Raw genomic sequence first — 112,312 nt, forward strand, 5'->3', positions numbered from 1 at the left:
AGAAGGGCGGTCAGACTGTGCTGTCGCTCTCGAAACTCGCGGACATCCCGATTCGGCTCCACCGCACCATCCCCGACGACGCCACACTCAAGCAGGTCACGGTCAAGAAGGAACCGACGGGCGAGTGGTTCGCCACCTTCGGCGTCCAAATGGACCGTGAACCGCCTGAACTACCCGAGAACCCCAAGAAGTGCGTCGGGATCGACGTGGGGATTCTCACGTATGCTCACGACACCGACGGGACGGCGGTCGGGTCGCTCGACCTTTCCGACGAGCGCGAACGCTTGGAACGCGAGCAACGGAAACTCTCGCGGAAGGAACATGGGTCGAACAACTACGAGACACAACGGCGTCGGATTGCGGAGTGTCATGCCGACCTCCGACGAAAGCGCCGCGACTTCCTCCACAAGCTCTCGGCGTACTACGCTCGGGAGTACGACCTCGTAGCGGTCGAAGACTTGAACGTGAAGGGGATGATTGAATCGCCGTCGAACAGCCGCAATACCGCGTCTGCCGCGTGGCGGACGTTCCTCTCGTTGCTCGAATACAAGTGCGAACGAGAGGGAACGCATTTCGTGGCAGTCAACCCGAGAGGGACGACCAAGGAGTGTGCGTCCTGCGGCGTCTCGACAGACAAGCCGTTGTGGGTCCGTGAACACTCCTGTCCCGCCTGCGGGTTTGAGGCGGACAGGGACGCGAACGCGGCGTGGAACATCCTTTCTCGCGGTCTCGAAGATATAGGAGTGGGATACTCCGAATCAACGCCTGTGGAGACTGCGCTCCCTGTGGATACGCCTGTATCTGCAAAGCGCGTCGTGGAAGCAGGAAGCCCTACCCTCAAGAAGCGAACGGCGTCAGCCGTGAGCGAGTAGGGTAGGGTAGTTCACACCACGGCCGTGACCCAGTCCGCGGTCACGAACTTGTAGCGGCAGCCCTCGCAAAGCGGGAGTTCGACGACCTCGTCCGTCGCGAGATAGACGTGGTACTGCCGGACCGGTACCGCGTCGCCACAGTTAGCACACGTCAGGGGACTGCTGTCGGGGGTCCGCTGGCGCCGTTGCTGGCTCATCGCTACTTTTCAGTGACCGCGAGGACCTTAGCAGCGGCGACGGTCTGGCCTATATCACGGATGGCGAAGTTCCCACGTTCAGGAATCTCGTCCGAGGGAATCCCGTGATCAACGTGCCCGATGATGGCTAAGTTCTGGTGGGGAATGTCGGTCATAGCGTTCCAGTGAGACCTACGTGCTCTGACGCCTAAATTATTGGTAGGTGCTAACAACCCACAAGAGCCGTGCAGTCCTTCCGTAGTGTGCGACCGCGACCGCTCAAAGCCAGGCCTGACTCCTCTGCCCGGTATTGCAGCGAAACTTCTTAACACTTGCATACACGATGCATACATATGGGTACGTCCATCCGCGTCTCGGACGAGACGAAAGCGAAACTCGATCGTCTCAAGCGCGATGACGAGAGTTTCGACGAGTTGCTCGAGCGGCTGGTTAGTGACGAGGAACCGATCTCCGTTGGTGTGTGGGATTCAGAGACTGCCGACCGTGCCCGTGACGCTGTCGCCCGCTCTCGAGAGAGCTTCGAGCGATGACGTTTCTCGACTCCTCGGTCATCATCGATATGCTCGAGGGCGTCGACGACACCGTCGAGTACGTCGAATCACAGGACGAACCCTACCTCACATCGTCGATCTGCGTTCACGAGGTTCTCGCAGGCGCCCTCGGACGCGGTGAGACAGATGTTGCTACAGAACGGCAGCACTTCAGCGGTGTCCGCTCTCTCGAGTTCAACGAGAATCTCGCACTCGAGGCTGCACGATTGCAAGACGAACTCCTCTCCAAAGGCGAACGGATGGCCGCTCGCGATCTCATGATCGCAGCGGCCGCCCGTTCGACCGGCGATCACCTCGTCGTTGCAGATTCCGATTTTCGGACGGACGTGCTCGAATCGAAAATGCGCGTAACGAATCTTCGCGAAGACTGAGCCCTGGTCGCGAACACGGTCCTCGAGATGGAGTGCACCGAGGAACGGAATCTCAGTGGATGTCAATCCCTAGCTTCGATGATGTCTATATCGGTGATTTCGAAGCGTGCGCCACTACACTCGCTCTCTGATAGATGCAGGTTCCAGCCATGGATCTCGACGAGTTCCTGAACAATTGCGAGACCGAATCCGGTATTGTCTTCAGTTGTCGAGTACCCCCGTTCGAAGATACGGTCATGTTCGGTGGCCGGAATACCCGACCCGTCATCTTCGACGTAAAACCCGGTCTCTAAGTCCCCAACGGTGATCGTGACGTCTTTACCTCCGTGTTCGACCGCGTTTCGAACGAGATTCTCGAGTAGCTCTTGGAGACGACTTCTGTCGCCGCGAATCACGTGTTGTGTGGGAGTGTGGAGTGTAGCGTCGCCTGTCTCCACATGATGCCAACAGGATTCACAGAGTTGACCCAAGTCGATCTTCTCGAACTCGATCGTCGCTGTGCCGGCCTGTGCGAAGGCATGTAGGTCTTCAAGCAGTGTAGCAGTACGGTCAAGTGCCTGTTCGGCGTCATCGAGATACGGGCATTCACACTCCTCTTGGGCCATTTCCAGACTTCCGATCGCTACGCTCAGCGGACTCTTCAGGTCGTGACTGACGATACTAGTAAACGTTTCTAACCGCTCGTTTTTCCGGGCGAGTTCTTGTTCATCCTCGACACGATCCAGCGCTGTTGTCGCATGAGTAGCGAGTATACTCGCAAGGGACACGTCTGTCTCGTCGAAGGCATTTGGATCGGGTGAGCCGATGAGGTGAACGCCGTGGTCATCCAGTGGGAGAAGGAACTGACTCTGAATGGGCGTCTCTGGATTGAACCGATCAGGATCTGTAGAGATATCGCTATTGATGTATGGCTCTCCCGTTTCGAAAGCCTTCCATGCGAGACCTTCGCCGGGTTCGAACGCGGGGGGCTTGCCGACGAGTTCCTCTGTTCGGTCCGTCCACGCGATCGGTATCAGGACTTTTTCTGATTCGTCGTAGAGATGGAGACCGTTAGCCGGCATCTCGAGAATATCACGGACGGCATTGACGGCGATTTGAGCGACCTCGTCCTCAGTTTCGGCTTGCATGAACGCCTGGGCGGTACTGTGTAGTTCCTTAATGGCCCGTTCATGCTTTTTCTGTCTGCTTACGTCCAAAACCGTACAGACGAGTTCATTCTTCTCAGTTATAGCGAGCGTGTGGTCTTCGAGAAACGTGCTCCCATCAGCCCGAAGGCCAGTCGTCTCGCCGCGCCAATATCCTTCCGAAGCGACGTACGGTAGGATCTCCTCACGAACCGCTTCTACGTTCTCGTCGGGATAGAGGAGTTCCCAGCGCTCGCCGAGTATCTCTTGGCGATCGTAACCGTAGAGTTCCGCGTACGCCTCATTGACGTAGATGAATTCGCCATTCTCATCGAGAATGCTAATACCTCCCTGAGAGGTTTCGATGGCCTGGAGGTGGCGTTGTCGAGCTTGTTCTGCCCGCGTCCGCGTGACGGAATTGACAATTCTATTCGCGAGGAGGGTATACTGGTCGGTCCCCGTCTCTTTCTGGAGGTAGTCAGAGACCCCGGCAGAAATCGCGTCACTGGCGACCTCTTCGCTCCCCTTGCCGGTAAACAGGATAAACGGTAAATCCGGCTTCCTTTCGCGAACGGTCTTTAGGAACTCGATCCCATTTCGACCGGGCAGCTCGTAATCAGAGACGATACAATCGACGTCAGTCTCGTCAAGCCGCGACAACCCCTCGTCTATATCCCTTGCTGTATCGACCGTGAGTCGGTCGTCTTCCCGTTCGAGAAAGGTTGCGACCATCTCAGCGAAGTCGGGCTCATCATCGACATGGAGAACAGAGATAGGGCCTGAAGGAGAGTCACTCATTATTCATTCTCATACGGTCTCACATGTTTATCTAACGGCCCTCTCGCGGCGGTCAGGACTCGGATGAGTTTAGGTTAATCGGCACCCAATCGGGAAAAGTCAACTACTGGACCGACAATCGATGCCACGCAGACGACAGCGGGGCAGGTATAACGATGTGGTAGCAGCCGTCTCTAGCGAGCTATCTGCGAACGAGGATGTAGCGTTTGTGACGAAGGTAGGAGCGCTACTGACTACTGGGAAGGCGAGACGCTCGCTGGGTCGAAATGAGGATGATACAACGTAGTCATAAGTGATTCGATAGCAGAGCCTGTCCCAAAGCTGATAACCGAACGGCGGATCATCACCGGCCTCCTTGAACGATTTTGGAGGGTACCCGGGTAACAAAATCCATGTCTGATTCTCGTCCCGCCATCTTGGAGAGGGATCTCGCGCCGAGAGTGATCATCTGGTTCGGCGTTCTCGTGGCGCTGACGCTGTTCCTGTTCGCCATTCGGCTACTCGGGACCGCAACAGAGGCGTTCTCTGACGTCGTCGAGTGGTCTCTGAGCCGAATCGTGACCGACGACCTGCGGCACTCGGCGTCAGTTGGCTGGCGGCCTACGGCCTGATGAACGGCTCGGTCGTGGCAGCGATAGCGGTGACGTTCTTCGAAGCCGACCTCGTCTCGTCGACGCAGTTCTTCCTGTTGATGGCGGGCGCCCGGCTCGGTACCTCCGGGATGATCGTTCTCATCGGTGGACTGGAGTTCCTCCAAGAGCGCGAAGACTCGGTCACGGAATCGGTGAGTTTGGCATCCTCTCGTTCCTCCTGACCCAGACGATCTACGTTCCGGCGACCACAGTAGGGTACGTCACCTTGCCGTGGCTTCTCTCGGCGTTCCCGTCTCTCAGACTGGCCGGCAACGACAGGGGGGCGGCACGGACGGGTCAGCGATCGACGCGTTCGTCGAGTACTTTGTTCCTGCTCCGACGTTCCTGCTGGCCGTCATCCTGTTATTCCTCAGCCTCCGGCTGTTCGACGCAGTCCTCGATAGGGCCGATACGGAGTGACTTCGGCATGAGTTCCACGACCGGCTCAAGAGCCGGTGGGCGCCACTCATTCGAGATCGTCTGTCCGACCCTGTCTGCATTCGTGGACACAGTACTCACGGAGTGCAGCAAAGGAGTGATCAGTATCTGCCCGCTGCAAGTTGCAGAAGTGAGAAACCGCAATACTACTGTCGTTCCCCGCCGAACATCGGGACGATCGACCGGAGCCGTACTGGGGGCATCGATAGCTCAGAATGAGTATCTACATATTTTGATCTTTTGGAAAGATGGCTGCGTAAAGTGGAGATACGACTACACTGCCGCTCGCAATTGCGATTGCTCGTGTGAAACCGGCCGCGAATGCTGCTGTAATCCGCTCGAACCTGGCACTCTTGACTGGCATCGCGGCTGGTGCCGTTGTTCTGAACGGATCGGGGTACGCAGTCGGTCTCTTGATCAGCCATCGAAGGGATCGACCGACACGTATCGCGTCAATCCTCTCTGTCGGGATGCGTGATTTCGCTGTCGCAGCGGCACTCGTGATCGCTGCTGGCTTTCCGACGATTGCGCCGCTTCCAGCGGTGATCTTCGGCGTCGTCGAGATGGCAACGAGCGCCGGTCTTGCCAGTTGGTTCGGGCGAGCAGACTGAGTTACCCCGACTCTGTCTCTAGACGCTCGACTAAGCCCTCACGGAACATCTCCCGCGTCCCGTCGGGACCAGTGACTGTCAGCACCGTTTCTTCGTACGGAGGCGACACGGTGATATCGTACTCGGCAAACGAACAGCACTGCAACTCGTTTGCAGTGAAACGAGCCACCGCCTGCAGTGACTCATCGGTTCCGGCGAACCGAATGTCCAGCCCTTTCTCGCGTTCCTCGAATCCCGTGTAATGGGAGATGAGCAGTGATCGGACCGCTTCTGACCGCTCTTTTTCGTCTTCTTCGGTCAATGTACACGCAACCACTCGTTCTGAGTCGCTCTGTCTCATAGTCCACTATTACTTTCGAACCCGAACTATTTATACTGTCGAGTCCGAAGTATAGAACCAAGTGTGGTGAACGAAAGCTATGGGAGATGCCCCTGACTCAGTAACTGAAACGACGGACGCGGCAGATATCGACCAAGACTGTCTCTGTCCACTGGGTGGTGTAATGGATTTACTCAGTCGCCGTTACGCGATGCAACTCATTTGTGTGGTTGATGCAATCGGTCCTGCACGGTACGGCGACATCGAAGAGACGTTCGACGGCGTGAGTAGTTCGACGCTCTCGACGAGACTCGACGAGCTCGTCGAGGCTGGGATCCTCTCCCGAGAGCAGTACGCTGAGATTCCACCACGGGTCGAATACGAACTCACGGAGACTGGCGAAGAACTGGGCCAACATCTGGAACCCCTCCTCAAGTGGGCTGAAGAAATTGACGAGGACGAAGTTTCTGTAGGTCAGGAGTAGAATTCTGTCGCTATAGCGGAATCGACAGATAGCGGATAGCAAGCAGGCCTGCTGTGAAGACGAATAGCGTCGCTGGAGCGGCAGCTTTCGACGGCGGGTCACCAGTGCGAAGATGGGTGACCACCGCCCCTACCATGACACCGCTCAGGAGGAGGCCACCGGCCAACGTCAGTCCGGGCAACCACAAGAGCCCTGCAATCAGACCTGCTCCGGCCCCGATTTCAACCACCCTAGTAACGATTCGGAACCATTGTGGATATCCAAATCGCTGAAAATCTTCTACCTGATCCTCTTGGTTGGTGACCTTTGCCCCACCGACTCCCAGGCCGACGAGTCCGAGTACGGCTTGGGAGCCGAGGATAGCGACGGTGGGAAGGTTCATTCGGTCACCTCCGACGGAGTCGTCGCCGTCAGGGCAGCAGCGATGGGCACGCCGGATTCGAGAGGAATACCAACGGTGGTGGCTGCCACGTCCTCTGCCCAGTGCTCGTACTCCTCACGAGTGTAGAACGCCTTCACGTACGGACAGACGGCACCGTAGACGTCCTCGGCAGCCGGGGTATCATCAAGGGGAACGTCGCTCTCAGTGGCCACGCCGAACGACATAACCGCGTCTGACGGAGTGACGTCGATATTACCCTCGGGAGAGGCCTGTATCTCGATGGATTCTTTCGTAGGGGTTTCAGTCCTAACCTCAACGTGTTCGTCCACGAGATGGGCCAGTGCTATCCCGTCGTAGAAACACCGAAAGTAGTAGGTCTGGCCGTCCGTCTGCGCGTAGTGCGGGGTCTCTGCCTCGACGTGGCAGAGTTCGTCGATAGCGATCCCTTCTCCCTCGACTACACTACGGAAGGCCGCGATCATATCGTCGAACGTTTCGATTGAGTCGCCGAAGAACCGGCTCATGTTATCTGCTGCGGCCTCCGGGAGTTCTGCAGTCTTCACTGGCCGCTCTTCGATCCAACTGTCTGAATTCGGAGTCTGTTTACCTGTTTTCTCGGCCGTTAGATCGGCGCAGTTGCAGTCTTGGTGCGACATGCACCTATACATCTACTCTCGAAGTAGTTATACTGTCAAGTCCGAAGTATTGCATCCGCTTCGGAGAATCGAAGTTAGTGAGCCGTCTCAAACCCACGGAAACATGCACGAGCGTACTGTATATGACAGCCGACCGGAAAGACGATGACCCGCACCAGCGAGACGGAGGTTCTGATTGTTGGCGGCGGTCTCGCCGGGCTAACGTCAGCAAACGGCCACTTCACTCGCGTGATAGGACGCTCGCGTTTTCGCACAGTACCTCGCCACAGGGAGTCCCGGGAATCCTTCCGAGGCACTCACTCAGTTTGAGCGGCGGCGCCGAGACGCCGCGACACGCGTCCAACGCGAAGCCCGCTTCGAGAGTGCCGTGATGTTTCTGGAATCAAACGGCCTCAGACGAATTCGGGATGCAGCGGTCAAGCACACGCCTCTGTTCGACTGGTTCGTCAAGCGCCGGGCGACCGGTGATTAGTCGAGAGCCCGAATTCGCTCGACCGCTGATTTGAACTCCGCTGGACGTCGAGAGCCGAGGCACCACCGTTTGTCCGAACCACTTCGACGCCCTGGCTCCCGAAGTAAATACACTGAGTTCCCGTTCGACGATCAGATCAGAACCCGTACCGGTTCGTGGCTGGGTTTCAATACCGCCGCAGCGCTTTTCTCCAACATGGAGACCAAACGGACACCCGAGGACGTCTTTGGGCTCTTGTCCGACGAAATTCGGCTCGACATTCTTCGGACAGTCGCACTCGCACAACAGGAAAAGCAGGAAACAGGGATTGCTGCACTGTCGTTTTCGGATATTTACGACCGGGTTGACGTGGACAACACCTCGAAGCTGTCGTATCATCTTGGGGAACTCACTGGTACGTTCCTCAGGAAGCACGAGGACGACTATGCATTCACCCACGCTGGCGAACAACTGGTTCGTTTTATACTCGCCGAGAATTATCGCTCTCCCGAGAGCTTTGGACCTATCGAGACGGAGGGGCAATGTCTCTACTGCGGTGAAACGGCCCTCCAGGCGAGGTTACACGAGCAATACTTCTTCATCCGGTGTTCGGAATGCAATCGGCCCGCGTTCTCGTACAGGGTCAGGCCTGCACAGGTACAGGCTCGAACCGACTCCGACCTGATTGAATCCGTCATCTGGGAGCAAGCTGGTGACTTCGTCAAAATGCGGCAGGATGTATGTCCGGACTGTGCAGGTAATCTCGATACTGAGGTGATTGACGCTGAGAACGAGTCCGTTCCAGATTCAGTGCCCGTGTCCTTCGCTACCCGTAGCGAATGCCAGCAGTGTCTGCGATTTATGAGCGTCCCGCTGACCCATGCCGCTGCCTACCATCCGGAGTCAGTCGCTTTCCATTGGGAGCACGGCGTGGATATCATGGGAACCGGAATGTGGGAGCTTCACCAGTATCTCCTTGACGGAACGTGGACCTCGGAGCGGACAGGCAGTAACCCGGTCGAGTACCGGGTCGAATTACGGCGTGATGCTACCTCACTTCGACTGTATCTCGACGATGCTGCCGTGGTCAAACGAACCGAGCGCGTGCAACGCAGAAACCAGAGTGAGCGGCGTTCATAACAGACAAATGTCAAAAGAGCCGTTGAGTGATTTGGATACTCGTCGGAGTGAATAGCTGAAATACCCCCTCGTACGCTCATTCTGACGCCGAGTCGCTCAAACTCGATTTTGAAACCACTCTGGTAATATATCAATAGCTCGATAAATATTATGGGGCGGTAGTACGACCTTCCAGATGTGGAAATTGGTGTTCGAACCGATGACGCAAACCGAAACGACTGATCACGGTCGATTTGACGAACAGTTCGCTGAATACGCGACCCAACTCGCCGACGCTCACGGCGTGTCCGGGTACACGAAGACTCCCGACGGAACGGTCGTCTACGCGGCTTACAGCGACGGCGAGTACGATCTGCACACGCCCGACGGCCAGCTTACTCAGTCGGACGGTGACATCACGTCTCCGAAGTGGCTTCAGGGCCGCGAATCGCTACTCGCCTACCGTGACGAAAACGGTGCCGAACAGTTCGACCTTCTGGAGGTCAATCCGGAGACCGGTACCACCACGCCGATTCTCGACGACCAGTTCCTCAATTTCAAAGCCCGACAGCATCCAAGGGATCCGGATCGGATCGCGTTCGTTTCGAACCGAGACCGATCGTTAGATCTGTACACTCTCCACCTCGACGAGGGAGAGATCACCAAGCAGTCCGAGGTTCCGGAACCGGTCATGGGCTACGCCTGGTCGCCGGACGGTCAGCGGCTCGTCTACCAGGCCGGTACCTTCGAAGATTCCGCACTCCGTCTCGTCGATCTTCCCCTCGATAGAGATGACGTGTTCATCGACGAACCCGACTCCGAGCAGTCGTTCGCTTTTACCGACGACGGATACGGTGCCTGGTCGGAGGAAGGAATCGTCTTTACGACTAACCACGAGACGGGCTATCGAGAACTCGCCGTCGCGGACGGGGATGGAGACTACGAACTCCGCTACGTGAACCACTGCGACAAGTACGACCCGCAATGGACGGGTGACGGCGACATCGTGTTCCTCGAAGTCCGAGGCGGTGACCGTCATCTACGCGTCCTCAGCGACGGCGAGGTCACGACCATCGAGAACACCGGCATGAACATGGACGTGAAAGCCATCGACGGTGACGTCTTCTACAAACACTGGAGTCCGGCCACCGCCGGGGACCTGCGTCAGAACGGAACCACAATCGTCGATGAAGGGTGGGTCGAGGCACAGACGGTGGCACCCGAAGAGGTCACATACAAATCCTTCGATGGCCAAGAGATCGCAGCACGGCTCTACAGGCCGGAAGGAGAGCCACTCGGCGGCATTATCAAGGCGCACGGGGGCCCAGAGGCACAGCACTACAACCGCCTCGACATTGTCACGCAGACGCTCGTCCACGCCGGGTTCGAAGTCCTGGCACCGGACTTCCGTGGGAGTCTCGGCTACGGTCGAGAGTTCCGGAAGGCGAGCGATGGTGATCTCGGTGGCGACGACCTCACAGACGTGGTCGCAGGCGCTGAGTATCTCCGTGATCGCGGACGCACGCACGTCGGAATCCTGGGCGGATCCTACGGCGGATACATGGCACTGATGGGCGTGGGCGCGACCGACGCCTTCGACATGGGCGCGAGCGTCTGTGGCGTCGTCAACTGGGAGACGACCGTCGAAGACGCCCGGCAGTATCTCGGTGACGTGTTGATGCGGAAACTCAACGGAACGCCCGAGGACAAGCCCGACCTTTACGAAGAACGATCTCCGATAACCTACACCGACGATATCGACGTTCCCCTGCTCATCGTTCAGGGAGCGAACGATCCTCGGGTACCCCAAAGTGAGGCCGAGCAACTCGTGTCCTCGCTCACCGAACGGGGCATCGATCACGAGTACATCCTGTTCGAGGACGAAGGGCACGGCGTGGAGCGAACGGAGAACCGCATCGAGTACATCACCCGAACTGTCGAGTTTTTCAGTTCACACGTCTGACAATCAACCAATACGGCAGAAATGTATCATGAATTAGATTGAGCCGCGCTCCCGAAGAAAGTGGTCGCTCAGGGAACGAAAGCCCACGCGAGCGATTTCCGCCAGTCCGTCGACGGCGGACTCAGAGCGATCGTCACTGCGTGTCGCGCTGCTATCCCGATGGCCGCCGACCAGGGGGGCTCGGAACCGAGATTCGGATCGCCTCAGTCAGCGAGGCCTGACCAGCCGGTTTCCGCGAGTCGACCGTGACCCGCGTCCGTCGAGCAGACGCGAGTCGCCCGAAAGCCGTCGACGGAGACGATGAGGTGCTTTCGGTGTCCCGTCTCTTCGCAGGGTAATCCTTTCAGCGATGGTCCTCTATCGATGTGTTCCGTAGGAGGCCGGGCGTTTCAGAAACTCGTATCGGCGAGTAAGTCGGTGACCGCCGGAATGCGTAGGAACGAGACTCAGTTCATCGGTACTGACAGCAATTAACCTTTCTCGAGATACCGAACATTCTTGGAATGCTCCCAGTGCCAGCGCCCGCTCGTGGAGTAGGGCAGAGTCGACACCCACCTGCCGTGTGAGGTGCAGGGTGTTCTGCCCGACGTCCATTCTACAGGCGGAACAGGCCGAGTGCCTCGGGGCTTGACCCCGAGGGTGAAGGCCGTAAGCTCGGCTAAACGTGTTCTGTTCGCTCGATATACTGTTCAATCGTATCGGTCGAAACGTCACCAACCGTCCCGACGTAGTACGATTCTTCCCAGAACCCACCACCCCACAGGTATTCTTGTAACAGGGGTTCGTGCTGCTGCCACATCTCTCGTGCTGTAATGCTCTTGACTGTCCGTACAATCTCGCTCGGGGCGTGTTTGGGATGTACCGAGAGAAATAGGTGTACATGGTCGGGTGAGATGTGCAACGACAGTATCTCGTAGTTGTACTCGTTGCACACCTCTCGAAAACTCGATGCCAGTGAATCTTCTATCACACCCAGTATCGGGTGTCGATACTTTGGACACCACACGAAGTGGTAGTTAACGTTGTATACCGTGTTATTTGACCGTTTCTCGCCCATAATTATCTTCCGGGGACAAAAATTAAGCATTTCAGTGAATAAGCAATACGTGAATGATGACCAAACGCCTCACCGGTGACTTCGAGGACGAGCTATACAAGAAGTTCTCGAAGCAATGCATCGACGCTGAGAAAACAAAGTCCGAAGTCGTGCGTGGACTCGTCAAAGACTGGCTCAACGAAGCCGAAGAATGACCGACGTACAGACTCTCGTGAAGACGCTGGATTTCCAACTCAACATCCAGAGTGACAACGAGAGTCTGCTAGAAGACGCCACGCTCGAATCTCGGTGGGTGTACAACGAAACCATCCGTCTCGCCAACCAGGGCGTGGACTGGGATGAAATCCCTGACCGCGTGACCGACGACGCCAACCTCGTGAAAAATACGACACAACGTGTCGTCGCCAAGGCACTCGGCGCGATGGAAAATTACCACGAGTACGACGACTTCGGCCTCCCGAGCCACACCAAGAACGGCGCGTATCCACTCCGAGCCAACTACGAGGAAGGGTACAACCTCACACTCCGTGACGACGGTACGATTGGATTCCGTATCAGTGCCAAACCATACAAGCACGTCAATGGCGTGCTGGAAGGCGACGACGCTCATCTCGACGTTCTGCGGGCAGCACTCACTAGTGAGGAGTGGACTATCGGGACGGCGGAAGCACTGACTCACGATGGGACGCCCGAGTTGCACGTCAACGTCACGAATACCGAACGTACCGTCCGTGACAAACACGAGTCTCGGACAGTCATTGGCGTGGATGTGAACGAGGACAACGTGGCACTGTCGGCACTGTCAGCAGATGGAGTTGAGGATACGTTGGTTATCGACTTCCCCGAAATTAAGTTCGAGCGTCACCGCTACTTCACGATGCGAAAGCGGGTGCAGAACGCCGAGAAACCGAGTATGCACGATACACTCGAAGGGCGGGAAGAACGGTTCGTCCGTGACAGACTCCACAAGGTGTCTCGGCACATCGTGGAGTGGAGCCAACAGTTCGAGAGACCGTGCATCGTCTTTGAAGACCTCAAAGAGATGCGCGACAGTATCGACTACGGTACCCGGATGAACCGACGCTTGCACCACCTCCCGTTCCGTGCGCTCCAATACTACACGTCGTACAAGGCCGCCTTCGAGAGCATTCCAACAGCGTGGATTGACCCTGAATACACGAGTCAGCAGTGTCCGATGTGTGGACACACGGAACGGTCGAACCGCAACAGAAAGCGGTTCAAGTGCTGTTTGTGCCAGCATCAAGACCACGCCGACCGAAGTGCGAGCGTCAACGTCGGCGTGAAAGGTATCGAGAATCATCAAGACTGGAATGTGCCTGCTCTCAACAGCCTTCCCCAAGTACGGAAGGTGCGACGGCAGGCATCGGGGGCCGTGGACGCCCCGACCGTGACCTCGGATACCGCGAGAGGGCATCATCCCGATGGTATCCGAGGCGTGTCCGACTAATCCACGGGAAGCCTCGGGGCTTGACCCCGAGGCGGTTCACTTCTCTTCTTTCCTCATCCTCACTCAGATGCTAAGCCACGAAACGATAGTATCTCGCTTCAGGAACTGGGATCTACGTCTCCCAATTTTCTTTGGGAGAATCGTAACATCGGTCCACGCTCTAGATGAGGGTGCGGCAGGTCATCCACTGGATTGTTCCGTTACACGCTCCCCCTGCGTGTTGCCCACCACCTGCCGCTATCCCCCTCTCCCTTTGGCGCGGTATTACTCCAACGCCGGTTCCACGAGCGGCGAGCAGTCAGTTTAAGTCAGCTTCAGATCAGATCTAATACGGCTGCGAAGCAGGCCGGTTGCTAACGACTCACTCCACGCTTCTCAGTCGCCGCCGGTCTCGCGAAGATCGCTAACGGGGACATCGAACTGGTCGGCGATCTCGAGTAACCGGTCCTGTCAGGATTGGCGACCGAGCGGATAGGTGTGTCTAGAGTGTTCGACCGCGAAGATGCTTCGTGTAGGTCGAGTCAGTTCCAGATCACCCAAATATTTTATGTTATCTTTATAACTATAGCTGTTGTGGGCCTCCCTGACCGATGATCGGGAAAGATACCAGTTTGACCGAGCGCGAACGGGCGTACCTCGCCGACACCATTGAGACGCTGGAGACTGAGGTATTCGTCGACGGCCTCGGGCCGGATCATTTCGATGCGCTGGACGACAACGAGGAGACTCAGGCCGACTGGGAGACGTACGTCCGGCGGATGGGCGAGGCAGACCTGACCGCCATTGCGGTGCCCGAGTCTCACGGCGGCCCGGGCGGGTCGTTCGTGGACACCGTCCTCGCGGAGCAGGCCATCGGCTATGTTGGCACCATCGTCCACGCGTGTCAGACCTCGCTGAGCCAGCACATCGGGCAGACGATGTATCACCACGGGGATGACTACATCCACGACGCCTACCTGCAGCCGATTCTCGACGGCGAGGTGGTCGTCTCGCAGGCCTACACCGAACCCTCGAGCGGTACGGACCTCCCGAGCATCGACACGACGGCCGAACGGGCGGGCGACGAGTGGATTCTGAACGGTGAGAAACGCTTCATCGACTTCGCCCAGTATGGCGACTTCTATTTCCTGCCTGCCCGCACTAGCGGCGCGGACGGCGATCGAGAGGGAATCTCGCTGTTCGTCGTCGATGCCGACACCGACGGCATCGAGATCCGAGACGATATGTCCGACTGGCACGGCTTCCGCGGGACCGGCGCGGCGTGGATGGCCTTCGACAACGTCCACGTGCCCGACGCGAACCTCGTCGGTGAGGAAGGCGGCGCGTGGCCGTACATGACCGAGGAGCTCAACCTCGAGCACCTCACCGTCGCCCGCTACTGTCTCGGCGCGAGTCAACACGCCCTCGAAGTCGCGGCGAACTACACCGATCACCGCGAGGTGAACGACCGGCCGGTTTCGGACTACCAAGCCGTCAACCACGAAGTCGCGGAGATGGCGACCAAACTCGACGCCGCGTATATGCTCAACACGCGGGCCGCACGTGTTTTGGACGAGGACGGCCTCGCCGCCGGGCGCATGGAGAGTGCGATGGCAAAATGGTACGGTACCGACCTCGCCCACGAGATGGCCGACGATTGCATTCAGATCATGGGCGGCATCGCCACGACGGATAACTACCCCGTCGAGCGGATCCAGCGCGATGTGCGCGCCGGACGCTTCCTCGGCGGCGCCAGCGAGGTGATGAAGAGTATCACCCAGCACTACGCCTACAAGACGCTGACCAGCGACGAGTTCAACCCCGCCTACGTGGGCAACGAACTCGACGAGATGCCATGGCGAGACCCGACGGCCACACCACCGGCGGACGGCGAATAGAAGACGTTCCGAGCCAACTCGGTCAGATCGGTGTCACTGTCAGGGCCCTCGCTGGTTCCCGTGGCGGTCGTCTGTCCCGGCCACTCGGCAGAGAAGGTAAACAGCGACGAGGTCGGCACCTCGACCCGCGATGCGTGGTTCTCGAGATCGCTGCACGTGTCGAGAGTAGTATCCGACCGAACTCAGAAGCAATGTGTTTCGCCCCAGCAAACGAACCCTATCCCGACGACGCTGACGACGACCGCGACCAGCGTCGTGCCATTGCCGGTGAAGTACCCAGCCGTCGCTAATCCGGCCATCAGTAAACACAGGCCGACCACAGTCTTACCACCGTCAGCCATTCCTCGCTTCGATACATTTCACTGTGTCATTATAATATTATGTGACAGTTGCTCGAGTGCCTTGAGCCCTATCGAGAGACGATTTCTAGGACTCACTAGCGGTTTAGGGTTACAGGACCCTGGTGAAATCCTATTACCTCGATACTTTTCTACTGAAACAGCCACTGGGTAGATATGCATATCCATCGTGATTTTCGGCACCGATCTGCGAGTTGACACTTACTGGCGATACGCGCTCTATCATCTGCGTGACGTCGAACAGGCCTCGGTCACAGACACTGCCAAGCAGGTTATAGTGTGGAAAGAGGAGAACCCACCATCTACTGTCACGGATGACGCAGTTGAGAGGCGGGAGCTGCGATTATCCCATAACCATCTCCCGGCCTTGGAGGAGATATCTCTCATCGAATACGGTGATCGATCCGAGCAACTAGTCTATAGCAATCCGCCGGAACTTGTCGACCTCTTTCTTGAGCACTGTACAGACCGAGACCTCCTCGGTTGAGCTACGCCGGCTCTTGAATGACGATCTCTCCATCGCCGTGGACGGTAGTCTGTGTCCCCTCATAGGTAAACGTCACCGTGACCTTATCCCCAGTATTGACGAGCGCATTAAGTGCGTTACATGGAATCGCGTCAGCTAATGGAGAGAGATCTATCGGTCGCTTGTCTCGAAGAGACGCGTGGCCGCGGATCACCGCCTCTGTCGGTGTCTCGTCCGCTGCGGAGTCAAATCGGTGAATTCTCTCATTTCCGTTCGTAGTCATAGTCTCCTCTGAGTATTGATCCGCTTGGTGAATCTCTGATCCTACCCTTCGAAGGGAGACGATGAGGAATAACTGTTCAGCCACCATTGGTGGGCTCTTTATTTTTCCACTGATGATGAAGAACTCGAACGATGCCCCGACAAGGCGTCGCCGTCCTAACTTACTACCGTCGACGATTTGCCCCGAGGCACTCGGCCTGTTCCGCCTGTAGAACTGAACGTCCGGCAGAGACGACGGCCTCTGCGGATAGTCTCCGCCCCACACAACCGGCCGCCGTATCGGTCTCTATGTGAGGAAGACTAGTCGCCGAGACACGCAGACACGACGGTCACGCTCGGCGTTCGGGCGGTCGTGTAACGCCGTTCTGGTGACCGGCCACGAAGTTGATAGGGCTTGCCACGGTACTCATGATTGTCGCGTGCGCCACTGCGCGACAGTCTGTTCAACCATCGGCGTCCGGCGTCGGTCGTTGCCCCTGATCAGCCGGACGCTGGGGGGTTTCAGAATCGGCGGGACGGGTGGAGGGCGACTGTCGCCGTCCCAACTGCTGAAGCAGAGTGTCTTGTCGCCGGGTCTGCGGGAACCATGTTCATAGTTCACACACTCTCGTTTGAATGTAGCGACGGCTCGCAAGTCGTGAATGGATATACATCCCATGTAGTGAACTACCCCTGCCTACTCAGCCGCTGACGCGGCTTCCTTAAGGCAGGGGCTTCCCGCTTCAACGACGCCACTTGCAGACACCGAAGTGGTGTCCACAGCGGTCGCAGTCTCCACGGGCGCTTCTTCGGAGTGAACCACTCCTAGGCCCTCTAGACCGCTAAGTGTGGGAAATCCACGCCGGTCACCGGGCGTAGATTGGTTCCCTGCTGTCGGCTCCATCCCACGGCTAAAGCCGTGGGCTTTCGCCTCGCTACGCTGTAACTGTCTGATGGATGGTTGATGTCTCGAGAAACGCCGGCCGGAAGCCAGCGTCTGAGCCCCCATTCCTCGAGTGGTGTGTCAATCGAGGTGGGCCCGAGATCGGCTGATAATATGGCTATTGACTTTCCAGTAGGCCGATCTCGGTCACAGCGAGAGAGCCGACTGTCTCGGGTCGGTTGGGATTGGTGAGCACGACAGTTCCCCTTCCCTCGCTATCTGCCGTTTGGAATTCCCCCGTCTTCAGTCTATTGGCCAGTTGGTACTATTGGAAAGAGATGATCCGAATAGGGCATGAATAAGTACGGCGGATGACAGAGCTACAGAGTCCGTGAGAGGTAACCGCTATTTTTGGTGGCAGCCAGTAGCTATGTCGGATAAGAATGGCCAAACAAGTCATAGAACGGCCAGTACGACTATATACGTTGTCCCAAATGGACTTTTTATGACTCAAGGCTCACTCCGGGAGCCAGAGCCGGAGACAGGCGTAACGCAGATCGAAATCGCCCAGCATTTAGAGGCAGCCCTAGTCGCAGTGGACGAGAGCGAGAAGGACTACCATATTCGGGAAGCGCTCCAGTTGTTCGCCGCTATGGAGCACTCCTGAACAGTGCGTGCGACTCCGTGCCATCGCATCGGTAAGCCGTTCGGCATGGAAGCAGTTCCGGTCACGGGGTCGTGCTGGAGTGGGGAGTCGTTCTCCCCTGTTCCGCAAAGCCCAATCGAAGCCCGGTTAATTGGATCTCGAGTCCCCCTATGGGAGGCCTGTTGGGGCTGCTACCCCATATCAAGCGATACCGCTTGTTTCTCAACGGGAAATGCGGACTCCTCGACAATTGATCAGCGACTCAAATGCCAATGGATACGCTGTTCGAGCAGTCCAGTGGAGCATGCTGTCAGGTTCAACACAGCGGAGAAGGGCTTGTCGTCTCCGACGGAACTAGCCGATTGCCTGGATCCAGTCGGTGTATACCGTCTCCATCGCCGATGCCACGTAGTCCCGAGACCCGTTACGGCTTGGTCCGGCCGACGAAGTCGACGATCCATTCGGCGACGTCCTCGCCGGCCTCCTCCTGGAGGAAGTGGCCTGCCCCCTCGATCCACACGTCGGGCTGGTCCTCGGCGCTAGGGATAAGACTTCGATAGACGTCCCGGGTCGCGTGGGTGATTGGGTCCTCGTCAGAGAACAACACGAACGCTGGTTTCTCCCACTCCTGAAGCGCGGCGACGGCCCGCTGGCCGGTCTCCGCGCCCGCCATGTCCGGATCCGTCGGGACCAGCGAGGGCCATCGGCGAGCCCCTGCCTTCGATTCGGGCGAGTGGAACGGCGCGTCGTACGCTGCTTGTACGTCTTCGGGGAGGTCGAGACCGACCTCGCCGTTCTCGACAGGGGCAGTCCACGGCTCGGGTTGCTCCTCGCACTCGTGATACCACTCGAAGTCACCCACCGCCTCGATAACACTCGAGATATCCGGGTCCTCAGTGTGAAGCATATAATCGCGGAAGCCCCACCAGGCGTCGATCATGCCGCGTTTTCCGGTCGGCGTACCGGTGTTCATCGGGACCAGGCGCGCAAACCGCTCGGGGTGTTCGAGCAGCGCGACGGGGAGTCCGATAACGCCGCCCCAATCTTGGCAGACCAGCGTGACGTTCGTCAGATCCAGGCGCTCAATGAACGCGGTCAGTGTCTCGTAGAACAGGTCGAAGGAGTACTCCTCGAGGGTGGTATACTTGTCCGACCGTCCGAAGCCGACGAAGTCGGGGACGACGACCCGGCCTACTTCGCTGAGGGCGGGAATCATCTTCCGGTAGAGGAACCCCCAGGTCGGCTCGCCGTGGAGACAGAGGAACGTCTCGTCGCTGCTGTCCTCGTTTGCCACGTCCACGTATGCCATCTCGGGGCCGCCCACGTCGACATACGTCGGAGCGTAGGGGTAGTCGGGAAGATCGGCGAATCGGGATTCAGGTGTGCTAGTTAGGGCCACGACCAGGAGGTCGGCCTAGAGGCCCTAATACATTCGCCGGCTCACACTGGTAGTTGGGAGTTCGTGAAGGTGTTTTTATAGGTATAGTGAGCAGCGTTTAAGCCGTTCGTCCGAAGATACCCGATATGCGGATCTCCCGGGTGCGTGACGCAATCGCGTCCGTCTCGCCACAGACGGCGCTGGTCGTCGGGCTGATCAGCGGCTCGCAGTTCGCAAACCACGCGTTCCTCGTCCTCCTGCCTCCCATTCTCCCGCTCCTCTCGTCGGACCTCGGCGTCTCAATCGCGATGTTGGGAGTAGCGCTCGGCGTACAGGCGCTGGTCAACACTGCTTTCCAACTACCGTTCGGGTATCTGGGAGACCACTACGATCGGACGATCGCGCTCGGGCTCTCGTCGGTGCTGGGCGCGGCCGGTGCCATCGTCACGGCGCTCGCCGCGAGTTTCCCCGAACTCCTCCTCGGGCAGATCGTCCTCGGTATCGGCATCGCCGGTCATCATCCCGCCCATTATCCCCTGTTGTCCGACGCGACAACGGAGGACATACGCGGCCGCGCGTTCGCCGTGTACAACTTCGGCGGCAGCCTCGGGTTTGCGACACCGCCGGTCTTCATCACGGCAGTCATCGCAATTCCGGGCTTGACGTGGCGTCACGCCATCGGCATCCTGGGCCTCGTCGGACTCGCGTACGCAGTGGTCATCACGGCAGTCTTCGCCTGGCGTGTCGACAGCGATATCACTGCCCCGAACGTCGACCCATCGGCGACTGAGGACCCGCTGCTCGACCGCATCCGTTCGGAACTCCGCACGCTCATCGCCGAACCGGGGATCCTTGCGCTGGCAGTCCTCGCACTGTTCGCGTCGACTGCTAACTGGGGGATTACTTCCTACGCCGTCGTGTTCCTAACAGATGTCTACGGCCTCTCGCTGGGGCTCGCGAACCTCACACTGACAGGACTGTTCGTCGTAGGAGCGGGCGCCATCCTCATCGGCGGATACCTCACCGACCGGTTCGGCGGCGGCCGCGTCCTCGTCGCTAGCTTCCTCGGCTTCACGGTGCTGGTCAGCCTCATTGCAACACGCCTCGTCCCCGCGACGGTCGCCGTCGGGTTGTTCCTCGTGTTAGGGGCCGTCAGGAGCATGGCTGGCCCTGCTCGAGACGAACTGACCGAACGACTCGCCGACCAAGGGACCGTCGCGAAGAGCTTCGCCATCGTTACCATCGGGATTATGCTGGGAAGCACGATTGCGCCACCAGCCTTCGGTTACATCATCCAGTGGACCGGCGTCAAGGCAGCGTTCTTCGCCGTCGCCGGTGTCGGCCTCGCGTCAACCGTCGTCACGCTGGTCGTCGTCGCCGAGTTCGCCGACGCCCCACGGGGAACGTCGGCTGCTGGGGACTGAGTCGGACAATCAGGACAACAGTGCCTGCCTACGCGTCTCGGATTGAATCGCTAGCAGAGCCTGCTGCTCAGGTGTCGGGGGTCGCTGAATACCGTGGGTTACTCGGCGTGAGTACACCGACTGACTGCGTCTGCTCACGATCGTCGACCGAGATACTGTGACAGTCACGCCAACGCCGGCGCTAACTACACACCTGGCCAGGTGACCCGAACCAGGGCCTTCTCGAGGCGTTGAGTGACATCCCGTTGAGTGACATCCTCCTCGTCGTAACCGACGAGGCTTCCCACGCATGGGGAATACCAGTCAGTCGTCGCTGGTAGAGGGTGCCGACTCTTGAAACGCCGTGAGCGTCATCTGCGCTGGTACGCTCTTCTCACGGTGAGTCGTGGCGGTGTCACAACCGCACTCATTTGCTGCGAGGCCGACCGGCGTTGTCAAGCGACCCAGCCCCTCACGAACGGATATATACGTCGCCGGCCCCAGAGACGGTCACCGTCCGGCCCTTCACGTGGAACGTGATCTCGTCGGTGACGTCGCCGGCGGTCACGAGTTGGACGAGGGCGTCGAGATCGACCACAGCCGACAGCTGGTAGCGGTCCCGGTCGAGGCCGTCTGCCTCGAGGCGCTCAACTATACGCGTTACCACCGTATGGGAGGCGTAGGCGGTGGCGTACATAGGTGGTCTTTCACGAGCGATACGGATGTAGATTCGCGCTGCGTATGGCAGGTGACGACCGGCGAGGTAGTGACAGACACGGTCGACCCATCATAGCACGTTCACGAAGCTATGTCCCTTCACCGGCCCACGCAGACATCGTCAAGAACGGTCCAGTTCGATTACGTCGTCGAATAGATAGCGGAGGCTATTGATTGTCTGGGGATCGTGAGCAGCAGGATCAGCATGGTAGAAGGCGGTGGCGCCCGCATTTTCGACGCGAGCGGTTACTACATGGAGAAACCGGAAAGCGGTCTCGAGATCAACGACATCCAATAGTGACGTGATCGAGTCAAACCAAAGTTGCATCGGCACGGAATCGGTATACTGCGAGAAAGCTTCGCTCACTGCGGTTCCAAGTCCCGTCAAATCGCTGTTTCCGATGGATGTAATAGTTACAGAGGGTACACCGAAGTCCTCGAGACGGGCCGGCGGTGCGTAAGCGACGTCCTCTGTGTAAATAACGTCCGTAATCGGGTTGGTCTCACCGATGTGCGTCCTGCAGAAGTCGACGATCTCCGTCGGTGCACAGCGAAGCGAAACGAGTATCACTGGAGATGTCTGACCGGCCGAGTTTAACTGTCTCAGAAAGGAACCAGTGGTATCGCCATACGGTAGAGGGGTCAGTAGTAGCTTGTTAGAACCTGACTCTAGTTCCACTGTTCCCATGAAGTATCTATGATGAGGGAAAGAAGACTAATAAATAGTCGGAAGCGCAACCAAATACGACATATGGTCAATCATCTCTGCCTTTATTTTCAGTTCATGAAGATCAGGTGAAGATTTCTCTGTTGATCCCTTTGGACTAGTCCCCTATATGTTCTGATCAGTAATCGAAGTAACACATGCAAGGGATTTCAAATAACATTGCAGCTCTAGGAGTTGAATCGCAGAGAATGAGTCAAAAAGAGGCGATTCATTTGAAGGCGGGCGACTGACACGGTACTAGCGGAAGCCCACCCCTTCAGGGGTGGGAGGAAGTCAATCAGGCGAGTGGTCGGTGATCGAGGCGAGCAGCCCGGCGCAGCTGCCGACCGACGGGCTGATTTATGTCCGCGAGATCGGAGCAATCCCAGCAGACGACGCTCCGATTGGCCTGGAGGCAGTCAGTTGGCGAGGTCGTCCAGGATATCCGTGAGCGTACCCAGGGGAACACTAACGGTCTACGTTTTCGATAGAGATTGCATCAATAACATCCTGACTGCTTAGATCGTCCAGAGCCCTGAGCGCATCGATGCTCTCGGATGGATCGATGTCGTATTTATCGAGGCGGTTGACTGCGAGTTGCCAACTCCATTTGGCCAGTTGCGGGTCCATTATCTCATGGCGATACGAAAATTCAGCTAACGCGACGGCAATCAGAAGATCATCGCGAAGCCGGTCATTGGTCATACTGAACGCCAATATTTATGACCATATAAATCTCAGCCACAGAGAAACGCCGACAGGGGTGTCGACGTCAATCACCCATCCCTCAAGTGGTGTGTCAATCGGGTGGGGACCGAGATCCAGTGTGACAATATGGCTATTGACTACACGGTAGGCGATCTCGGAAACGGCGAGGTCTGTCTCGAAGCGGGTCAGTAGGTAGTGGGTCTACGACCGGATTCTTTCCTCGCCAGATAGTCGTTTGTCGGGACAGGCATAAGCCTATTGAATGACTGAAACTATTAAAAAAGATTAATACAAATTATCGACAATAACCATTCGCTTCTGCTCACACCCAGAAGCACCACCGCCCACTCCTTTCCTGAGTGGTTCCCAAGAGTTCAGTCTGATCTCGAGCGCGTCGACGGCGTCGTATGGGTCGGCGTCATGCTCGACGAGCCGATCGGCAGCTAACTGCCACGCCCATTCGGCGAGTTCGGGATTGGCTTTTTTGAAGGTGACGCTCAGTTCGGTGAGTGCGACGGCGATGATGAAATCCTCCTGCCGGTCGGTGAGTTGCATCGCCAGCGTTGGCCGCGGCTTCGTGTTTAAACCTCAGTCTGAGAAACGCCGGGCGTTGTCAGCGTCAACCTCCTCTTCCACCGGTAGTGTATCAAGTGGGGTGGAGTCCGAGACCGAGTGTGACAATATGGCTATTGACGGTGATACGATCTCGGAAACGGCGAGGCATGTCACAGGGTGGCTCGCAGGGTGCAGCTACGACCAGTTCCTTTCCCCTCGCCAATCAATTGAGGACAGCCTGGTAGAATAACACTGCTGGCTAACAATATAGGTCCTCAATGAATTGATCGACGACTAGCTGCTATGCCTACTCTACATACGATTTGAGTGATCGTTCTGTCACCAATCTCTGCCCAAGATAATTATTGGACCTCACACATTTTTTAGTGAATTGTACTGCCTTCCCCGCGATAAGATAACCAAGTTAAACGACGACTCCAAGGTTCATCTTCAACAAGCATTACAGAACGATGACCCGTCTGAGAAGGATTTCCACATTCGGCAAGTTCTGTAAGCCAATGGCGTCGACCACCTTCCAGACGAGGTCGAAGCAGAAGAACTGAGTCAGTAGCGTTGATTCGTTGGTACTCTGTACTCACTACAGAGTGGCAACACTGGTCAAAATATACGGTCTTGTTGAAATCATCATTCTGTGATGGGTTTCAGCGGTCGTGCTGAATACAGAGCGCGTATCGGTCACTCAATAATCGTCTTCTAGCTGCATCTCGGAGCGATAGATCGAGCAAGTGTACGACCCTGATCATCCGAGATATGCGCCCAGTGGGGCATCCGTAGTAACAGAATATATTTGTCGGCCCTCCGTTCGCCAGCACATGTATGGCAGGAGGGTCAGGTGATGGTGTCCGGTGGGCGATCTCCGGAAACATCCTCAAATACTATTTATATAAGTCGACGAAAGCGGTCGAGTTCTATCGACCTATCATGTACCTCTTCTTTCTGGCCCAAGGGCTTTCTTTCACACAGATTGCGATTTTGGAGGCGCTCTACAACCTGACGACGCTGTTCGGAGAGATACCGACTGGCTACGTCGGCGACCGCGTTGGACGACGTAATAGTCTCCTCATCGGAACGTCACTCATATCTTTGACACTCCTCGGTATCGGCTTGTCGAACTCGTTTCTTCCGCTGGCAGGCCTCTACGTCTGCTGGTCACTGGGCTATAACTTCCGCTCCGGGAGCGAAGACGCGTGGCTCTATGACACTCTTACCGACGACCTTTCGGAAGATGAATTCGCTCGCGTTCGGGGACACGGAGAGTCAGCGGCGTTGGCCGTTGGAGCCGTTGCAGCGATTCTCGGTGGGTATCTCGGAAGCATCGACCTCTCGTATCCGTGGTTCGTCGCAGCGAGCGTGACGAGTCTCGGGGTCGTGATACTGCTCACGCTTGACGAACCAGAGACGTACAAGGAAGCCGCTACCGAGGAGTTGAGTCTCCGCCGGACAGTTCGCATCGTGAGGGAGGTTCTCGCTCGCCGCCGTCTGCGGGCGTTCTTGCTCTACTACTATGTTCTGTACGCCGCGGTCACGTACCTCGTGTTCGTCTTCCTCCAGCCGATTTTCGAGACAGTGGCTCTCGACCTCGGCATCGCGCAATCGCAGGTCGAAGCCCTCCTTGGATGGTTCTATGCAGCGTATAGTCTCGTCGGCGCAGTACTCAACTACTATACGGGGACGATTAGGGAAACAATCGGACTGCGAACGTGGTTTCGCGTCCTCCCATTCGCCGTCGGTGGCGCGTTGATCGGGATGTATTTCCTGCCGCTGCTAGCGCTTCCGACGTTCCTCCTGATTCGAGGGGTCTCGGATGTCACACGCTCGTTCGCCGGACAGTACATCAACGATCATGCGGAGACGCTTGGTCGTGCCACCGTTCTGAGCGCGATGGCGATGGTCAGCGGCCTTGCCGTCGTCCCGTTCCAACTCGGGAGTGGCATCATATCCGATGTCGTCTCTCCTCTGTTCGCACTGGGTGTCGGTGGCGTTGTTCTCATCGTCGGGGCAGCGATCATCCTCCTGTGGGAGGCCCCTATCAGCGAAGAATCAGTTCGACACGAAGACTCGTGATGATTGATCCACATTTATAAATTCCTAATATATCTCAATTAGGACGCTATGGATAGAAGGCGATTCCAGTGCTGAATCCACTCTCTATTCAGCAGATCGTTTGTGACAGGTGTCTGGTGATTGCGCCAGCCACTGCTCAATACAAGGCACGAATGTGGCACAGACCGAGGAGCGATCAACGCGGAAGGTCGAACGCTCAAGACAGAGCGCGTCGTGGAAGCAGGAAGCCCTACCCTTAAGGATCGAACGGCGTCAGCCGTGAGCGAGTAGGGTAGGGTAGTTATGACGATATCCTATCTCAGTTGACTAAACCTAGATACACCGCCAAACCTGTCCAGATGTTAGGAATCTGATGTTGGTGACGTCTCTTGAACAATTTCTGGCGTACCACTAAGAACACCGCGAAGCTGTCTCAATGGCTCACCTACTTTGATGCCATGTTCCGTGATTTCGAACTGTCGGAGCGTTCGCTCGTAATCGCTTGTCCGTTTTTTCAATACACCGATCGCTTTCTGGAGTTCACCCTGTAATTCGAGATGCCGGAGGAACACGATATTGTCTGCCAGATAGCTGATATTCTCTTGGGTTGCATGAAATGATCCCGTCACGTCTGAGGTTTCGTCCACAAAGACGGTCGTCACCCCATTCGATTTGAGGTAACGACCCAGCGAGTGGAGGCGTTCCACGGTTCGCCGCTCATCGCCACGAAGCGATAATCGGTAACCAGCAATACCGTCAATCATGATAATGCTCGTGTTTTCCTCCTCCACTTGGTGTGTGACATTTGCCGCGAACTCCTGCGGAGAGAGTTCCAATGCCTCCACCTCTTCGACGTGCAACGTTCCACGGTCGATCATTCGCTTGACCGGCAAGTTCACCGCTTCTGACCGAGTTAAGAACGTTTGCTTGTTCTCCTCAAAGAGATAGATAACCGACCGTTCTCCCCGTCCTGCTGCTTCCTTCATGAACTGGGTTCCGAGTGTCGTCTTGCCGACGCCGGTTGGGCCACTGATCACGCTCACCGTCCCACCTTCTAGACCTCCGTTCAGCAGTTCGTCAATCTCAGGAACGCCCGAAGAGAGTGTCTCAAATGTGGATGTCTGACTGTCTCCGCTGATGGCGAGTTCCGGATAGACACTTATTCCCTTATCTGTAATGCGGTAAGCATGATTGCCGCTAGCAGTTGCCGACCCACGGAACTTCGGGACGGTAACTCGTCGTCCCTCTTGTGTCACCGCCAATTCGATTGTCCCGTCACTTATGTATTGGAGATCTTCAGTGGGTAGACGTCCAGTCTCCTGGACGGTGAATACGACTGTTGCACCGTGTTCTTTCAAAAACCGCATGAAGCCAATGGCCTGCTTGCGGAACTGGTACTCGCCGCTCGTGAGATAATGCAGTTGAGTCAGTGGATCAATAACCACTCGGTCGGGTTCAACGGCATTGACACGTTCGACGATGGTCTCCGTGAGCGGTTCCTGCTCTACGTCGGCAGCATCGAATACATCGTACGATTGATCACTCGTGAAGACATCGGCACTCGGGCTGAGATCAAGGAACTCGATGGCCTCAATGTCAAATCCGAGCGTGTCTGCGTTTGTACGAAGGTCATCCAAATCTTCTTCGAGGTTGATGAACAGGGTTGTTTCGTCGGTATCGAGACCTGCTTCCAGAAAATGAAAGCCGAGAATCGTTTTACCAGCGCCGGCTGGCCCGTGTAGCATGTAACTTCGGCCCTGAATTAGCCCGTCATGAAGGACGGTATCTAGACCAGCGATTCCAGTCGAGAGTCGGTTCGGCTTAGTAGATGACATAGGAGAAAGAGACAGTGGTACACCTCAAAACTTTCCATTGAGTCATCTTTACTCGCTCACCATTTCTTGATTCGCAGAAATATTGTTATACCATATAGTTATGAAATTTGTTGCCATAACTGGTTTAAAGGCCCCAGTTTAGGAATAGGTAGGTGAATTTGATGACATCTGATATGGTGCGTGGTCTCACTATCCTTCTCACTATCAGTGATAACGGGAACCGCGAACAATTAATTTCTCACCTCGATCGATTGAGTGGGTATAATTTCGTCACTGGTGAAAACCCGTCGAAGAGCGACCAAGAGATCGACTTGTGGATTCTCGATGGAACCGCTCTCGAACGAGATGTTGCTGCTGTTCGGTCAATCAAAGAAGCCAACAAACCACAGTATTTCCCCGTACTGTTGCTTTGTCCGGAAGCGCGGGCGTCATCACTGGAATCATCTATCTGGAACTATGTCGATGACGTAATTTCCGTTCCTGTTACGCCGACGATTCTCAATGCCCGCATTAAAAATCTCCTGCGAACACGTGCAATCTCGATACAATCCGCTTCTTCTCGGCAACGGTTCGACTCGCTTGTCCGTACAACCTCCAGCGCGATTCTCTTCCTTGCGATGGATGGGACAATCGAGTTTGCGAATAGCGCTACCGAGACTCTATTCGGGTACGAGAACGATGAACTGATCGGTAGTCCAATCACCCAATTAATTCCAGACAGGCTACAAGCAGCGGCGGAAGAGGGCATTCAGAACTACGAGAACAAAATTTCACAGGGGGTGACCGGAGCGACTCTAGAGTCAATTGGTCAACACAAGAACGGACATGAAATTCCGATCCGGCTTTCATATGGGTGGTTCGAACTTGACGAGGAGACCTACCTCACCGGGATCGTTCACGAAATTTCGGATATCAAGAAGCGCGAAACTCGACTGCAAGTCCTGAATCGGGTACTGCGTCATGACATCCGGAACGACATGAACCTCATCCTGGGACATGCGCAATTGCTGAAGGATGGAGCAGCAAAACCGGATTCTCATATCGACACTATTCTCTCAGTCGTTGACGATGTAATCAAACTCAGTGAACAGGCCCGAGAGCTAGACCAATTATTCGAATCTGAACAAAATGCAAGGAAGTCGGTCGATATTTGTTCTCTAATAGAGGCCAAATCAGTAGAGTTTCGGGAAGCCTATCCAGGCACGACTATCGACACTGCCTTTCCGGATGGGAAGGAACTCTACGCCGAGGCAATTAACCTGATTGAGTCGGTGATTGACAATCTAATCGAGAATGCTATTGAGCACAATGATACAGACACACCTGAGCTGACGATTACTCTGAGTCAGGTAATGGAGGATGAAATGGTATCGATCAAAATCGTTGATAACGGACCAGGGTTATCGCAAGCCGACATCGACGTTATTGAAACAGGTACGGAAACAGCACTGGAACATGCAAGCGGTCTTGGGTTATGGTTAGTGAATTGGATCGTCACGGAATCAGGCGGTTACGTTCACTTTTCTGAAAATGATCCACGTGGAAGTTGTATCCAAATCCTCCTCCATGCTGCCTGATCTTACTCTATCTTGACGCAGTGAATGTATTGTAGTGATCGGATTGTTCACCGGTTTCGGCGTGAATCAAACAGATCCATCGTGCTGAACCTATCCTCTATATTCAGCAGGCTGCTTCTGGCGGAGATTTGGTAATTCAGTCACCCACTATTGAATACACAGTGCATATCGGTCACGGACGTTCCCCCGAACACCCTCGATCGAATCATTTGAGACGAGACTAGGTGACTGGTTCTGCGTCGGGATCACCACTCAATCCGGGTATCAGAGACACGCTATGTCATTGAACCCTCGGTGGTTCGGACCAACCATACCGGCATCCACTCAGCGCCAAATGCCCAGCGACGGTACGCGAGGACCATCCCGGCTGTGAAACCGAGATAAGCGATTTGATAGCCAGCAGTTGCCCAGGCTGGCCAGCCAGCGGTCGTGAAAAAGAGAACACCAGCTGTTCCGGGCATATTGCCGGCCGCATGAACGAGAATAGACACCCAAAGGTTGTGCGTCCACTCGTAGAGGACGCCGAAGACAATACCATTGATCGCCAGAAGCCCCAGGTACGTGACGGGCCCCAGCCCGCTGGGGGCCCCAGCAACCACCACCCGCGGAATGTGGGAAACGGAGAACAACAGGCCCGCGATAACGACGCCAACGCCAATCCGGAGTCGCGTGCCTCCCCCCAGCAACGCGACACACTTCGTCTGGATATAGCCCCGGAAGATGACCTCCTCGACCAGCCCCGCGATGAGGAGCATCCAAAAGAAGAAGACAATAGCTACCGCCGGCGGGACCGTCCACTGATAACCGATCGTTTCTGCGTGTCCGGACGCAATGGCAAGTCCGACTCCGACGAGATTGAGCACGAGAAAGTACCCTGCCACCGCCGCCGTCGCGGGGGCGATAAACTCGCGGGAGAGTCCGATGTCAGCGGACGTGACCCCCTCACGGGTGAGCACCATCCACACCGCCCCGAGAACGAAAAGCGACACAGCTGCGGTAACTACATTGGTTTCGACGAGTGGCAGTGTTGGCCCCACGAGCCATGTGTATTCGAATACTCGACTCCCAATCGCTTCCAGACTGGCAAGCCCGAGTACAAGAAGCAAATACGGAACCCCCTTGCTGAACGCGAGCTTTCGATAAGTCAGAGTGCTCATATCCGGTTGCTCCTGTCATGGCCTGTTCAGAAGCTGTTAGAAAACAATTACTGTTTTAATACGTATGAGACACGTCACGGAATGCGAGTCAACTTTGCCGGTTAATCACTGAAACCAACTGCTGAATCCACCCTCTCTATTCAGCGCAGTGTTTGTATCAGTTGCTGAGGTGCTCAACAGACCCAAATATACTGTATTAGCTGAATTGAGGCGCTAAGCCCCCTTCCTCAGCGAACGGCGAACGAATGGGAGGCGCGAGCAGGGAGGGGATACAGCGCCGCCCAGTTTCCATACACAATTCGGTGGCAGGCTCACAGGCCCACGCAGTGGTTTTTTCCAGTAAGATAGTATAGTATTGATCGAACCCAATGGAGTACGACCTCGACTCGGGAGCGCACTCGACGTTTTCCCTACACTACCTCCTGATACTCACCACAACGTATCGGCGTGGAGTGCTAACCGAGGAGCGAACCCAATTCATTCACGAGGTTATCAGCGGGTTCACTGACAACTATGGTGTCGAACTGACAAACCTCAACGACGAGGACGACCACGTGCACATCCTGTTCCGAGCGAAACCGACCACAGACCTCGTGAAGTTCATCAACACGGTCAAGGGCGCGACTGCCCGCCGTATCCGCAACGAGTACGCAGACGAACTGAAGACCGACCTGTGGGGCGACTCGTACTGTCTCATCTCGACGGGGCAGGTGTCACTGGATGTGCTGAAACAGTACATCGAGAACCAACGCGAATAGAATGTACTACGCCTACAAATACCGTCTCAAGCCGTCCGACGCCCACCGTGAGGAGTTGGACCGTCACCGCGACATTTGTAGGCAACTGTACAACCACACACTCTACCGACTCAACGAATACCAAGACGAATACGGAGAACTGCCGTCCATGACCACCCTGCGGTCGGAGCTACCCGACCTCAAGAAATGGTGGGACGGCCTCTCGGACGTGCACTCGAAGGTTCTCCAAACCGTCGTAGAACGCCTGTTCGACAACCTCAAAGGACTCTCAGCACTCAAGAAGAACGGCTACGGCGTCGGTCAACTCACGTGGAAACCGCCACGGGAGTTCCGCAGTTTCACGTACAGCCAGTCTGGCTTCAAGCTCGACAAGAAGGGCGGTCAGACTGTCCTGTCACTCTCGAAACTCGCGGATATACCGATACGGCTCCACCGGGCCATCCCCGAAGATGCGAAGCTCAAGCAGGTCACAGTCAAGAAGGAACCGACGGGGGAGTGGTTCGCCACCTTCGGCGTTGAAATGGACCGCGAACCTCCTGAGCCACCTGAGAATCCCGAGAAGTGCGTCGGTATTGACGTGGGGATTCTCACGTACGCCCACGACACCGACGGCACGGCAGTCGGGTCGCTCGACCTTTCCGACGAGCGCGAACGCTTGGAACGTGAACAGCGGACGCTCTCGCGGAAGCAACACGGGTCGAACAACTACGAGAAGCAACGGTGCCGGGTTGCGGAGTGTCACGCCGACCTCCGACGGAAGCGCCGCGACTTCCTGCACAAGCTCTCTGCTTACTATGCTCGTGAGTACGACCTCGTGGCGATCGAAGATCTGAACGTGAAAGGGATGCTCGAATCGCCGTCGAACAGCCGAAACACGGCATCTGCCGCGTGGCGAACGTTCCTCTCGCTACTTGAGTACAAGTGCGAACGCGAGGGGGCGCACTTCGTGGCGGTCAACCCGAGAGGGACGACCAAGGAATGCGCGTCGTGTGGTGTCTCGACAGAAAAACCGTTGTGGGTCCGTGAACACTCCTGTCCTGCTTGCGGGTTTGAGGCGGACAGGGACGCGAACGCGGCGTGGAACATCCTTTCTCGCGGTCTCGAAGATATAGGAGTGGGACACTCCGAATCAATGCCTGTGGAGACTGCGCTCCCTACGGACACCGTTGTGTCTGCAAAGCGCGTCGTGAAAGCAGGAAGCCCCACCCTCAAGCACGAGGGCGTCAGCCCGAACGGTAGGGTGGGGTAGTTCACAAAACGCCGACAGGTGAATCGGCGTTTCAGCCCCCTTCCAGATACGTCAATGGAAGGCCCGAGATCGAGTGTGACAATATGACAATTGGCCTCACGTTGGAACGATCCCGGAAGCGGCGAGGTGCGTCTCGGAGCGGATCAAGGCTGGGTCGCCGAACAGATCCTTTCCCCTCGCCAGAGGGACATTGACATTATGAGGTGATAATTCTGTTGGCCAATTGAAACTAGTGCCAACTGTTAATAGCTATTGCCAAAACAACGGGCCGCCTCTGCCGCACCTGTCCAGAGGCGCAGTCCTTCTCCCATATCCCCCTTCCATTGTTCCAAAATCCGACCACAGAGCGGCGCAACGCGAACGGGTGTAATCTCAAAAGGCTAGTAGTACGATTCCAAGCGACTCGGAATCGGACAGAGATTGATATGCGATTGGCCGAACATCTTCACTGTCGCGTTTGCCCACGCGACACGATCCAATCAGAACCCCACCTACCGCGATCTTGTCAACCCCGTCCCGGCCGGCGGCCATCCCCCTGCGCCTATCCGGGCGGGTTTGAGGTATTCTCGAGGACCGTACGTCGTGAGCGTCCACTCTCGAGCGCCTCGTCGGCATCGTACGGGTCAGCGTCGTGCTCAACGAGTCGATCGGCGGCCAACTGCCACGCCCACTCGGCGAACTCGGGATCGGCTTCGCGGAAGCCAACACTGAGTTCGGTGAGCGCGACGGCGATGATGAGATCCCCCTGTCGATCAGTGAGTTACATCGCCAGCGTTGGCCGCGGCTTAGTATACAAGCCTCAGTCTCGAGAAAACGCCGACAGAGGTCGGCGTCAACTCCCCATCCCTCAAGTGGTGTGTCAATCGGGTGGGGTCCGAAATCGAGAGTGTGACAATATGGCGGTTGGCTACACGTTGGAACGATCTCGGAAGCGGCGAGGTCTGTCTTGGAGCGGATCGATAGGTGGTGGGGTCTTCGACCAGATCCTTCCCCTCGCCATCTGGATGTTCGAGTGAACTGAAATAAGGTTGTTGGCTGTTTGTAACTAACGGCAAGCGTTAATAGTAACGCCAGTGAACACATAGACGCCTTCTGCTCACATTAGAAGCGCACTCCTTCCCCCACTCCATTCATCATTTTGATGCTACTGATCCTCTAGCATTGCGTCTTTCGCCTTCTGAATTCGCTTGTACGCCTGGACGTCGGGATCGTCGCAATCCGAATGGGCGTTCGCCGACTACTGCCTGACGGCCGCAGTGGAATAACGAGTGGTCTAATCAACCGGCGTACTGAACGGACAGCTGTCGCAGGTGTGATCTGTGCGGCCGTTCCGAGTCCGCTTCTGGAGTGTTTTGCTGTGATAGGCCAGGCAGACCTCGAGTCGGTATAGGCCGAGTATATCGGGGAGACAAAGCCTCGAGGCGAGACGAAAGCGGGAACGCCGCCGACTTCGATGGGCGACTCTGGCGGCGAACAGACGAGCAGCCACGGAGTAGCGCTCGAGGACGAGGAACTGCTCGAGCGAGCGCGGAACGCGACGAACGGCAGAAGTCCGAGCGATTGTGGCGTGGCTCGACTGCCGGGTACGAGAGTCAGTTAGAGGTGGATATGGCGCTGTGTTGTTTGCTGGCGTTCTGGACCGGCAGTGACAGCGGCCGAGTCGGTCGACTCTGTCGTCAGACGGGATTGCTCCGAGACAAGTGGGACGAAGTACACTACGCGGATGGGGCGACGTACGGGGAGAAGACGGTCGATCGTGCCACTGAGTACAGCAGCTGGCCGACGGCGTTCGAGACCCGCCGAAACCCTCACTGGTCGTATTGATAAGATCGCTGTCAATATGAACGGTGGCTGGTCTTGGGTGTATATTACAATACACATGGGCTTGTGGCTCATTCTCGCTGTCGTAGTGGTCGGACGACGAGACACCGGTCCAGTCGCTGCGTTCTGCATCGAATGACCGAGAAACACGATCTCAGCAAGATTGTGGTTCTCGTCGATGGCTACGGGTAGCTGGCTACTCTTTCAGTTAGTATTGGACGGTCAGGTCGACTACATCCACTAATATCTACTCGAGGAACAGTTTCAAGCCTTCACGATGCGCGTTGACTGCTTTCACAATTCGTGGGTAAGCAATCGGGCCGGCGTCAGAGGACTACTTGATCAGTTCACACACTACTAAAACACACACTGACCGATATAATCAATTAATTTGTATATTTAGCAGAGGTAGTAAGCTAGATAATTCCAATCAGAGTTCGGGGTCATCGATCTGAATATTGATCATCTTCGTTTGCTGATACTCCTTGAGCGTCTCTTTTGCACATTCCCGCCCGATACCAGACCGTTTATATCCGCCGAACGGTGTTCCCGGAACTAGCCGGCCGTATTGGTTTACCCAGACTGTGCCAGCTCGGATATCGTCAGCGGCACGGTGGGCGAGAGAGAGATCCGTCGTTGCCACTCCTGCAGCCAGACCGAAGTCGATATCGTTCGCAATAGCAATCGCTTCGTTGTAGTCGGAAAATGTGAGCACGGACGCCACTGGTCCGAAGATTTCCTCCTGCGCGATTCGCATGTCATTCGTGACATCGTCGAAGATGGTCGGCTCTATGTACCAGCCGGCATTCTCGTCGTCGAGCGGATCGGTGCCACCGCCACGGACCACTGTAGCACCCTCACGCCGGCCGAGTTCGACGTACTCTTTCACCTTCTCGTATTGTTGTTTCGACGCGAGTGGACCAGTCGTCGTCTCCTCCCGAAGCGGATCACCGATGCTCCGCGCAGCGGCTTCGGATTCAAACAGTTCCATGAATTCGTCGTGGACATCTTCGTGAACCAGTGTCCGGGAGAAGGCTTCGCATGACTGCCCTGTGTTGTAGAAAACCCCCTCGGCAGCGATGGAAGCCGCCTTTTCTAAGTCTGCGTCCGGGAAGACGACGAATGGCGATTTCCCACCGAGCTCGAGCGTCACCGGAGTAATCCCTTCGGCGGCAGCTTTCATCACCGTCTCTCCGGTCATATCTTCACCGGTGAACGAGAGCTTGGAAACGTCCTCGTGACGCGTCAGGGGAGCGCCGACTTCGTCGCCGAACCCGTGGACGACGTTGAGCACACCATCGGGGAGAATCCCCGCAGAGAGTTGAGCGATCCGCGTCGCCGAAAGCGGCGTCTGCTCTGCGGGTTTCAACACGACGGTATTCCCCGCCGCAAGAGCCGGACCGAGCTTCCACGCCGTCAGTATGAGGGGGTAGTTCCAGGGAACGATGAGTCCGGCGACACCGTATGGCTCACGTTTCGTGAACGCGTGGACATCGTTGGCGACCGGAATCTGGTGGCCCTGTTCGCCTCGGACCACGTGTGCGTAGTACTCGATGTAGTCGAGCGCCTTCCCTACCTCGTACTTCGCGTTCTCGATCGGTTTCCCCGCGTCGAGACTCTCGAGCAAGGCCAGTTCGTCGCTATTCGCCCGGAGTGCCGACGTCCACTCGAGGATGGCGTCCGATCGTTCGCCGGCCGTCAGCGATCCCCACGTGCTGTCGAACGCCGCCTCGGCCGCATCGACGGCCCAATCGACGTCTTCGGAGTCACAGCGCGGGACGGTCGTGATCGTTTCGTCGACCGCGGGTGTTCGCGTCTCGAAACGTCGACCGGTATTGGACGCAGCTGACGCCCCGTCGATCCAGGCGTCGAACTGAGCGTCCGCTGTCGCCTCGGAGATTGCTCGTTCGTGATTCCGATGGATCGTGTCGGTGAAGTCGTCGTTCGTCATCGGTAGTCAGAGAACGACGTGAGAGTCGATACGTGTCCGGCCGGATCGATCCTCTGTCGAAATATATGACATTCTCTTATTGACTGGTACATAATCCGACTATTGGGCCAATGAGTTATAAATTCTTCCAAGATACTGGCGTCCCAAGAGGGGAGAGCTGTCAAGCGGATTTCGTTAAAAGCGACGGCTCGTCTAGTCCTGAAGCGGTTCTAGATTATCGAGTAGCAACTCGATATCGAAGTCGTTGAGCGGACGGTTCTCGTCTTTGATCGTCTTGATTGCGAATTTGGAACTCGTCCGATTTATCTCCTCGATCGCTTCGAACTGTTCGACGATACGTTCGACCATGTTTCGGTTCGACAGCCGAGAGATAACGACGAAGTCCGTGTCACCCATCGTAAAGTAGACCTGATTGACACCCTCGACCTCGCTCAATCGTTCTCCGACTTCGTTATGATATCCCTGATCGTAGTCCGCCCAAACCTCAGTGATGACCGTGATGTTCAACCCGAGTTTTTCCATATTCAGGTCGAACAGATCGTTAGTGATGACGTTCTTCGTCTGTAGATTATCTAGCCGATAATGAACAGTCGATTTTGGAATATTGGTTTCTTTGGATATTTTTTCGGCACTCCCGGACTCGATCTCCGCAATCGCGTTAAGAATTCGGATGTCTTTTTCGTCCATAATGTCAGTCAGCGTTATCGGTTACACAGTATGTCGTATGCCGCCTACTTTATTGTATTGTTGTATGCAAATCCATGATCTAAAATAAATGAGGTGTTCACATAGCCGGTTCCACTACCCAGAACGACATCCACTGGCAAAGTAGTGACCCGCCGAGGAGGCTTCCGCACGAATTTTACATTCATACGGCTGTAAAATCATGATCGATCATCCAAGTCTGAATGTAAGCCGATAAAATATATATCTATCGGATTTTATCCAGTTGGGGAGAGTATATTTGGACAAGGTGGTGAGGACGTGTCAGCCTGACGACTACGAGTCAGGTCGGTGTCGCACGAGAACCCGTGTAAATTCGGTCGAACACGTGCTGGAGTCGAACAGGGACAGATGCAACGAGGACAGGGTGGCAGCAACCGGTCTTAGCGTTCGGCGTGCGATTCTGTGACGTCGAGGAGATTGAACGGTGTTCCGTTCTCGTTTTCGATCGCGGACTGGTAGGCGATATGTGCAGTCGCAACGTCCTGAATCGCGAGACCGGTGCTGTCGAAGACGGTAATACCGTCGTCGCCCGCTCGGCCCGCTTTCGTACCGACGACGATCTCGCCGAGGGCGGCGTGAATGTCTTCGTCGGAGAGTACGCCCGTCGAGTAGGGCACGTTTATCTCCCCGGAGTGGGTCGTCTGTGCGTGATCGTCGATTACGAGTGTCGCCTCGAGGAGCACGTCGTCAGTGAGTTCCTGTTTTCCCGCAGCGTCGGCACCCATCGCGTTGATGTGCGTGTGGTCACCGACATCGTCTAATTCGACGATCGGGTCCCGAACGGGCGTCACCGTCGACAGGACATCGCAGGACGCGGCTTCGGACACGTCACCCTCGCGGACGGTGAATCGGTCGCCAAAGTGGTCGACGAACTCTCGAACTCGATTCTCGTCGAGATCGCTGACGACGATATCCTGGATCGGGCGGACCTCGGCGATGGCCTCGACCTGCGTGTAGGACTGGATACCAGCGCCAACGATACCGAGGCTCGTCGCGTCTTCGACGGCGAGTTCGTCGGTCGCAACAGCCGCCGCGGCGCCAGTGCGCTTCATCGTCAGTTCGGTCCCGTCCATGATGGCGAGCGGAAGGGCCGTTTCGGGGTCAGAGTAAATCATCGTCCCCATCACCGTCGGGAGGCCGTGCTTCTCGCCGTTGTCGGGGTGTACGTTGACCCACTTGATGCCCGCGGCGTCCCACTCGCCGGTGTCCAGGTACGCGGGCATCGCGCGGAAGTCGCCGTTGTACTGCTCGAGATCCACGTACGACTTCGGCGGCATCTGGGCCGTTCCCCGTTCGTACGCGGCGAAGGCCTCTCGAACGGCCGGTACTACGTCGGACATTTGCGCGTTCTCGCTGACGTCCTCGCTGGAAAGCAGTCGAACAGACATACCTCAAGACGTATCATATACTGTAATAGTTCGACTTGTCCCGGCAATATCGTCTTATATCTCATATATAGTTGCGATATCGGATTCAGTTTAACAGCCAGCCATCCGTCGGTCGTTGACGGATCCGTCCGACGTAGCGGCCGGAGGAAGCGGTATTCCTCAGTTCGGAGCGCCGGTAATAATATATAGCATCTACTATAATGGGTTAGATAGAATGAAATCCAACAATACGCCCATGATGTTGAATGAGGGGTCAAGAAATATCTCTCACTGGTACGACCCGGAGAGCGACGGGGCCCCCCTGACCGAGGGGAGCGGTGCGACGGTGACCGACGCCGACGGCGATTCCTACCTCGATTTCCTCTCGTCGCTGTACTGCGTCAACGCCGGCCACGACGACCAGCGGATCATCGAGGCGATCACCGATCAGCTCGGACGGATCCCGTACGTCTCCTCGGCGAAGGAAAACGACGCGCGGACGAGACTGGCGAACGTGCTGGCAGACGTGGCACCGGAGCCGCTCACGGACGTGACGTTCTCCGTATCGGGGAGCGAGGCGAACGAACTGGCGATCCAGATCGCTCGCGAGAGTCAGGACGCGTCGAAGGTGCTGACTCGATGGCAGTCCTATCACGGGAGTACGTACGGTGCGGCGAACCTGACCGGCGATCCCACGACCCGAAACGCCGTTCAATCTCACGCGTCGACGACCGGCGGCGTCAAGTTCCTCCCGCCCCTTCCTGACGTGTTCGACGCCGAGGGAGCGGAGCTCGCGGAGAAGGCCGCCGACCACGTCGAGTTCGTCGTCAGAAACGAGGGGCCCGAATCGATCGCTGCAGTCGTCATCGAGCCCGTCGCGGGATCCAGCGGCGGATTTCCGGCCCCGCCGGGATACTTCGAACGGCTCCGCGAGATCTGCGACGAGTACGACATCCTCCTGATCGCCGACGAGGTGATCACCGGGTTCGGTCGCTGCGGAGAGATGTTCGGGATGCAAACCGAGGGAGTGGATCCGGACATGATCACGTTCGCGAAGGGCGTCACGAGTTCGTACGTCCCGCTCGGCGGTGTTCTCATGCGGGAGGAAATCGCCGAGCGCGTCCGCGACGGCGGTACCGCGGTCGGGCAGACGTTCGCCGGCCATCCGGTGGCCTGTGCCGCCGGTCTCGCCGCGATCGAGGCGTACGAGGACGGTCTCATCGACAACGTCCAGTCCCTGGAGCCCGTACTGCGTGAGGAACTCGAGGCCCTCGCGGAGCGCCACGACGTCGTCGCCGAGGTTCGCGGTCGAGGGTTCCTCTGGGGGATCGTCGTCGAGGACCCCGAAACCGGGGAGCCGTTCGCGAACTCGTGGGTCGACGACGACGCCGACAACCCGGTCGAGGACGTCGCCGAGGCGGCGGGGGAAGCGGGACTCCTCGTCGGCGTCGGCCGGCCGGACTTTCAATTACTCGTCGCGCCACCGCTCTGTATCGACGAATCCGACATCCACGACGCGGTCGAGATGCTCGACGAGGCGTTCACCGCCGTCTTCGAGTGAGCGCTTCCCGACTGATTCTCTCCGGTCGCGACTATCGGTGACAGTACGCGGCGAAGTTCTCGAGCACCGCCGTCGCGTTGCACTCGTCGAACGAGTGATCGCCGTCGGTCCAGTCGCTGGGACGATCGCGAACGCGCGTCGTGAACTCGGGGTGGAACTGGACCGTCCAGATCGGCGCGTCGGCGTGGCGAGTACAGAAATACTCGTTGTACTCGGTTTCGGCGATGACTTCCATTCCGGATCCGGGCTCGACGACCAGATCGGAGTGGAGCACGGGAACGATCGGCTCGACCCCAGCGAGGATGGGGTCGTCCGCGTCGACGTTCGTCATTTCGACGAACGTGGCGCGACGTCGGTCCTCGACGACGCTTCCGCCGAGCGCGGCGTTGACGAGCTGGTGACCGAAGCAGACGCCGAGCAGCGGCAGCTCGCGGTCGCGACACGTCCGAACGAGCTCCATCTGCGTTTCGAACCACGGATATCCCTCCTCGTAAACGCTGGCGGTACTGCCGCTGATGATGACGCCGTCGTACTCCTCGAGCGGCGGATGATCGCGGTCCTCCGCGTACACGTGATAGTCGCTTTCGGGGGTGAAGTGTTCGATCTCCGGACCGAGATAGCGATACTCCGATCTGACTTCGTCGTCGAGGACGAGTATCATCACCGCTCGGTACTGACCCGAGAACAATAAATTATAGTACCTCTACCGCAATCTCCATTCAGACGGTGCCACACCCTCAATGAGACCATCTACCACACAGCAATCGATCCGTGAGGGACCGAACCGCGGGGGACGAAGCCGCGAGGAGGCGATGCTCGAATGACCGACGCGACCGATCGAATGATCGAGGTGATCGAGGACCCGGCGATCGACCATGTCTTCATCGAGTTCGCCGACGTCAACGGCATCTCCCGTTCGAAGCAACTCACCGCCGACACCTTCCTCGAGAAGTGGGCCGACGGGTTTACGATGAACCTCGTGATGTTGGCCCAGACGCCGCGCAATCACGTCCCGGAGGGAACCGGACTCGGCGCGGAGATCGGACACAGCGACGGGATCGTTCACCCGATCCCGGAGACGACGACACGGCTGCCCTGGCGCGAGAACGCCGTCCGGGTCCTGTGTCGGTTCACCCACGAGGGTGAGCGGCTGGCTAGTTCGCCGCGGGCGGCACTGGAGTCGGTGCTCGCGGCCAACGACTTCGGGTTCGACTTCTACGCCGGGAGCGAGCTCGAGTTCTACCTCCTCGAGGAGGGTCCCGGGAACGAGTACGTCCCCGCGACCGGCGGCAACCACGAGTGTGTCTCCTGGGCGACCGAGGAGGTCTCCGGCTTCTACGACCGGCTCGCCGAGTGGGCCGGCGACTACGGAATCGACCTCACTGCGCTCCACCACGAGCACGGTGCCGGCCAGCTCGAGGTGCTGTTCGACTACGGCCGACCGCTCGAACAGGCGGACACGACCTTCGACTTCAAGCGGCTCGTCAAGCAGGTCGGCCGGAGCTTCGACCAGTGGCCGACGTTCATGGCCAAGCCCTTCGCCGACCGACCGGGCAGTGGCTATCACCTCCACGTGAGCGCGTTCGACGACGGGCAGAACGCCTTCGAGGCTGACACGGGCGACACGCTCTCCGAGCGGGGCCGCCACTTCGTCGGCGGCCTGATGGAACACGCCGATGCGCTGACCGCGCTCGGCACGCCGAACATTAACGGATTCAAGCGGTTCGAACCGAGTTCGTTCGTCCCCTACACCGCCTCGTGGGGGTACGACAACCGGATGACCGCGGTCCGCCTCCCGTTGGGGGAGCCCCGTCTGGAGACGCGGATCGCCAGCGCCGACGCCAACCCGTATCTGGTCATGGCCGGGACTATCGCCGCGGGCCTCGACGGGCTCCGGCGCGAGCTGGAGCCGCCGGCGCCGACCGAAGGCGACCCGACCGGCGACCGACCGGAGCTCCCGCGCTCGCCCGAGCTCGCCCTGCGCGCGCTCGAGACGGACGACGCGCTCGTCGACCTCCTCGGCGAGGACGTCGTGCGGATGTTCACGGCCTCCAAACGACGCGAGCTGCAGGCGTTCCGGGATCACGTCACCGACTGGGAACGCGACCAGTACGTGAAGACGATTTGACGGCTCGGATCGGAAGCGCGGTCACAGAGGGGTGCGGCGATAGGGCTCACCCGGATTGAAGCGGGAGAAGCGCTCATTGAACTAGTTATCGCAGACATAGCGAACCGGAAGCGACCGAGTCGTGATCCCAAAACGGCTCCGCTGACACAGTGCTACTGACGAAACACTACCCGCGGGAGCGGGAGTGACATTTCGATTATATATAACGGGAACCTATATGAAAGGTAATCACCTACGACCGGACGTGAACGACCGATGACGGACGCGTCCGAGCTGTTAGACCCGTTTATTGTACAGCCCCCATCGTTAGACGAACGGCGAGCGGCACGGATCGCCGAACGCGAGTTCGGGAAGCGAGGAACGGTGACGGAACTCGGCGGAGAGCGGGACCAGAACTTTCGGATCGATGCCGACGACGGCGAGGCGTACGTACTGAAGATCTCCAGTCCGGCCGACGACGTTTCGTCACTCGAGCTGCAGGCCGAGGCCCTGCGGCACGTGTCTCGGACCGATCCCGACCTCCCGGTGATGGAGATCGTTCCGACGATCGATGGCTCGCCCTGGACGTCCGTCGACGACGACGAGACGTACCTCGTGCGGATGTTTACGCACGTTCCCGGGCGAACTGCTCCGGGGCCGGAGCTCGACGAGGAGGCCCTGTACGAGTACGGAGCGGTAGCGGCGAGACTCGGAGAGGCGCTTCGCGGCTTCTTCCACCCCGACGCAGATTACGACATACTGTGGGACCTGCGGCACACCTCCGAACTTCGATCGCTCCTCGACTCCGTCACCGACGAACAGCGACGCGATCTCGCCGACCGCATCCTCGATCGGTTCGAAGATCGGGTCGAACCGGTTTTCGATTCGCTCCGTGCGCAAGTGATTCACAACGACCTCACGCTCGACAACGTCCTGCTGGACGAGCGCGATCGGGTCAGCGGCATCGTAGATTTCGGCGATCTCACCCACACGGCCCTCGTGAGCGACCTCGCGATGGCGATCGCGAGCGTAATGTACCGCCGCGAAGACCCGATCGAGGCGGCCGAGGCGGTGATCCGGGGCTACGTCAGCGTCACGCCACTCGAGGAAGAAGAGGCCGGCCTGCTGGCGGACCTCGTCGCGGCACGGCACCTCACGTGGGGAGTCACGGTCGCGTGGCGACTCGACGAACATCCCGAGAAGACCGACGACCACAGCGTCGCCGGCGTCGACGACGGATGGGAACTGTTGCGAACGCTCGACGAACTGGGGCTGGACACCGTCGGTCGACGCCTGCGAACCGCCGCGCTGGCCGGTGACGTTCCGTACTCCCGAATGGACACGGCCGAACTGGAGTCTCGGCGACGCCAGGTTCTCGGATCGTCTCCCCTCTCGTACCGCGATCCCGTCCACTTCGTCGGCGGCGAGGAGGTGTGGCTGTACGATTCGTCCGGTCGTCGCTACCTCGACGCGTACAACAACGTACAGGTCGTGGGGCACGCGAACCCCGCAGTCGCGGACGCCATCGGGGGGCAGGCGCGTACACTGGCCACTAACACACGGTACCTGCACGAGGCTCCAGTCGCGCTGGCCGATCGCATCCTGGCGACGATGCCCGACGAGTTGGACCGAGTCCTGTTCGTCAACTCCGGAAGCGAGGCGACCGACACCGCCTGGCGGCTGGCTACGGCGGCCACCGGAAACGACGGCGCAATCGTTTCGGAGAACGCGTATCACGGTATTACCGAGGCGACGACGGCGCAATCGCCTGCAATCTGGCCCGAGGGTTTCTGCCCGGACCACGTCGAGACAGTCCGTCCGCCGGTCGACGAAATCCCCCGCCGGATGCACGCGGATCGAGACCCGGTCGAAGACATAACCGAGTCGCTGGCGACTCTCGAGAAACGAGGGTCGGGAACCGCGGCGTTCGTGTTCGACTCGCTGTTCACCAGCGACGGGATCCACCCTCCCGAGGGAGAGCGATTGGGATCGATGATCGATCGCGTCCGCGAGGCGGGAGGGGTCGTCGTCGCGGACGAGGTACAGGCCGGGTACGGACGAAGCGGCTCGAGCATGTGGGGGTTCCAGAGCGCAGGTGTCGTCCCTGACATCGTCACGATCGGCAAGCCGATGGGCAACGGACATCCCGTCGCGGCCGTCGTGACGCGGTCAGACATCGCGTCGACCCTGTACGACCGGACGGGGTTTTTCAGTACGTTCGGCGGGAATCCCGTGTCCTGTGCGGCTGCGTTGGCGGTGTTGGACGAGATCGAGGAGAGAGACCTGTTGACTCACGCCGTCGAGGTCGGCACGTACCTGCGTGACGGGCTGCAAGAACTGGCCGTCGAATACGAACTCATCGGCGAGGTCCGTCAACGGGGACTGATGATCGGTGTCGAACTCGTCAGAGACCGAGAGACCTGGGAGCCGGCACCGAGCGAGACGACCGCAGTAGTCAACGGACTCCGTCGACGTCGGGTTCTCATCGGTTCGACCGGCAGAGAGGGTAACGTGCTGAAGATCCGTCCGCCGCTGGTGTTCGAAAAAGGGCACGCGGACCGCCTCTTGGAAGCGTTAGACGACGTCCTCTCGGAACAGAGCGTCGTAAACTAAATCCTACAAATTCCGCCGGGGCGGAAAGCCAACCAAGACGGGACGAGAAAATCGGAGCAATCTGTTCACACGGACTCTACAGAAACCCAGAGCCGGGGTCCCGATCGGGCGATAGCACTCTCCGACCGTTCGGCCCGTCGTCATCGCGAGCACGATCGCCGCGGAGTTACACGGTAGCCGCGAGGAGATCGAACTATCGGAGGCCATTAGCGGTGATCCCGCCGGAAGGCGACCGGAATTGCCGCGCTCGAGCGAGCCGCTCTTCGAGCGGTCCCGGACCGGCAAAACGAACCACGTTCGTTCGCGGGAAGCAGGTGTGCCGTCGCGCGAGGAGCGGCGCGGGCGGTTCGGTTACTGCTTCTCGGCGAGCAGCGGGGCGACGGATTTGAACGCCTCGAGGTGCTCGTCGATGTGTTCTTCTTCGTGTTGGACGCTGATGGTCCACTGCTGGGAGGCGTCGTGCGGATGAGGCAGGACGCCCTGATTGAGCATCGCGAACCAGTAGTTCTCGTGGAACTCGGTGTCGACGTGCTCGAGGAAGTCGCGGTAGTTCTCGATCCGTTCCTCGGTGAAGTGGACGATCCCCTGCGAGTTGACGTTCTCGACGTGGCCGTCGATTCCGGCGTCGGCCATGATATCCTCGTAGCCGGCGACGAGCTTCTCGCCGAGGTCGTTGACGTGCTGATAGGCGTCGTCGGTAAGCACGTCCCGGAGGACGGTCGTGACCGCCTGCAGCACGAGCGGGCTCCCGTTGTACGTTCCGTAGTGGGCCGCGCCGTCTTCGATCGTTCGCATGACTTCCTCGCGACCGCCGAAGGCACCGACGGGGAAGTTACCGCCGATACTCTTGGCCATCGCGACGAGGTCGGGTTCGACGTCGTAGTACTCGGCCGCGCCGCCGGGGGCGACCTTGACGCCGGTCTTCACTTCGTCGAAAATGTAAGCGATACCGTACTCGTCACAGAGTTCGCGGAGCCCCTGCAGGAACTCCTTGTACGGTTGCGTCACGCCGACGTTCATCACGATCGGTTCAACGATGAGGGCGCCGATCTCGTTCATGTGCTCGCGCATGATCCCCTCGACTGCTTCGAGGTCGTTGAACGGAGCGATCTCGACCGTGTCGGCGATCGCCTCGGGGATCCCCTCGCTCTCGATCAGCTTCGTCGGACGCTCGGGATGACCCAGCTTCCCTTCGGGCGTCGACTTGCTGATCAGGACGGCGTCGTGGACGCCGTGGTACGACCCTTCGATCTTCAGGAGTTTGTCCTTGCCCGTGTACGCTCGCGCGATACGGATGGCGTGCATCGTGCTCTCCGTCCCGCTGTTCGTGAACCGGACGAGGTCGACGGGGTCCCACCGCTTCTTGAGTTCCTCGGCGGCCTCCGCGAGGAGGTCGTGCGGATGCGTAAAGAGCGTCCCCTCGTCGAGTTGGGTCTTGACCGCGTCAGTAACGGCGGGATGCGCGTGTCCGACCATCCCCGCTCCGTTGTTCATATCGAAGTCCAGATAGGAATTGCCGTCGACGTCGTGCAGGTGGACGCCCTCCGCTCGGTCGACCACGAACGGATGCGGATCCCACGCGCGGTACGTACTGGCCACGCCGGCGGGGACGTGGTTCCGAATTTCTTCGAACCGTTCCTTGCTCTTCGGGGTGCGATCGACGTATTCCGATTCGAGACTGTCCCAGAGGTCCATGTGTCGCCCGTTCGTTCGTATCGTAATAAATATTTATACTACATTCAAAAGAATGCCATTTGATAGGATTATATCCTATCAGTCACAGTTGTTTTGTCGAAAACGAGGGGCGGACGGGTGACTGAGCGAAATCAGCGCCGTCGGATGAGTTCGCTCACGACGATGAGTCCCATACTGAACAGCAACACCATGGTGCTGATCGCGTTGATCACGGGGTCGGTTCCGTGCTGGACCTTCGACCAGATGTAGATGGGAAGTGTGTTCTGGACACCGCTGGTGAAGAACGCGATCAGGAAGTCGTCGAACGACAGGGTGAAGGCGAACAGCGCGCCGCTGACGATACCGGGCATCAGGATCGGGAGCGTCACCCGGCGGTACGTCTGCCACTTGCTGGCACCGAGGTCGCGAGCGGCCTCCTCGAGTTCGGGATCGAACCCGCGAAGGCGTGCACTGACGGTGATCAGGACGAACGGCGTGACGAACACGAGTTGGCCGATCATCACCGTCAGCAGCGACGTGTTGATGTTCAGGAAGTTGAACCAGAGCAGGAGGGCGATCCCGAGGATGAGTCCGGGAATCGTCATGGGCGCGACTACGAGCGCGCGGTAGAGCCCCTTCCCCCGGAAATCGGCTCGCACGAGGGCGATCGCACCGAGCGTTCCGAGGGTCGTCGCTCCGGCCGTCACGACAATGCCGACGTACAGGCTGTTCATCGTCGCGCGGATGAGTCGCGTGTCGCTCACCATCTGCGCGTACCACTGCGTCGTGAACCCGTCCCAGGGAATCGACGAGAACGTCCCCTTCTCGAAGGAGAAGAGGATCAACACGGCGATCGGCGCGTAGAGGAACGAGAACACGAGCACGGTCCAGATCGGGAGCCAGTACTGCTCCGCGACCGCGAGGATCGAATCGACCTGAGTGGTCACGGTCTCGCCGCCAGCGTCGGAATTGGACGTTTCAGTACTCATCGTTAGAACATCTCCTCCACGTCAGTGTATCCCATGAGCGACCAGAGGACGCCGGCGACGACCAGCATGAGGACACTCCCCAGCGCCGCGCCCACCGGCCAGTCGCCGCCGATACCGAACGCGTACCCGATCCGCGTTCCGACGAACAGTTCGCCGCCGCCGATCATCGCCGGGACGATGTACGCGCCCATGCTGAAGATGAAGACGAAAATGATCCCGCCGACGAGCCCCGGGATCGATAGCGGTAGGACGATCCGACGGAACACCGCCAGCCGCGACGCGCCGAGATCGTACGCGGCCTCGATCAGGCTCTCGTCGATCTTCTCGAGGCTGGAGTACAGCGGCAGGACCATGAAGGGCAACCAGAGGTAGGTCAGCCCGAGCCAGATGGAGAACTTCGTGTTGATGATCCACGAGATGGGCTCGTTGAGCACGCCCATCCAGATGAGCATGCTGTTCAGGATACCCTTCGATCCGAGGATGATCTGCCAGCCGTAGATCCGGACGATGTAGTTCGTCCAGAACGGGATCATGACCATAATCAGGAGGAGATTCTGGTACTCGCCGCCCCGTCTGGCAATGTAGTAGGCGAACGGGTACGCGACGATCACTGCCGTAACCGTCGTCAGCACCGCCATCGTCGTCGTATTGATGAACGCAGCGCGGTTGGCCGAACCGGCGAACGCCCCGATGTAGTTCTCGAGCGTGAAGGCGTATTGCAGCGCGAAGTCCTCCATCCGCATCGTCGCGATGAAAAACATGATCGCGAGCGGCCCGATGAAGAACAACAGTTCGAGGAACAGGATCGGCCCTCCTGTTGCGAGGAATCCGTTCGATTCCTTGATTCGGTTGACTATAGTCCGAGATAGACTATCATTTTCCCTTGACTCAGCTACCATATCCGCTATGTTAAAACGGCGCACAATATAGCTTGTGATTCACCCACTGAGACTGACATCGAGAGGAAGCGGTTCTCCAGTTCTTCAGGGGAGTTTCTCCAGAAGCGTGTACACCGGCAGGTAATATCACACTATATTCCGAACGAGCGCCGACAGTAACTCGTCTCAGATTCAGTTTTGTAACTAATAGCTGGATGGTGTCAGATCACAATCCAGTGTGTTGGATAGTGTGGAAAGTATTATATAGCCCTATGAGACAAGGTAACACGAGCTGTAATGAGCAAATTCGAAGACATAACGGGCGACGAGAACGGACGCGCACGTATCGGAGCATCACGACGGACCTTCCTTCAGTCGGCCGGCCTCGCCGGAACGGCGGCGATGGCGGGCTGTCTCGGAAACACGTTGAGCGGCGGGACGACTCTCAACGTGCTCACGTGGGAGGGGTACGGCACTGACACGATCATCGACGAGTTCGAGTCCGAAAACGACGCCACCGTTAACATCAGTCTCGTCTCGAGCGACCCCGAAGGGTTCAACATACTCAAAAGCGGCGGGACGTCCGATTACGACCTGCTCACGGTGAACAATACCTGGGCAGCCCGCCACGCCGAAGCAGGGACGATCGAATCGCTCAATCCGGACGACTTCCCGGAGATGGACAACTTCCTCGAGAAGTTCCAGTGGCCGTTCGAGTCGTTCGCGTACGAAGACGAGATGTACGCGCTCCCGACTCGGTGGGGCTGGGACACGCTGACGGTCAATACGAACAAGGTCCCCGAAGAGCACTACTCCTCCTACGAGGTGCTCTGGACCGGCGGTCCGAACGGCGAGTACGAAGGCGAGATGGGGATTATGGACTGGCCGACGTGGAACATTCCGAAAATCGCGCAGGCGCTGGGCTACCCGCCGTTCAAGCAGAACGAGGAGCAACTCGCCGACATCAAGGAGAAGCTCGTCAGTATGTTCAACAACATGGGAGCGATCTACAGCGGGACCAGCGCGATCCGCCAGGCGTTCCTGCAGGAAGACATCGTCATCTCTCCAGTCGGGAATTTCACGATGTCGGAACTCCGTGCTGAGGGCAACGACTGGGTCAACGTCGTCCTCCCCGAACAGGGCGGAATGGGGTGGACCGAAGGGATGTGCATGGTCAAGGATCCCGCCAACCCCGACCTCGCCGTCGAGTTCATGAACAAGGTGATTTCCCCGAAGGGACAGTACAGCATCGCCTGGGAGCCCGCAGCGAAGAGTCCGCCGGTGAACACCGCCTCGTTCGATCAGTTCGACGCGGACCAGCAGGAGGCGCTCATGTTCAGCGAGGACGGGTTCGACGCCGCGCAGACCATCTCGGAGCAGACGACGCCGTACGAATTCTCGGATAATACGGACGCGTGGACGGACATGTGGGAAGATGCGAAAGCGGAAAGCGACGTGTAAATGGAAAGCGATACCACGACACCCTCGAAAAGCGAGCCCATGATGGAAGAAACAGCAGTCGAGGACACGGGAGCGCCGACCGGCGAACGCGACGAGTCGGATGCGACTCGAACCGGCACCGTGGAACTCGACGGACTACGGAAGGAGTTCGGAGACGTAACCGCCGTCGACGGGATCGATCTGCAGATCAACCCGGGCGAGTTCCTCACGCTGCTCGGCCCGTCCGGCTGTGGCAAGTCGACCACGCTTCGCATGATCAGCGGTCTCGAGACGCCGACCGCAGGCGACGTGCACATCAGCGGTCAGCGAGTCACTGGCGCGGCCGCGAACAAGCGCGACACCAGTATGGTGTTCCAGGAGTGGGCGCTCTTCCCGCACATGACCGTCGAGGAGAACATCTCGTTCGGACTCGAGATGGACGGCGTCCCGGCTGACGAGCGGAAAGAGAAGGTCTCCGAAGCGCTGGAGCTAGTCGAACTTCCGGGCTATCAGGACCGGAAGGCGACGGAGCTGTCGGGCGGACAGAAACAGCGGATCGCCATGGCGCGTGCGATCGTCCGCGAACCCGACGTCTTGCTGCTCGACGAACCCCTCGCGAGTCTCGACCGCAAACTTAGACAGCACATGCAGGTCGAACTCAAGAAGATTCAGGAAGAGCTGGGAATCACGTTCATCTACGTCACGCACGATCAGGAGGAAGCGTTGACGATGTCGGATCGAATCGCCGTTTTGGACGACGGTCAGATCGAGCAGGTCGGACCGGCCGACGAGCTGTACAAAGATCCCGCGACGAAGTTCGTCGCGACGTTCCTCGGCGAAACGAACCTCTTCGAGGGGACCGTCTCGTCCGACGGGACGAGCGTCCGAGGCGACGATGCCGACGTGCGCATCGAAGCACACCCGGCCCTCAGCGAGCGCCGCGCCATCGTTTCGGTCCGGCCCGAAGAGATCGCAGTGGTCGGCCCGGACGAGAGTCCCGGCTTCGAGAACGAATGGGAGGGAACCGTCGACGAAACGATCTACAAAGGGTCGCTGAAGAACTATCACGTCGATATCGGGTCACAGACGCTGGAGATCGAACGGCAGATAAACGAGGAAACTGCCGACTTCGACGTCGGAGATCAGGTAACAGTCGGGTTCCCGGCGAAAGTAGGCAACGTCATCGAAGCGTAGTTACGAGGTGCCACGATGTCACAACAGACGCAGTCGAACGAACGGGTCACGCAACAGTACGACGAATACTTGATGCCGATCTGGAAGTCACTGAACGTCCCCATTCGTCGGGCAGAGGGGTGCTCGGTGGAGGATTTAGACGGGAACGAATACCTCGACGTCTTCTCCGGCATCTCGGTGACGAACGTCGGTCACGGAAACGACGCCGTCGTCGACGCCGCGAAAACGCAACTCGAGGAGTTCGTTCACGGGTGTTCGTACGTCCACCCCAACCAGCCTGTCGCCGATCTCGCGGAGCGCCTCGCCGACGTGACGCCCGGTGATCTCCAGAAGAGTTTCTTCTGTAACTCCGGGACCGAAGCCGTCGAGGGCGCGGTGAAGCTCGCCCGCAAGTACACGGGCAGCAAGGAGGTCGTTGCCCTCGAGATGGGGTTCCACGGCCGAACGCTGGGGAGCCTCGCGCTCACCGGCAATCACACCTACAAACACGAGATGGGGCCAACGATCAACGACGCGGTCCACGCCCCGGCACCCTACCGCTACCGCTCGGCCGACGAGGGCTCCGACGCGACGTTTGCGGATCGAGCCGCGGCCGAGATCGAACACGTCATCGGCACCCACACGAGCGACGATCTCGCCGCCATCGTCGTCGAGCCGGTGATGGGAGAGGGCGGCATCATCGTGCCGCCGGAGGGCTGGCTCGAAGGCGTCCAAGAAATCGCTCACGAACACGACGCGCTGTTGATCGTCGACGAGGTTCAGACCGGGTACGGTCGTACGGGAGAGCTATTCGCCAGCGAACACTTCGACGTCGTGCCCGATATTCTGACGCAGGCGAAAGGGATCGCGAACGGACTACCGCTTGGCGCGTTTACCGCCTCCGCGGAAATTGCAGATGCCTTCGAGGCCGGCGATCACCTCTCCACGTTCGGCGGCAACCCCGTCGCGTGTGCCGCGGCGCTCGCGACGATCGACGAACTGCAGGACGGCATCGTCGAGCACGCTCGCGAGCAGGGGGCCTGGCTCGCCGACCGACTCGCCGAACTCGAGGCCGAGTTCGATGTCGTCGGCGAGACTCGAGGGCTCGGCCTCATGCAGGGCGTCGAGCTCGTCGACCCGTCGGAAACGGGGCCGCGCGGCAACGCTCCGGCTCCCGACAAGGAACTGGCTTCGGCCGTCGCCGACGAACTCCGCGAGCAGGGGATCATTATGGGCGTCGGCGGCTACTACAAGAACGTCATGCGATTCCAGCCACCACTGACGATCGACCAGGACGATCTCGATCGGACCGTAGAGACGCTCCGCAGGGCCATCGACGCAGAGACCGACGATGAGTGACGAGCGGTCGCGCGCCGAGGCGTTCCACGACCGATACGAGGGGACCGACGTCGAACTCGCCTACACTGGCAGGCAGACGTTCCTCAAGGGCGAGCCCCGTGACGTCGAGGATCTCGCAGACGCCGACGTCGCAGTACTGGGAGCGCCCATCGATGCGGCCGCGAGTAACAGGCCGGGCGCACGTTACGGGCCGTCGGCCATCCGCGAGGCGAGCGCCTGGTGGGCCTACCTGTCGGGGTACAAGGGCGGAGTGACGAACATGAACACGCGTGCGCAGATCGATTTCAGCGACGTAACGGTCGCCGACTGTGGCGACGTCCCGGTGTTTCCGCTCGATCAGGAGAAGTCCGCCGAGAGCATCACTGCGCACGTAGCGACGGCCGCCGAGCGGGCGTTTCCCGTCCTGTTAGGTGGAGACCACTACTGCACGTATCCATCGTTTCGCGGCTTCGCCGAGGCCAGCGATGCCGACAGCGTCGGCCTCGTCCAGATCGACGCACACACCGACACCGCCGAGGACAGTCCCGTTTTCGGAGAGCACTTCCACGGATCGCCTACCCGGCTGATCGCCGAATCCGACTATTCGGACTTCGAGCATATCAGTCAGATCGGGATCCGCGGGTACGAATCGCCGGGATTCTTCGAGTTCGCCGACGAATCCGGATTGAACCTCTACACGATGCGGGACGTCCGGACGAACGGGATCGAGGACGTCGTCACGGACGCGATCGAGCAGGCGGCCGCGGAAACGGACGCGGTCTACGTCACGTTCGATATCGACTCGGTCGATCCGGGCATCGCGCCGGGGACGGGCACGCCGGAACCCGCCGGACTGGATAGCCACGAGGCGCTCGAGATAATGGAGATCCTCGGGACACACGACGCGGTCGGGGCCGCAGACCTCATGGAGGTCGCCCCCGAACGCGATCCGACAGGGTCGACGCAAACGCTTGCGGCGTACCTCCTCGTCACGCTCATCGAACGCCGGTTCGCGGAGTGATATCGGGTTCGACTCGGCGACTTTGGACGAGAATCGATCGGTCGATACGGTCCTACGAGTTGCGGTCACGAGTGAGTTTCCGCTGGCTGGTTTAGCACCCCTGATAGTATTTGTCTGTTTGGCGATTGGTATAGTCGCCATGTGATATAATAGTTTGAGAATGCACAATACTCCCTCTGACGCTCACTCGACCCCCCCCCCCACCCACGAGATATAGACGCGGTCAACTCGCATCTTGAAGTGTAAAACCACTTCTCAACCAGATTTCGGTCACCGTCGTCGAGCTGACCGCTCAACCCTACCCGCGAGAGGGGAAGTCAGATAGCTGTAGCCAGCGACGAGAAACACAACCTCAGAGAGATCGTGTTTCTCGGTCACTCGATGCAGGAATACAGCGGCTGGGTCAGTGCCTCGTCGTCCGAACACTGCAACATCCAGAGTGAGCTAGAACCTACGGATATTGCAGTGTAGATACAAGACTATTCTCCGAAAATCCTGTCAGTAGTCTCATCAACAGCGACCCGCGACGGCGAGGCCGTCTTCTCGATGGAGGCGACCACCCGGCACCGGAACCGCGGCGGCCCGGCCCAAGGGGGCGTCATTACCGCGCTAGCGGACACGACGACCGCGATCGCGTTCATGACCACGCTCGAGGAAGACGAATCGACGACGAACATCGAACTCAAAGTCAACTTTCTCCGGCCGGTGTTCGAGGACTGCCTCGAGGCGCCGGCCACGGTCGTCGTTCGGCGCCGGACTATCGGTCTAACGGTGTGCGAAGACACCCTCGGAGCGGATACCGGAAATCAAGATTCGTCTCCAGTATTAACCAACAGGCCCGTGGATGTGCCGATTGTGTTGGTTAAAACGGATTGTGATCGCTCCCACTCGAATCCGTTGACACTCTGACTACAGAGTGGCAACACCGGTCAAAATATACGGCCTTGTTGAAACCCTCAGTCGGTGATAGGTTCTACAAGCCGTGATGAATACATAGCGCGTATCTTGCTCTACGGTTCGGTCATTTCGGGATTGCTGTGATCGGTTAATAGAGGGCAATAATCTAACGCCACGAACCGTGGTCTATCGCCTCGACATCAAGATCTGGAGCGTGAGTTCAGCAGTTGGACTGGCTCTGGCCAAAGACTCTAATATTTTGAATTCGATACTCTTCAAAAGAGCGGCTACAGAAGTACGATTAAGTCTGGCAGCCACGTATATCTAGAGGTCATGAAACGGATCTTAGTTCCGTTGGATGGATCATCGGAATCTGAAGCAGCCCTCAGGGAAGCGTTCGATCTCTTCCCAGAAGCGGAGATACACGCGTTTCACGTCGTTCAAGTTACGGAGTTCCCACAAGACCCGAACAAATCGGCGTACGAACTTGCCGTCGAGAAAGGGAGAGAAACACTCAACCGGGCCGACGAAATCGCGGGCAAACACGATCGAGGAATCGAGACGCGGATGAAGGAAGGCCACGCCGCGAAAACGATCGTAAGATACGCCGAAGAGAACGATGTCGATCACATCGTTATGGGGAGTACTGGTTAGTCGGGAATGTCTAGGGTATTGCTCGGGAGCGTCGCCGAGTCGGTCACACGCCGGGCACCATGTTCCGTTGTGATTGTACGAGAAAATTAGCGATGAGCACCAGTCTACCGAAGAGTAACGATCCAAGTCGTTCGGCTTCTGGGCCGCACTTCTGCTGCATTCACGCTCTGTATCTTGCACGCGCTTTCTACCAGCTGCTGGATAGATTGAGCGAGGCGTACGAGATACACAGCGCGAATGTTCTACGGAATTCGACTTAATAAGCGAGGTTGGAGATCGCTCAGTACAGTCTGAGTACTTTTCACAGCCTCAATTATTACCACATATCTTGAGATGCGTCTGCATCTCATCGATTTGGTCAGTCAAGGCCACCGTCTGCTGATCGTGATCATACTCGATAAATCCTGATTCATCCATCAACGGCAGGTGATTGTGTACGAGAGCAGTTTCGATCGCGTCTGTACCATCATCCGATTGATCGACTGGTCGGCGGGTTTCCCACGCTGCAATTTCCGCTGCCAAGTCACCCACTTTTACCGGTGTGTCGGCGACTCGAAGATACCGGAGACTGAATCGTCGTCGCGGCTCGGAGAGAGTCTTGAAGATTGTATTGTTGTGTACTCGATCTGTCTCCAATCGCTCAGTCTCGTGGGGATACGTAGCCATATCTCCAATGGGCTTCTCCGCCGGATAAGTGTTGTCTGTCAAATATGTTTTCTATTGTGGATAACGTGGCCGACGTGTGTCTGATTACTGTTTCCACACACCTCGGTGTGGGTATCCGTATTTCGGATCAAATCATTGCGTATTTCGTAATGAGTCAGAAATGGCGTATGTGCGCTACTCCTCTTCGGTGTCCTGCTCACTGTCGTACGGGTCGGTATAGAAGAAGTGGTTGAAGGGTTGCACTCGCCGTTGGCGCAAGATTGCCGAACTCTCGATTGTGAGGCCGACCTCGTGGAGGGCATCGGTGATACGAGCGGTATCGGACGTCCCGGTTCCGACGGCCTCCACGTACAGGTTCCGGCGTCCGGTTAGCGTTTCTCGAACATCTACGACCCCACGAACGTCGAGGATTTTGTCAACCATCTCCGTTCGTTCCGTCGGCGGTGCCGTACAGACGAACAGGACTTGGAGCGGTAGATTAGCCGTCTCGTAGTCGATTTTCGGATGGTAGCCTTCGATAACCCCGGTGGCTTCAAGCTGCTCGATCCGATTGCGAACTGTGCTGGCAGAAACGTCGACCTTGTCGGCGATCTGTTGAGCAGAGCGGTTCCGTGCATCGAGTTGGAGTTCGTGCAGGATGCCCCTATCCACGTTGTCTAATTTGGCCATACCGGTCACTCCGCCAGCCACATCAATAGATGTCCGGGGTAGACCGCTTCTGCCAATCGAGGCAGCGCAACCAAGATAGGCCGCAATATACGCACCTGTAGTTGTCGCTCAGTACAGGTGAAACAGTTATCGTAGCTACCGTCATTCGTTCGCCTCAGATTCGACTGAATCTGGTGTTCAGTATCCAGCTGTAATGAACGGCCAATTCTGTTAAATTGAGGGCAGAGATTAGAACAATGTGCCTCTTTATCTGACTGGGGGCCCTGACTATAGAGGCGGCTACCGGACCTTTGGCCCAACCACAATCCGGTAGTCCGCACCCTTTCAGTATCCTTACCGCGATCAGTCCCTATACCGCGTGATCGGACGGATTTGAATATTTCGTAAGTGTTTGCTGACCGAGCCTTCCCCTTATCCGGCTGGGTTCCGTGGATGAATCTGTGGGAGTGTAAGTCGGGGTTGGGACGGCGATACAGCTCCCACACTGATTTCGGAATAGCATTTCGTTCAGTGCTGCCTCTGCAAAGAGTATTGCTGTATATATTTCCGGCTCGTCTGAGAATGAATAGAGTGTTCAGTCCGCAAATCTACGGAACGGTTGGTTCAGTAGGGCGGGCATGAAACAAACGATATCGTCGTGCTGAACTCATCCTCTGGGCCTTGTTTACACGCGGTGCAGATCGTCCTCTACGGCTGTTATCCAAACAACAAACCGAGTCGAGAGACGCTCACGAACTGGTTCTGTTTACTCGTCGTAACTACTAACTGGTTCCTTCGGGAGCGTCTAAACAAGGCTCATCCTCTGTATTCAGCACGTCAACGACGCCGACTGCCGGTACCAGTTCGGAGGGACAATAACGGGGCTCTGTTGAAACCCTCAATCGCTTATAATTTATCGAACCTGTGCTGAATACACAGCGCAAGTGCGACACAGATCGGCGCGCACTTGGAGAACAGTTCCGTTGCTCAGTACCGATAAGAGAGTAAACGATACACCCCTGTCTGTGGGCCACTTGGCTAAAACGGTTGTTTGAGCCTACAGGTCATTTATTGGATTCTCCGACTACTGTCTCATATGGAACGACGTACGGTCGTCAAGGTGCTCGGTGCAGTCGGTACTCTTGGAGTCGGCGCAGTCGGTGCGAATGCCCTCGCAGCGCCATCGACGATCGAAGGGACGGTCGAAGCCAAGTCGATTACGGGCCGGGGTGGTGACGAGAGCCACACCGTATTAGCACACGAAGGAACGCTCAACGTCGACGATGTCGAGTACCGAGACGACTTCTCCGACTGGCGGGACGTAACAGTCGACGACGCTCTTGCCCGCCAGTTTGAAACTGACTACGAGGAAGTCTACTACAATCTTCATGTCTCCCACGATACACCGAACAGGAAGCAGAACGTGGCAGCAGGTGAGTCGCTGGCTTATCGGACCGACCGCACGCTGTTCAATAGCGTGCAAATCGGCGATGCAGTGCATTTCAAGGCGACTGGTGCAGACGTACCGCGCATAGATTCTCTCGAGTGAGCGCGTAAGACTACACGGCTGCTCAACGCTATAGAGTCGTGCCACCAACGCCGACAGCGAGGATCGAACTATCCGTTCAGTTAATATACGAACAGAGCGCAAAGCAACTCCAGCAGTATCAGCAACAACAGGACCAACGACCGGCGATGCCGGGCATGTATCAGTAATCCAGAGATCCACTCGTGGATTCTCACTCGACTGGAATTACCGACGATCCTAATTTCGCCTCGCTCCAAGTAAAACAGATAATGGCGTTAGTTACAGAGAGGATCCGAACCCAGGTTAATTCGAAACCGATCATCGTTCAAGAGGTGGCGATGTGACGGATACTATTCTCGTCCCACTCGATGGCTCGCCGCTGTCACGAAGAGCGCTTCGTCATGCACTCGAAGAATTCCCGGATGCGTCGATCACCGTGCTTCACGTGGTTGATCTCTTCGAGCCCGGCTACGGTGCCTATCCTGACTTCGAAACCACGTACGAACCCTTGATTGGATCCGAAGAGTGGTACAAGCGGGCTGAAGAAGTTTCAGAGCAACTCTTCGAAGAGGCTCGAGAACTCGCTGATGAGTACGACCGCGAGGTCTCCACTACGTCCGATATCGGTGATCCAAAGCGGATCATCGTGGATTACGCCGACGAGGAGGAGGTCGACCACATCGTTCTCGGAGCGCACGGACGTACGGAGGAAGAACGACCCGTATTCGGGAGCGTCGCGGAGATCGTATCACGGCGGGCAACGGTTCCTGTGACGCTCATCCGATGAGAGAACCTGTGCTCGAGTGAATTTCCATATGGGAGACGTCGTCAGTCTCGGGAGCATCAACGTGGACAAAATACATCACGTGTCCGATGCCGAAATCACCGATCTCAGAGACCAGTATGGCTGGTTTCCAGACCGCGGCCAGACTGTCCAGATCCGTGACCTCCCGACGGATTTCGTAGCCGATCCCGGTAGTATTCGTCAGGGAGGGAAAGGTGCGAACCAGGCAGTGGCTGCGGCGAAGGCCGGAGCAGAGACGGAAATGCTCGGCAAGGTAGGCCCCGATGGCAGGGAATTCGGGGTCCGCAGTCGTCTCACGGAAGTCGGAGTCGGTGTCACTCGGATCGGAACTGCGTCGGAACCAACTGGAACGGCCCACGTGTTCGTTGGGCAGAAGGGCGACAACCGGATTATCGTCCGGCCAGGGGCCAATAGTGCTATCGATAGCGCCTACATCCGAGAGCAGTACGACACGATCCGCTCGGCCGAGTGTCTCCTCCTGCAAAATGAGATTCCGATTGAGCCGGTCGTGGCACTACTTTCGGAGTTGGCTGCCGACGAGGACCGACCGACTGTTGTCCTCGACCCCGCGCCTGCAGATGGAATCGAAGAACTCCTTGGTTGCGATGCGGTCGACTACCTCACCCCGAACGAAAACGAGTATCGGGCGCTACAGTCCTCTCTTGGAGCGTTCGATGGAGTCCTCGTTCGCAAACGAGGTGCCGACGATGTCATCGTCGAAGCGGAGCGACGGTTCACTGTAACGCCACCGACGGTCAAAGCGATCGATACGACCGGTGCCGGCGATGTCCTGAACGGTTTCCTGGCGGCCCAACTCGCAGCCGGGGCGTCTTTGCAGGAAGCTATCGAAATTGGAACGATCGCCGGGTCACTCTCCACGCGCGAGACGGGTGCTCGACGAGGTATCCCGACGCTCGAGGATGTTCGAACGTATCGAGCTTCCGAGGATGTCACCAGGTGAATAGGATGTCTGTTTGTACGTTAGCGGCGTCTAGTAGGCAGTCGCCGTCGAAGGCTGTTCTCTCCATTACGGACGTAGAGTGTGGTGTTTTCCTTCGATCGCGACTCGATAGTACGTTCCGAAAATCGGCGCGCCACCTCCAGTAAATGACCCCTCTTCCCGAACCAGATGTGTCCAACGAAACGGTCGTAGAGACGTATAACCGGTTGGCGGCACTGTACGACTGGTTCATCACACCGTTGCAAGCGGGCACACGGCAGCGGGCTTTGGACTTGCTCGCTATCGAACGTGGGGAACACGTCGTGGAGGTCGGATGTGGACCTGGGCATGCACTAGTCGCGCTCGCCGATCGAGTCGGTCCAGACGAGGACATCGTCGGGCTCGATGCCGCAGCGAATATGGCGGGTCGGGCCCGCCGGCGGGCAGTTCGGGAGGGAGTAAATCATCAAATCGAGATCTGTCTCGGGGACGCTCGGTCGCTCCCGTTTCGAGAGAATGTAGCCGATGTCGCGTTTATCGAGGACACGTTGGAACTGTTTGCGGAAGACGAGATGACGACAGTTGTCGGGGAACTCAAGCGCATCCTCCGGCCGGACGGTCGGCTCTGCGTCGTGACGATGGAACGGGCTGGCGCTGAAGATGACCTGTTCGTGCGAGCGTACGACTGGCTATTCGAACGGGTCCCGGGCTATGAACGGTTCGGCTGCCGACCGATTTACGCCTCTCGAACGCTCGAAGAAGCGGGATTCGAGGTGGAGCGACGAGAGCGTCTCCATCGGGCGTGGGTGTGGCCAGTCGAGATTCTGATTGCTCGACCTATGTGACATCCGTTATTACAGAGGTTCAGGAATCCGATATCGTAAGTCGATCACGTCACTATTAGAGCCCCCAGAATACGGCAATCCCGAGAGTCGTTACGACGGCCAAGATCACCTGAAGCGGCCCGCCGATCCGAGCGTAGTCACTGAACTCGTACCCACCTGGACCATAGACGAAGAGGTTGGTCTGGTACCCGACCGGCGACATAAACGCCGTGCTGGCAGCGAACGTGACCGCGAGGACGAACGCGAACGCGTTCGCGTTCAACCGGGCGGCCGCGTCGACGGCGACGGGGATGAGCAACACGACACTGGCCTGGTTACTGATGAGGTTCGTCATCGCCACGGTCAACAGGTAGAACAGCCCGAGGACGGCGATCGCAGGCAAGAAGTCGGCCGTCGAAACGACGAGCGTGCCGAGCAGATCGGCACCGCCGGTCTCCGACAGCGCCTTGCCGAGCGGGATGACGCCGGCCAGCAAAAAGATCACGTCCCACTGGATGGCCTCGTAGGCCTCCGCTGGCTTGATGATCACGGTCACGATCATCGCCATGACACCGCCAAGTGCTGCGACCATGACCGGCAGGATGCCGAGTGCCGCCACTCCGACGACCGAGAGCACGACGCCGACTGCGATCGGGAGTTTCGACGATCTGAACTGCTGGACGGCGAGTTCGCCAGCCACGATCACGTTCGGATCGTCTGCGAGTCGGTCGACGGTGTCCGGTTCGGACTCGATGAGGAGCAGGTCGCCCGGCCGGATTCGATACTCTGTAAGGCGTTCGTAGGCGGTCTCACCGCCACGGCGGATGGCCAGAACAGCCGTCTGATACTGGTCTTGAAACCGTGACGACTCGACCGTTTCGCCGACGAGATCGGAGCCGGCGGTGACGACGATTTCGACGAGCGTTTGGCCGGGGCCGAGCGCGTCGAGACCACCTGAGGGCGTGACCTCCGGAACGAACTCGATCCCCTCTACCTCGTGGAGCGTCCGTAACGCGTCTTCCGTGAGCCGGATCGTGAAGGTGTCCCCCTCCCGAATCGTCATCGACAGTCTCGGCTCTCGATGATAGTCGCCATCACGAATAAGTTGGGTGACGTTCGCTTCGAATTCGACCTCTTCGAGCGCTTCCCGGATCGTCGAGCCGGCGAACGGTGATTCTTCGCCTACGATCACCTCGGTGAGAACTCCTCCTTCTGTGTCGTTTCGAGCTCACTGCGGGGCGTCACGTGAAACGGAGCAAGCCAGTATCCGATCGTGAGGAGGTACACGTCGCTGGCCAGAAGGTTCGTGGACGTGCCGATGAGCGTGAGCATCCCACCAGCCATCGACGCGTAGGAAAGCGGAATGAGCAACTTTGACGGCGATGTCCCGTTCTCGTGAGCAAGATCGCTCACCATCGGCAGCAAGACGGCGACGGCAGCGGTGTTGTTGATGATTCCCGAGAGCGGACCGACGAGCCCGATCGTTGCGCCGAGTTGCTTGTGTTCGCTCTCGCCCGTGTAGGAGGCGACTGTCTTTTCGAGACGCTGAATCGCACCCGTCCGGCGGACGCCTTCGCTCAGGATCATCATCGCGAGAATCGTGATCGTTGCGGGGTTCGAGAAGCCGGCGACGCCCTCTCGCGGCGAAACGCCCGTCCACGGACCGAGTATCATAAGCGTGACCATGATCCCCATCGCTGTCACGTCGACCGGGACGGGTTCGGTGACGAACAAAACGAGAGCGGCGAGGATGACCAGGAAGACGAGGAACGTCCCGACGGTCACTGCAGGCATCGATATTTACTAATGATCATGACAGGAGTTGTATGTACTGGTCGATGATTACTATCGAGCGAGAATAGCTGTGGGGGTATTTCGACGTCGTCCGCGATAGAGCAGACGACGGACCAGCGACACTCCTTACTATGACGTACACGCTCGAAATCAGCGACGAACTCAAAGACCGACTGGACGACCACCTCGAGGAGGGCGAATCGTACGAGGAGTTCATCACGGAGTTAGTTTCCATCTACGAGACGGAGGGGGAATTCCTCCAGGAAGGCTATTCGGAGTGAGTCACCGTTCGAGGTGAACAGCAACGACGATCAGCTCGAGGAGAACGCCAGCCAGCGACTCGGTGCAGCCGAAGAGACCGACCAGAAAAGCTCATGACACTTCAGGACCGCACGTCGTGGACCGAACCGGGTGACATCGACGCCGCCGTCGCAGACGTCCGCTCTCGGACACAGCGGCTGGAACAGCCCGACGACCTTGATCGCCTCGTCGAGCGCTTCGGGGATCGAACGTACGTATTGCTCGGAGAGGCCTCCCACGGAACGTCGGAGTACTACCGTTGGCGCTCGCGATTGACGGCCCGACTCGTCCAGGAGAAAGACTTCTCCTTCGTCGCCGTCGAGGGCGACTGGACGGACTGTTACGAGGTCAATCGGTACGTCAAGAGCCTTCCAGAGTCTCACGAGACGGTCCGCGACGCGCTCGAGGCGTTCGAACGGTGGCCGACGTGGCTGTGGGCGAACTGGGAGGCCCTCGAGTTTCTCGACTGGCTGGAGGTTCACAACCAGACCATAGCCGAAGGGGAACGGGTCGGGTTCTACGGACTGGACGTGTACAGTCTCTTCGAGTCCCTCGAAGCGGTCGTAGACTATCTCGAGGACGTCGATCCGGACGCGGCAGCCGAGGTTAGGGCTACCTATCGGTGTTTCGAACCGTACGGTGACGACGCCCAAGAGTACGCACGAGCGCTCCGGATGGTCCCCGAAACCTGTGAGGACGAGGTGGTGGAGACGTTGGCTCGGCTTCGCGAGCAGGTCGCAGCGTACGATCACGGCCGCGACGACTACTTCAACGCCGAACAGAACGCGCTCGTCGCGAAAAACGCCGAGCAGTACTATCGCGAGATGGTTCGGGGCGATGTCGACTCCTGGAACATCCGTGACCGACACATGGTCGAGACACTGAAGCGCTTGCAGGAGCATCATGGATCGGATGCAAAGGGTATCGTCTGGGCACACAACACCCACGTCGGCGACGCCAGAGCGACCGACATGGAGGCGCGAGGGCGGCTCAACGTCGGACAGCTCGTTCGCGAGCACGAGGCCAGGTCCGACGTAGCACTGGTCGGTATGGGTTCACACCGAGGCAGTGTGATCGCCGCGAACTCGTGGGGCGCTCGGCTGGAAGAGATGACCGTCCCACCTGCACAGGAAGGGAGCTATGAACACGTCTTTCATTTGGCAGGAGAGGAGGATCAATTGCTGGTCACCGAGGATCTTCCCAGCGATTCGGCGCTGGCTCGACCTCGTGGGAACCGTGCCATCGGCGTGGTCTACCACCCGTCCCGCGAAGCCGGGAATTACGTGCCGACGGACCTACTCGATCGGTATGACGCGTTCATCCATCTCGACGAAACCCGCGCCCTTCACCCGCTCGAACTCCATGCGGATCGGGACCTCGTGCCCGATCTTTATCCCTGGGGATTCTGACTGGAAAGCGTTCCAAAGGAGAACCGCAATTCTTCCGATATACTAGCTTCCTGTACAGGAGCGACGTTCAATTCGATACTCCTTACCGCAGTCAAAGACGTAGAGGCCGCGAGCGTAATGACACGGCTCGACCGTCCTGCGGCCACAAGCGTGTTTCAACAGTAGACACGGCCCAGTACTGGGTTACGGCTGCTACGTAGTAGCCTTGATCCCGACGAAGGAGCCCTCCCCATATCCTTCCTGGATCGGTTCGGGCTCGTCGATCTCGCCCGGCCAGTGGTAGATGGTCTGCACGAATTCGAACTCCGAGAACCCCGCAGATTCCAGCGCTTGAACGAGTTCATCGGTCGAGACGAACACGGCCTCCCGATAGAACGGGTTCTCCGACTTCTTCTCCTGGTAGATCTGACCGACGGGACTGTTCTTGTCGATGTAGCCGATGACGAGCGATCCGTCCGGACGTAGAATCCGCCGGGCCTCAGCCAGGGTCTGGGGGATGTCGTCTACGAAACAGATCGTCGTCACGATCAGCGCGGTGTCGAACGTCTCGTCTCTGAAGGGCAGGGACTCGGCGACGCCCTCGACGACGTCTATCCCTCGCTCGCGAGCGCGAGCCAGCATCTCTTCGGCGGGATCGAGTCCGACTCGCATCTCGAGCGGGGCAGCGAACCGGGCGCTGCCCACGCCGATTTCGACCCCGAATCCCGGCTGCGGAACCAACCGCTCGAGTGCTTCGACTTCGGACTGGTAGGCGTCTTCGTGGGTGTCAAACCAGTCCTCGTATCGCTCGGTATGTTGTTCGAAGGGGTCGGACTTCGGCATGGTATTCGTTCGCGGGGTGTCCCCTTACGAGTAGTGGAAATCGCTCGACGCGTTCCGAGCGCGTCCGGCCTATTGTCCGTCGTTCCGAGAAGAACGGACTGCTGAATACAGAGAATGACGCAGCACAGTCGCGTGAGTTGGATTCACGACGTTCGGCACTAAATGGCTAGATTGCGAGTAGAACGAGTCCGCTTAGCACAACGATGCTCAGCACGATGGTGACGAGTCGTCCGAGGTGATAGGTTCCCAAGAGCCACGCCAAGGCAGCTTTGACGATGGTGTTTGCAATGGCTGCGATGATGATCCCCGTTGTCGCAACCTGCATGGAAATCGTACCGTCAGCCGCAAGTTTACTCAACGTAACCGTCATCGCATCTACATCCGCTAGACCAGAGAGGAACGCCGTGGCGTACACGCCAGAGGTACCGAACCACTCGTGTGCGGATTCAGAGATGAGAAGCACAACTGCGAAGATCGCGCCGAAGAGGAGTGCTGGCCGAAGCCGAAACGGATTTTTCAACTCGTCGGGTTCGACGGTATCAGCGGACCGAGTCCGCCAGTACAGCGCTCCAGCAGCAACTATCCCAACAACGGTCATGACTCCCAATGGGATAGCTGCATGTGGGAGCAGTTCCGGGTTGACGACCGCAACCTCGATGAGCGCTCGCGGGAACATCACGATAGACGCCGTGACGACCGCAAACGCGCAGACGTGATACAGCGACTCGTTCTGCACCGTCTTCTCCGCCATCGACACGGTCGTCGCCGTCGAGGAAACGAACCCACCGATGATTCCGGTGACCGCGATGCTCTGTTCCGGACCGAGAAATTGCGCGAGTACGTACGCCACGAACCCGAGCCCGGTGACGAACACGACCATCAACCATATGAAACGCGGATTGAGCCCGTAGAGGACGTCCAGTGAGCGGTCCGGTAGCGCCGGCAGCACAACGAGGACGACGAGGATGAATTTCACCGACGCCAGGCGTTCAGCGTCTTCGATCTGGTTGGCGAAGTCGTGGATCGGACCTTTGACCGAGAGCAGCACCGTAGTGATACCGCCGACGATGATTGCTACAACTGCGCCGGTATCGGAATGCATCGCCGTTGCACCCAGTATCGCGGTGAGAAGGGCAGCCATCAGCGTCGTCAGACCGATATCCTGCTCGTACCAGACTTTCCCCGCATACGCGACAGTGAGTGGGATAACGAGCACACCGATGGCAAGCGAAAGGGTTCTCGGGAAGAATGCCGCGACCAGCGCCCCATAGAGCGCAAACAGTGGAAAGGTACGGCTCCCGGCGAACGTCCCCCCTGACTCGCTTTGTTCTCGTTCTAACCCAATAAGAGCCCCAAGTCCGACACCGACGAAGAGATGTGAGAGAACTTCGACGAGTGGATCGGTTGCGGGATCGACCATCGCTCAGAGATTTGTGTAGCTCCACCGTCAAACTACTGGACTGAAGAAATCGAGATAAACACCTGTTGGTATTCTCTGATATGCTACTCACGATAAGACACATGCACGTCGAATAGAGTTAAATAGCCGAATGACCACCATTTCTCTATATTTGCTTGGTGGCGTTCACTCACTCTACGATGGATGATCAGGTCGTACAGAGAAGGTCACCATCCGCTGTACGAATGCGGTGCTATCTATCCTGCGTTTCGACTTCCAGATGGGACACTGCCGCGAGCCAGCAACAGATAATCTTGCCGGTGTGGAAGCAATTCATGTGTTGATCTAACGGCTCAGCACTGAGCAGTAGATCATCTGCTTTGGTTCTTCCGTCACGGTGTCTGTCAGAGTCTTCCCAATCGAACCACAATCGCAAGACCGCACTGTCCGCCTAACTCCATGGGGCGAACACCTATCTGTAGGATTGCCACATGCCCACACGATCTGCCCCGGGAAGGATGTGGCCCGACCCCGTGACGACCATTCTCGCTCGGGGCAGATCACCGACGAACCGCACCGGCACACGATCGCCACCGCATGTGCCAGCACCGACCCTGGGACAATCCAACACACGGTATTGTTCGCACTCGCGGCAGGGGCCGACGCGTTCCCACTCTGCGCGTCGGTCCCCTTTTGCGTGCAACTATGAAAAGCAAAGCAGCCGTCTCGAACGCTCCTACACGGTTCCTCGAGGAGTTCCGACGAGCACTCGAGAAGTGCCCTGCGTGGTCACCGACGTGAAGCGGTACCCCCACGATCTGCCGCGAGTTCGATCGCCCGTTTGGCCGCCTGTCTGACGTATTCGCTTCTATCAGTGGGCCCAGGAAGGATCTCATGCATGGTGACCCAACAGGAAGCGAGTTGCTCCGTGTAGGGTGGCCTTCCTACTCGCTCAGGTCCTGAAATTGAAATCAGCTAAAGACGGATGTACCGAGATGGATGTGTCGGCGGATTACCGTTGCTCGTCGTCCTGTTTTTGATGGTCCTCCTCTCGGACCTGTTCGCTCGACGTTGACGAATGGAAAAGTCGGTCATAGACGGTAGACGTGAGGATGTTGAGAAGAAGGAACGCGACGAAGGCAACGCCGATCCATCCCCACTCGTGAATAGCGAGCGGAACAACGCGGAAGAAGTCGTGTACTGGTGTATACAGAACTGTCAGGTGGAGGAGAAACGAGAATCCGATGGCGGCCAACAACCACACATTGGATCCGAGGGTCAGACCGTATCGGGAACGAATGACGTAGATCCGGATCAGTTCCCCGACGACGATGAACGTAAACAGGAGCGTCTGTGCACGGATAAGCGAGTCGGTGGCCTCGAGGCACTCGTGGACTTGCCATGCCACGGCTCTGTGCGGTCGTTTCGAGAGCTACCCGTCATACTGTCAACCTCGCCGCCGCTGGGCACTCGATTGCGTGTATCCCCCGCGCTTCGAGCGGCTGAGCCTCCTCCTGGTGATCGCCGGTTCCCGGCGACGGGCCGACGAATACGGGACAGCTATCAGTCCGCAGCCAAGCCGATATCCCGGGTTCTATCCTCGGCTGTCGTCGCTTCACGCCATCTGCCAACGCGACTTCGATGCTCTGTGTATCGCCGTGTGACCAGTCCGCGTTGTCTTCGGGTTCGAACGTGAACGGGTCGACGGGATTACGCGTCACTCGTTATCCTCCTATTGAGCGTAACCAGGCCGTCATCTTTGAATGGTTGGACAATTGATAGGGTGTGTGGCAACCGCTGCTCGCGTTCTCCCACAGTCGACCAGACAGTGAGCATCCATATAAACGAAGACGGCAGTTTCCACGGCTTGAAACCTACTATCGGATCGCATGGAGGCGAATACCGCTAAACACGAGATCCCAGACCGTGTGCGTCACTCACCATTCTCGACAGGCTCTCGAACCGTCAGAACGGGAATCGTCGATGTCCGAACTAGCGATTCCGTGACGCTTCCGAGCATGTATCGATCGAAGCCAGTTCGGCCGTGTGTCCCGGCGACGACGAGATTGACGTCGTGGTCCTTAACGTACGAGTGAATCGCTTTGGGAATCGAGGGGGCGTGTTCGATTGTCTTCGAAACTGGCTCGACGCCAGCGTTCGCCGCGAATTCCGCTGCTTCGTCGAGCAACTCGGTCGCCCTTTCCTCTAACGTCGACTGCTGGATGTCACTCCGAACGTCGACACCGAGGCTCGTGAGAGCAATGACGGAGAGGAGGTGAAGCGTCGCCTCCTCGGCGTTCACGACGTCTACACCCACTGCAAGCGCTTGATTCGCACAGTCACTTCCATCAGTTGGGACGAGGACGTCCTCGTATGGGTACTGGAGTCCGCCGGCTGCATCCGGTTGTATCGTGAGGACTGGTACGTCCGATCGTCGGACTACCCGCTCGGTGGTACTCCCGAGGAGCAAGCGCTCGAGGCCTTGACGACCGTGAGTGGGCATAGCGACGAGATCGACACCATGTGCTTCAGCGTAGTCGATGATGATTTTGTATGGGTCTCCTTGGCGAACGTCTGTGACAGTGCTTACGCCTCGTTGCTCGGCACGGTCGGCTGTCTCTCGAACGAGTTGCTCGCCTTCCTGTTCGAGGGCATCGACAACTTCCCCTCGAATTCGTGTCACGCTATCTCGTGTTGTATCCGCCACGTTGAGGATATGAACTGTCGAATCGTGTTCGGTCGCGATATCGAGAACGTGCTCAAATACGTCCGTCGTCTCATCGCTCTCGTCGACCGGGAAGAGAAGGGTATCGAACATACGTAGACTTCGGGACGGGAACACAAAACAGGAGGGTACGATTACGGAGAGATGAGGTGAATCCTACGGGAGTTGTTTCCGTGGGTCGACACAGAATACCGTCGGTAGTCTTTGCAGCTACGTTCTTTGGCGGTTGGGATAATCGACGATTGGGTCCTCAATATCTCCCACGACTGCCGCTAAGAGGTCTGCTACTGTTACCATTCCGATACCCTTCCCGTCTTTTCAGTCAATGCTACATTCGCGCCCTGTATCTTGCAGACTCCACGACGAACTACCGAAGAGCTGTCAGGAGGGCCGTGCGAGAGACAGAGCGTAAGCTCGGCACGGCTCTGCTGGATGGGTCACTTCTCACAGGCTCAATCTAATAGCTCACCGGCATTACTCTCCTCACTATACAAGAGCGGTCAAACATCTCAGCGAATAACCGTTACTGAGGCAGGGGAGCGGAAGAAGACGGTTTCGGCCACTCGACCGACCAACGATCGATCTTCCTCTGCTCGTCCGTGCACCCCCATCACGATATGATCGACAGTGTTCTCTCTGGCGTATTCGGGAACGAGACGCTGTGGGTCACCGATTTCCGAGTCCGTGTCGATCTCTCGATCATACTCAGTAGCGATCTCTTCTGCTTCCGAGCGCAAGTGATCTGCTGCCTCTCGTTCTATTTCGTCCCACTTCCCGGACCCTCTGAGTAGCTCGGGGACGGATGTATCGTCTATGTCGTATCCCGGCTCGTAGATGTTCACTACGTGGAAAGCAATAATTTCAGCGTCCGGGAACTTTTCGAGAGCGTGTCGAAGCGCCTGGTGTGATAACGGTGATCCGTCAATCGGAACGAGGACTGTCTCTCCCATACTAATAAGATACTTCCGCTACCGTTTATCGACTCCGCCGTATCTCATCTGGGTGCCGTAGTCGAACCCCTCAACACGTGATCGGAACTGCATCCTGAAGGGGGGAACGGAATCAGCACAACGAGGATGCTACTTCGTCCACCTGATTTCATACTCGAGTTCGTACCGTTGGTCTCCGGTTGAGGGGGCGTTAGACAGTCAAGAGTAACTTTTTCCTTATGTCTCGAGTCCCGGTGCTCGCAAACTCACGAGCAGAAGATGGAGGATCGGTGTTTGGCAGAAACTCAGGCGCTCTCTGCACCCCGAAGGGTTGGGACGGGAACGGCGACCGTCGAACCACTTTTTACCGATACGGCCAGACCGTACCCGCTTTACGAAACTGCACGTTGTGGACTGGGTGTCAACTCCGCTACCGGAGCCGGCATACGACTATCTAAAGGAGTTACTGAGTTTCATCGCCGAGTCGAAAGTCACCACTCCGCTCATGCAAGAGAGCGCGAAGCGGTACCGGACATGGTTTTCATATTTCACCCAAGGGTATTCGGTACCGTGACACAAAGTAACACTCATGGGAAACACATCCAAGTCTCGACCGATACTGGTCGCGGTTGGTAACCCTGACCACGCAGAGCAATTGGTCCGGACGGCTGGCGATCTCGCCCGGGTGACCGATGGCCTCGTACAGATCGTGTCCGTGATCGCCAAACCCCACGACTCACCGTTTTCCCTGTATACTGATGACACGATTATTGAGCAGTATTCGGGAACCAGCCGGGAAATGCTCAACAAAGCAGCTAACGTTGCCCCTGACGATGTCACGGTAACAAGTGAACTAATCGTCGGCCGATCAGTTGCTGATGGCGTGCTCACAGCAGTTGGACAGACCAATGCGCTCGCGCTCGTTGTAGGTTGGCAAGAGCGGAAACGCCGAACAGATGCTGTCCTTGGTAGTACTATCGATCGGCTTATCGAGCGTACACCGTGTGACCTCTACGTCGAACGAATTGGTCAGGAGGCCAACAGTGTCGATTCGATTCTCTTGCCAGTGGCTGGCGGTCCTCACGTCCGTCCGGCAGCATCCGTAGCGAAGGCGATTGCTGTTCGCAATGACGCCGCCGTACATGTTTTTTCAGTTGCCGCTACTGATACGGCCACCGAGACAGCACGCGAGCACATTGCAGATGCGAAAATGAAACTCGAAGAAGCGCCCGGCCCTCCTATTCAGATGGAGTCAGTGATTCACGATGGTGACGATATAACCGAGGGAATTGTCGAGGCGGCTATTGACCATGATGTGATCGTTTTCGGAGCTACACGTCAAGGAGCCTTGCACCGCCGTCTCGTTGGTTCGGTTCCTCGCTCAGTAGTACATCAGACTGACCGAACAGTACTTCTTGCTCGTTCTGGTGATACTATTGATACCTCTGCGAAACGACTCTTGCCTTGGGTCTGATACAGACAGATATCGCATACCTCGGTCTTCAGGCGCGAGAGGTGGTCAATCCCTTGACCTCGAGTTTCCGTGCAGTGAGGAAGATGTCTGTCACGTCCTCGACGGACGCCGATCGGGGCAGGTTCACCGTCTTGCTCACCGCGTTGTCGACGTGTTCTTGGAATGCTGTCTGGATGCGAAAGTGGCCGTCCGCGGGCACGTCGTGAGCCGTGTGAAACAGCGGCTTCACGTCGTCGGGAATCGCTTCGACGTTCTGAATCGTGGTCCGGTCGCGGAGGTCGGCCATAAGTTCCTCGGAGTAGAACCCGTGCTCTTTCGCGAGACCGACGAACCGGTCGTTGACAATGCGCTCCAGCAACTCCCTGACGCGTACAGTCCGCTTTTCGAGCTAGTCGAGCGGACAGAGGACTCAGAGGCGTGACTCCGCGATGCGGCGCTCGATGGGTGCATCCCCGTCGGCTCCGCCGCGACGGTTCGGCACGGCTGCTTAGTCCGTTTCACCGTCGGTCGAATCCTCGTCTGTCGACTCGGAACCGGCCCGACTCGTCGCATCGGGTTGTGGACCGCCGCCAGTCTGTGCCTCCTCGGCGTCTCCCCACCCGCCGGCGTCGACCACTTCGAATAGTTTCCGCCAGTTTTCGTCGTCTTCGCTCTCAGGTAACTCGTTGCGGAGTTGCTGGAAGTCGGACGGGGGTACTACGGTTTCGACGAGATCGACGATGACCCTGGCATGGTACGCTGCATCCGACGGATCGCCGCCTTCGATCTCGCAGACGCGGTCGACGAACTCGTGCCAGTCGAACCGCTGGCCGTGTTCCTGAATGGCACCGGTGAGATACCACTTGATCTCCAGCGGGAGCGACCCAGCGAGATCCTCGGCGTTTTCCTCCGAGAGCCGCTGGCCGAGCGTCATGAGCGTCGCCCGGATCGCCCGTACCGTTCGGCCGGTGTCCGGGAACTCGAGTCGATGCTGAACCGTTCCAGCAAACTTGTCAAAGTCCATACCTTACGTTTGCGAACCAGCTACGTCAATCTAGGTGGTGCCCACCGCCAGATTCGGCGGCTTCGCTCCCGTCTAGCGTCGCCGAATTGATCGGGGATCGATGACGCTCCGACGTGCGCGTTGCGATCAGCAGGTTCGAGCGGACCCTCGAGACGGCGCTCGAGTCGGCCGAGACGACAGTTTGTGATGTCGTGGCTAATCGCCTTGTGGTGGAAACCGGCGCGGTAACGGGTGCCGTCGATGGCCTCTCGCTCACGGGCCAGAAAGGAAGACTGCTCGGGGGATCTGCCTCGCCGAGGCACCTCGAGCAGTCGATCACGGTCGGCAATGTGCCACCGATCTTTCGATACTCCGTGCTGCCGGGACTGCAGTCGGATCCGATCCGACATCGCTTTCGGCAGCACTTCGACGTACGTAGCGACGGGGCCGGCCGACGACGTATCGTTCGTACTGAGCGGATACTGTATTTCATCACAATCGTTCAGTCTCGTTGGGGCTATACCCCTGTTATATGCTATTGCCCCTCGTTTCGTGAACTGATGAGGGGAGGTCGTCGATTTACGGACCGAACAGACGCGGGAGAACGACTCGCAACGGCGCTCCGCGAGCGGGAGATCGACGCGGACATCGTGCTCGCCATCCCGCGTGGCGGCTTGCCGCTCGGGCGAGCGGTCGCCGACGCGCTCGACGTGCCGCTCGATATCGTCGTCGCGAAGAAGATCGGCGCCCCAGGCAACCCGGAGTACGCTATCGGCGCCGTCGCGAGCGACGGGAGCGTCTGGCGGAATGAGCGGGCGTTTCGCGCCACGGACAGCGATGACGAATACTTCGAGGAAGAACGCGAGGTGGAAGCGGAGAACGCGCGTGAAAAGGCCGACCGTTACCGTGGTGAGCGATCGGAACCCGACCTGACCGACAAGACCGTGGTCGTCGTCGACGACGGCGTCGCGACGGGGTCGACCGTCAGAGCGTGTCTTAAGCGACTCCAGGGAACGGACGCCGAGCGCATCGTGCTCGCAGTGCCGGTCGGCCCGCCGGACACGATCGACGAACTGGCGACCGAAGCCGACGAGGTCGTCAGCCTCGAGACGCCGACTGGCTTCAGAGGCGTCGGGCAGTTCTACGAGAACTTCGCGCAAGTGTCCGACGAGGAGGCGATGACGTATCTGGAGGCGTGACCGATGCCCACCGAGGTCCGTCTCGGTTCGGATACCAAAACTGACCATCGGCTACGTAGCCCCGAGAACGAACAGGCGTCACGAGCAACACCGGTTCGTCGCATCGCAATCCGAGCAACCACGAAACTGAACGGAAACCCGATACCACAATGAATATCGCTGATATCGTTTCGGAGGAATACGTCGAATTTGCCCCGGAGACAACGGTCTCGAAGGTCGTCGGAAAATTCACAAATTCCGACATAGAGGGCGTCGTGATACGGAACGACGAGTTCGAAGGGGTCGTCACTAGGAGACAACTCGCGACATCGCACCGGCAACCAGACGAAAAGCTCGGGTCGCTGGTCTGGCACGTCCCTCGACTCACACCCGACGAGGACATTCGCAAGGTCGCACAGCTGATGATCGATAGCGACTCGCAACTCCTTCCAGTATTCGAGGGTCGGGAGCTGATCGGGGTCGTCACTGCGGATGCAATTCTCCGGAAAGTCAAGCCGTTCCTCGACGCCGCGACCGTCGCCGAGGCCTATTCGAGCGACCTCGTCTCACTCGATCCGGCGTCGACCCTCGGTGAGGCGCTCAACGTCTTTCGGGAGCATCACATCACACACCTCCCGGTCGTCGAGGAGAACACGGCGGTCGGTATCTGCAGCCTCTACGACGTTACCGATCTGACTGTCCGAGCAGAAGTCCAGAGCCAAGGCGGTGATGCGGACGGGACCGATCCGTTCGGCGGCGATATCTCTGCTAGCGCCGGTCGCTCGAGAGGCGGCGGCTTCGGCGCTCGGGAAGGCGAGTCCGCGCGTGTTCTGGACCTGCCCGTCCGTGACGTCATGGCCTCGCCGGTGCGCACGATTCAACCGGGAGACACGCTCGAAACGGCCGTCGAGGAGATGTTCGATGTCAGTGGCTCATCGTTGGTGGTTATCTCGGACGGACAGCCCGACGGGATCGTCACGAAAACCGACGTCCTCGACTCGCTTACGTGGGAGGCAGGCGGTAGTCGAGGCGTACAGGTCTACGGGACCGATCTGATAGACGACGCGACCTACGACGAGATCGTGGCGATGATCGAGAAGTTCGACGACAGGGATCACGATATGAACGTTCTCGACGCGAAGATCCACCTCCACGAGCACGACGAGACACGCCGCGGGCGACCGCTCTTGCTCGCCCGTATCCGACTCCACACCGATCGGGGGCTGTACATCGCCTCTGGCGAAGGGTACGGCGCGAGTCACGCACTCAACGAGGCCCGCGAGGTCTTAGAGCGGCAGATCCGCGACCAGAAGACCCACGGCCGGAGCAAGAAGCCGCCGACCGAGGAGTTCTGGGAGAAGCGGTTCGGATGGTTGCTCGAGGAGTGATCGGGTCTCACTCTACGAGGCGTAGGCGCGGGGAAGGCGGCGTCAGCGCACGACAGTGACCGGAACGGTCGCCCGTTCGACCAGCGACTTCGCGACGCTGCCGAGCATCAGCCCCGCGCGCTCCGATCGGCCGCGGTGACCGACGAAGATCGCGTCGAACCCCTCGGCCTCGGCATAGTCGGTGATCTCCCTGATCGGATTGCCGTATAGAAGTTCGACCTCGATGTCGTAACCGAGTTCGTCGGCGAGCGCGGACGCGTCGTCGAGCAGGTCCTGGCCCCGCTGTTCGGCGTCTTCGACGCTCTCGAGAATCAGTCGCCGATTTGCGTCCGAGAACGACGAGATCGGTTCGCTGCCGCCTACGTCGTACGCGGTCGGATCGACCACGTGGACCGCCGTGATCGATCCGTTCATCGCGTCCGTGATGTCGGCGGCGTGAGCGAGGGCGGCCTCCGACTCCTCAGAACCGTCGATTGCCACGAGGGACTTCATGATCGTGCGTTCGTTCCCGAGCGAGTTAAATCGGGACGGTGTTTCAGTGGTGTCGGAACGCCCGCTCGTGTCAGGCCCAGGGTGGAACGTCTCGATAGCTACGTCCACCAGCCCGGTATCTACTGCGGGACAGCGATGTCGAAAAACGTCACTATCGGTGTGAGTCGTCGCCAACGGCGACGCGAAACCATCCCATCAAGTGACGGATAGGCGGCGATACTAAGACACCAAGGGTCGGAGTCGGAGCTATGTCCGGATCAAACCTCGTGTCCATTCCGATCGACGATGTCGAACTCGAGGGCGAACTCGCCGTCCCTGAGGGAGCGAGCGGACTCGTGGTCTTCGCACACGGGAGCGGCAGTAGCCGGAAGAGCCCGCGCAACAACTACGTCGCCGACGTGCTTCGCGATCGGGGGCTGGGAACGCTGCTGTTCGACCTGCTCACCGAGGCCGAGGACCGCGATCGCGAGAACCGGTTCGACATTCCGCTATTGACCGACAGGCTCGTCGCGGTGACGACGTGGTTGCGTGACCGCCCGCAGACCGCGGCTCTCCGGTACGGCTACTTCGGCTCGAGCACCGGCGCGGCGTCGGCACTGCGAGCAGCTGCCCGCGACGCGACCGACGTCGACGCCATCGTCTCCCGCGGCGGCCGCGTCGACCTCGCCGAGGCGGCTTTCGCCGATGTCACGGCCCCCACGCTGCTTATCGTCGGCGGCGACGATACGCAGGTGCTCCGGCTCAACCGCGAGGCCGCCGACGCGCTCGCCTGTGAGGCGGAGATTCACGTCGTCGAGGGTGCAGGCCACCTCTTCGAAGGCCCCGGCGAACTCGAAGAAGTCGCCGAGGTGGCGGCCGACTGGTTCGAGGACGAACTCGCGTAGGCACGGTAGTGACGCTCTCGAGGACATCGACACTGACGAAGGGAGGACCGAATAGAAGCGGCTACTCGGCCGTTTCTCGAGCGGTCACGTGTCAGCCTCGAGTATCGATCTCGTTCGACCTGCGGTATCCTCCAGCAACGCGACGTCGTCGGTGAAGACTTCGATCGCAACGCTATCGTCGAATCCGGCGAGGTGATCCGTGACGACGCTATAGTCGATTTCGCCGGCGCCGAGCGGGAGGTGGGTGTCGCCACGGCTCCGAGCGTCGTGGATGTGGAGGTGGGAGACGAGGTCGCCGTATCCTGAGAGGAACCGTTCAACGCCATCGTCGCCATCTTCCATGAACGCGTGCCCGACGTCGAAACAGACGGCCGTTCCTGTTTCGCGTGCGAGGTCGCCCAACACCGAAAGCGGTAGCCCGCGCTTCTGGTGGCCGACGTTCTCGACGACGAGTTCCACGCCAACGTCGGAGGCAGCCGTTCCAATCGCGGCGAGTTGCTCGGCGAAGAGGGGACGGAGATCCGTGTCGTGTGGATTTCGGGCCGTTCCGTGAAGCACGGCCTTCTTCGCGTCTACGGAGCCGGCCCACGCGAGCAGCCGGGCCAGATAGTCGACGATCGCGTCGTTGATTTCAGGTACTGGCGTCACCACGTCCTGCTTGAACGGCAAGTGGACGCAGAGGTCGGCATCTACAGCGGCTAGAATCGTCTCGAGTCGGTCCGCGTCGATCTCGGTCGGATCGCTCCCTTCGCCGATCGATAGCTCCGCCAGGTCGAATCCCTCGATCGTTCGTTCCGCTCGCTCGAGCGAATCGCCAACAGTGAGGCCAATGTCCATACGCATGTGTCACCATCCATTGATATAGGTACGACGGCTCAGTAGGCCACGACACGACCGATAAGTTCGTACCCGTATCTGCGTCTTCGGGGATTTGAGGAGACTGGGTACCCATCCCCGACATCAAAATGCCACGGGACGTAGGAGAGAGTATGCGAACCAGATCCCCCGACTCTCCGTGGACGCCGGTCGCTTTTTCCACTATCGTTCTCCTCCTCGCGTCAATCGTGCCCTCCCCGCTCCAACGGCATCCGGAGTGGAAATGGGTAGGCCCGGATAAGCTCCTGCATCTCGTAGGACATGCGAGCTATGCGGTGATACTCGCAGACGCATTCAGGGCTAGTCGATACACTAACCGAGAAGCAACCATCCTTGCGATATGCATCTCGACCATCCTCAGTCTCGTGGCTGGTCGACTCCAGAAACGGATTCCTGGGCGAGCATTCGAACCCGCAGATGTCGTTGCTGGCCTGATCGGCTCGATCCTTGCCGCATCGGGGTGGTACATCGTCAACGATACGCGAACTAAAAACTCTCATCGTATGTGATATAGACGGAAGATACCCGCTACCAAATGACGGCGGCCCTGTTCGGGATATATGCGGGCAGGATCGACCAGATCCCTATGACGACGATCCACCGACGTCCGGTACCACAGTAGCAGGGATGACGGAACCATCCATCTTCAGCGTAGGTGTCTTGGCAGTCACTCCTCGCCCGTGACCTCATACTTGCTCGGATCATAGGGACGCTCGTGTCTACTGGAACAGTGAGTAACGGGGAACGATGGTTTGGGGTTGTGTGCAGTGCGCTTTTACTGCTCGTGGGTTCGGCTCTTCCACTTCCGCCCCGATACAATCCGAGTTTCGGACTATACGGCCCAGATAAGTTCCTTCATCTACTGGGTCACGCAGGCCTCGCAGCAGCGCTCGTAGCTGCACTCGAGGACGACGAACCACCTCTTCGCGTCGCCGTTATGGCAGTCGCGTTGTCGACTATCTACGGGATAAGCACCGAAGTGCTTCAGGAGGAGATTCCCGGTAGGGAGTTCGAACAAGGTGATGTTATTGCGGGCTTCGTCGGAGGGATCCTCGGAGTTATCTCGTGGCATCGCTTCGCGCCCACGAGCCGAACCCGTTCCTAGTCTCGGTCACGACAGAATCCGCACTCGCCCTCTATATTCAGCAATCCGTTCTACTCAGAATCACGTGCAATCGCATTCCTCGTTTGAAACAGCGAGGGTTCGTTCCGAGTCGTGAGCGCACTTGGTGACGATTTTCGTCTGGCAGTGACGATTAGCACGGTCTCTTTTATTTTGGCCGTCATTCCGAACCCCGGAGCAACAATGCGGCTCGAAGGGAAAACCGCGATAGTTGCCGGCGGATCATCGAGTATCGGCAAGGCGATCGCCGCCGCGTACGTCGACGAAGGTGCAGAGGTGGTCATCGCAAATCGGACCGGATCCGAGGGAGAGGCTGTCGCGGACGAACTCTGCTGTGAGTTCGTCCAGACCGACGTCAGCGAGTACTACCAGATCGAGGCGCTGGTCGAAGCGACCGTCGACGAGTTCGGAACACTCGACGTGCTGGTCAACAACGCCGGTATCGCGAGCGAGACGTCCGTCGAGGAGTGCGGGGAAGCGACGCTGCCGCCTCGGAAAGTGTGTCCCGACCAATCGCGAGGGGCCGGTCGGCTGCACGCTTTCGGGGGACCCGTTCATCGTCTGAGCGTCGACCGCGAGGAACTGGCGGTCCTGATATGAGCCGGCCACCGGCCCGGTGCGCCGAACAGGTATGGGACCGACCGACCGGAGTTGGATTCCCGGGGTGGTTCCAGGTGAGTAGGAACGACAATGCCCGCTGAAATGTCTGGGAACCGATGGAGGACCATATGTCAGAGCTGAATGCGGTGCTGCTCGCGCTCGCTCACCCACTCCGACGGGAAGTGGTGGACCACCTCCGGGAGCGTGACGACGAGACGGTCACCGTGGCGCAGCTCGCGGAACACCTCGACGACACACAGGAGGGCGATAGTCCGGCCACGTCAGCCCTCCACCACCGACACCTGCCGAAACTACAGGCGGGCGGATTCCTCGAGTACGATATCAGGAGCGAAACGATCCGGCGACAGCAGCCCACACCACGGTTCGACAGCCTAACAACCTGCGTGTTCGAGGCTCGCGATCGGGGGCGGGACCTAACCGGCGGCTGCGGTGACACGTCGCAGAGAGAATAGCGCCTGCGCCGCGGTTCGCTACGACGCAGGATGGGACCTCGTTGCGTCGGACCGAATCGTGTGACTGGACCGGCGCGAACCACTCACTTTGCCTCGACCAGCCGGTGCGCCTCGTCGATCCAGTTCTGGGCGAGGGGCTCACTTGTTTCGGCGACGTCGGCAACGCGGGCCGGATCGGTAACGGCGAGCTTCGAGACCGACTCGATACCGCCCGTCCGGAGCCGCTCGGCGTAGGTCGGTCCGATCCCCTCTAGATCCTCGAGGTCGTACGACGCGGCGATGTCGACCTGCTCGACGGCCTCCTCGATTTCTGAGCGGATCGCCTCGCCCACGGTCTCGACGACGGTTGTCTGGACCTCGCCGTCGCTGACGACCTCCACGGCGATGCCCTCTCCCCCGATGTCAATGCCAATTTCGACGCCCAGCGCGCCCTCCAGGAACTGCTCGATAGCGGTCACGTCTAGGCGCACGGTCTCGCTGGCGATCACACCGTCCTCATCTGCGACGGTGATCTCGAGTTCGTCGGCGCTGCCAATCGTGACGTCGGTCTCGACGTCGACGCCGAGTGCCCCCTCAACGCCATCGCCGATGACGTCGGCCAGCACTGGCTCGGACGTCTGTTCGAGGAACCACTCGGCGACCTCCGGCCAGACATCGCGATGGGCGCTGTTCGACATTGCGAGCCCGACATGGCCGGTCGGGTACTCGATAGTCGTCACATCGTCGCTGCTGACCACGTCGTTGAACGGCGTGCTCGCCGCCGTCGGTACGAGGTTGTCGTACTTGCCGATAATCTGCAACAGAGGCATGTCGATGTTCCTGACGTCGACGTGCTCGCCGCCGACTGTCAGCTCGTTCTCGTACAAGGCGTTATCCTGGTAGATTTCCTCTAAAAACTCCGCGTAGACCGCGCCGGCCACGTCGACGCCCTCGTCGAGCCAACGTTCCATCCGGGCGAAGTTCTCGACGAAGTCCTCGTTTTCCAGGCGGTCGAATAGGTGGACGTACTTCGAGACGGAGTTCGCCACGGGGTCCATCAGCGTAAAGCCGGCGTCCAGAAACTCGTTCGGAACGTTCCTGTACGTCTCTGTCACGTCCCGCGGGTCGTAGTACTCCTCGTTGCCCCACAGCTCGAGGACGCCACCGGTGTCCTCGAAGTACAGGCCGGTGGCCATCAGCGCTAGAGCGTTGACCTTCTCGCGGTGTAGCGCCGTGTACATAGCCGCCAGCGTCCCGCCCATGCAGTACCCGAGGACGTTGATTCGCTCTTGGCCGGAACGCTCGCGGACGACGTCGACGCAGTTGTCGATATACCGGTTGACATAGTCGTCGAGGCCGAGCGAGGCATCGAGGAGGGAGGGCTCACCCCAATCGACGAGGTAGACATCGTGGCCGGCTTCCAGCAGGCGACGCACCACCGACCGGTCAGGCTGCAGGTCCAGAATGAACGGCTTGTTGATTAGGGCATAGACGATCAGAATCGGTATGTCGTGTTGCTCGGCAGTCAGCGGCTCGTACCGGCGGAGGGCGAGCTTGTTCTCCCTGTAGACCACGTCGCTGGCCGTCTGTCCGACCTCGACGGACGCGGCGTCCTCGATACGGTCGTCGAGGACGCTCGCCCGACGGACCGTATCGGCTGCTGACTCGGCCGCCGTTCTCTGGGCTGACAGGTACAACTCGAGCGGGGTTCGAATACGTTTAGATTCGTCAGTTTTCATGTGCGGTGTAGCTCTACAAGTTGGTCGGTAGTTCGGTCGTCAACGACGCGGATCTCCCGATTGCTACCGGCACGGACGGCCCGGCCGACGCCGCCGAGGTGCTTCGTATGGTCGCTATGCGTGCCGAGGACGATGACGTCGGCGTCGATCTCATCAGCGTACGCGAGGATGCGTTCCGGCGGCACGCCGTAGCTCACCTTGCACTCACATTCAATGTCAGCATCGGCCGCCAGGAGTGCCGCGTCCGCCAGGTGCTCGCGGCACTGATCTTCGGACTCGACCGTCACGAGTTCCTCGGTGCTGAGTCCGGTCGCCTCGCGGACGCGTCGGTCGACGACGGCAAGCACGTGCAGCGCTGCACCGTGCTCAGCCGCGAGCCGGACCGCTTCCTCGACGGCCGCCCGGGCGTACTCGCTCCCGTCGGTCGTGGCCAGTATCGTCTCGTACATGAGCGGCCAGTCGCTTTCCAACGGCAAAAGGGTAGACGGTGGCTTTCGGCGTATAGGAATCGTGGGCCCGCAGCAGTCCATAACAGCGGTACGGTCCTGAACAGGTCGAGTACTGAAACCGGACACAACGACTGGGCCACTCGGTGAGCCTTGGACCTCTACACGTGACGAGGCCGCTCTGCCAACTAGTGCTGGTTCGGCAGACATTCGCAGGTAGACTGCTATTTTCCGGCCGTATCAATTGTCTCACTGATGTCACAGCGGCACGAACACCGAGCACCGCGTCTTTCCGTACTCCCATTACAGACATATTATTGTAATCGTTACAGTCATGATAGTGAGACTACTAGCTCGGTGCATCCAGTAACATGTTGACCGCGTGCAGTGGATAATCCGTGTATTCTCCGTGCTGCGAGCGGCATACCGACGGATTCAGACCGACAAGTCGGACATGATAGGCAACCAGTCTGTATCAATCGGTCGTCGGTACGTCCGTCGCTGAAGGAATCGTGATCAGGACCACGTCGATCGCGTTTGGCATTTCGGTATCTGTCGCGACGACTACGGAGAGGACGTCTTCCTCACACTGAAAACCACGCCGATGACGAAGAAATTGTGCACACATTTCAGATTTCACATATATTATCACACCAGTCGACGAGGCGATGGTTTCTCTCGCGCTCTCCGGCCGCGCGCGCTAAACGCGAGGGTCTGATGGAATCCTCCGCAGTGGATAGCTTTCCACACCCCTAATCGCTCAGTACAGGTGGTCTACTTATCGGCCACCTCACCAAACGCTTTCCGTTGCCCGTCTCATAGCGTGAGTATGTCCACCACCATCGCAACTCCCGACGCCGATGAGACGTGTGCGTATTGCGATTCACGGATTTTCGACCACGACCCCATTTGTGTCCGCGACTGCGATGACGACTGTGGTTCGCCCGCGTACTTCTGTAACTACGCTTGTCTGTCGGCGCACATAGACGAGAACGACCTCACTACAGGCGATGCGTGTGAGTGGAATCCCGACAAAGGCGGCTGTCGCTAATCGGATGAATCGTTAGATTCGCACACCTACCGAATGGCTGTTTCAGCAAGAACGGTGTCGGGTCCGATCTGGCCGAACGTCTGTCGGGTCATGCGCTACGCGACTGCCGACGACGGCCCGACGCGAATAGCGTCCCGCAGACGGACAGTCGAAGACGCCTCGAACGGGAGGCGATTCACCGTCGCTCGAGGCTCACTCGAGAACTGTCCGTACGAGGGATTCGATCGAGACGTTCGTGGCGTCCGTCGCGATCGTGTTCGTCAGGTAGAGTCCATCGTACGCGTCTCGGACGCGCTGAATTCCCTCATCGAGGACGCCGTGTACCGCCGCGGCGACCACCGTGTCCGCGCCCTGACTCTTGAGTCGATCGTACGCTGCGACCATCGTTCCGCCGGTCTCGATCAGATCGTCGAACACCAGCACGTTCCGCCCCTCTACGTCGAGTTCCCCCTCGAGTTGGACCTCGTACGCATCTTTTCGCGTCTTCTCGAAGCCGGGAATCCCGAACCGATCGACGGCACCGAGATCCGGGCCGACGACGACGTAGTCGTCGAGGTCGTCGTCGACGCGGTCCCGAACGAGTGGGAACGCGTGCAACTGAGTCAGCGGATAGTCTGCCGTCCACGCCCGATGGCCGAAGTGGGGGTCGACGGCGTACACTTGCCGAACGGGGTACCGAACGACGTGGTCTAGGAGGGCGCGAGCGTAGTTTACCGTCCCCGGATAGAACGACGCGTCCTGCATGCCGTACGGCGCGTAGGTGAAACAGAGCGAGATCAGCACGTCGTGTTCAGCGAGGAGATCGAGCAGTCCGTACAGATACGCTAGACCCCGATTCGGGCGCGGCTGGCCCGAGTGGACGACGAGCGCGGACTCGAGTTCGGCGACCGACTCGAGTTGGACGAACACTTCGTCGTCGGGAAACACGCGGGACTCGTTCCGCGGATGCGGATCGAGCCGCGCGGCGTCGAGCTCGAGATGCTCTGCGGTGGGCGTAACGATGAGTTCCATGGAGACGACCCGTCGATTCGGCGTTCGATTCCGAGCGCCAAGTTCGTTTCCGTGGCTGGGGTGTTTGCGACCACCATCGAGAGCGGATCGTCGCGAGCGGACTCGTCGGTCGGCATCTCGTTCGGATTCCCGCTCGGCCCAGGTTCCCGTCTCCGCGTGAGGCCGTCCGCCAGCGGCCACACCTATGACTGGTCTTTGACAGAGATGACGGGAACGTCGCTGTGGCGGACCACCCGCTCGGTGACGCTGCCCAGGAGGACTCGGTCCAACCCGGTCCGTCCGTGGGTGCCCATCACGATCAGGTCGATGTCGTGCTCGTCGGCGTAGGTGAGGATCTCGCGGTGGGGCGTCCCGGTCAGGACCGCCGCGTCGGCGGTCGCGACGCCGGCGTCGCCGGCGCGTTCGACGGCCCGTTCGGTGACGCGCTCGCCCGCGTCCTCGAGCGCATCGAGGGCGACGGTAGCGCTCTCGTCCCAAAAAATCCCGAGATCGACGACGTTGGCGGCGTGGAGCGTCGCGTCGGTCGCCGTCGCCAGCTCGATGGCGTGGTCGACGGCCGCCGCGGCGCAGTCGCTGCCGTCGGTCGGCACCAGCACTGAATCGACGTCCGGATCGACGACGGTGTCCTCGTGGATGGTCACGACCGGCACGGGCGATTTACGAAGGGTCCGCTCTGCCACGCTCCCGATGACGAACCGGTCGAGCCCGGTGCGACCGTAGGTCCCCATCACGATGCAGTCCGCGTCGTGCTCGTCGGCATAGTCGAGAATCGCGCGATGGACCGACCGGCCGTTCTCGAGAAGCGTCCCCGTCGCGTCGATGCCCGCCTCGGCCGCCATCTCCGTGGCCCTCGCGACCGCCTCCTCGCCGAGATGGGCGAACTCGTCGGCCGCGTCGTCCTCGTACTCGAGCGGGAGATCGCCGAGCTCGAAGACGTGAACTGCATGCAGGTCGGCGTCGAACCGCCGCGCGAGCGCGACGGCCGCCTCGGCCGCGGCGTCTGCGACGTCGCTGCCGTCGGTCGGGAGCAGGATTCGGTCGTACATGACGTATCTCGGCGAAGACGTCACTCCGAATCGGCCTTATTCTAGGGGTTCTCAGGCGGTGAACACGGGATCGAGCCGATGAGCGGTTTGTCGGAGTCCGAACGCCCGCGTTTACCCATCACGACGAGATCGATGTCGTGGTCGTCGACGTACTCGAGGATTGCCTCGACGGGCGTGTTCGCCCTGACCATCGTAACGCAGTCGACCCCGGCGTCGTCGGCGAGGTCTTCGATCTCCGAGACGAACGATTCGCCCCTCTTCTCGAGGCGGTTCCGGGTCTGTGCGATGTCGCTCGGGACCGCAACGGAGTCAGCGTCGCCCATGTCCGTCGCGTACAGCGCGTGCAAAGTCGCGTCGTTTCGCCGCGCGAACTTGATCGCCTGTTCGGCGCCCTTGCTGCCGTCAGTCGGAACGGGGATGTCGTCGAAGTCGTGTGGTTCGTCTAGAGGTGACAGACCACGTCGAAGTTGGTGATTCTCGCCCTCACTTCTGACACCGCGAGCGGCCACCCCGCATCGGAGCACCGATATTGGATTGCACAGCGTCATCGCCATCTGCAACGGCCAGACGGAAACGGTACCGAACGCCCGCTGCGGTCTGCTGTCGGTATCGTTCGGGATCCTCTCGCGGTATGCACCTGGAGGGTGGCTTTTTTGCGCTGCTCGGCGAGTATCAGAACATGTCAGTCGACGAATTACAGGAGTACGGACTGGAGAAGATGAGCGACACCGAGATCCGAAACTTTCTGTCGAGTCAGAAAACGGGCGTTCTCGGTCTCCCCGAGGAGGACGCTCCGTACCTCCTTCCGCTGACGTTCGGTTACGACGGCGAGACGCGGCTCTACTTCACGTTCCTCCTCGGCTCCAGCAGCCGGAAGCGAGCGTTGAGTGAAGCGGCGGACGCCGCGAGCTTCCTCGTCTTCAAAGTGGACACGATGTACAACTGGGAGAGTGCCCTCCTTCGGGGGTCGATTACCGCCGTCCCCGAATCGGAGTGGGACTCGCTCGAGGAGGTCCTGAGCGAGACGTGGCGACCCGAACTGTTCGACACGGCGACCCTCTCGGGCGAGGTCAGCGTCTACGAGTTCAGCATCGACGAGCAGACGGGGATCAAACATCAGGGGCTCCCGCCTGCTCTCCGAACGACGGACGAATCGCAGTGACGGAGCGGCGGGTCGTCCCCGGCACCCGAGTCGCAGAGCAGCGCAGTTCGCCATCGCACCGTGACGAGCGATCGAACGCCCTCGCCGTCGATATCGGTCGGTCGTGTAGCACTTCTCAAAACTGGTAGATTCTGTGTTGCGTTGACTGCTCGTATGGAAGCGGTCGATAGACTACTTCGTCGAATTCCACCTCTGCATCGAAGAGACGGCTTGCTCCCGTCGACAATACGGGTACCGACGTGAGGCACGTCGCGGCAACGGCTTCGGGACCCTCGAGGAAATCGATCCGACCACCCTTGCTGCGACGCACGGCTACACCTTGTTTGACCGCGTCGATCCCGACGGGTTCGATACGCTCGTCGGAAACGGGATAGAAAACGACGGTCTCGAGAACGAGTTTGCGATCTACGGCGATCGCGTCCGCACTGCAGAGCCGACTCGTATTCTCGTCTCCGACCATGAGGAGTACGTTCGATCGACCGAGTTGCGACTGTCGAGTGTGAGAGTTCGGAGAGAACGCCTCCCTGCCTACAGGCCTTGTGGCGAGAGCCGCTTAAACGCCGGCACAGGTGTACCGCTGTCCGGACCTGCTACTAATTATCATCCAACGGGAACTGCCACGCTACATATGATCCTGGTCGTTGCCCTTCTGCATAGAACGTCTATGTACGATGTCATCCTAGTAGGGACGGACGGGAGCGAGCCGGCGAACCGCGCCGTCGAACACGCACTGAGCCTCGCAGAGCAGTACGGAGCCGAGGTCCACGTCCTTTCAGTGGTCGACACCGGCCGCTACGGGGAGCCCGCGCTCAGTAGCACGGAACTCGTCGTCGACGATCTCGAGGACCAATCGACGGACCTTCTTGTGGAGGTCGAGGAGCGTGCCGCTGATCAGGGCGTGGACGTGGTCACGACGTGCTGTCACGGGAACCCCCACGAGAAGATTACCGCGTACGCCGACGAGATCGACGCTGACCTGACGCTGCTCGGGAGCCACGGGCGCTCGCAAACCGGCCATCACATCGGGAGTGTCGCCGACCGGGTTACTCGCACCATAGAGCGGCCGGTACTGCTCACCTGATCGGGACGGTCCAATCGACCAGCGCGACAGGAGGGGCCGACCCGCCTCGCCGTGGCAGTCGTGCTACGTGACGCCCTCGGCGTTTAGCTCAATTGAGGCGCTAAGCCCCCTTCCTCAGCGAGCGCCGACCGAACGGGAGTCGCGAGCAGGGAGGGGATACAGCGGCGCACGATTCTCATACACGATTCGGTAGCAGGCCCACAGGCCCACGCAACCGCACCGTTTTTGCAGTAGGATACTCAAGCGAAAGCGCCGCGACTTCTTGCACAAACTCTCGAACTACTACGCACGGGAGTACGACCTCGTGGCGGCCGAAGACCTGAACGTGAAGGGGATGATAGAATCGGCGCCGAACAGTCGCAACACGGCGTCGGCGGCGTGGCGAACGTTCCTCTCGCTGCTCGAATACAAGTGCGACCGCGAAGGGACGCACTTCGTCGCGGTCAACCCGAGAGGGACGACAAAAGAGTGTGCGGCGTGCGGCGTCTCGACGGAGAAGCCGCTGTGGGTCCGTGAACATTCCTGTCCTGCCTGCGGTTTCGAGGCGGATAGGGACGCGAACGCGGCGTGGAACATTCTTTCTCGCGGCCTCGAAGACGTAGGAGTGGAACACTCCGAATCAACGCCTGTGGAGACTGCACTCCCTGTGGATACGCCTGTATCTGCAAAGCGCGTCGTGGAAGCAGGAAGCCCTACCCTCAAGGATCGAACGGCGTCAGCCGTGAGCGAGTAGGGTAGTTCACTAGCTCGAACAGCGCATCGAACCGTGGACGACTAGCTGACCGACAGTATCGGGACCGTCGATCGACGGACGACGCGGGCCGTGGTGCTCCCCAGTAACCGGCCGGACCCGACGGTTCGACCGCGTGTCCCCATGGCGATCAGATCCGCATCGACGCCGTCGGCGTAGTCGAGCAGTTCGTCCGCCGGGACGCCCCGTCGAAGGTCGGTCGTCACGGGGAGGTCCCGCTCCCGTGCCATGTCCGCCACCGACTCTGTCGCGTTGCGCCCGCCCTCTTTGAGTAGCCCGATGATGCTCCGCGGAGCGTCCTCGAGGGCGTACGTCGTCGTGTCGAGGACGTACACGGCGTGAACGGCTGCGTCGTACTTCTCGGCGATATCGAGCGCGGTTTCCGCAGCGCGTTCGGCGGCGTCGCTCCCGTCGGTCGGAATCACCACATCGTCGTACGGACCGACGTCCGAGTCGGGTTCCTCGGGCTCCTCGGAGAGGCGAATCGAGAGCACCGGCACGTCCGAGAGCGTGATCATCCGCTCGGTGGTACTGCCCAGGCGAACGCGATCAGCGCCGGTGCGGCCGTGGGTCCCCATCACGATCAGGTCGACGTCTTGTTCGTCGACGTACTCGAGGATCTCCCTGTGTGGGCTCCCCTCGCGGACCTCCCGCGCTGCCTTCAGGTCGCGGTCCTCGGCCCGATCCGTGACTCGGATCGTCGCCTCGCGTCCGCGACGCTCGGACGGGGCGCGGAGTTCCTCTCGCTCGTCAGTGGGGAGCCCGGTCGGTTCGGCCTCGGTGTCGACGACGTAGAGCGCGTGTACACTGGCGTCGTACGTCCAGCCCAGCTCCGTCGCATGGGCGATCGCGACTTCGGCTCCGGGACTCCCATCTGTCGGTACGAGTACGGTCGTGAACATGTCGATCCGTTCGACCCCGACGCCTATCAATCGCACAGGTTATCTCAGCAAACGTGACAGATACAGCGTTGACGATCAAGCAAGTTGTCGGTCCCGATCGTCAGCCGACGGAATACCTGGCGACGCCGTGAGCCGAGCACTCCCCCGGCGTGACCTGTTGGTCGCTCGTTATTGGTCCGTATATCCACCCTCCTTGAGTCTGACCTCCGGAATCGACGGCGGTGCGTAGTATCGGACGATGTGAACGTCGTAGGTCGGGTCTTCCGCGACGCCGCCGGCGACGCTGGTCACCGGTTCGGCGATCTCGCCGACGTTGTCGGTTCCGAGGAAGACGACCGATGGTCGTACCTCTTCGGCAATCGATCTGATCCGCGTCGCGATTTCGGCGGGCGTTCTCCGATCGACTCGCTCGTACCGGAACGCGGCCTATGGGGCGATATCGGTGACACCCTCGTGGAGCTTTCCGGCGACGTACGGGACGCTAAAGGGTTCGTCCTCCCCCTCTTCGTACCACCCGACGTCGATCGCGTACGCTTCGTCGTCCGGGATGACAGTCAGAGCGATCACGTCTTCATCCAGCGCCTCGCCGTACTCAGCCGCCCGCAGCAGTGCTGCCTCGGCCAGGTAGGACCCGTCGAAGGGAACGAGAAACGTCATTGCTATCGTCATCTCCGCTACTGGGGATGAACAAGCTTGGGGCGTCCCCGAGCGGTCGCTCATCGAACGACAGTGACGGGAGTCGGCGCCCGACGGAGGACCGTCTCGGCGACACGCCCGTACACCGCTTGCTCTGCGTCGGGCTATCCGTGGGAACCGGAGGACGTGATCGGCATTCTCGCCAGTAGCGGACTCGAGAACGAGGCGGTTTGAACCGTCGAAGGAATATGGACACAAGATTCGACGTCGGAATTATCGTTACGCGGTTAACACTGGTCGATCGGCGTGTCGGACGACTCGTTCGGCGACGCTCCCGATCTTGCCCCGGCGCTCGTGACTCTGTCCCTGGAATCCTATCACGATGAGGTCAGCATCGATCTCGTCGGCCTTTTCGAGGATCTCTTCCCACGGCCTTCCGTGGCAGACGGTGCAACCACAGTCGATACCGACGTTGTCCGCACGATCGGCGAGTTCATCGAGCATCGCCGCGCCCTGTTCTTCGAGTCGGTCGAGGACGATCTCGGCACTACTCAGCGCTGGTTCGCCGTACCGATACGTCTCGACACAGTATATCGCGTGGATGTCTGCCTGGTAGTTATTGGCCAGTTCCAGCGCGTGTTCGACGGCGCGGTTCGCCGGATCACTCCCATCGGTCGGGACGAGTATCGTGTCGTACATCGGATACAAGTACCAACGTCGAAAGCCGCTAAATAACCCATACTCAAATCGTTGATACAGCTGTCATGTTCTCGAGTCGAGAATAGTGATGCTCTCGTAGTAGTCGCTGATTCGGGCCGTGATCACCGGTCGATCGACGTACCTGACCACTCGTTCTGCGGTGCTTCCAATTTCACCGCCGGCACCGAGACAGCGGTTGCCAATCACGAGCAGGTCGGCATGAATCTCCTCGGCGTACTCACCGATCTGGTCGTGTGGACGGCCGCTGCGGATCTCAGTCGTCATATCGATGTCGGCCTGGGCCTCGGTATTCCGCAGGATCCCCTCCCCCTGCTCCTTCAGATCTGCGACAGCCGTCTCCAACTCCGCCAGCGCCGACTCGCCGTACCGTCGGGTATCAACGACGTAGAGCACATGGAGGTCGGCATCGAACGTCGACGCGAGATCGAGAGCGTGCTCGATCGCACGGTTCGCTGCAGCGGGATGCTGAACGAGAATGGTGAGTACGAATCACCGGCGCGATTGCGGCTAGATCGGGAATCCACGCTGAATCCCACGACTTTCGTCGTGGGTAACTCAATCAGACGAATCGAGTCGAGCCTCGGTGATCCGCACGCGCCCCCACCTGCCATACCACTCTGATTCGAATTCGATAGCGACGGGACGTGACATATGTGGCCCGTCGGTCACGACCGTCTCGTACTCCCCGCCTTCGCCCAGGATGTGGATACCGCGCTCTCGGTGGAGTTCCCTCAAGTCCGTCAGGGCGTCCCGGTCCAGTCGCCGGCCGAGCCAGGACTCGTCGAACCCGGGTGCCGCCACCTCGACGAAGACGATCTCGAGGCCGGCCTCGAGCATCGCGTCGAGGAGGTCGCAGGGGTCCGCCTGCCACAGCGGTGCGAAGAACGCGCAACCGACGCGGTCGCACATCGATCGGAGTCGATCGGCCTGGAACTCGCTCTCGACGGTTCCGGCGACGACCCCGTCCAGACCGCCGTCGAATTCACTGTCCAGTCGCAAAAGGGCGGACTCGAGCGTTTCCATCTCTCCATCACCGCGTCCTTCCAACGGCCGTCCGAGGTCCCCTCCGATATCAGGCGGTTCGATGTCAGTGATGGGGAGCGCGACGTCGACGGTCGGGATCCCGATGCTGCGCGCGGCCAGTCGTGTCACCGTCTTCGCCGGGGCGTAGTACATCTGGGACTGCTCCGGCGGGTGGACGATCGCGAGTCTGCGGACGTCACGGCCGCTCTCCAAGGCCCAGTGGAGCGCCCACGAGGACTCTTTGCCGCCGGAGAAGAGCGCGACCCATCCGCCGTCTACTTCGGACATACGCTCCGTTTTCCATCGGTGAATAAATGTCTGTGCGCCGGCTTCGATACCGACGGACCCGGTCCGGGAGACGATCCCTCTCTGGACGGCTTCGACCCGCCAGCACGCATCTCATCGCCGGGTGCGAACCGTGACGATTTCACACGTCCCGATACGCCGAACGGAATCGACGGTCGCGGAAAAGGTGGTCGAGTACGTACCGCCGGTGGCCACCGCATCAGCAACGAACTCGTCGATGACCCCGGCACCAGAGCTGGCGTGATCGTAATGCCGTATCTCGGCAGCACGGTGGGATAGCACCGTACCGGTATAGTACTTGGTCAGATCTAACTGGAACTGGTAGGTTTAAACCGCTGTTGCGATTCGTGCGGAGGCACTGTCTAGTTAAGCACCTCTGCTGGTTTCTGTCTGCTGAGTGACTGGTACGATCATTGTGTGGCATAGTATTGTATGATTTGATCAATATAGACTCAAACACTCGCCCGACTGCCCACCCACGAGGTATGGTAGCAGTCGATACGCAGTTTGAGGGTGTGAAACCATTTCTCGATGCGGTTTCGGTCGACATAGTCAAGCTGATCGCTCAATCCTCATCGAAGATTTCAGTCAGATAGCCGTCTCCATCGCCGAGAGACACCGTCTCGGAGAGATCGTGTTGCTCGGTCAGTCGATGCAGGAATGCAGCGGCTGGATCGGCGCCTGGTCGCCCGGACACTGCGACATCAAGAACGAGTCTAGAATCCGTGTATATTGCTTCATATACCCAATGGCAGCCACCGGTAATCTTGACAGCAGTCTCATCAATGGCGACCCCACGACGGCTTCGCCGTCCGCAGAACGCTTCGCGTCCTGATGTCAAGGCGAATCAACGATTCGCCGACCATTGGAGAGTTTTGCTCTCCAAAAGGCCACACGAGAACTTCGCTCTCGTGGACGTCGGCGGGTCTGAGAAATATAAGCAAATCGAGTACCGCCCTTCTTACTAGTACCAATATCGATGGACCAGCTGTACGCCGTCATAGCCAGAATACCTCCGAGAGATGTCGTCTGACTATCGAACTCACCAACTGCTGCGTGAAGAGTTCATACGTCGATGTACTGGGATTCCCATTCCCGCCGCTCCTGTAGTTGCTCGAGCCCCTCGTCCGTGATATCATAGTAGTTGGTGCGGCGGTCCAGTTGCCCCTTCTCGACTAACTCCTTGTTGACGACGGTATCGAGATTGGGGTAGAGGCGGCCATGATTGATATCCGATTCATAGTATGTTTCTATTTCGTCTTTTACATCTTGGCCAGATGGCTGATCAGCACCTGCGATCACGTACAGGAGGTCGCGTTGGAAGCCGGTCAAATCGTCCATACGCCATATATACTATATTCGCTATTTATTATCATCTTTGTACATTCGTTTGCCGGGTCTTATAACAGGGTATATACGTTCTAAAAAGACATCTCACGGCGGTCTCTATTTTGAGAACATAGAGTTTCTCAGCTATCTACCGATATTCCGACAAGAAAGCTTATATCGAGATGCTCGAGAGCATGTGGTATGACTCGGGATACAACGGAAAATAAGCAAAGTATGAGGACAGATGATAGCGACCTGCTCAATCTCGTGACAATTGTTGGACGAGGTGTCCCCTCTAACTTCGAAATCTCGGTTTCAGGTGAGATCGAAATGGTGGCTGACGACCCTATGGAACAGGCCGTCATAGTCTCTGGTGGAGTGGCCGAAGGTTCGATCGAAACCGGTGTACAACGTTTCCGGTTCTCCGGTGAGTGTGCGAACATCCGAGCGGTGGATTGGAACGGTGTTCCGGCACCGGAGTCGGCGAGTTCGCCAACCATTCACGTCGATTACGGCGTCTCTGACCGGTAAACAGATCCAGGATACCAGCTGTCCACTGACGTACTGCTCGATCTGCTCTCGGAGAAACGGCGCCGGTTCGCCCTGTATTGTCTCGAGAAGTATCTGACTCCACTGGCGCTTGGGGATCTAGCGGATGAAGCACCACTCTTTGAATCCGATACCGATACCCTTCTCAACGTCTCAGCAGAGGTAGTCAAAGCAACGTATTTAAAGCTCTATCACTACCATATTCCGAAACTCCAAGAGGGGAATCTCTCCACCCAACCCCCGGGTTCTTATGACCTCCCTCACTGCATCGGGGGAGGTCGGCGGGCGAACGTCTCATTCTTCCTCAACGCTCGAGACGTCTTGCCACGACGACTCACCGAAGAACGTCTGAAGCGCCCCGAGAACCCCTAGATACGTCCCGAAGACAACGATCACGAACGGGACCACTAACGCCAGCACTAAACTACCCAGTGGGTTGGTTCCGAACATCTGGAGGACCGTCATACCATACCGTAGACTCTACCTTTGGATAATATTGTCGGTATCGCCCACAACTGATCCAGGTCTGTGACTTCTGGACGTGCATCAGAGGTGCTCGCTATTCAGAAAAAGTCCAAAAACTATCAATATTCGAGTGCTTCAACGAGGTCAGAAGCTTCAGTTTGAATAAGTGATACACGATACATCTCGTTTGTCGTCACTTGGCCGTTCGTCACTTCAGGAGCAGATATTTCGATAACGTAACCCGTCCTCCGTTTCTTCCAGATGTGCGGTAAACAGGCAGAGCAAGTCGTCTGGGACGTCCAGAAGAAAATCCTCTTTTTCGGACGGAGGGGTACGAGTATCTTGGTTCTACCGGCGATATTCGATCAGCGGACCGATCTCTTACCAGTCGAGTTTCAGTACTCAGAGATCGACGTATTGGTCTTCCCAGTCCCGCCGAGCCTCGAGTTCACGACGACCTCGGCTGGTAGTGGCGTATATGTTCGTCCGGCGATCTTTCTCACTTTTGTCGATCAACCCCTTATCAACGAGTTCATCGAGGTTTGGGTACAACCGGCCATGATGAACCTCTTTCTCATAGTATTCTTCCATCTCCTCTTTGATCGCCAGGCCGTGCGGTTCCTCGAGTCCGCTTACGACGTAGAGTAGATCACGCTGGAATCCGGTTAAGTCATGCATGGTATCTCATCCGATGTGATCCATATCTATAATACCACTACCATCTCATTCGAGAAAACCGTGAGTAATGGTTATAGTTCTATCAGACATTGAGAGCTGTCTGTTATCGAACTCGGTCGGGAATGGGGACTCGGGGACTTTCAGTGGATGTATACCATAATTATCAGAACAGACGGCGACTCCATCGATATCGACATCCTCCGCCGCTTCAGGCGGAGGAATTCCGACCGCAGTTGGGATATTACCCAAGATTCGAGGAGAAAGCCCACGACTTTAGTCGTGGGAGAAGTCACGGTTTGGAGTCTTCCACTCTGTCCGAGGTTGGAATCCTCGGGAGAGGTTGTGAAGGTAGACTCCAGAACTCACCTCGATAATTCGAGAAACGATATGGAGACCGACGGCAAAGACGAGCAGAATACTGACGAAAATTGGTCGACGGCTCCTATCAGGACTTTTCATTCAGCACCATTGTGATGAACGAGATGGTCCCGGGATAATAAACGCATGAGTTCGTTCAAACAAAACTGGAAGATAGCGCATTGCAGTATCGACGATCTGCCCCGGTATTTCCAAATCGTTCCACTGCAACTCACCGTCGACGAACCTCCGCAGTGATGTCAGTCGCAGGCCGGAGTTGAACTGACGGAATGAACGTCAATGGCTCGTCGGCAGTCACGTCGAGGTCGACGCGACCGACCATCGTCGCCAGCGCCAACGTCAGTTCTTGCCGAGCGAAATCGTTCCCAATACAGCCGCGTGGCCCACCGCTAAACGGGAAGTACGCGTACTCCGGGCGATCGGTCTCCCGAGTCCATCGGTCAGGAATGAACGCTTCCGGGTAATCCCAGAACCGCTCGTCCCGATGGGGGACCCACTGGGGAATCAGAAACCGAGCCCCCTCGGGCAATTCGTAGCCGTCCAGCGTCACGGGCTCGGTTGCCTGCCGGTTGACACCCGTCGTCGGTGGATAGATCCGAAGCGTCTCTGCGACGACGTGCTGCGTGTATTCGAGTGCATCGTAGTGCTCGATGGTCGGTCGATCACCACTGACGACACGGTCGTACTCCTCACAGAGTGCTTCGTACACGTCGGGATTGTCTTCGAACACGTACCAGACTCGAGTGAGCGTACCCGCAGGCGACTCGTGGCCCGCCAACAGGAACGCTACCAGGTTCCCCTTGACTTCCGGTAGTGTCAGGTCACCATCCTCGTGAGCAGCGAGCAACGTCGCACAGACGTCGTCGCTCGCCGCTGTCCCTGTGTCCCGTCGCTCGTCGACGAGTTCGTCGACGAACGCGTCGAGGCGCTGCACTGTGCGGCGAAACCGACGGTCGGTCGGTGTCGGAATCCAGTCTGGAAGCAGTTGTCCTGGTCGTCGAAAGTTCGTTCGATCGACGAGTGCGTCTGCAGCTTCGATCACCACCTCCTCCTGTCCGCGAAGATCCGCGTCCAGCAGCGTTTCACCCAGAATCTGTACCGTCAATCGACGCATCTCTGCGTGTAGATCGAACTGCTCGCCGTCCGCCCACTCATCGACGAATCGGGCGGTCACGGACGCCATGCGGTCGCCGTAACTGGCGATACTCTCACGAGTGAATGCCGGGTGTGCCGCCCGGCGCAGTCGTTTCCACCGGTCGCCAGTCGCAGTCGTCATTGCGTGATCTTCGACACCTGCGAAGGTCTCCTGCTGTTCCGGCCCAATGGTGAATTTGTGCTGTTCCTCGACGAGAATCTGTTTGATGAGATCCGGGTGTGTCACCAAGTACATTGACTCACCCATGAACCGGAGGTGAACGAGATCACCGTGGGCAGCCCACGACTCCATCGCTTCAACCGGATCCCGAGAAAACGCGACGCCGTTCCCGAAAATCGGAAGACCATCCGGAGACGGCGGATGCTCCGTCTCGCTCATACCACTATATTTCTACTACTCTGTCTTAGTCCTGGCCCGCCTCCTCTGGTTCGGGCCGACGAGTGCACTGTCGACCGTAATGCCGTCGGTATCAGTGAGTTGTCCGTAGGTTAGTGGTTCTCGACGTGCCATCAAATCTGAGACGAGGAGGACGATCCCGTCAATGAGGGAGCCGAGTGTTTGATCATTGACTGAGCATCACCTATCGGTAGCTCAGGCCCCCTGACTCCGCTTTGTAGTTGGGTTGCAGGACTAACTCAGTGACCTCTGTCGCCAATCGTTTTCTTAGAAACAAAGGAGAGTTACTGAATTTGCAGAATGAATTTAGGCACGCCAAAAATGTTCGACTTCTGAAAGCTATAAGACGATGGAGGAGCTATCTCCCCATGCAATGAGTACCCAAGAGTCAACCGTCCGTCAAGAAGCCGGTACCGTCGAGGAAAACGCGCTCCGACTCGAGCAGGAGAAAGCCGAGCAGATCGTCGAGGCACTGAACTCCGAACTGGCGAACTCGTACGTCCTCTACCACCAGCTCAAGAAACACCACTGGGTCGTCGAAGGGGCTGAATTCCTCCCGCTCCACGAGTTCCTCGAGGACGCCTACGAACACGTCGAGGAAGGCGCCGACGAGATCGCCGAGCGCGCGCAGGCGCTGGGCGGCGTCCCCGTTTCGGGCCCGTCGAACCTCGAGGAGCGCGCGACCGTCGAGTTCGAGGGCGAGGACGTCTACGACGTCCGGACGATGTTCGAGAACGACCTCGAGATGTACGGCGAGATCATCGAGTCGATGCGCGACAGCATCGAACTCGCCGAGAATCTCGGTGACCCCGCGACCGGCGAGATGCTGCGCGAAATTCTCGTCGACCTCGAGGAAGACGGTCACCACTTCGAGCACTACCTCGAAGACGACACCCTCGTCCTCGAGAGCGCCACTCACTGAACGGTGACCTGAATGGCACAGAAACAGGGCCGGCTCGTTCGGGAGCCCGAGCCGGGCGAGCGCCGTCAGGAGTGGGGTACCATCGCGGAGAACGCACTCCGGGTCGATCCCGCCGACGCCGCGGAAATCGTCGACGCCCTGAGCGTCGACCACGCGGGATCGTTCAACCTGTTTTACCTGCTTCGCAAGCACTACTGGACCGCTGCAGGTGCCGAACACGAGGAGCTCGCTGCCTTCCTCGAGGAGGCCTACAAGCGCGTGCGCGAGATCAACGACGACCTCGCAATTCGGATCGTCGAACTGGGCGGGATTCCCCCGAACACACCGCCGACGCTGCAGGAACGGGCCGAAGTCCACCTCGAGGCCGAGGACCTCTACGACCTTCGTGCCTCCTTGGAAGGCGATCTCGAGGGGTACGCGACCCTCATCGTCAGTATGCGCGAACACGTCGCTCTCGCAGAGGAACGGGGCGATCAGGGCACGGCTGAACTGCTTCGTGACCACCTCGAAGGTCTCGAAGCGGACGCCAACGTCGTCGAGCGATTACTCGAGGCCGAGACGCTCGTTCGAGCGGAGGTGCTGCAGGACCGATGATGGAAACGCCACACCTCCGGAGCCCTGACTCGTCTCACGTCCGTCAGGAATGGGACACGGTCGCCGACAACGAACTCCGACTAGAACGGGACGTCGCCGAAGAGTTAGTCACGGCCTTGAACAGCGAAGTGTCGGGGCTGTACATCCTCTTCAATCAGGTGCGCAAGCACTACTGGCTCGCCGAGGGGGCCGAACTGAAGCCGATCAGGGACTTCCTCGCGGACGCCGCCGACCGGCTCACGGAGATGACCGACGACATCGCCATTCGGATCACCGCGCTCGGCGGCGTTCCGGCCTGCGGGCCGATGGGTATCCGCCAACACGCGCCGATATTCATCGAAGACCCCCATCACTACGATATCCGCTCGTCGCTCGAGCGTGACCTCGACGGGTACGCGACGCTCGCGGTGCAGTGGCGCGAACACATCGAACTGGCGGACCGACTCGGTGATACGGCGACGAGCGAACTCCTGCGTCGACATCTCAAGACACTCGAAGCGGACGCTCACGTCCTCGATCAATACCTTGCCGACGCTACGATCGTTCTTCACGACGCGACCAAGTGAATCATCTCGGGGGTGACCCCTGGCATCCGCTTTCTCAATCTGGATACTGCTCCCACCGATGCTCGGGACCAGCGGTCGTCTTAGCAGACATCCGAGTCCCAGAAGCAATCTCTCGAAGACCGACGGCTGAAAACCGTCATGAACCACCAGTTCTGACGGCTCAATTCAGCTAAAACATGTCAATTTCTAAGAAATTCGACAAAGCCGGCTCAACATTTATACTCGATTGTGCCGGTTTGGCACGTATGGCCAGCGATCCGTCCGAGCGAGTTCAGGCTGCCACTGACGCCGAATCGGCGTTTATGACTCTGAGCCACGACCTGCGGCTGGAAATCTTGCTTGCGTTGTGGGATGCCCCCGGGTTTTCGTTATCGTTCTCGGAACTCCGGAAGACGGTCGGTGAACGCGACTCCGGGAGCTTCACGTACCATCTCTCGGAGTTGCAGGACCACTTCGTCGCGAAGACCGACGAGGGGTACGAACTGCAGTATCCCGGTCACCGCGTCCTCGATGCGATTCAGAGTGGCGTCTTCCACGAGCAAGTCGCCGTCGGGCCAGTCGAACTCGACGAGCACTGCCGGTCGTGCGGGGGTCGACTGACCTTTACGTACGATACCGACTACATCGCCAGAATTCGTTGCGCTGACTGTGGGAACCGTGCGCTCGAGTGGCCCTTCGACCCCGGCGGTATCGCTGACCGCGACGACGACGCGATCGTCGCGGCCTTCGATCGGCGGACGAGACTCGTCTGGTCGTGTGCCCTCGAGGGCGTCTGCCCGTTCTGTGCCGGCCGAATCGACCGTGAGCTAACTCGCCGGGTCCACGAAGAGGGGGCTTGTATCGGCGTCATCGAACAGCTCGACCGGTACGACGAGTACTTCGCCCGGGATCATCCCGCGGTCGTTGCGGTCGACTGCGACCGGTGCAGTTTCTACAGCTTCGTTCCTGTCGGCGTCGTCCTCTTGACGCGGCCGGCGGTTACGGGGCGACTCCACGACGCCGGCCTCGAGGTTCGCGAGACGCCGCTGTGGGACCTCGGGTTCGTGGTCGACGCTGGTGCCGTCTCCGTTCGAGAGACCGATCCGCTCTGCGTCGAGGTCTCGGTGGTAGACGCTCCAGAGTCACTGGGCTTCACCGTCGGGGATTCGTTCGAGGTCGTCGACGAGACCACAACAGAAATATAATCATGTTTACTGGAACGGGTTTCACCGAGCGTTTAACTGGACTTAGAACGTCTGTTTGAGCTGAATTTAGGCAGTCAAGGTTCAGAAAACGGCCCTACTTCGCAAGCGATATATCAACACAGCTGACATACAAGCCCTACATTCGAGATGCCCATGGATTTCCAACTCACAGACGCTCAACGAGCACTCCGAGACGACGTTCGAACGTTCGCACAGACCACCATCATGCCGCAAGCTATCGAACTCGACCAGAACGAAGAACATCCCACTTCGATCCTCGACGAACTCGGGGACCGAGGCTACGCGGGATTGACCCTTCCAGAAGAGTACGATGGCGAGGGAGAGGGATTGGTCGAGCTCGCACTGGTCATCGAAGAACTGTCCGCCGCACTGATGCCCGTCGCGAGTGCATTGGCGCTCCACCTCGATATCGCAACGGTCATCGACAAGTTCGGGACCGAGCCACAACGGGAGCGATACCTTCCGGCCATGGCGTCGTTCGAGACGGTCGGAGCCCTCGGTCTCAGTGAGACCAACGCCGGTAGTAACAAACTGGAGATGGAAACGACTGCGGAGCGAGACGGTGATACGTGGGTGCTGAACGGCCACAAACGATGGATCACGAACTTCCAGCACGCCGACTACGTCCTCACGTATGCGAAAACCGGTCCAGAGACGGAAGCGCCGCATAACATCAGTGCGTTCCTCGTTCCGACCGAGGAATTCGAGGTAGAGACCGTCTGGGACACCCTGGGAGCGAACACAGTGAAATCGCCGAAAGCAACGCTCACGGACGTGCGTGTCTCCGACACCCAGCGTATCGGAGACGTGGGGGAGGCGTACGTGCAGCGCGGCGAGGTAAACGTCGGGGTGAACGTTCCCGCTCGAGGCGTCGGTATCGCCCGCGCGGTGCTCGATGACACGGTCGAGCACACGAAACAGCGCGAACAGTCCGGTCACTCGATCGCTGATTTCCAGGGAGTCAAGTGGCAAATCGGCAAGATGGCCGAGCGAGTAGACGTCGCTCGATTGCTCACACTCCGAGCCGCCGCCAAAGCCGATCGAGATCTGGACCCGACTCGAGAGTTCAGTATGGCGAAAGTGTACGCGACCCAGGCGGCCGTCGATAACGCGAACGATGCCTTGCAGCTCCACGGCGGCATCGGCTATACGACCGAAAAGCACGTCGAACGTCACCTTCGTGACGCACGACTCCTGACGATCGCCGGGGGTCCGAACGAAGTACACAAGGACGCGCTCGGCGAGGCGGTTTACGAGACCCACCCGACTACCTGACAGATCGACGGCGAAGTTCTGATTCCGAATTGGCCATTACGACCCTGGTAGCAGTAGATTCCGCTAGCTCGCTGCTTTGCCTTCCTCCCACGGCTGCAACCGTGGGATTCTCCGAGTGGGTGATTCAGGCCGTGCCTGAGCCACCGGAGGCAAATTTCCCACTGTTGTCAGTAGATGAGAAGGACAGACTCTATGCAGTGACCCTCGAGAATATTTTAGCTTTGAAGTACGGTTCTGTCTGACTGCTCCGGTGCAGGTGCGGGCGGTTCGTGCGTCCCGAACTCGGGATGAGTCTCTTCCATCCATACGTAGACGACTGCCCCTGACACGAACATCAGGAGGGCAGTCATGTAGAACGCGGCTTCCGCGTTCACGAACTCCATCGAGAGCCCAATCAGGATCGCGCCGACCCCATAGCCGGCGTCACGCCACATCCGATAGACTCCCATGCCGGTCGCGCGCCACGTCGGGTGAGCGGCATCGCCCGGAACCGTCATCAGATTCGGATACAGCAACGCCATCCCGAGCCCAGAAACACCCGAGAGAATCGCCCATAGGAGATACCCATCGACGAGAACCATCCCGAGGATACCCGCGCCGGCGAGGAACATCCCGGCGATGACCGGCGGACGGCGACCGATTCGATCTGCGAGGCCACCAGTTGCGATTTGGAGGAAATACATTGCGCTGTGGACGCCGATGATGAACCCGACTGCTGCGATTCCGAGTCCCTGACTCGTGAGATACAGCGGGACGGCGAGCCAGAACAGCGTATCGACGAACTTCTCGATGTGACCTGCCTGTGCCGCGGCGAACAGCGTCCTGTCCCCGTAGGTCGCCCGCTTCAGTACCTCTATGAACGGGAGGTTCGCGTCGTGGTGGTCGTCGTCATCAACCTCTACCTGCGTGAGTTGAACCGTCTCCTTGATTAGGAAGATCGAGATGAGGAACGCCAGCACGACGACGATAGCGAGGAAGTAGAACGGCTCAGGCCGAAGGCTCGTGCGAGCAGCGATCACGCCCGTGATCCAGGCACCGGCGGCGACGCCGGTGTACCCGAACGCCTCGTCGATACCGACGGCAAGTCCGCGCTGCTCGGGACCCGCAATGTCAATCTTGGCGTTGATCGCCATACTCCACGTCAGCGCCTGATTGATACCCAGCAGAACGTTCCCGACGGTGATCCAGCCCCAACTTGGAGCGAAGATGAGGATGATCGGGAGGGGAAGTGCCGTCGCCCACCCGAGAACGAGTACCGGCTTACGTCCGTACTCGCTCCCCCACTTGCCGGCGTAGAGGTTGAGCAGCGCCTTGACGAAGCCGAACGAAACGACGAACGAGCCGATGACGAACAGCGATTCGACGCCGAGCACGTCACGGCCCAGCACGGGCACGACGGCACGTTCAGACCCAATAGTCAGGCCCGTTGCGAACACCAGCAGGACGTGCAGCGAGAACTGCCCAAGATGTTCACGGATGCCCTGTTTAAGTTCAGTTTCCGTACTCATGATTCACTCAGCTGCGCAGTTGTTGGGCCCCAGTTCCAGGTCGGCCAACTCGTCGGCAGGAACCGATTCCGCCCCTACGTTCGTTCGCTTGACGCGTTCGAAATTCGGCGGATGATCCGGGATATCCGACGCGAGTTCTCGGATGAATTCCTCGCGGTCACGCCCGAGGTCATCGTTCCATTCTTTGACTTCAGCGATGGTCGCAGTTACTGGCGGTTCAGGCGAACCGGGGTCGTGTGCTGGCAAGATCAGAATGTCGTCTGGCCGGTCGAGTAGTCGCTGGAGGCTCTCATAGAGCGTCGCAGCATTCTGCTCAACGTCGGAGTCTTCGATTCCGGCTTCGACACCGAGTTCCACACGGCCGACACTCTCGTGGAAGAGCGTGTCTCCCGTGATCAGCGCTGCACCGTCGACGGCGAACGAGACGCTCCCCTCGCTGTGTCCCGGTGTGTGGATAACCTCGATATCGAGGGGGCCCACAGTCACGGTCTGCCCATCTTCAAGGGGCGTTGCGTCGATAGAGAGAGCGTCCTTTGGGTGGAGGTAGTAGGAGATGCCGTGTCGATCGGCGAGTTCTGCAGCGCCCGAGACGTGGTCGGCGTGGGCATGCGTATCGAAGACACCGATGAGTTCGGCGTCGTACTCGTTGAGGATCGCCTCGTACTCCTTGAGATAGTGCGATGGGTCGAAGACTGCGGCTTCACCGTCCGAAACGAGGACGTGCGAGAGGCAGCCTTTCCCCGGGCGTGCGACCTGAACGAGCGTACCATCGAAGTCAACAGGAACGGATGCATGTCGATGAACGCGACTCCAACCATTCATCCCGTCCGTGAGCGTCACCGCATCGTAGCCCAGTTCTCGGAGTGCGTTCGTCGCGGTCTCTGAGACGACCCCTGCGGCACAGACAGTGACGATCTGTTCCTCACGCGGGAGATCCGAAAGGAGTTCCTTAGCCTGCTCGGGGTCGCCAGTTAATTCGTCGTAGACATCGACGTTGAGACTGCCGGGGATATGCCATTCCTCGAAGTCCGCTTCATGGCGAATATCGAGGACAAGTGGCTTGCTATCCTCGTCTTGGAGCTGTTCGCTAAGGTCTTCCGGCAGTAGCTCTTGCATCGGTAGTCCCGAATAAGTGGGATATTTGCATATGGCTACTGCCGGTCATGACCGGCACCGTTAATTTTGACCAGCTCGAAATTACTCGTATGGGTCTCTACGAGGCGTCGATCCGGGTCAAACACGAGTGTCCGTACCGATCGATTTCAGAACGGTATCCAGACCTGACGATACGCGAATGGCCGTTGAGCGACTGCCAAGTACTCGAAATCACCACGGAAACAACGCCGACCGACGAATTGCTCGACGAGATCAATCAAATCGGCACCGTCCTTCACGAATCGGAGGACGATGACGGGTATCACGTCGTCACGCAATCCTGTCTCTGTTCACTAGAGGAATCCATCGTCGACCGTTTTGAGAAATACAACTGTCTGTATCAGTCGCCGACGATCTATCATCAGGGCTGGGAACACTACACAGTGGTCGCATTTGACAGCGAAGACGTTCGAGAATTGTTGAGCGAACTGCGCTCCGACAGAGAGATCGAGTTGCTTTCGAAGACCTCGATCTCGGAGACGCAGATTCCGCATAGTATGCTGGCACCGGCTAATCAACTATTCGAGGACCTCACCGATCGGCAGTTAGCGGCGCTCCAATTGGCACTGGAAAGCGGGTACTACGAGCAACCTCGGAAAACGTCGTTGCGGGAGCTGGCTAAACAGACGGCTGTCGCTCGCTCGACATACGAAGAACACCTCCGGAAGGCGGAGAACAAACTCCTCACGAACGCGGGACAGTACCTCCGACTGGTCACTGCGACATCGATGGCAGACCCATTGCAAGTAGAAGAGACGCGTGAGGCCGAACAGGCTGCCGACTAAATTGCCCCGATTCGCTGGCGGTGAGCGCTTGGCTACCCGATCGTAAGCACGTTCCTGGCATCCTCGACGATTCGCAGATAGTCCTTCACCGTCGCACGAGGTCGAAGAACGTCCGATTCGAGGTCGCGGGAGTCAAGACACGTCCCACAGGCAGCGAGTTCGCCTCCGTTCTGGTGTACTTGCGCATCACGCCGTGTAGGGTAATTTTCTCGTGCTCAGAGTCAGGTTCCTCAACACCGTCACCGAAGAGAAAGACTTCAACTCTGTAATCCACATCGAGCGCGGTATTTGCGAGACGGAATGGGTTCCAGACGCGTTCTGGGTCGTTCGTCTCCAGGACGAGTCCAAGGTGCATACTCGTAGTCGTCCTCTGACCGGATATCAACCACACACGTCACGTATCGGACGGCACTCCCCTTTCTTGCTGGCTGAGCCGGTTCCTTCTCGAGCCGGTCCGGAACCCGAAGTGCCGATACGGTTTTCGCCGAAGCGGTGGTCGCTATCCAGAGAGAGCGGGGGCTCGAGATATGTCCGACAATTTACTGGAATGGGTTCCACCGAGCGCTTAACTGGGCTTGGGACGTGCAATTCGATAAGGCATGCACATGAATAGTAGCGAACATATAGTCGCACTGTGCGGAAGCCAACGCGACGGGAGTCACACTCGTCACGCGCTCGAACGAGCCCTGGCAGCGGCCGAGTCCAACGGCGCCACGACCGATCTCGTGGACCTGGCTGCGTTGGACCTCCCGGTCTTCGATCCCGACCGGACCGATGCCGGGGACGCTCCAGAGCTCCGCAGACGTGTGCGGAACGCCGATGGGGTTTTGCTGGGATCCCCGATGTATCACGGCTCGTACTCGTCGGTCCTGAAGACCGCCCTCGATTACTGTGGTTTCGACGAGTTCGAGAACTCGACGGTTGGCCTCTTGGTCGTCTCTGGCGGCGGGTTCCCGACCCCGGCTCTGGAGCATCTCCGGTCAGTCGCCCGGGCGCTGGACGCGTGGGTGCTCCCTCACCAGGTCGCGATCCCCGATTCGCACAGCGCATTCGAAGACGGGCAAGTAACTGATGAGAGCCTGGTCGAGCGCATCGATACTCTCGGAACTGACCTCGTCGAATACGCGGGCGTCGAATCGTATCCCGAAACTACTGCCGCCTGCGCCGTTCCCACGGCTGATTGATCGTGTCCGCCGAAACCGACTCGAGACAGAACGAGATCGAGACACAGAACGCGTCGGCATGTCCAGTCGTTCAGGCCATCGACCAAATCGGGACACCGTGGCGTCTGAACGTCATCTATGCCCTCAAAGAGGGCGAACAGCGATTCAACGAACTCAAGCGAGCGACGGGTGCCCGTTCCAAGACCCTCTCTGACGCGCTTGACGAACTAGTCGAGAACGATATCGTCACCCGGCGAATGGAGGAAGACGCACCGGTTGCGGTCTATTATGGCCTCTCCAGAAAAGGAGACGAACTCGTCGACGTGTTAGCGGGGCTGGACGAGTGGGCCCAAGAGTGGGGGGAGGAAGTACCGGACGGTCCGAACCCTCGACTTCGGGACGACTAATTCAGAGCGTAACCCAGTACTACGGAACTTCATTTACGACATTGCGTAGGTCATCTGGACTGGACCAGGCGAAGCATCGGTCGTGGAGTTCGAAGAGGCGGAATTCGTTGAGATGGACCCAGCTGTATGAGACGGGCGCGTGTTCGCTGTCTTCTCGATCCTCTAGACGGTCGATGACTTCTGGTGTCGTGAGGGAAATATCGGTTTTGCTGGCTGTTGTGACGAGTGAGTCGAGTTCTTCTTCGGTGGTGGCTTCGTCGAGGTCGTCGTTGAAGTAGATAGTCGCGGCAGCGGCGACGACGTCTGCCTCAGTGAGGAGGTTTTGTTCAGTCATCCACGCGTAGTCCCGCGGTAGCACGTACGATTTAGCGAAGTACGGCGTCGTGCTTATTTTCCCGAGTTCGGTGACTTCCCCGCCGGCGTCCTGTTCATATACCGCGACGATGGTGTCGGCGTGCGCGGCGAGGAGCGTGAATCGAATGCGGAAGACAGGGAGGCGGTCGATATCCAACTCCGAGAGATCAGCCATTAGGAACGGATATGTACCGAGCCGCTTGTCCAGTTCGTTCTGGACGATGCGGAGCCGTCGAAGATATGGGTCACGGTAGCTGCCGAGGATGAAATACGAGTCTTCGGGCGTGTGGAGGTGCGGGAGTTCTTGATTGGCGAACCCCAGTATGTCCGAGATCTCGTGTGGTTCTAACTCGAGACCTCGGAGCGCCTCGTTCACGCTCTCCATGATCTCCGCCGCGTTCGGAGGCGGGCTGGGGTCAGCCATATTGAGTGTTCCTTGGTGAGAAAATAAATAGCTTGCTGACTAGTATGGCTTAAACGCTTTCTAACCACACCAGTTGACCCAAAGTATTATTCGCGTCGCCGAGGTACTTCTAAGTGAGACCATGAGTGACGCGTCTGCCGCAAAGGGTAACGGCCCGTTCGAGGAACAGCGGCAGATCTACGACCTCCTGTCTCAGGAGACGCGGCACTTGATCCTGCAGTTCATCCTTGGCCACCCGGAGCATCTCCCATCCCTCGATGAGCTGGCGTACATGATGCCGAAGAACAAAGCCGCAATCCGGGACCAGCTGGAGGTTCTCACTGACAATGATATCATCGACTGCTATCGACATCCGCCGAACGAGGACGCCCGCGATCTCCCATCGCAGTTCTACGGCCTGACTGAACGCGGTGTGGAGATTCTCTACGAGTACAACTATCTTCGTGGGCTCCCCGTAGCGCGCGCACTCTACGACAACACGCGCCTTTCAGAGAAAGCCCAACGGCACCGTGACGCGCCACGTCCGGAACTCCCGGGACAAGTCATGGACGCACTCACCATTGACGAGGATGGCGACACAGATTTCGACCGCTTGGAGCGGTATATCCGGGAACGAAAGGGGAACACACACAGCGTCGACGATCAGGTAAGCATTGCAAAGGCGTTCTACAACGCGGGGATCGGTCCCGAGCAAGAGGGTATCAAGCGAGCGGAGATGCCCGACTCGCTTGATGTTGATATCGAGTACCAACCGAGGACAGTGTTGAATCACCTTGTCGATGCTGGGGTGCTTGCGCAGACAGCGCCGTCTGGACCGGACATCTTTGCGATTAGCGAGCGCCTTGACGGGATCGTGAACGGGCAGGTGACTGAGGAAGCGGAGGCAAACCTGGATGCCCTCATCGCGCACATCGACGATGAACTGCAGGTCACAGCACTCGCTGAGGATGCCGCGGAGCGTGACGGGCCGCAGGCGAGTGCTTCAGAGCCGTCCGTCGCCGTCGCTGACGGCGTTGGGCGGACAGTTCGAAGTATCTTGGCTGCGGAATTCGGTATCGAACCAGAGCAGGTCGAAGCGTTTCTGCGGTCCGGTAATCCAGTAGACCGACTGAATACGGCTGTCGAAGTGATCGAGTCCTCTGAAGAAGTCACGAAGTCAGAGGCTTACGGACAGATCGTGCTCGTCCGGCCGGCGTATCGGTACCGGCTAACTGAACAAGCGATGAAGCTCGTTTCGACGCCGAACTGAATCTGTCATCTACTCACGAGTAAACTCGTGGGCTTGAGCGTGGGACTTCCGGTCTGCCGGACCGAAGATCCGTCGGGAGTCTGACTTCTCCCACGACTGAAGTCGTGGGGTTCTGCTGGTCACAGACCAGCACCCGTCACAGACGGGCATCCCCACGTGGGAGTTTCCCGGTCGGATGCCGGGACTTTGGGCCGAGCCAGTACGGCCCCCGACCGAGACAGCGGCTGTGGTGGGCTTGCCTCGGGCTCGGCATCCGAATATGCGAAAGAGCTCCAAGTAAATATTATAATCTTCGCCCCACGGATTAATCCGAGAACTTTCGCGCTGCATCCGCTGTAATCCCCGTTCCCGTTCAGCGTCCCGCTCTTATTAGTGAGTCCGGACAGCCCATAACGTGCACTGGCAGCGATTTCCGTCTGAGTCCGTTACATCGAGTTGTTGTGTAGACGCTGGCCACGGCTACCGCCTCGAGCGAGCCTCCCTGGCAGAGCCGTTCGGAGTGTGCAGTTCGAAAAAGGGCGCATGCTTGGTCGCGGATGCTTTTTGCTAACCCGAGACTCGCGACGATCCGTCGGACTTCGCTCAGCCCGTAGCCGAGATTGCGCTCTCCTTTCGATTGCCACTGGGCACGCGACTGTTCGCGACGTAGTCGGTCTAGTTGTCGTCGCTTTCTATTCGAGAGGGTGTTTCCGGACCTATCACGTCGATAGCCGATCTCGGCAGAGAGACCGCGATCGCGACGCGTCGGCGTCAGTGGTGCGCCAGTCCGTTTCTTCGATTCCGGCCCGTCACTTCGCGCCCTCAATCGAGGTGGTTTTCCTCGAAGACAAGATCATAATCCTCATAGATTGTTTCGCGGTCAGTCTGGTAGACATTGCCGCCACAGTCGGGACAGTCGGTCGTCGTTGCCTGGACGTCTTCGTCGCATGTATCCGTGTAAATGTCTCTCGTTGCCATCTGTCACTCCGGAGGGGACAACTGAACAGCCCCTCCACCTCTCCAGGGGCGATAAACATCGCTACGGAGCCGATATCGACCTTCCTGCTGGAACGGCCGCAAATCTCCGCTCACTTTTTCGACCGCTTGCGTGAATGTGACACGATGCGAGCTGCCCTCCAGACCCTCGTCCGCAACGACCAATACACACTCGAGTGGGGTGAGCGGTCACGGCTGGAAATCCCGGTTGGCTTCGACTTGAAAGAGAAGTACGGCCTCGGCTACCACGAACGCCTCGAAGCCCGCGGCGACCCGCGGTGGGAGGGCGATCAAGGTCGGTTGGAACTGGTGTACGACAGAGACGCCGAAGCGTTCAGGGCACGACAACCCGTTTCCGAAGCTGTTCTCAGACGGGATGAATCACTGGCCGCCACCGAGGGCGACGACGCGGTGGTGGCAGCCTTGGATATCGGCGCGAACAACCTCGTCGCCGTCACCACCTCCGCCGGCTCGCAACGCCTCTATCACGCCCGCTCCCCATTCAAACGTTTCCGATAGACTACGGAGCGGATCGCCGCCCTGCAAGAAGAACTCGCCTACGGAGAGTGGTCGAGTCAGCGCATCCGCCAGCTGTACCGCCGGCGTACCGAACGCGTCTACCACCTCCAAGACGCCCTCGTCCGCGATCTCGCAGAATGGCTCGCGGAACGCGGCGTCGGCGCGGTGGTTGCCGGCGACCTCGATGATGTGCTTCAGGAACACTGGAGTGCGCGGGTGAACGAGAAAACCCACCAGTTCTGGAGTCACGGCCGGTTCCGCCGCCGCTTGCGAGAGGTACTGGAGGGCGAGTACGACATCCCGGTGCATGAGGTCAGCGAGTCCGGTTCTTCCTCAACGTGTCCGGAGTGCGCGTCGGGGAACGTGCATCGCGAGGGTGACTTGCTCACGTGCTACGACTGTGGCTTCGAGGGGCATTCGGATTTGGCGGCGTCGGAGAACCTACTCGTCGAACACGCAAAGGATGGGGCGATGGCTCGGCCCGCGGTCTCCCGAGAGAACACGACGGAGAAGGGACACCACGGGGTACCCTGTCTCGAGTGGGCCGATCACCGCTGGCGACGGCGGGATCGCTCGACCAACGAGGAATCCGCAAACCGGAGTACCCCGCACAGGGGGAAATTTGCTTCCGGGGTATCGGCATAGCCGACTCACCCGCGGAGGAAACTATCCCTTCAGGGGTGGGAGGAAGTCAACAGTATGAACGTCACCCTTCTCAGTACGGGCGGAACTATCGCGAGCACGGAGACGGACACTGGGGCAAAACCGACCCAGACGGGGCCGGAACTCCTCGAGGCGGTTCCCGAACTCGAGACGTACGCGACGCTTTCTGTCGAATCCGTCGCACAGATTCCGAGCTTCGAGATAGACGCTGAGACGCTCGAGGAGATCGCCGATCGCGTCGACGAACTCGACGTCGATCCCTCCGCCGATGCCGTCGTCATCACCCACGGGACGGACACGATGGAGGAGACGGCCTACTATCTCGACGTCACCATTCGGCCGGAGACGCCGGTGATTCTGACGGGTGCTCAGCGTCGCCCGGACGAGGTGAGTTCGGACGGGCCGAGCAACCTCCTGACGGCCGTACGAGCCGGAAAGGCGTTCGCCGACCGCGGTGCCGGCGGTACGTTCGTCGCGTTCAACGAGGAGGTTCACAGCGCGCGGACGGTGACGAAGGCCCATACGTCAGCTCTCGAGGCCTTCCGATCGAAAAATGCGGGTCCGGTCGCGACGATCGACCGGAACGGCGTTGCGATCCACCGGCCGCCGAGAAGCGAGACCCGGCCGATCGAGACGACGTCGCTCGCGGCGACCGTCTTCACGATCAAGAGCGGTAGCGCCGTCACTGGGGACCTCCTCGAGGCCGCGCTCGAGCGCGACGCAGACGGCATCGTGATCGAAGGAACGGGGCTCGGGAACGCGACGGCGGGCGTCGCCGACGCCGTCCGTGACGCGATCGATTCGGACATCCCCGTCGTGGTCGCGTCACGCTGTCTCGAGGGGCGGGTCACGCCGGTCTACGGCGGCGACGGGGGCGGGGAACGACTCCGCGAGTACGGCGCAATCTTCGCTGGCGACCTCTCCGCACAGCAGGCCAGACTTCGGCTTGCACTGGCGCTCGAGGCGTTCGACGACCCGGAAGCGATCCGGGCGGCGTTTGCGTCGGCCGATCGGTCGCGGTCACCGAGCGATCAAACGTAGTCGCTCTCGCTCTCGTACACCGACGGGTCGTCTGTGAACGTCTCGGCGATCGTCTCGAGGGTGACGAACCGCGCGTTCTCGTGGCCCTTGACGTACTGGATGAACTCCTCGAGGAGGGGAATCATGTGGGGCAGGCCGTGGATGTCGGGATGGATCGTGAACGTGTAGACGCCCGCCCCGCGGCGGTCGTAGAGGTAGTCGAACTGGCGCTTGTAGTACTGCTCGTACATCATCTCCGGGTCCTTGTACCCGGCGTGGTAGATCGGTTGCTTGATGAACAGCATCGGTGGAATGTCGTCGCGGTACCAGCTGATCGGGATCTCGACGACGTCGGTCTCGTCACCGTACTGGTAGGGCTCCATCCACGTCTCGGGCTCCTGGTCGTACTGGATCTTCTCCCAGCTGTCGCCCTTGCGCATCCATCCCGGTTCGAACATCCGTTCCATCAGGCTGCTGTCGTACAGGAAGCCGTGTTTCTCGACTAACTCCGGCGTGTTCTCGCTGAACTCCCACCAGCTGGCACGGTGACCGACCGGCTCCGACCCGGTAACGTCCTCGATGAGCTCGATCGAGACCTCGAGGATCTCGTCTTCCTGTTCCCTCGAGAGGTCGGTCGGGTTCTCGTGGGAGTAGCCGTGAACGCCGAGTTCGTGGCCGGCGGCCGCGATCGCCTCGATCTCGTCGCGGAAGGTCTCGATCGTGTGCCCGGGGACGTACCACGACGTCTGGACATCCTGCTCCTCGAAGAGCGCGAGCATGCGCGGAATGCCTTCGTTCCCGGCGGCCAGTCCCCTGGAGAGATCTGCGGGCGAGTCCGCACCCCCGTAGGAGCCCAGCCAGCCGGCGACGCAGTCCGCGTCCACACCGATCGCTACGTCGACGGTACTCATGGTGCGGCCGTGGCTCCACCCACCAGCGGTAAAGAACTGTATTACGGCCGTTCGTGACCGTTTCGTGAGTCGACTGGTCGACCGTGGTCTCCGTCGAACGTCTGACGGTCGCGTGCCGGTCCCAAGTTCGAAAACTGCCCGGCGATCGGACACAGTATTAAGCCGCTGTGTGTCGTTCGTTCGATGCGAGTCCGAATGCGACTGCTCGTACTCGGAGACCTCCACCTCGGCCAGGATGGATTCACCGCCGATCCGCATCCGTCGTGGGATCGATTCGACGCGGTCCTCACCGTCGGCGACGTCGCTCACTCCCGCGTAACTGTGACCGATGGGAAACCACAGCAAGAGGAACTGGTTGGCGTCGTGGAGGCGCAGGCCTTCTTTCGGCAACTGGACGAACTCGGCGTTCCGATCCTGACCGTCCCGGGTAACCATGACTACCGACGGCACGCGAATCTGGTCCGTGGGACGACGCGGGGACGGAACCTCCATCGCGAGACGGCCGCGCTCGAGGGGTACCACGTGGCCGGGTTCGGCAGTGAGATTTTCGACGCGGGTCCCGAAGTCCGATACGATCCGGAAGCGGTGGCTGGCCTGGACGACCCGGACGTGTGGCTCAAGCGGACGCTCGCCCGCGCCGGCAGCAACGAAGCGGACGCGACGCTTGCCGAATTACGAAACCGAATCGACGGGTTCGAGAGCCAGTTCGCGACCTACACAGAACGGTACGAGACGCTCAGGTCGCTCGCGACCGGGACCGAACCGGGCACCGGACGGATCGTGCTGACTCACGTCCCGCCGTTCGACACCTCGCTCGACCGCGTCGCGGAGTCGGTCCCACGCATCGGCGGCCGTCACTGGGGCTCGATCGCGCTCAAGAACGTCCTCGCTGACCACGACATCTCGTTCGTCGCGTGCGGGCACATTCACGAACGCGAGGATGTCGCGACCGTCGCCGGGACGCCGTGTCTCAACGCGGGTTTCCGAAGCGCCTACGCCGTGACGCTCGAGGAGGACGACGTTTCGATCACGGACGCCGAACCGCCGGTCGAGTGACCGGTTTCCTTATTTGCTATCGAGATGGGATTCGCAACTCGAGGGTGCCGTCCGCCCTCGACGACAACACGTATACGGACTTTGCGGTCTTTCTCGAACCAGAGTGGGCGACCGCACATCTCGACTGTGACCGGTCAAGAGAGTACTACGCGACGATTCGAGATGCGAAGTACTTCGGGGACAAGCCCCGAGGCGC

General features: G+C 58.8%; 114 protein-coding genes and 7 pseudogenes (1 of these 121 cut by a window edge). 60 read left to right on the top strand and 61 right to left on the bottom strand.

Translation table 11 applies throughout. The features are described 5' to 3' along the window. A protein-coding gene (locus NDO75_RS19180) for a transposase (protein ID WP_310908223.1) crosses the window boundary here: on the top strand, positions 1-872 show its 3' portion. It extends 370 nt beyond the left edge of the window; the window shows 872 of its 1,242 coding nt (coding positions 371-1,242); the start codon falls outside the window, past its left edge; its stop codon occupies positions 870-872. An 11-nt stretch (positions 873-883) separates the two neighbouring features. Here NDO75_RS19180 and NDO75_RS19185 read toward each other — a convergent pair whose 3' ends face one another. After that, the gene (locus tag NDO75_RS19185; protein WP_310908489.1) at positions 884-1,069 is read right to left on the bottom strand and encodes a hypothetical protein; all 186 of its coding nucleotides are present in this window, start codon (positions 1,067-1,069) and stop codon (positions 884-886) included. 2 nt (positions 1,070-1,071) lie between these two features. Then, positions 1,072-1,224, bottom strand: a complete 153-nt coding sequence (locus NDO75_RS19190) for a hypothetical protein (RefSeq protein ID WP_310908490.1) — start codon at positions 1,222-1,224, stop codon at positions 1,072-1,074. Positions 1,225-1,401: 177 nt separating this feature from the next. On the opposite strand from NDO75_RS19190, the gene NDO75_RS19195 reads away from it, so the two are divergent. Together NDO75_RS19195 and NDO75_RS19200 are read left to right on the top strand one after the other, a co-directional pair. Then, a complete protein-coding gene (locus NDO75_RS19195; protein WP_310908224.1) occupies positions 1,402-1,599 on the top strand; it encodes an antitoxin VapB family protein in 198 nt (65 codons plus the stop codon). Next, positions 1,596-1,991, top strand: coding sequence for a PIN domain-containing protein (locus NDO75_RS19200; protein ID WP_310908225.1), 396 nt, complete (start codon positions 1,596-1,598; stop codon positions 1,989-1,991). The genes NDO75_RS19195 and NDO75_RS19200 overlap by 4 nt, the downstream gene beginning before the upstream one ends. A gap of 62 nt (positions 1,992-2,053) precedes the next feature. Here the strand turns inward: NDO75_RS19200 and NDO75_RS19205 are convergent, their stop codons facing one another. Continuing rightward, entirely contained in the window at positions 2,054-3,913 is a 1,860-nt protein-coding gene (locus tag NDO75_RS19205) for a response regulator (RefSeq protein WP_310908226.1), read from the bottom strand. A 392-nt stretch (positions 3,914-4,305) separates the two neighbouring features. Between NDO75_RS19205 and NDO75_RS19210 the strand changes: the two genes are divergently transcribed. From NDO75_RS19210 to NDO75_RS19225, 4 genes are all read left to right on the top strand, one after another. Further along, on the top strand, positions 4,306-4,524 hold the full coding sequence (locus NDO75_RS19210; protein WP_310908227.1) for a hypothetical protein: 219 nt from the start codon (positions 4,306-4,308) through the stop codon (positions 4,522-4,524). Next, complete coding sequence (locus NDO75_RS19215; RefSeq protein WP_310908228.1) at positions 4,524-4,727, top strand: hypothetical protein; 204 nt, start codon at positions 4,524-4,526, stop codon at positions 4,725-4,727. The genes NDO75_RS19210 and NDO75_RS19215 overlap by 1 nt, the downstream gene beginning before the upstream one ends. Before the next feature lie 49 nt (positions 4,728-4,776). Further along, positions 4,777-4,965 carry a hypothetical protein gene (locus tag NDO75_RS19220; RefSeq protein ID WP_310908229.1) on the top strand — a complete coding sequence of 63 codons (189 nt, stop codon included), beginning with the start codon at positions 4,777-4,779 and terminating at the stop codon, positions 4,963-4,965. Positions 4,966-5,453: 488 nt separating this feature from the next. Then, entirely contained in the window at positions 5,454-5,594 is a 141-nt protein-coding gene (locus NDO75_RS19225; protein ID WP_310908230.1) for a hypothetical protein, read from the top strand. A gap of 1 nt (position 5,595) precedes the next feature. Here NDO75_RS19225 and NDO75_RS19230 read toward each other — a convergent pair whose 3' ends face one another. Further along, on the bottom strand, positions 5,596-5,895 hold the full coding sequence (locus tag NDO75_RS19230) for a hypothetical protein (protein WP_310908231.1): 300 nt from the start codon (positions 5,893-5,895) through the stop codon (positions 5,596-5,598). Between the two features lie 202 nt (positions 5,896-6,097). Here NDO75_RS19230 and NDO75_RS19235 point away from each other — a divergent pair, with 202 nt between their 5' ends. Beyond that, positions 6,098-6,397, top strand: coding sequence for a helix-turn-helix domain-containing protein (locus NDO75_RS19235; protein WP_310908232.1), 300 nt, complete (start codon positions 6,098-6,100; stop codon positions 6,395-6,397). 10 nt (positions 6,398-6,407) lie between these two features. Here NDO75_RS19235 and NDO75_RS19240 read toward each other — a convergent pair whose 3' ends face one another. Beyond that, a complete protein-coding gene (locus tag NDO75_RS19240; protein ID WP_310908233.1) occupies positions 6,408-6,779 on the bottom strand; it encodes a DoxX family protein in 372 nt (123 codons plus the stop codon). Continuing rightward, complete coding sequence (gene merB / locus NDO75_RS19245) at positions 6,776-7,342, bottom strand: organomercurial lyase (protein WP_310908234.1); 567 nt, start codon at positions 7,340-7,342, stop codon at positions 6,776-6,778. Before merB ends, NDO75_RS19240 begins: the two co-directional genes overlap by 4 nt. Positions 7,343-8,102: 760 nt before the next feature. On the opposite strand from merB, the gene NDO75_RS19250 reads away from it, so the two are divergent. Continuing rightward, positions 8,103-9,026: a hypothetical protein gene (locus tag NDO75_RS19250; RefSeq protein WP_310908235.1), complete on the top strand. Its 924-nt coding sequence runs from the start codon at positions 8,103-8,105 to the stop codon at positions 9,024-9,026. 199 nt (positions 9,027-9,225) lie between these two features. Continuing rightward, positions 9,226-10,968, top strand: a complete 1,743-nt coding sequence (locus NDO75_RS19255) for a prolyl oligopeptidase family serine peptidase (protein ID WP_310908236.1) — start codon at positions 9,226-9,228, stop codon at positions 10,966-10,968. Between the two features lie 658 nt (positions 10,969-11,626). On the opposite strand, the gene tnpA (NDO75_RS19260) is transcribed toward NDO75_RS19255, so the two are convergent. After that, a complete protein-coding gene (tnpA, locus tag NDO75_RS19260; RefSeq protein WP_310908237.1) occupies positions 11,627-12,025 on the bottom strand; it encodes an IS200/IS605 family transposase in 399 nt (132 codons plus the stop codon). A 56-nt stretch (positions 12,026-12,081) separates the two neighbouring features. Between tnpA (NDO75_RS19260) and NDO75_RS19265 the strand changes: the two genes are divergently transcribed. The 4 genes from NDO75_RS19265 (at position 12,082) to NDO75_RS19280 (ending at position 16,216) form a co-directional block, all read left to right on the top strand. After that, positions 12,082-12,219: a plasmid partition protein ParG gene (locus NDO75_RS19265; protein WP_310908238.1), complete on the top strand. Its 138-nt coding sequence runs from the start codon at positions 12,082-12,084 to the stop codon at positions 12,217-12,219. Then, positions 12,216-13,493, top strand: a complete 1,278-nt coding sequence (locus NDO75_RS19270) for a transposase (RefSeq protein ID WP_310908239.1) — start codon at positions 12,216-12,218, stop codon at positions 13,491-13,493. The genes NDO75_RS19265 and NDO75_RS19270 overlap by 4 nt, the downstream gene beginning before the upstream one ends. A 590-nt stretch (positions 13,494-14,083) precedes the next feature. Next, the gene (locus NDO75_RS19275; protein WP_310908240.1) at positions 14,084-15,370 is read left to right on the top strand and encodes an acyl-CoA dehydrogenase family protein; all 1,287 of its coding nucleotides are present in this window, start codon (positions 14,084-14,086) and stop codon (positions 15,368-15,370) included. A gap of 528 nt (positions 15,371-15,898) precedes the next feature. Beyond that, entirely contained in the window at positions 15,899-16,216 is a 318-nt protein-coding gene (locus tag NDO75_RS19280; protein WP_310908241.1) for a hypothetical protein, read from the top strand. A 1-nt stretch (position 16,217) separates the two neighbouring features. On the opposite strand, the gene NDO75_RS19285 is transcribed toward NDO75_RS19280, so the two are convergent. Further along, positions 16,218-16,565, bottom strand: coding sequence for a HalOD1 output domain-containing protein (locus NDO75_RS19285; RefSeq protein ID WP_310908242.1), 348 nt, complete (start codon positions 16,563-16,565; stop codon positions 16,218-16,220). A gap of 588 nt (positions 16,566-17,153) precedes the next feature. After that, a pseudogene (locus NDO75_RS19290) lies at positions 17,154-17,297 on the bottom strand (RNA-guided endonuclease TnpB family protein); the annotation flags it as partial. Between the two features lie 547 nt (positions 17,298-17,844). Here NDO75_RS19290 and NDO75_RS19295 point away from each other — a divergent pair. Then, positions 17,845-18,006 (top strand): hypothetical protein, encoded by a 162-nt coding sequence (locus tag NDO75_RS19295; protein WP_310908243.1) that lies wholly within the window; start codon positions 17,845-17,847, stop codon positions 18,004-18,006. A gap of 403 nt (positions 18,007-18,409) precedes the next feature. Here the strand turns inward: NDO75_RS19295 and NDO75_RS19300 are convergent, their stop codons facing one another. Further along, the gene (locus NDO75_RS19300) at positions 18,410-19,384 is read right to left on the bottom strand and encodes a haloalkane dehalogenase (RefSeq protein WP_310908244.1); all 975 of its coding nucleotides are present in this window, start codon (positions 19,382-19,384) and stop codon (positions 18,410-18,412) included. Positions 19,385-19,509: 125 nt separating this feature from the next. On the opposite strand from NDO75_RS19300, the gene NDO75_RS19305 reads away from it, so the two are divergent. Continuing rightward, a complete protein-coding gene (locus NDO75_RS19305) occupies positions 19,510-20,787 on the top strand; it encodes an MFS transporter (RefSeq protein ID WP_310908245.1) in 1,278 nt (425 codons plus the stop codon). Positions 20,788-21,238: 451 nt separating this feature from the next. On the opposite strand, the gene NDO75_RS19310 is transcribed toward NDO75_RS19305, so the two are convergent. The 4 genes from NDO75_RS19310 to NDO75_RS19325 all read right to left on the bottom strand — a co-directional run bounded on the left by NDO75_RS19310 (position 21,239) and on the right by NDO75_RS19325 (position 23,452). After that, complete coding sequence (locus tag NDO75_RS19310; RefSeq protein ID WP_310908246.1) at positions 21,239-21,463, bottom strand: HalOD1 output domain-containing protein; 225 nt, start codon at positions 21,461-21,463, stop codon at positions 21,239-21,241. A 141-nt stretch (positions 21,464-21,604) separates the two neighbouring features. Continuing rightward, complete coding sequence (locus tag NDO75_RS19315; RefSeq protein ID WP_310908247.1) at positions 21,605-22,171, bottom strand: hypothetical protein; 567 nt, start codon at positions 22,169-22,171, stop codon at positions 21,605-21,607. Between the two features lie 486 nt (positions 22,172-22,657). Continuing rightward, entirely contained in the window at positions 22,658-22,894 is a 237-nt protein-coding gene (locus NDO75_RS19320; RefSeq protein ID WP_310908248.1) for a hypothetical protein, read from the bottom strand. A gap of 288 nt (positions 22,895-23,182) precedes the next feature. Next, complete coding sequence (locus NDO75_RS19325; RefSeq protein ID WP_310908249.1) at positions 23,183-23,452, bottom strand: hypothetical protein; 270 nt, start codon at positions 23,450-23,452, stop codon at positions 23,183-23,185. Positions 23,453-24,289: 837 nt separating this feature from the next. On the opposite strand from NDO75_RS19325, the gene NDO75_RS19330 reads away from it, so the two are divergent. Then, positions 24,290-25,537, top strand: coding sequence for an MFS transporter (locus tag NDO75_RS19330; protein WP_310908250.1), 1,248 nt, complete (start codon positions 24,290-24,292; stop codon positions 25,535-25,537). Positions 25,538-25,878: 341 nt separating this feature from the next. Here NDO75_RS19330 and NDO75_RS19335 read toward each other — a convergent pair whose 3' ends face one another. Beyond that, the gene (locus NDO75_RS19335) at positions 25,879-27,351 is read right to left on the bottom strand and encodes an ATPase domain-containing protein (protein WP_310908251.1); all 1,473 of its coding nucleotides are present in this window, start codon (positions 27,349-27,351) and stop codon (positions 25,879-25,881) included. A 161-nt stretch (positions 27,352-27,512) separates the two neighbouring features. On the opposite strand from NDO75_RS19335, the gene NDO75_RS19340 reads away from it, so the two are divergent. Continuing rightward, positions 27,513-28,928 carry a PAS domain S-box protein gene (locus NDO75_RS19340; RefSeq protein WP_310908252.1) on the top strand — a complete coding sequence of 472 codons (1,416 nt, stop codon included), beginning with the start codon at positions 27,513-27,515 and terminating at the stop codon, positions 28,926-28,928. A gap of 275 nt (positions 28,929-29,203) precedes the next feature. Here NDO75_RS19340 and NDO75_RS19345 read toward each other — a convergent pair whose 3' ends face one another. Continuing rightward, positions 29,204-30,085, bottom strand: a complete 882-nt coding sequence (locus tag NDO75_RS19345) for a CPBP family intramembrane glutamic endopeptidase (RefSeq protein WP_310908253.1) — start codon at positions 30,083-30,085, stop codon at positions 29,204-29,206. A gap of 368 nt (positions 30,086-30,453) precedes the next feature. Here NDO75_RS19345 and tnpA (NDO75_RS19350) point away from each other — a divergent pair, with 368 nt between their 5' ends. From tnpA (NDO75_RS19350) to NDO75_RS19360, 3 genes and pseudogenes are all read left to right on the top strand, one after another. Continuing rightward, positions 30,454-30,843, top strand: coding sequence for an IS200/IS605 family transposase (tnpA, locus tag NDO75_RS19350; protein ID WP_310908254.1), 390 nt, complete (start codon positions 30,454-30,456; stop codon positions 30,841-30,843). A 1-nt stretch (position 30,844) separates the two neighbouring features. Next, on the top strand, positions 30,845-32,092 hold the full coding sequence (locus NDO75_RS19355) for a transposase (RefSeq protein ID WP_310908255.1): 1,248 nt from the start codon (positions 30,845-30,847) through the stop codon (positions 32,090-32,092). A gap of 1,498 nt (positions 32,093-33,590) precedes the next feature. Then, a pseudogene (locus tag NDO75_RS19360) lies at positions 33,591-33,853 on the top strand (hypothetical protein); the annotation flags it as partial. A 490-nt stretch (positions 33,854-34,343) separates the two neighbouring features. Here NDO75_RS19360 and NDO75_RS19365 read toward each other — a convergent pair. The 3 genes from NDO75_RS19365 to NDO75_RS19375 all read right to left on the bottom strand — a co-directional run bounded on the left by NDO75_RS19365 (position 34,344) and on the right by NDO75_RS19375 (position 37,978). After that, positions 34,344-35,864: an aldehyde dehydrogenase family protein gene (locus tag NDO75_RS19365; protein WP_310908256.1), complete on the bottom strand. Its 1,521-nt coding sequence runs from the start codon at positions 35,862-35,864 to the stop codon at positions 34,344-34,346. Positions 35,865-36,056: 192 nt separating this feature from the next. Further along, positions 36,057-36,551: an Lrp/AsnC family transcriptional regulator gene (locus NDO75_RS19370; protein WP_310908257.1), complete on the bottom strand. Its 495-nt coding sequence runs from the start codon at positions 36,549-36,551 to the stop codon at positions 36,057-36,059. A 419-nt stretch (positions 36,552-36,970) separates the two neighbouring features. Beyond that, entirely contained in the window at positions 36,971-37,978 is a 1,008-nt protein-coding gene (locus NDO75_RS19375) for an ornithine cyclodeaminase family protein (protein WP_310908258.1), read from the bottom strand. Positions 37,979-38,192: 214 nt separating this feature from the next. Here NDO75_RS19375 and NDO75_RS19380 point away from each other — a divergent pair, with 214 nt between their 5' ends. After that, the gene (locus tag NDO75_RS19380) at positions 38,193-39,518 is read left to right on the top strand and encodes an aminotransferase class III-fold pyridoxal phosphate-dependent enzyme (protein ID WP_310908259.1); all 1,326 of its coding nucleotides are present in this window, start codon (positions 38,193-38,195) and stop codon (positions 39,516-39,518) included. A gap of 31 nt (positions 39,519-39,549) precedes the next feature. Here the strand turns inward: NDO75_RS19380 and NDO75_RS19385 are convergent, their stop codons facing one another. Then, on the bottom strand, positions 39,550-40,179 hold the full coding sequence (locus NDO75_RS19385) for a type 1 glutamine amidotransferase (RefSeq protein ID WP_310908260.1): 630 nt from the start codon (positions 40,177-40,179) through the stop codon (positions 39,550-39,552). 159 nt (positions 40,180-40,338) lie between these two features. Between NDO75_RS19385 and NDO75_RS19390 the strand changes: the two genes are divergently transcribed. Both NDO75_RS19390 and NDO75_RS19395 read left to right on the top strand, forming a co-directional pair. Continuing rightward, positions 40,339-41,646, top strand: a complete 1,308-nt coding sequence (locus NDO75_RS19390; protein WP_310908261.1) for a glutamine synthetase family protein — start codon at positions 40,339-40,341, stop codon at positions 41,644-41,646. Positions 41,647-41,901: 255 nt separating this feature from the next. After that, positions 41,902-44,238: an aminotransferase class III-fold pyridoxal phosphate-dependent enzyme gene (locus NDO75_RS19395; RefSeq protein WP_310908262.1), complete on the top strand. Its 2,337-nt coding sequence runs from the start codon at positions 41,902-41,904 to the stop codon at positions 44,236-44,238. A gap of 351 nt (positions 44,239-44,589) precedes the next feature. Here the strand turns inward: NDO75_RS19395 and NDO75_RS19400 are convergent, their stop codons facing one another. From NDO75_RS19400 to NDO75_RS19410, 3 genes are all read right to left on the bottom strand, one after another. After that, a complete protein-coding gene (locus tag NDO75_RS19400; RefSeq protein ID WP_310908263.1) occupies positions 44,590-45,933 on the bottom strand; it encodes an aspartate aminotransferase family protein in 1,344 nt (447 codons plus the stop codon). 131 nt (positions 45,934-46,064) lie between these two features. After that, a complete protein-coding gene (locus NDO75_RS19405; protein WP_310908264.1) occupies positions 46,065-46,901 on the bottom strand; it encodes an ABC transporter permease in 837 nt (278 codons plus the stop codon). Between the two features lie 2 nt (positions 46,902-46,903). Further along, a complete protein-coding gene (locus NDO75_RS19410; RefSeq protein ID WP_310908265.1) occupies positions 46,904-47,800 on the bottom strand; it encodes an ABC transporter permease in 897 nt (298 codons plus the stop codon). A gap of 276 nt (positions 47,801-48,076) precedes the next feature. Between NDO75_RS19410 and NDO75_RS19415 the strand changes: the two genes are divergently transcribed. The 4 genes from NDO75_RS19415 to speB are packed head-to-tail and all read left to right on the top strand — an operon-like array spanning position 48,077 to position 52,751. Beyond that, complete coding sequence (locus tag NDO75_RS19415; RefSeq protein ID WP_310908266.1) at positions 48,077-49,240, top strand: substrate-binding domain-containing protein; 1,164 nt, start codon at positions 48,077-48,079, stop codon at positions 49,238-49,240. A gap of 39 nt (positions 49,241-49,279) precedes the next feature. Further along, positions 49,280-50,413 (top strand): ABC transporter ATP-binding protein, encoded by a 1,134-nt coding sequence (locus NDO75_RS19420; protein WP_310908267.1) that lies wholly within the window; start codon positions 49,280-49,282, stop codon positions 50,411-50,413. 15 nt (positions 50,414-50,428) lie between these two features. Further along, positions 50,429-51,751: an aspartate aminotransferase family protein gene (locus tag NDO75_RS19425; protein WP_310908268.1), complete on the top strand. Its 1,323-nt coding sequence runs from the start codon at positions 50,429-50,431 to the stop codon at positions 51,749-51,751. Beyond that, on the top strand, positions 51,744-52,751 hold the full coding sequence (gene speB / locus NDO75_RS19430; RefSeq protein WP_310908269.1) for an agmatinase: 1,008 nt from the start codon (positions 51,744-51,746) through the stop codon (positions 52,749-52,751). The genes NDO75_RS19425 and speB overlap by 8 nt, the downstream gene beginning before the upstream one ends. Before the next feature lie 233 nt (positions 52,752-52,984). Here the strand turns inward: speB and NDO75_RS19435 are convergent. Next, positions 52,985-53,287, bottom strand: a pseudogene (locus tag NDO75_RS19435) (DDE-type integrase/transposase/recombinase); the annotation flags it as partial. 10 nt (positions 53,288-53,297) lie between these two features. Here NDO75_RS19435 and NDO75_RS19440 point away from each other — a divergent pair. Together NDO75_RS19440 and NDO75_RS19445 are read left to right on the top strand one after the other, a co-directional pair. Next, positions 53,298-53,660 (top strand): PaaI family thioesterase, encoded by a 363-nt coding sequence (locus tag NDO75_RS19440; protein ID WP_310908270.1) that lies wholly within the window; start codon positions 53,298-53,300, stop codon positions 53,658-53,660. A 321-nt stretch (positions 53,661-53,981) separates the two neighbouring features. Beyond that, positions 53,982-54,392: pseudogene (locus tag NDO75_RS19445) on the top strand (universal stress protein). A gap of 219 nt (positions 54,393-54,611) precedes the next feature. Here the strand turns inward: NDO75_RS19445 and NDO75_RS19450 are convergent. After that, positions 54,612-54,968: a hypothetical protein gene (locus NDO75_RS19450; protein WP_310908271.1), complete on the bottom strand. Its 357-nt coding sequence runs from the start codon at positions 54,966-54,968 to the stop codon at positions 54,612-54,614. Between the two features lie 174 nt (positions 54,969-55,142). Then, positions 55,143-55,637, bottom strand: coding sequence for an AsnC family transcriptional regulator (locus NDO75_RS19455; RefSeq protein WP_310908272.1), 495 nt, complete (start codon positions 55,635-55,637; stop codon positions 55,143-55,145). 1,075 nt (positions 55,638-56,712) lie between these two features. Here NDO75_RS19455 and NDO75_RS19460 point away from each other — a divergent pair. From NDO75_RS19460 to NDO75_RS19475, 4 genes are all read left to right on the top strand, one after another. After that, the gene (locus tag NDO75_RS19460) at positions 56,713-57,165 is read left to right on the top strand and encodes a hypothetical protein (RefSeq protein ID WP_310908273.1); all 453 of its coding nucleotides are present in this window, start codon (positions 56,713-56,715) and stop codon (positions 57,163-57,165) included. A 319-nt stretch (positions 57,166-57,484) separates the two neighbouring features. Further along, positions 57,485-57,931 (top strand): universal stress protein, encoded by a 447-nt coding sequence (locus tag NDO75_RS19465; RefSeq protein ID WP_310908274.1) that lies wholly within the window; start codon positions 57,485-57,487, stop codon positions 57,929-57,931. Between the two features lie 28 nt (positions 57,932-57,959). Then, positions 57,960-58,910: a PfkB family carbohydrate kinase gene (locus NDO75_RS19470; protein ID WP_310908275.1), complete on the top strand. Its 951-nt coding sequence runs from the start codon at positions 57,960-57,962 to the stop codon at positions 58,908-58,910. 146 nt (positions 58,911-59,056) lie between these two features. Further along, positions 59,057-59,734 (top strand): methyltransferase domain-containing protein, encoded by a 678-nt coding sequence (locus NDO75_RS19475; protein ID WP_310908276.1) that lies wholly within the window; start codon positions 59,057-59,059, stop codon positions 59,732-59,734. A gap of 55 nt (positions 59,735-59,789) precedes the next feature. Here the strand turns inward: NDO75_RS19475 and NDO75_RS27790 are convergent. After that, positions 59,790-61,507 (bottom strand): annotated as a pseudogene (locus NDO75_RS27790) (SLC13 family permease). Between the two features lie 131 nt (positions 61,508-61,638). Here NDO75_RS27790 and NDO75_RS19490 point away from each other — a divergent pair. Both NDO75_RS19490 and NDO75_RS19495 read left to right on the top strand, forming a co-directional pair. After that, on the top strand, positions 61,639-61,788 hold the full coding sequence (locus NDO75_RS19490; RefSeq protein WP_310908279.1) for a hypothetical protein: 150 nt from the start codon (positions 61,639-61,641) through the stop codon (positions 61,786-61,788). A 93-nt stretch (positions 61,789-61,881) separates the two neighbouring features. Beyond that, the gene (locus tag NDO75_RS19495; protein WP_310908280.1) at positions 61,882-63,216 is read left to right on the top strand and encodes an erythromycin esterase family protein; all 1,335 of its coding nucleotides are present in this window, start codon (positions 61,882-61,884) and stop codon (positions 63,214-63,216) included. Positions 63,217-63,408: 192 nt separating this feature from the next. Here NDO75_RS19495 and NDO75_RS19500 read toward each other — a convergent pair whose 3' ends face one another. From NDO75_RS19500 to NDO75_RS19525, 6 genes are all read right to left on the bottom strand, one after another. Then, positions 63,409-64,038 carry a class I SAM-dependent methyltransferase gene (locus NDO75_RS19500; RefSeq protein WP_310908281.1) on the bottom strand — a complete coding sequence of 210 codons (630 nt, stop codon included), beginning with the start codon at positions 64,036-64,038 and terminating at the stop codon, positions 63,409-63,411. Between the two features lie 166 nt (positions 64,039-64,204). Then, positions 64,205-65,458, bottom strand: coding sequence for an MgtC/SapB family protein (locus NDO75_RS19505; protein ID WP_310908282.1), 1,254 nt, complete (start codon positions 65,456-65,458; stop codon positions 64,205-64,207). A 991-nt stretch (positions 65,459-66,449) separates the two neighbouring features. After that, positions 66,450-66,845 (bottom strand): cation-translocating P-type ATPase C-terminal domain-containing protein, encoded by a 396-nt coding sequence (locus NDO75_RS19510; protein ID WP_310908283.1) that lies wholly within the window; start codon positions 66,843-66,845, stop codon positions 66,450-66,452. 31 nt (positions 66,846-66,876) lie between these two features. Next, complete coding sequence (locus NDO75_RS19515; RefSeq protein ID WP_310908284.1) at positions 66,877-67,158, bottom strand: hypothetical protein; 282 nt, start codon at positions 67,156-67,158, stop codon at positions 66,877-66,879. A 212-nt stretch (positions 67,159-67,370) separates the two neighbouring features. Further along, complete coding sequence (locus tag NDO75_RS19520; protein WP_310908285.1) at positions 67,371-68,255, bottom strand: universal stress protein; 885 nt, start codon at positions 68,253-68,255, stop codon at positions 67,371-67,373. A 416-nt stretch (positions 68,256-68,671) separates the two neighbouring features. Next, complete coding sequence (locus NDO75_RS19525) at positions 68,672-69,112, bottom strand: universal stress protein (protein WP_310908286.1); 441 nt, start codon at positions 69,110-69,112, stop codon at positions 68,672-68,674. Positions 69,113-69,680: 568 nt separating this feature from the next. Here NDO75_RS19525 and NDO75_RS19530 point away from each other — a divergent pair. Next, a complete protein-coding gene (locus tag NDO75_RS19530; protein ID WP_310908287.1) occupies positions 69,681-70,565 on the top strand; it encodes a universal stress protein in 885 nt (294 codons plus the stop codon). Positions 70,566-70,593: 28 nt separating this feature from the next. On the opposite strand, the gene NDO75_RS19535 is transcribed toward NDO75_RS19530, so the two are convergent. Together NDO75_RS19535 and NDO75_RS19540 are read right to left on the bottom strand one after the other, a co-directional pair. Next, positions 70,594-70,923, bottom strand: a complete 330-nt coding sequence (locus NDO75_RS19535) for a hypothetical protein (RefSeq protein WP_310908288.1) — start codon at positions 70,921-70,923, stop codon at positions 70,594-70,596. Between the two features lie 129 nt (positions 70,924-71,052). Continuing rightward, complete coding sequence (locus NDO75_RS19540; RefSeq protein WP_310908289.1) at positions 71,053-71,568, bottom strand: DUF2267 domain-containing protein; 516 nt, start codon at positions 71,566-71,568, stop codon at positions 71,053-71,055. Positions 71,569-72,107: 539 nt separating this feature from the next. Here NDO75_RS19540 and NDO75_RS19545 point away from each other — a divergent pair. Next, on the top strand, positions 72,108-72,746 hold the full coding sequence (locus NDO75_RS19545) for a phosphoribosyltransferase family protein (RefSeq protein ID WP_310908290.1): 639 nt from the start codon (positions 72,108-72,110) through the stop codon (positions 72,744-72,746). A gap of 149 nt (positions 72,747-72,895) precedes the next feature. Then, positions 72,896-74,113 (top strand): CBS domain-containing protein, encoded by a 1,218-nt coding sequence (locus NDO75_RS19550; protein ID WP_310908291.1) that lies wholly within the window; start codon positions 72,896-72,898, stop codon positions 74,111-74,113. 42 nt (positions 74,114-74,155) lie between these two features. Here the strand turns inward: NDO75_RS19550 and NDO75_RS19555 are convergent, their stop codons facing one another. After that, complete coding sequence (locus NDO75_RS19555; RefSeq protein WP_310908292.1) at positions 74,156-74,605, bottom strand: universal stress protein; 450 nt, start codon at positions 74,603-74,605, stop codon at positions 74,156-74,158. 248 nt (positions 74,606-74,853) lie between these two features. Here NDO75_RS19555 and NDO75_RS19560 point away from each other — a divergent pair, with 248 nt between their 5' ends. Next, positions 74,854-75,489: a dienelactone hydrolase family protein gene (locus tag NDO75_RS19560; protein ID WP_310908293.1), complete on the top strand. Its 636-nt coding sequence runs from the start codon at positions 74,854-74,856 to the stop codon at positions 75,487-75,489. Positions 75,490-75,573: 84 nt separating this feature from the next. Here the strand turns inward: NDO75_RS19560 and NDO75_RS19565 are convergent, their stop codons facing one another. After that, complete coding sequence (locus NDO75_RS19565; protein ID WP_310908294.1) at positions 75,574-76,326, bottom strand: sugar phosphate isomerase/epimerase; 753 nt, start codon at positions 76,324-76,326, stop codon at positions 75,574-75,576. Between the two features lie 823 nt (positions 76,327-77,149). Between NDO75_RS19565 and NDO75_RS27795 the strand changes: the two genes are divergently transcribed. From NDO75_RS27795 to NDO75_RS19575, 3 genes are all read left to right on the top strand, one after another. Further along, on the top strand, positions 77,150-77,470 hold the full coding sequence (locus NDO75_RS27795; RefSeq protein ID WP_345784915.1) for a VanZ family protein: 321 nt from the start codon (positions 77,150-77,152) through the stop codon (positions 77,468-77,470). 201 nt (positions 77,471-77,671) lie between these two features. Further along, entirely contained in the window at positions 77,672-78,088 is a 417-nt protein-coding gene (locus NDO75_RS19570) for an SDR family NAD(P)-dependent oxidoreductase (RefSeq protein ID WP_310908295.1), read from the top strand. Positions 78,089-78,216: 128 nt separating this feature from the next. Then, positions 78,217-78,561 (top strand): helix-turn-helix domain-containing protein, encoded by a 345-nt coding sequence (locus tag NDO75_RS19575; RefSeq protein WP_310908296.1) that lies wholly within the window; start codon positions 78,217-78,219, stop codon positions 78,559-78,561. Between the two features lie 83 nt (positions 78,562-78,644). Here the strand turns inward: NDO75_RS19575 and phaC are convergent, their stop codons facing one another. Next, positions 78,645-80,279 (bottom strand): class III poly(R)-hydroxyalkanoic acid synthase subunit PhaC, encoded by a 1,635-nt coding sequence (gene phaC, locus NDO75_RS19580; RefSeq protein ID WP_310908297.1) that lies wholly within the window; start codon positions 80,277-80,279, stop codon positions 78,645-78,647. Continuing rightward, entirely contained in the window at positions 80,276-80,728 is a 453-nt protein-coding gene (locus NDO75_RS19585; RefSeq protein WP_310908298.1) for a universal stress protein, read from the bottom strand. Before NDO75_RS19585 ends, phaC begins: the two co-directional genes overlap by 4 nt. A gap of 826 nt (positions 80,729-81,554) precedes the next feature. Here NDO75_RS19585 and NDO75_RS27800 point away from each other — a divergent pair. Beyond that, positions 81,555-81,776: a hypothetical protein gene (locus NDO75_RS27800; RefSeq protein ID WP_345784910.1), complete on the top strand. Its 222-nt coding sequence runs from the start codon at positions 81,555-81,557 to the stop codon at positions 81,774-81,776. Positions 81,777-81,968: 192 nt separating this feature from the next. Here the strand turns inward: NDO75_RS27800 and prs are convergent, their stop codons facing one another. The 3 genes from prs to NDO75_RS19600 all read right to left on the bottom strand — a co-directional run bounded on the left by prs (position 81,969) and on the right by NDO75_RS19600 (position 84,342). Further along, complete coding sequence (gene prs / locus NDO75_RS19590; RefSeq protein WP_310908299.1) at positions 81,969-82,787, bottom strand: ribose-phosphate diphosphokinase; 819 nt, start codon at positions 82,785-82,787, stop codon at positions 81,969-81,971. Between the two features lie 182 nt (positions 82,788-82,969). Further along, positions 82,970-83,833: a universal stress protein gene (locus NDO75_RS19595; RefSeq protein WP_310908300.1), complete on the bottom strand. Its 864-nt coding sequence runs from the start codon at positions 83,831-83,833 to the stop codon at positions 82,970-82,972. A 41-nt stretch (positions 83,834-83,874) separates the two neighbouring features. Continuing rightward, positions 83,875-84,342: a universal stress protein gene (locus NDO75_RS19600; RefSeq protein WP_310908301.1), complete on the bottom strand. Its 468-nt coding sequence runs from the start codon at positions 84,340-84,342 to the stop codon at positions 83,875-83,877. Between the two features lie 170 nt (positions 84,343-84,512). Here NDO75_RS19600 and NDO75_RS19605 point away from each other — a divergent pair, with 170 nt between their 5' ends. The 3 genes and pseudogenes from NDO75_RS19605 to NDO75_RS19615 form a co-directional block, all read left to right on the top strand. Then, positions 84,513-84,995: a pyridoxamine 5'-phosphate oxidase family protein gene (locus tag NDO75_RS19605; protein WP_310908302.1), complete on the top strand. Its 483-nt coding sequence runs from the start codon at positions 84,513-84,515 to the stop codon at positions 84,993-84,995. A gap of 664 nt (positions 84,996-85,659) precedes the next feature. Beyond that, a complete protein-coding gene (locus tag NDO75_RS19610; RefSeq protein WP_310908303.1) occupies positions 85,660-86,076 on the top strand; it encodes a universal stress protein in 417 nt (138 codons plus the stop codon). Positions 86,077-86,314: 238 nt separating this feature from the next. Continuing rightward, positions 86,315-86,809: pseudogene (locus tag NDO75_RS19615) on the top strand (transposase); the annotation flags it as partial. Positions 86,810-86,850: 41 nt separating this feature from the next. Here the strand turns inward: NDO75_RS19615 and NDO75_RS19620 are convergent. The 8 genes and pseudogenes from NDO75_RS19620 to NDO75_RS19655 all read right to left on the bottom strand — a co-directional run bounded on the left by NDO75_RS19620 (position 86,851) and on the right by NDO75_RS19655 (position 91,755). Then, positions 86,851-87,729, bottom strand: coding sequence for a universal stress protein (locus tag NDO75_RS19620; protein WP_310908304.1), 879 nt, complete (start codon positions 87,727-87,729; stop codon positions 86,851-86,853). 168 nt (positions 87,730-87,897) lie between these two features. Beyond that, positions 87,898-88,020 (bottom strand): hypothetical protein, encoded by a 123-nt coding sequence (locus tag NDO75_RS19625; protein ID WP_310908305.1) that lies wholly within the window; start codon positions 88,018-88,020, stop codon positions 87,898-87,900. 135 nt (positions 88,021-88,155) lie between these two features. Next, positions 88,156-88,386, bottom strand: coding sequence for a universal stress protein (locus NDO75_RS19630; protein ID WP_310908306.1), 231 nt, complete (start codon positions 88,384-88,386; stop codon positions 88,156-88,158). 258 nt (positions 88,387-88,644) lie between these two features. After that, a complete protein-coding gene (locus NDO75_RS19635; RefSeq protein WP_310908307.1) occupies positions 88,645-89,064 on the bottom strand; it encodes a universal stress protein in 420 nt (139 codons plus the stop codon). Between the two features lie 63 nt (positions 89,065-89,127). Beyond that, positions 89,128-89,562, bottom strand: coding sequence for a universal stress protein (locus tag NDO75_RS19640; protein ID WP_310908483.1), 435 nt, complete (start codon positions 89,560-89,562; stop codon positions 89,128-89,130). A gap of 78 nt (positions 89,563-89,640) precedes the next feature. Next, complete coding sequence (locus NDO75_RS19645; protein ID WP_310908308.1) at positions 89,641-90,396, bottom strand: diphthine--ammonia ligase; 756 nt, start codon at positions 90,394-90,396, stop codon at positions 89,641-89,643. Between the two features lie 428 nt (positions 90,397-90,824). Next, positions 90,825-91,225, bottom strand: a pseudogene (locus tag NDO75_RS19650) (DDE-type integrase/transposase/recombinase); the annotation flags it as partial. 254 nt (positions 91,226-91,479) lie between these two features. Beyond that, positions 91,480-91,755, bottom strand: coding sequence for a PadR family transcriptional regulator (locus NDO75_RS19655; RefSeq protein ID WP_310908309.1), 276 nt, complete (start codon positions 91,753-91,755; stop codon positions 91,480-91,482). A 189-nt stretch (positions 91,756-91,944) separates the two neighbouring features. Here NDO75_RS19655 and NDO75_RS19660 point away from each other — a divergent pair, with 189 nt between their 5' ends. Next, positions 91,945-92,274 carry a hypothetical protein gene (locus NDO75_RS19660; protein WP_310908310.1) on the top strand — a complete coding sequence of 110 codons (330 nt, stop codon included), beginning with the start codon at positions 91,945-91,947 and terminating at the stop codon, positions 92,272-92,274. Positions 92,275-92,586: 312 nt separating this feature from the next. On the opposite strand, the gene NDO75_RS19665 is transcribed toward NDO75_RS19660, so the two are convergent. The 3 genes from NDO75_RS19665 to NDO75_RS19675 form a co-directional block, all read right to left on the bottom strand. Continuing rightward, positions 92,587-92,757 carry a hypothetical protein gene (locus NDO75_RS19665; protein ID WP_310908311.1) on the bottom strand — a complete coding sequence of 57 codons (171 nt, stop codon included), beginning with the start codon at positions 92,755-92,757 and terminating at the stop codon, positions 92,587-92,589. A 402-nt stretch (positions 92,758-93,159) separates the two neighbouring features. Beyond that, positions 93,160-93,435, bottom strand: coding sequence for a PadR family transcriptional regulator (locus NDO75_RS19670; protein WP_310908312.1), 276 nt, complete (start codon positions 93,433-93,435; stop codon positions 93,160-93,162). Between the two features lie 589 nt (positions 93,436-94,024). Next, a complete protein-coding gene (locus tag NDO75_RS19675; RefSeq protein ID WP_310908313.1) occupies positions 94,025-95,347 on the bottom strand; it encodes a cytochrome P450 in 1,323 nt (440 codons plus the stop codon). A 391-nt stretch (positions 95,348-95,738) separates the two neighbouring features. Between NDO75_RS19675 and dpsA (NDO75_RS19680) the strand changes: the two genes are divergently transcribed. From dpsA (NDO75_RS19680) to NDO75_RS19700, 5 genes are all read left to right on the top strand, one after another. Beyond that, the gene (gene dpsA, locus NDO75_RS19680) at positions 95,739-96,287 is read left to right on the top strand and encodes a DNA starvation/stationary phase protection protein DpsA (protein WP_310908314.1); all 549 of its coding nucleotides are present in this window, start codon (positions 95,739-95,741) and stop codon (positions 96,285-96,287) included. Between the two features lie 12 nt (positions 96,288-96,299). After that, positions 96,300-96,881: a DNA starvation/stationary phase protection protein DpsA gene (gene dpsA / locus NDO75_RS19685; protein WP_310908315.1), complete on the top strand. Its 582-nt coding sequence runs from the start codon at positions 96,300-96,302 to the stop codon at positions 96,879-96,881. After that, the gene (gene dpsA, locus NDO75_RS19690; RefSeq protein ID WP_310908316.1) at positions 96,878-97,447 is read left to right on the top strand and encodes a DNA starvation/stationary phase protection protein DpsA; all 570 of its coding nucleotides are present in this window, start codon (positions 96,878-96,880) and stop codon (positions 97,445-97,447) included. Before dpsA (NDO75_RS19685) ends, dpsA (NDO75_RS19690) begins: the two co-directional genes overlap by 4 nt. Before the next feature lie 245 nt (positions 97,448-97,692). Continuing rightward, on the top strand, positions 97,693-98,631 hold the full coding sequence (locus NDO75_RS19695; protein WP_310908317.1) for a winged helix-turn-helix domain-containing protein: 939 nt from the start codon (positions 97,693-97,695) through the stop codon (positions 98,629-98,631). 153 nt (positions 98,632-98,784) lie between these two features. Continuing rightward, on the top strand, positions 98,785-99,927 hold the full coding sequence (locus tag NDO75_RS19700; protein WP_310908318.1) for an acyl-CoA dehydrogenase family protein: 1,143 nt from the start codon (positions 98,785-98,787) through the stop codon (positions 99,925-99,927). A 215-nt stretch (positions 99,928-100,142) separates the two neighbouring features. On the opposite strand, the gene NDO75_RS19705 is transcribed toward NDO75_RS19700, so the two are convergent. Then, positions 100,143-101,435, bottom strand: a complete 1,293-nt coding sequence (locus NDO75_RS19705; RefSeq protein ID WP_310908319.1) for an MFS transporter — start codon at positions 101,433-101,435, stop codon at positions 100,143-100,145. A gap of 3 nt (positions 101,436-101,438) precedes the next feature. Then, positions 101,439-102,551 carry a rhodanese-like domain-containing protein gene (locus tag NDO75_RS19710; RefSeq protein ID WP_310908320.1) on the bottom strand — a complete coding sequence of 371 codons (1,113 nt, stop codon included), beginning with the start codon at positions 102,549-102,551 and terminating at the stop codon, positions 101,439-101,441. 89 nt (positions 102,552-102,640) lie between these two features. On the opposite strand from NDO75_RS19710, the gene NDO75_RS19715 reads away from it, so the two are divergent. Further along, positions 102,641-103,375 (top strand): helix-turn-helix domain-containing protein, encoded by a 735-nt coding sequence (locus tag NDO75_RS19715; protein ID WP_310908321.1) that lies wholly within the window; start codon positions 102,641-102,643, stop codon positions 103,373-103,375. 85 nt (positions 103,376-103,460) lie between these two features. Here the strand turns inward: NDO75_RS19715 and NDO75_RS19720 are convergent, their stop codons facing one another. Beyond that, the gene (locus NDO75_RS19720; protein ID WP_310908322.1) at positions 103,461-103,730 is read right to left on the bottom strand and encodes a hypothetical protein; all 270 of its coding nucleotides are present in this window, start codon (positions 103,728-103,730) and stop codon (positions 103,461-103,463) included. 250 nt (positions 103,731-103,980) lie between these two features. Here NDO75_RS19720 and NDO75_RS19725 point away from each other — a divergent pair, with 250 nt between their 5' ends. Continuing rightward, positions 103,981-104,559, top strand: a complete 579-nt coding sequence (locus NDO75_RS19725; protein ID WP_310908484.1) for an NADPH-dependent FMN reductase — start codon at positions 103,981-103,983, stop codon at positions 104,557-104,559. 2 nt (positions 104,560-104,561) lie between these two features. Beyond that, positions 104,562-104,945, top strand: a complete 384-nt coding sequence (locus NDO75_RS19730; RefSeq protein WP_310908323.1) for a helix-turn-helix domain-containing protein — start codon at positions 104,562-104,564, stop codon at positions 104,943-104,945. Positions 104,946-104,964: 19 nt separating this feature from the next. Here the strand turns inward: NDO75_RS19730 and NDO75_RS19735 are convergent, their stop codons facing one another. Continuing rightward, positions 104,965-105,723, bottom strand: a complete 759-nt coding sequence (locus NDO75_RS19735; RefSeq protein ID WP_310908324.1) for a hypothetical protein — start codon at positions 105,721-105,723, stop codon at positions 104,965-104,967. A 121-nt stretch (positions 105,724-105,844) separates the two neighbouring features. Between NDO75_RS19735 and NDO75_RS19740 the strand changes: the two genes are divergently transcribed. Continuing rightward, positions 105,845-106,972, top strand: a complete 1,128-nt coding sequence (locus NDO75_RS19740; RefSeq protein ID WP_310908325.1) for a hypothetical protein — start codon at positions 105,845-105,847, stop codon at positions 106,970-106,972. 352 nt (positions 106,973-107,324) lie between these two features. On the opposite strand, the gene NDO75_RS19745 is transcribed toward NDO75_RS19740, so the two are convergent. From NDO75_RS19745 to NDO75_RS19755, 3 genes are all read right to left on the bottom strand, one after another. Then, entirely contained in the window at positions 107,325-107,777 is a 453-nt protein-coding gene (locus NDO75_RS19745) for a hypothetical protein (RefSeq protein ID WP_310908326.1), read from the bottom strand. After that, the gene (locus NDO75_RS19750) at positions 107,774-107,929 is read right to left on the bottom strand and encodes a hypothetical protein (protein WP_310908327.1); all 156 of its coding nucleotides are present in this window, start codon (positions 107,927-107,929) and stop codon (positions 107,774-107,776) included. The genes NDO75_RS19745 and NDO75_RS19750 overlap by 4 nt, the downstream gene beginning before the upstream one ends. A 399-nt stretch (positions 107,930-108,328) precedes the next feature. Further along, positions 108,329-108,775 (bottom strand): hypothetical protein, encoded by a 447-nt coding sequence (locus NDO75_RS19755; protein ID WP_310908491.1) that lies wholly within the window; start codon positions 108,773-108,775, stop codon positions 108,329-108,331. On the opposite strand from NDO75_RS19755, the gene NDO75_RS19760 reads away from it, so the two are divergent. Both NDO75_RS19760 and NDO75_RS19765 read left to right on the top strand, forming a co-directional pair. Beyond that, positions 108,770-109,111, top strand: coding sequence for a zinc ribbon domain-containing protein (locus tag NDO75_RS19760; RefSeq protein WP_310908485.1), 342 nt, complete (start codon positions 108,770-108,772; stop codon positions 109,109-109,111). The two genes, NDO75_RS19755 and NDO75_RS19760, sit on opposite strands and share 6 nt — an antisense overlap. A 54-nt stretch (positions 109,112-109,165) precedes the next feature. Further along, positions 109,166-110,170, top strand: coding sequence for an asparaginase (locus NDO75_RS19765; protein ID WP_310908328.1), 1,005 nt, complete (start codon positions 109,166-109,168; stop codon positions 110,168-110,170). Here the strand turns inward: NDO75_RS19765 and NDO75_RS19770 are convergent. After that, a complete protein-coding gene (locus NDO75_RS19770) occupies positions 110,161-111,060 on the bottom strand; it encodes a polysaccharide deacetylase (RefSeq protein WP_310908329.1) in 900 nt (299 codons plus the stop codon). The genes NDO75_RS19765 and NDO75_RS19770 overlap by 10 nt on opposite strands. A gap of 195 nt (positions 111,061-111,255) precedes the next feature. On the opposite strand from NDO75_RS19770, the gene NDO75_RS19775 reads away from it, so the two are divergent. After that, a complete protein-coding gene (locus tag NDO75_RS19775) occupies positions 111,256-112,116 on the top strand; it encodes a metallophosphoesterase (RefSeq protein ID WP_310908330.1) in 861 nt (286 codons plus the stop codon). The last annotated feature ends 196 nt before the right edge of the window (positions 112,117-112,312 follow it).

This window comes from Natrinema sp. 1APR25-10V2 (assembly GCF_031626495.1).
GTDB lineage: Archaea > Halobacteriota > Halobacteria > Halobacteriales > Natrialbaceae > Natrinema.

Excerpts from the sequence above, each read along its gene's own strand:
- NDO75_RS19325 (WP_310908249.1), bottom strand. The coding sequence starts at position 23,452 with ATGCAACTCACCGACCGGCAGGAGGATTTCATCATCGCCGTCGCACTC.
- NDO75_RS19315 (WP_310908247.1), bottom strand. The coding sequence starts at position 22,171 with ATGGGAACAGTGGAACTAGAGTCAGGTTCTAACAAGCTACTACTGACC.
- NDO75_RS19400 (WP_310908263.1), bottom strand. The coding sequence starts at position 45,933 with ATGGACCTCTGGGACAGTCTCGAATCGGAATACGTCGATCGCACCCCG.
- NDO75_RS19620 (WP_310908304.1), bottom strand. The coding sequence starts at position 87,729 with ATGTTCACGACCGTACTCGTACCGACAGATGGGAGTCCCGGAGCCGAA.
- NDO75_RS19305 (WP_310908245.1), top strand. The coding sequence starts at position 19,510 with ATGCGGATCTCCCGGGTGCGTGACGCAATCGCGTCCGTCTCGCCACAG.
- NDO75_RS19475 (WP_310908276.1), top strand. The coding sequence starts at position 59,057 with ATGACCCCTCTTCCCGAACCAGATGTGTCCAACGAAACGGTCGTAGAG.
- NDO75_RS19765 (WP_310908328.1), top strand. The coding sequence starts at position 109,166 with ATGAACGTCACCCTTCTCAGTACGGGCGGAACTATCGCGAGCACGGAG.
- NDO75_RS19385 (WP_310908260.1), bottom strand. The coding sequence starts at position 40,179 with ATGATACTCGTCCTCGACGACGAAGTCAGATCGGAGTATCGCTATCTC.
- NDO75_RS19265 (WP_310908238.1), top strand. The coding sequence starts at position 12,082 with ATGACCAAACGCCTCACCGGTGACTTCGAGGACGAGCTATACAAGAAG.
- NDO75_RS19630 (WP_310908306.1), bottom strand. The coding sequence starts at position 88,386 with ATGACGTTTCTCGTTCCCTTCGACGGGTCCTACCTGGCCGAGGCAGCA.
- NDO75_RS27800 (WP_345784910.1), top strand. The coding sequence starts at position 81,555 with ATGTCCACCACCATCGCAACTCCCGACGCCGATGAGACGTGTGCGTAT.
- NDO75_RS19595 (WP_310908300.1), bottom strand. The coding sequence starts at position 83,833 with ATGTACGACCGAATCCTGCTCCCGACCGACGGCAGCGACGTCGCAGAC.
- tnpA (WP_310908254.1), top strand. The coding sequence starts at position 30,454 with ATGGAGTACGACCTCGACTCGGGAGCGCACTCGACGTTTTCCCTACAC.
- NDO75_RS19470 (WP_310908275.1), top strand. The coding sequence starts at position 57,960 with ATGGGAGACGTCGTCAGTCTCGGGAGCATCAACGTGGACAAAATACAT.
- NDO75_RS19395 (WP_310908262.1), top strand. The coding sequence starts at position 41,902 with ATGACGGACGCGTCCGAGCTGTTAGACCCGTTTATTGTACAGCCCCCA.
- NDO75_RS19525 (WP_310908286.1), bottom strand. The coding sequence starts at position 69,112 with ATGGGAGAGACAGTCCTCGTTCCGATTGACGGATCACCGTTATCACAC.
- NDO75_RS19270 (WP_310908239.1), top strand. The coding sequence starts at position 12,216 with ATGACCGACGTACAGACTCTCGTGAAGACGCTGGATTTCCAACTCAAC.
- dpsA (WP_310908316.1), top strand. The coding sequence starts at position 96,878 with ATGATGGAAACGCCACACCTCCGGAGCCCTGACTCGTCTCACGTCCGT.
- NDO75_RS19320 (WP_310908248.1), bottom strand. The coding sequence starts at position 22,894 with ATGACCAATGACCGGCTTCGCGATGATCTTCTGATTGCCGTCGCGTTA.
- dpsA (WP_310908314.1), top strand. The coding sequence starts at position 95,739 with ATGAGTACCCAAGAGTCAACCGTCCGTCAAGAAGCCGGTACCGTCGAG.
- NDO75_RS19455 (WP_310908272.1), bottom strand. The coding sequence starts at position 55,637 with ATGGCCAAATTAGACAACGTGGATAGGGGCATCCTGCACGAACTCCAA.
- NDO75_RS19335 (WP_310908251.1), bottom strand. The coding sequence starts at position 27,351 with ATGTCATCTACTAAGCCGAACCGACTCTCGACTGGAATCGCTGGTCTA.
- NDO75_RS19675 (WP_310908313.1), bottom strand. The coding sequence starts at position 95,347 with ATGAGCGAGACGGAGCATCCGCCGTCTCCGGATGGTCTTCCGATTTTC.
- NDO75_RS19285 (WP_310908242.1), bottom strand. The coding sequence starts at position 16,565 with ATGGTGGCTGAACAGTTATTCCTCATCGTCTCCCTTCGAAGGGTAGGA.
- NDO75_RS19530 (WP_310908287.1), top strand. The coding sequence starts at position 69,681 with ATGGGAAACACATCCAAGTCTCGACCGATACTGGTCGCGGTTGGTAAC.
- NDO75_RS19345 (WP_310908253.1), bottom strand. The coding sequence starts at position 30,085 with ATGAGCACTCTGACTTATCGAAAGCTCGCGTTCAGCAAGGGGGTTCCG.
- NDO75_RS19425 (WP_310908268.1), top strand. The coding sequence starts at position 50,429 with ATGTCACAACAGACGCAGTCGAACGAACGGGTCACGCAACAGTACGAC.
- NDO75_RS19695 (WP_310908317.1), top strand. The coding sequence starts at position 97,693 with ATGGCCAGCGATCCGTCCGAGCGAGTTCAGGCTGCCACTGACGCCGAA.
- NDO75_RS19375 (WP_310908258.1), bottom strand. The coding sequence starts at position 37,978 with ATGTCTGTTCGACTGCTTTCCAGCGAGGACGTCAGCGAGAACGCGCAA.
- NDO75_RS19660 (WP_310908310.1), top strand. The coding sequence starts at position 91,945 with ATGACTCGGGATACAACGGAAAATAAGCAAAGTATGAGGACAGATGAT.
- NDO75_RS19440 (WP_310908270.1), top strand. The coding sequence starts at position 53,298 with ATGGAGGCGACCACCCGGCACCGGAACCGCGGCGGCCCGGCCCAAGGG.
- NDO75_RS19635 (WP_310908307.1), bottom strand. The coding sequence starts at position 89,064 with ATGTACGACACGATACTCGTCCCGACCGATGGGAGTGATCCGGCGAAC.
- NDO75_RS19505 (WP_310908282.1), bottom strand. The coding sequence starts at position 65,458 with ATGGTCGATCCCGCAACCGATCCACTCGTCGAAGTTCTCTCACATCTC.
- NDO75_RS19540 (WP_310908289.1), bottom strand. The coding sequence starts at position 71,568 with ATGGACTTTGACAAGTTTGCTGGAACGGTTCAGCATCGACTCGAGTTC.
- NDO75_RS19750 (WP_310908327.1), bottom strand. The coding sequence starts at position 107,929 with ATGGCAACGAGAGACATTTACACGGATACATGCGACGAAGACGTCCAG.
- dpsA (WP_310908315.1), top strand. The coding sequence starts at position 96,300 with ATGGCACAGAAACAGGGCCGGCTCGTTCGGGAGCCCGAGCCGGGCGAG.
- NDO75_RS19415 (WP_310908266.1), top strand. The coding sequence starts at position 48,077 with ATGAGCAAATTCGAAGACATAACGGGCGACGAGAACGGACGCGCACGT.
- NDO75_RS19665 (WP_310908311.1), bottom strand. The coding sequence starts at position 92,757 with ATGACGGTCCTCCAGATGTTCGGAACCAACCCACTGGGTAGTTTAGTG.
- NDO75_RS19585 (WP_310908298.1), bottom strand. The coding sequence starts at position 80,728 with ATGTACGAGACGATACTGGCCACGACCGACGGGAGCGAGTACGCCCGG.
- NDO75_RS19310 (WP_310908246.1), bottom strand. The coding sequence starts at position 21,463 with ATGTACGCCACCGCCTACGCCTCCCATACGGTGGTAACGCGTATAGTT.
- NDO75_RS19340 (WP_310908252.1), top strand. The coding sequence starts at position 27,513 with ATGACATCTGATATGGTGCGTGGTCTCACTATCCTTCTCACTATCAGT.
- NDO75_RS19210 (WP_310908227.1), top strand. The coding sequence starts at position 4,306 with ATGTCTGATTCTCGTCCCGCCATCTTGGAGAGGGATCTCGCGCCGAGA.
- NDO75_RS19275 (WP_310908240.1), top strand. The coding sequence starts at position 14,084 with ATGATCGGGAAAGATACCAGTTTGACCGAGCGCGAACGGGCGTACCTC.
- NDO75_RS19670 (WP_310908312.1), bottom strand. The coding sequence starts at position 93,435 with ATGCATGACTTAACCGGATTCCAGCGTGATCTACTCTACGTCGTAAGC.
- NDO75_RS19235 (WP_310908232.1), top strand. The coding sequence starts at position 6,098 with ATGGATTTACTCAGTCGCCGTTACGCGATGCAACTCATTTGTGTGGTT.
- NDO75_RS19565 (WP_310908294.1), bottom strand. The coding sequence starts at position 76,326 with ATGGACATTGGCCTCACTGTTGGCGATTCGCTCGAGCGAGCGGAACGA.
- NDO75_RS19255 (WP_310908236.1), top strand. The coding sequence starts at position 9,226 with ATGACGCAAACCGAAACGACTGATCACGGTCGATTTGACGAACAGTTC.
- NDO75_RS19410 (WP_310908265.1), bottom strand. The coding sequence starts at position 47,800 with ATGGTAGCTGAGTCAAGGGAAAATGATAGTCTATCTCGGACTATAGTC.
- NDO75_RS19740 (WP_310908325.1), top strand. The coding sequence starts at position 105,845 with ATGAGTGACGCGTCTGCCGCAAAGGGTAACGGCCCGTTCGAGGAACAG.
- NDO75_RS19720 (WP_310908322.1), bottom strand. The coding sequence starts at position 103,730 with ATGCACCTTGGACTCGTCCTGGAGACGAACGACCCAGAACGCGTCTGG.
- NDO75_RS19545 (WP_310908290.1), top strand. The coding sequence starts at position 72,108 with ATGAGGGGAGGTCGTCGATTTACGGACCGAACAGACGCGGGAGAACGA.
- NDO75_RS19735 (WP_310908324.1), bottom strand. The coding sequence starts at position 105,723 with ATGGCTGACCCCAGCCCGCCTCCGAACGCGGCGGAGATCATGGAGAGC.
- NDO75_RS19420 (WP_310908267.1), top strand. The coding sequence starts at position 49,280 with ATGATGGAAGAAACAGCAGTCGAGGACACGGGAGCGCCGACCGGCGAA.
- NDO75_RS19185 (WP_310908489.1), bottom strand. The coding sequence starts at position 1,069 with ATGAGCCAGCAACGGCGCCAGCGGACCCCCGACAGCAGTCCCCTGACG.
- NDO75_RS19205 (WP_310908226.1), bottom strand. The coding sequence starts at position 3,913 with ATGAGTGACTCTCCTTCAGGCCCTATCTCTGTTCTCCATGTCGATGAT.
- NDO75_RS19240 (WP_310908233.1), bottom strand. The coding sequence starts at position 6,779 with ATGAACCTTCCCACCGTCGCTATCCTCGGCTCCCAAGCCGTACTCGGA.
- NDO75_RS19405 (WP_310908264.1), bottom strand. The coding sequence starts at position 46,901 with ATGAGTACTGAAACGTCCAATTCCGACGCTGGCGGCGAGACCGTGACC.
- NDO75_RS19725 (WP_310908484.1), top strand. The coding sequence starts at position 103,981 with ATGAATAGTAGCGAACATATAGTCGCACTGTGCGGAAGCCAACGCGAC.
- NDO75_RS19775 (WP_310908330.1), top strand. The coding sequence starts at position 111,256 with ATGCGACTGCTCGTACTCGGAGACCTCCACCTCGGCCAGGATGGATTC.
- NDO75_RS19390 (WP_310908261.1), top strand. The coding sequence starts at position 40,339 with ATGACCGACGCGACCGATCGAATGATCGAGGTGATCGAGGACCCGGCG.
- prs (WP_310908299.1), bottom strand. The coding sequence starts at position 82,787 with ATGGAACTCATCGTTACGCCCACCGCAGAGCATCTCGAGCTCGACGCC.
- NDO75_RS19605 (WP_310908302.1), top strand. The coding sequence starts at position 84,513 with ATGTCAGTCGACGAATTACAGGAGTACGGACTGGAGAAGATGAGCGAC.
- NDO75_RS19200 (WP_310908225.1), top strand. The coding sequence starts at position 1,596 with ATGACGTTTCTCGACTCCTCGGTCATCATCGATATGCTCGAGGGCGTC.
- NDO75_RS19710 (WP_310908320.1), bottom strand. The coding sequence starts at position 102,551 with ATGCAAGAGCTACTGCCGGAAGACCTTAGCGAACAGCTCCAAGACGAG.
- NDO75_RS19250 (WP_310908235.1), top strand. The coding sequence starts at position 8,103 with ATGGAGACCAAACGGACACCCGAGGACGTCTTTGGGCTCTTGTCCGAC.
- NDO75_RS19570 (WP_310908295.1), top strand. The coding sequence starts at position 77,672 with ATGCGGCTCGAAGGGAAAACCGCGATAGTTGCCGGCGGATCATCGAGT.
- NDO75_RS19500 (WP_310908281.1), bottom strand. The coding sequence starts at position 64,038 with ATGCCGAAGTCCGACCCCTTCGAACAACATACCGAGCGATACGAGGAC.
- speB (WP_310908269.1), top strand. The coding sequence starts at position 51,744 with ATGAGTGACGAGCGGTCGCGCGCCGAGGCGTTCCACGACCGATACGAG.
- NDO75_RS19370 (WP_310908257.1), bottom strand. The coding sequence starts at position 36,551 with ATGGACGAAAAAGACATCCGAATTCTTAACGCGATTGCGGAGATCGAG.
- NDO75_RS19550 (WP_310908291.1), top strand. The coding sequence starts at position 72,896 with ATGAATATCGCTGATATCGTTTCGGAGGAATACGTCGAATTTGCCCCG.
- NDO75_RS19380 (WP_310908259.1), top strand. The coding sequence starts at position 38,193 with ATGAAATCCAACAATACGCCCATGATGTTGAATGAGGGGTCAAGAAAT.
- NDO75_RS19705 (WP_310908319.1), bottom strand. The coding sequence starts at position 101,435 with ATGAGTACGGAAACTGAACTTAAACAGGGCATCCGTGAACATCTTGGG.
- NDO75_RS19700 (WP_310908318.1), top strand. The coding sequence starts at position 98,785 with ATGGATTTCCAACTCACAGACGCTCAACGAGCACTCCGAGACGACGTT.
- NDO75_RS19490 (WP_310908279.1), top strand. The coding sequence starts at position 61,639 with ATGACGTACACGCTCGAAATCAGCGACGAACTCAAAGACCGACTGGAC.
- tnpA (WP_310908237.1), bottom strand. The coding sequence starts at position 12,025 with ATGGGCGAGAAACGGTCAAATAACACGGTATACAACGTTAACTACCAC.
- NDO75_RS19755 (WP_310908491.1), bottom strand. The coding sequence starts at position 108,775 with ATGCACCGGGATGTCGTACTCGCCCTCCAGTACCTCTCGCAAGCGGCG.
- NDO75_RS19225 (WP_310908230.1), top strand. The coding sequence starts at position 5,454 with ATGCGTGATTTCGCTGTCGCAGCGGCACTCGTGATCGCTGCTGGCTTT.
- NDO75_RS19365 (WP_310908256.1), bottom strand. The coding sequence starts at position 35,864 with ATGACGAACGACGACTTCACCGACACGATCCATCGGAATCACGAACGA.
- NDO75_RS19355 (WP_310908255.1), top strand. The coding sequence starts at position 30,845 with ATGTACTACGCCTACAAATACCGTCTCAAGCCGTCCGACGCCCACCGT.
- NDO75_RS19520 (WP_310908285.1), bottom strand. The coding sequence starts at position 68,255 with ATGTTCGATACCCTTCTCTTCCCGGTCGACGAGAGCGATGAGACGACG.
- NDO75_RS19190 (WP_310908490.1), bottom strand. The coding sequence starts at position 1,224 with ATGACCGACATTCCCCACCAGAACTTAGCCATCATCGGGCACGTTGAT.
- NDO75_RS19495 (WP_310908280.1), top strand. The coding sequence starts at position 61,882 with ATGACACTTCAGGACCGCACGTCGTGGACCGAACCGGGTGACATCGAC.
- phaC (WP_310908297.1), bottom strand. The coding sequence starts at position 80,279 with ATGAAAACTGACGAATCTAAACGTATTCGAACCCCGCTCGAGTTGTAC.
- NDO75_RS19645 (WP_310908308.1), bottom strand. The coding sequence starts at position 90,396 with ATGTCCGAAGTAGACGGCGGATGGGTCGCGCTCTTCTCCGGCGGCAAA.
- NDO75_RS19195 (WP_310908224.1), top strand. The coding sequence starts at position 1,402 with ATGGGTACGTCCATCCGCGTCTCGGACGAGACGAAAGCGAAACTCGAT.
- NDO75_RS19770 (WP_310908329.1), bottom strand. The coding sequence starts at position 111,060 with ATGAGTACCGTCGACGTAGCGATCGGTGTGGACGCGGACTGCGTCGCC.
- NDO75_RS19215 (WP_310908228.1), top strand. The coding sequence starts at position 4,524 with ATGAACGGCTCGGTCGTGGCAGCGATAGCGGTGACGTTCTTCGAAGCC.
- NDO75_RS19295 (WP_310908243.1), top strand. The coding sequence starts at position 17,845 with ATGACTCAAGGCTCACTCCGGGAGCCAGAGCCGGAGACAGGCGTAACG.
- NDO75_RS19575 (WP_310908296.1), top strand. The coding sequence starts at position 78,217 with ATGTCAGAGCTGAATGCGGTGCTGCTCGCGCTCGCTCACCCACTCCGA.
- NDO75_RS19555 (WP_310908292.1), bottom strand. The coding sequence starts at position 74,605 with ATGAAGTCCCTCGTGGCAATCGACGGTTCTGAGGAGTCGGAGGCCGCC.
- NDO75_RS19460 (WP_310908273.1), top strand. The coding sequence starts at position 56,713 with ATGGAACGACGTACGGTCGTCAAGGTGCTCGGTGCAGTCGGTACTCTT.
- NDO75_RS19655 (WP_310908309.1), bottom strand. The coding sequence starts at position 91,755 with ATGGACGATTTGACCGGCTTCCAACGCGACCTCCTGTACGTGATCGCA.
- NDO75_RS19560 (WP_310908293.1), top strand. The coding sequence starts at position 74,854 with ATGTCCGGATCAAACCTCGTGTCCATTCCGATCGACGATGTCGAACTC.
- NDO75_RS19330 (WP_310908250.1), top strand. The coding sequence starts at position 24,290 with ATGGCAGGAGGGTCAGGTGATGGTGTCCGGTGGGCGATCTCCGGAAAC.
- NDO75_RS19450 (WP_310908271.1), bottom strand. The coding sequence starts at position 54,968 with ATGGCTACGTATCCCCACGAGACTGAGCGATTGGAGACAGATCGAGTA.
- NDO75_RS19715 (WP_310908321.1), top strand. The coding sequence starts at position 102,641 with ATGGGTCTCTACGAGGCGTCGATCCGGGTCAAACACGAGTGTCCGTAC.
- NDO75_RS19610 (WP_310908303.1), top strand. The coding sequence starts at position 85,660 with ATGTACGATGTCATCCTAGTAGGGACGGACGGGAGCGAGCCGGCGAAC.